General features: G+C 52.1%; 113 protein-coding genes, 1 tRNA gene and 1 other RNA gene (2 of these 115 running past the window's edge). 73 read left to right on the top strand and 42 right to left on the bottom strand.

The genetic code is table 11. From position 1 onward, the window contains the following. Both AC55FS_RS02915 and AC55FS_RS02910 read left to right on the top strand, forming a co-directional pair. Positions 1 to 786, top strand: partial view of a sulfite exporter TauE/SafE family protein gene (locus AC55FS_RS02915; protein WP_496934569.1) — the 3' portion only. 108 nt of this gene lie to the left of the window's left edge; the window shows 786 of its 894 coding nt (coding positions 109–894); its start codon lies beyond the left edge, outside the window; the stop codon is at positions 784 to 786. A gap of 183 nt (positions 787 to 969) precedes the next feature. Next, positions 970 to 1743: a hypothetical protein gene (locus AC55FS_RS02910; RefSeq protein WP_496934568.1), complete on the top strand. Its 774-nt coding sequence runs from the start codon at positions 970 to 972 to the stop codon at positions 1741 to 1743. A gap of 3 nt (positions 1744 to 1746) precedes the next feature. Here AC55FS_RS02910 and AC55FS_RS02905 read toward each other — a convergent pair whose 3' ends face one another. Continuing rightward, complete coding sequence (locus AC55FS_RS02905; RefSeq protein WP_496934567.1) at positions 1747 to 2223, bottom strand: methylated-DNA--[protein]-cysteine S-methyltransferase; 477 nt, start codon at positions 2221 to 2223, stop codon at positions 1747 to 1749. Beyond that, the gene (locus tag AC55FS_RS02900; protein WP_496934566.1) at positions 2224 to 3588 is read right to left on the bottom strand and encodes a DNA-3-methyladenine glycosylase 2 family protein; all 1365 of its coding nucleotides are present in this window, start codon (positions 3586 to 3588) and stop codon (positions 2224 to 2226) included. It lies immediately after the preceding gene. Between the two features lie 319 nt (positions 3589 to 3907). On the opposite strand from AC55FS_RS02900, the gene AC55FS_RS02895 reads away from it, so the two are divergent. The 5 genes from AC55FS_RS02895 to ggt all read left to right on the top strand — a co-directional run bounded on the left by AC55FS_RS02895 (position 3908) and on the right by ggt (position 8775). Next, on the top strand, positions 3908 to 5065 hold the full coding sequence (locus AC55FS_RS02895) for an RNA ligase RtcB family protein (protein ID WP_496934565.1): 1158 nt from the start codon (positions 3908 to 3910) through the stop codon (positions 5063 to 5065). Then, positions 5065 to 5697: a peptide chain release factor H gene (gene prfH / locus AC55FS_RS02890; protein WP_496934564.1), complete on the top strand. Its 633-nt coding sequence runs from the start codon at positions 5065 to 5067 to the stop codon at positions 5695 to 5697. The genes AC55FS_RS02895 and prfH overlap by 1 nt, the downstream gene beginning before the upstream one ends. A 123-nt stretch (positions 5698 to 5820) precedes the next feature. After that, positions 5821 to 6297, top strand: a complete 477-nt coding sequence (gene coaD / locus AC55FS_RS02885; protein ID WP_496934563.1) for a pantetheine-phosphate adenylyltransferase — start codon at positions 5821 to 5823, stop codon at positions 6295 to 6297. Between the two features lie 44 nt (positions 6298 to 6341). Then, positions 6342 to 6599, top strand: a complete 258-nt coding sequence (locus AC55FS_RS02880) for a YfhL family 4Fe-4S dicluster ferredoxin (RefSeq protein ID WP_496934562.1) — start codon at positions 6342 to 6344, stop codon at positions 6597 to 6599. 442 nt (positions 6600 to 7041) lie between these two features. Continuing rightward, a complete protein-coding gene (ggt, locus tag AC55FS_RS02875; RefSeq protein ID WP_496934561.1) occupies positions 7042 to 8775 on the top strand; it encodes a gamma-glutamyltransferase in 1734 nt (577 codons plus the stop codon). 73 nt (positions 8776 to 8848) lie between these two features. Here ggt and AC55FS_RS02870 read toward each other — a convergent pair whose 3' ends face one another. From AC55FS_RS02870 to radC, 5 genes are all read right to left on the bottom strand, one after another. Beyond that, positions 8849 to 9703 (bottom strand): outer membrane beta-barrel protein, encoded by an 855-nt coding sequence (locus AC55FS_RS02870; RefSeq protein WP_496934560.1) that lies wholly within the window; start codon positions 9701 to 9703, stop codon positions 8849 to 8851. Between the two features lie 89 nt (positions 9704 to 9792). Then, positions 9793 to 10611 (bottom strand): bifunctional DNA-formamidopyrimidine glycosylase/DNA-(apurinic or apyrimidinic site) lyase, encoded by an 819-nt coding sequence (gene mutM, locus AC55FS_RS02865; RefSeq protein ID WP_496934559.1) that lies wholly within the window; start codon positions 10609 to 10611, stop codon positions 9793 to 9795. A 72-nt stretch (positions 10612 to 10683) separates the two neighbouring features. Then, entirely contained in the window at positions 10684 to 10842 is a 159-nt protein-coding gene (rpmG, locus tag AC55FS_RS02860; RefSeq protein ID WP_036533854.1) for a 50S ribosomal protein L33, read from the bottom strand. Positions 10843 to 10853: 11 nt separating this feature from the next. Beyond that, a complete protein-coding gene (gene rpmB / locus AC55FS_RS02855) occupies positions 10854 to 11090 on the bottom strand; it encodes a 50S ribosomal protein L28 (RefSeq protein ID WP_496934558.1) in 237 nt (78 codons plus the stop codon). Positions 11091 to 11302: 212 nt separating this feature from the next. Continuing rightward, positions 11303 to 11980: a RadC family protein gene (radC, locus tag AC55FS_RS02850; protein WP_496934557.1), complete on the bottom strand. Its 678-nt coding sequence runs from the start codon at positions 11978 to 11980 to the stop codon at positions 11303 to 11305. 96 nt (positions 11981 to 12076) lie between these two features. On the opposite strand from radC, the gene coaBC reads away from it, so the two are divergent. From coaBC to slmA, 5 genes are all read left to right on the top strand, one after another. Next, on the top strand, positions 12077 to 13300 hold the full coding sequence (gene coaBC, locus AC55FS_RS02845) for a bifunctional phosphopantothenoylcysteine decarboxylase/phosphopantothenate--cysteine ligase CoaBC (protein ID WP_496934556.1): 1224 nt from the start codon (positions 12077 to 12079) through the stop codon (positions 13298 to 13300). Between the two features lie 65 nt (positions 13301 to 13365). Beyond that, entirely contained in the window at positions 13366 to 13767 is a 402-nt protein-coding gene (dut, locus tag AC55FS_RS02840; protein WP_496935934.1) for a dUTP diphosphatase, read from the top strand. A gap of 178 nt (positions 13768 to 13945) precedes the next feature. Beyond that, a complete protein-coding gene (locus AC55FS_RS02835; protein ID WP_496934555.1) occupies positions 13946 to 16555 on the top strand; it encodes a phosphomannomutase/phosphoglucomutase in 2610 nt (869 codons plus the stop codon). A 101-nt stretch (positions 16556 to 16656) separates the two neighbouring features. Further along, complete coding sequence (gene argB / locus AC55FS_RS02830) at positions 16657 to 17559, top strand: acetylglutamate kinase (RefSeq protein WP_496934554.1); 903 nt, start codon at positions 16657 to 16659, stop codon at positions 17557 to 17559. Positions 17560 to 17569: 10 nt separating this feature from the next. Continuing rightward, a complete protein-coding gene (gene slmA, locus AC55FS_RS02825) occupies positions 17570 to 18172 on the top strand; it encodes a nucleoid occlusion factor SlmA (RefSeq protein WP_496934553.1) in 603 nt (200 codons plus the stop codon). Here slmA and AC55FS_RS02820 read toward each other — a convergent pair. Together AC55FS_RS02820 and pyrE are read right to left on the bottom strand one after the other, a co-directional pair. After that, positions 18169 to 18837 carry a hypothetical protein gene (locus AC55FS_RS02820; protein ID WP_496934552.1) on the bottom strand — a complete coding sequence of 223 codons (669 nt, stop codon included), beginning with the start codon at positions 18835 to 18837 and terminating at the stop codon, positions 18169 to 18171. The two genes, slmA and AC55FS_RS02820, sit on opposite strands and share 4 nt — an antisense overlap. A gap of 7 nt (positions 18838 to 18844) precedes the next feature. Continuing rightward, positions 18845 to 19489, bottom strand: a complete 645-nt coding sequence (gene pyrE, locus AC55FS_RS02815) for an orotate phosphoribosyltransferase (protein ID WP_496934551.1) — start codon at positions 19487 to 19489, stop codon at positions 18845 to 18847. A gap of 237 nt (positions 19490 to 19726) precedes the next feature. On the opposite strand from pyrE, the gene AC55FS_RS02810 reads away from it, so the two are divergent. Next, on the top strand, positions 19727 to 20500 hold the full coding sequence (locus AC55FS_RS02810) for an exodeoxyribonuclease III (RefSeq protein WP_496934550.1): 774 nt from the start codon (positions 19727 to 19729) through the stop codon (positions 20498 to 20500). 22 nt (positions 20501 to 20522) lie between these two features. Here the strand turns inward: AC55FS_RS02810 and rph are convergent, their stop codons facing one another. Continuing rightward, entirely contained in the window at positions 20523 to 21239 is a 717-nt protein-coding gene (gene rph / locus AC55FS_RS02805; protein WP_496934549.1) for a ribonuclease PH, read from the bottom strand. 114 nt (positions 21240 to 21353) lie between these two features. Between rph and AC55FS_RS02800 the strand changes: the two genes are divergently transcribed. The 4 genes from AC55FS_RS02800 to AC55FS_RS02785 all read left to right on the top strand — a co-directional run bounded on the left by AC55FS_RS02800 (position 21354) and on the right by AC55FS_RS02785 (position 24961). Next, positions 21354 to 22229: a YicC/YloC family endoribonuclease gene (locus AC55FS_RS02800; protein ID WP_496934548.1), complete on the top strand. Its 876-nt coding sequence runs from the start codon at positions 21354 to 21356 to the stop codon at positions 22227 to 22229. Positions 22230 to 22467: 238 nt separating this feature from the next. Continuing rightward, positions 22468 to 23499: a YHYH protein gene (locus AC55FS_RS02795; protein WP_496934547.1), complete on the top strand. Its 1032-nt coding sequence runs from the start codon at positions 22468 to 22470 to the stop codon at positions 23497 to 23499. A 4-nt stretch (positions 23500 to 23503) separates the two neighbouring features. Beyond that, a complete protein-coding gene (locus tag AC55FS_RS02790) occupies positions 23504 to 24064 on the top strand; it encodes a hypothetical protein (RefSeq protein WP_496934546.1) in 561 nt (186 codons plus the stop codon). A gap of 237 nt (positions 24065 to 24301) precedes the next feature. Next, the gene (locus AC55FS_RS02785) at positions 24302 to 24961 is read left to right on the top strand and encodes a cytochrome b/b6 domain-containing protein (protein WP_496934545.1); all 660 of its coding nucleotides are present in this window, start codon (positions 24302 to 24304) and stop codon (positions 24959 to 24961) included. On the opposite strand, the gene AC55FS_RS02780 is transcribed toward AC55FS_RS02785, so the two are convergent. Next, positions 24951 to 25397 carry a c-type cytochrome gene (locus tag AC55FS_RS02780; RefSeq protein ID WP_496934544.1) on the bottom strand — a complete coding sequence of 149 codons (447 nt, stop codon included), beginning with the start codon at positions 25395 to 25397 and terminating at the stop codon, positions 24951 to 24953. The two genes, AC55FS_RS02785 and AC55FS_RS02780, sit on opposite strands and share 11 nt — an antisense overlap. A 130-nt stretch (positions 25398 to 25527) precedes the next feature. Further along, complete coding sequence (locus AC55FS_RS02775) at positions 25528 to 26112, bottom strand: hypothetical protein (RefSeq protein WP_496934543.1); 585 nt, start codon at positions 26110 to 26112, stop codon at positions 25528 to 25530. A gap of 75 nt (positions 26113 to 26187) precedes the next feature. Here AC55FS_RS02775 and gmk point away from each other — a divergent pair, with 75 nt between their 5' ends. The 11 genes from gmk to AC55FS_RS02720 all read left to right on the top strand — a co-directional run bounded on the left by gmk (position 26188) and on the right by AC55FS_RS02720 (position 36288). Beyond that, on the top strand, positions 26188 to 26802 hold the full coding sequence (gmk, locus tag AC55FS_RS02770) for a guanylate kinase (RefSeq protein WP_496934542.1): 615 nt from the start codon (positions 26188 to 26190) through the stop codon (positions 26800 to 26802). Between the two features lie 109 nt (positions 26803 to 26911). Continuing rightward, a complete protein-coding gene (gene rpoZ, locus AC55FS_RS02765) occupies positions 26912 to 27142 on the top strand; it encodes a DNA-directed RNA polymerase subunit omega (RefSeq protein WP_496934541.1) in 231 nt (76 codons plus the stop codon). A gap of 12 nt (positions 27143 to 27154) precedes the next feature. Next, entirely contained in the window at positions 27155 to 29269 is a 2115-nt protein-coding gene (gene spoT, locus AC55FS_RS02760; protein WP_496934540.1) for a bifunctional GTP diphosphokinase/guanosine-3',5'-bis pyrophosphate 3'-pyrophosphohydrolase, read from the top strand. A 32-nt stretch (positions 29270 to 29301) separates the two neighbouring features. Then, a complete protein-coding gene (locus AC55FS_RS02755; RefSeq protein WP_496934539.1) occupies positions 29302 to 29619 on the top strand; it encodes an NIPSNAP family protein in 318 nt (105 codons plus the stop codon). Positions 29620 to 29685: 66 nt separating this feature from the next. After that, the gene (locus AC55FS_RS02750; protein ID WP_496934538.1) at positions 29686 to 30474 is read left to right on the top strand and encodes a sulfite exporter TauE/SafE family protein; all 789 of its coding nucleotides are present in this window, start codon (positions 29686 to 29688) and stop codon (positions 30472 to 30474) included. Positions 30475 to 30553: 79 nt separating this feature from the next. Further along, entirely contained in the window at positions 30554 to 31354 is an 801-nt protein-coding gene (gene lgt, locus AC55FS_RS02745) for a prolipoprotein diacylglyceryl transferase (protein WP_496934537.1), read from the top strand. A 6-nt stretch (positions 31355 to 31360) separates the two neighbouring features. Next, on the top strand, positions 31361 to 32155 hold the full coding sequence (thyA, locus tag AC55FS_RS02740; RefSeq protein WP_496934536.1) for a thymidylate synthase: 795 nt from the start codon (positions 31361 to 31363) through the stop codon (positions 32153 to 32155). A gap of 87 nt (positions 32156 to 32242) precedes the next feature. After that, complete coding sequence (locus tag AC55FS_RS02735) at positions 32243 to 33952, top strand: putative bifunctional diguanylate cyclase/phosphodiesterase (RefSeq protein WP_496934535.1); 1710 nt, start codon at positions 32243 to 32245, stop codon at positions 33950 to 33952. 45 nt (positions 33953 to 33997) lie between these two features. Continuing rightward, positions 33998 to 34513 (top strand): dihydrofolate reductase, encoded by a 516-nt coding sequence (locus AC55FS_RS02730; RefSeq protein ID WP_496934534.1) that lies wholly within the window; start codon positions 33998 to 34000, stop codon positions 34511 to 34513. A 70-nt stretch (positions 34514 to 34583) separates the two neighbouring features. Then, complete coding sequence (locus tag AC55FS_RS02725) at positions 34584 to 35132, top strand: hypothetical protein (protein WP_496934533.1); 549 nt, start codon at positions 34584 to 34586, stop codon at positions 35130 to 35132. A gap of 85 nt (positions 35133 to 35217) precedes the next feature. Beyond that, positions 35218 to 36288 (top strand): patatin-like phospholipase family protein, encoded by a 1071-nt coding sequence (locus tag AC55FS_RS02720; protein WP_496934532.1) that lies wholly within the window; start codon positions 35218 to 35220, stop codon positions 36286 to 36288. A 2-nt stretch (positions 36289 to 36290) separates the two neighbouring features. On the opposite strand, the gene AC55FS_RS02715 is transcribed toward AC55FS_RS02720, so the two are convergent. From AC55FS_RS02715 to argA, 6 genes are all read right to left on the bottom strand, one after another. Continuing rightward, positions 36291 to 36929: a hypothetical protein gene (locus AC55FS_RS02715; protein ID WP_496934531.1), complete on the bottom strand. Its 639-nt coding sequence runs from the start codon at positions 36927 to 36929 to the stop codon at positions 36291 to 36293. Positions 36930 to 37004: 75 nt separating this feature from the next. Continuing rightward, positions 37005 to 38573, bottom strand: coding sequence for a TonB family protein (locus AC55FS_RS02710; RefSeq protein ID WP_496934530.1), 1569 nt, complete (start codon positions 38571 to 38573; stop codon positions 37005 to 37007). Between the two features lie 49 nt (positions 38574 to 38622). Then, the gene (locus AC55FS_RS02705; protein WP_496934529.1) at positions 38623 to 39057 is read right to left on the bottom strand and encodes a phosphate ABC transporter substrate-binding protein; all 435 of its coding nucleotides are present in this window, start codon (positions 39055 to 39057) and stop codon (positions 38623 to 38625) included. Positions 39058 to 39065: 8 nt separating this feature from the next. Further along, positions 39066 to 40280, bottom strand: a complete 1215-nt coding sequence (locus AC55FS_RS02700) for a porin (protein WP_496934528.1) — start codon at positions 40278 to 40280, stop codon at positions 39066 to 39068. Between the two features lie 171 nt (positions 40281 to 40451). Beyond that, entirely contained in the window at positions 40452 to 41330 is an 879-nt protein-coding gene (locus AC55FS_RS02695) for a bile acid:sodium symporter family protein (RefSeq protein ID WP_496934527.1), read from the bottom strand. Between the two features lie 88 nt (positions 41331 to 41418). Then, the gene (argA, locus tag AC55FS_RS02690; RefSeq protein WP_496934526.1) at positions 41419 to 42762 is read right to left on the bottom strand and encodes an amino-acid N-acetyltransferase; all 1344 of its coding nucleotides are present in this window, start codon (positions 42760 to 42762) and stop codon (positions 41419 to 41421) included. Between the two features lie 74 nt (positions 42763 to 42836). On the opposite strand from argA, the gene AC55FS_RS02685 reads away from it, so the two are divergent. The 3 genes from AC55FS_RS02685 (at position 42837) to AC55FS_RS02675 (ending at position 46598) form a co-directional block, all read left to right on the top strand. Further along, positions 42837 to 44231, top strand: a complete 1395-nt coding sequence (locus AC55FS_RS02685) for a CYTH domain-containing protein (protein ID WP_496934525.1) — start codon at positions 42837 to 42839, stop codon at positions 44229 to 44231. Positions 44232 to 44246: 15 nt separating this feature from the next. After that, the gene (gene tfpB / locus AC55FS_RS02680) at positions 44247 to 46010 is read left to right on the top strand and encodes a type IV pilus assembly ATPase TfpB (RefSeq protein WP_496934524.1); all 1764 of its coding nucleotides are present in this window, start codon (positions 44247 to 44249) and stop codon (positions 46008 to 46010) included. Between the two features lie 87 nt (positions 46011 to 46097). Further along, a complete protein-coding gene (locus AC55FS_RS02675; protein WP_496934523.1) occupies positions 46098 to 46598 on the top strand; it encodes a 3'-5' exonuclease in 501 nt (166 codons plus the stop codon). A 5-nt stretch (positions 46599 to 46603) separates the two neighbouring features. Here AC55FS_RS02675 and AC55FS_RS02670 read toward each other — a convergent pair whose 3' ends face one another. After that, positions 46604 to 47482, bottom strand: coding sequence for a hypothetical protein (locus AC55FS_RS02670; protein ID WP_496934522.1), 879 nt, complete (start codon positions 47480 to 47482; stop codon positions 46604 to 46606). A 91-nt stretch (positions 47483 to 47573) separates the two neighbouring features. Between AC55FS_RS02670 and AC55FS_RS02665 the strand changes: the two genes are divergently transcribed. Next, complete coding sequence (locus AC55FS_RS02665) at positions 47574 to 48482, top strand: response regulator (RefSeq protein ID WP_496934521.1); 909 nt, start codon at positions 47574 to 47576, stop codon at positions 48480 to 48482. A 55-nt stretch (positions 48483 to 48537) separates the two neighbouring features. Here AC55FS_RS02665 and lpxL read toward each other — a convergent pair whose 3' ends face one another. From lpxL to hldE, 3 genes are read right to left on the bottom strand one after another with little or no spacing between them, the layout of a single operon-like run. Beyond that, positions 48538 to 49476, bottom strand: a complete 939-nt coding sequence (lpxL, locus tag AC55FS_RS02660; RefSeq protein ID WP_496934520.1) for an LpxL/LpxP family Kdo(2)-lipid IV(A) lauroyl/palmitoleoyl acyltransferase — start codon at positions 49474 to 49476, stop codon at positions 48538 to 48540. Further along, complete coding sequence (gene rfaD / locus AC55FS_RS02655; RefSeq protein WP_496934519.1) at positions 49469 to 50425, bottom strand: ADP-glyceromanno-heptose 6-epimerase; 957 nt, start codon at positions 50423 to 50425, stop codon at positions 49469 to 49471. Before rfaD ends, lpxL begins: the two co-directional genes overlap by 8 nt. Continuing rightward, entirely contained in the window at positions 50422 to 51852 is a 1431-nt protein-coding gene (gene hldE / locus AC55FS_RS02650) for a bifunctional D-glycero-beta-D-manno-heptose-7-phosphate kinase/D-glycero-beta-D-manno-heptose 1-phosphate adenylyltransferase HldE (protein ID WP_496935933.1), read from the bottom strand. The genes rfaD and hldE overlap by 4 nt, the downstream gene beginning before the upstream one ends. Positions 51853 to 51964: 112 nt before the next feature. Here hldE and waaA point away from each other — a divergent pair, with 112 nt between their 5' ends. Further along, complete coding sequence (gene waaA, locus AC55FS_RS02645; RefSeq protein ID WP_496934518.1) at positions 51965 to 53233, top strand: lipid IV(A) 3-deoxy-D-manno-octulosonic acid transferase; 1269 nt, start codon at positions 51965 to 51967, stop codon at positions 53231 to 53233. Positions 53234 to 53249: 16 nt separating this feature from the next. Here waaA and AC55FS_RS02640 read toward each other — a convergent pair whose 3' ends face one another. Continuing rightward, entirely contained in the window at positions 53250 to 54584 is a 1335-nt protein-coding gene (locus tag AC55FS_RS02640) for a TolC family outer membrane protein (protein ID WP_496934517.1), read from the bottom strand. Between the two features lie 496 nt (positions 54585 to 55080). Between AC55FS_RS02640 and AC55FS_RS02635 the strand changes: the two genes are divergently transcribed. The 8 genes from AC55FS_RS02635 (at position 55081) to AC55FS_RS02600 (ending at position 63010) form a co-directional block, all read left to right on the top strand. Next, positions 55081 to 55524 carry a DUF1249 domain-containing protein gene (locus AC55FS_RS02635; RefSeq protein WP_496934516.1) on the top strand — a complete coding sequence of 148 codons (444 nt, stop codon included), beginning with the start codon at positions 55081 to 55083 and terminating at the stop codon, positions 55522 to 55524. A gap of 69 nt (positions 55525 to 55593) precedes the next feature. Then, the gene (cpdA, locus tag AC55FS_RS02630; protein ID WP_496934515.1) at positions 55594 to 56412 is read left to right on the top strand and encodes a 3',5'-cyclic-AMP phosphodiesterase; all 819 of its coding nucleotides are present in this window, start codon (positions 55594 to 55596) and stop codon (positions 56410 to 56412) included. Further along, a complete protein-coding gene (locus tag AC55FS_RS02625) occupies positions 56413 to 57003 on the top strand; it encodes a YqiA/YcfP family alpha/beta fold hydrolase (RefSeq protein ID WP_496934514.1) in 591 nt (196 codons plus the stop codon). A gap of 75 nt (positions 57004 to 57078) precedes the next feature. Next, positions 57079 to 58968, top strand: a complete 1890-nt coding sequence (gene parE / locus AC55FS_RS02620; protein WP_496934513.1) for a DNA topoisomerase IV subunit B — start codon at positions 57079 to 57081, stop codon at positions 58966 to 58968. 98 nt (positions 58969 to 59066) lie between these two features. Next, positions 59067 to 61844, top strand: coding sequence for an EAL domain-containing protein (locus AC55FS_RS02615; RefSeq protein ID WP_496934512.1), 2778 nt, complete (start codon positions 59067 to 59069; stop codon positions 61842 to 61844). A gap of 116 nt (positions 61845 to 61960) precedes the next feature. Beyond that, a complete protein-coding gene (locus AC55FS_RS02610) occupies positions 61961 to 62380 on the top strand; it encodes a hypothetical protein (protein WP_496934511.1) in 420 nt (139 codons plus the stop codon). A gap of 5 nt (positions 62381 to 62385) precedes the next feature. Next, a complete protein-coding gene (locus AC55FS_RS02605) occupies positions 62386 to 62685 on the top strand; it encodes a hypothetical protein (protein WP_496934510.1) in 300 nt (99 codons plus the stop codon). Between the two features lies 1 nt (position 62686). Next, positions 62687 to 63010, top strand: a complete 324-nt coding sequence (locus AC55FS_RS02600) for a hypothetical protein (protein ID WP_496934509.1) — start codon at positions 62687 to 62689, stop codon at positions 63008 to 63010. On the opposite strand, the gene AC55FS_RS02595 is transcribed toward AC55FS_RS02600, so the two are convergent. Next, positions 62991 to 63842: a pirin family protein gene (locus AC55FS_RS02595; protein WP_496934508.1), complete on the bottom strand. Its 852-nt coding sequence runs from the start codon at positions 63840 to 63842 to the stop codon at positions 62991 to 62993. The genes AC55FS_RS02600 and AC55FS_RS02595 overlap by 20 nt on opposite strands. 201 nt (positions 63843 to 64043) lie before the next feature. Between AC55FS_RS02595 and parC the strand changes: the two genes are divergently transcribed. From parC to mepK, 4 genes are all read left to right on the top strand, one after another. Continuing rightward, positions 64044 to 66305, top strand: a complete 2262-nt coding sequence (parC, locus tag AC55FS_RS02590; RefSeq protein WP_496934507.1) for a DNA topoisomerase IV subunit A — start codon at positions 64044 to 64046, stop codon at positions 66303 to 66305. Beyond that, positions 66305 to 67045: an NRDE family protein gene (locus AC55FS_RS02585; RefSeq protein WP_496934506.1), complete on the top strand. Its 741-nt coding sequence runs from the start codon at positions 66305 to 66307 to the stop codon at positions 67043 to 67045. The genes parC and AC55FS_RS02585 overlap by 1 nt, the downstream gene beginning before the upstream one ends. Before the next feature lie 162 nt (positions 67046 to 67207). Beyond that, positions 67208 to 69004, top strand: coding sequence for a L,D-transpeptidase family protein (locus AC55FS_RS02580; protein WP_496934505.1), 1797 nt, complete (start codon positions 67208 to 67210; stop codon positions 69002 to 69004). Between the two features lie 169 nt (positions 69005 to 69173). After that, a complete protein-coding gene (gene mepK, locus AC55FS_RS02575) occupies positions 69174 to 69719 on the top strand; it encodes a peptidoglycan L,D-endopeptidase MepK (protein WP_496934504.1) in 546 nt (181 codons plus the stop codon). 169 nt (positions 69720 to 69888) lie between these two features. Here mepK and ptsP read toward each other — a convergent pair whose 3' ends face one another. Beyond that, the gene (ptsP, locus tag AC55FS_RS02570; RefSeq protein ID WP_496934503.1) at positions 69889 to 72186 is read right to left on the bottom strand and encodes a phosphoenolpyruvate--protein phosphotransferase; all 2298 of its coding nucleotides are present in this window, start codon (positions 72184 to 72186) and stop codon (positions 69889 to 69891) included. Between the two features lie 30 nt (positions 72187 to 72216). After that, positions 72217 to 72711: an RNA pyrophosphohydrolase gene (gene rppH, locus AC55FS_RS02565; protein ID WP_496934502.1), complete on the bottom strand. Its 495-nt coding sequence runs from the start codon at positions 72709 to 72711 to the stop codon at positions 72217 to 72219. Positions 72712 to 72948: 237 nt separating this feature from the next. On the opposite strand from rppH, the gene AC55FS_RS02560 reads away from it, so the two are divergent. Then, positions 72949 to 73605 carry a histidinol-phosphatase gene (locus tag AC55FS_RS02560; protein ID WP_496934501.1) on the top strand — a complete coding sequence of 219 codons (657 nt, stop codon included), beginning with the start codon at positions 72949 to 72951 and terminating at the stop codon, positions 73603 to 73605. A gap of 5 nt (positions 73606 to 73610) precedes the next feature. Then, on the top strand, positions 73611 to 74795 hold the full coding sequence (locus AC55FS_RS02555; RefSeq protein WP_496934500.1) for an imelysin family protein: 1185 nt from the start codon (positions 73611 to 73613) through the stop codon (positions 74793 to 74795). Here AC55FS_RS02555 and AC55FS_RS02550 read toward each other — a convergent pair. Next, positions 74792 to 75988 (bottom strand): class I SAM-dependent rRNA methyltransferase, encoded by a 1197-nt coding sequence (locus tag AC55FS_RS02550; RefSeq protein WP_496934499.1) that lies wholly within the window; start codon positions 75986 to 75988, stop codon positions 74792 to 74794. The two genes, AC55FS_RS02555 and AC55FS_RS02550, sit on opposite strands and share 4 nt — an antisense overlap. A 119-nt stretch (positions 75989 to 76107) precedes the next feature. Between AC55FS_RS02550 and AC55FS_RS02545 the strand changes: the two genes are divergently transcribed. Continuing rightward, on the top strand, positions 76108 to 76983 hold the full coding sequence (locus AC55FS_RS02545; RefSeq protein WP_496934498.1) for an HDOD domain-containing protein: 876 nt from the start codon (positions 76108 to 76110) through the stop codon (positions 76981 to 76983). A gap of 19 nt (positions 76984 to 77002) precedes the next feature. Here AC55FS_RS02545 and AC55FS_RS02540 read toward each other — a convergent pair whose 3' ends face one another. From AC55FS_RS02540 to AC55FS_RS02525, 4 genes are read right to left on the bottom strand one after another with little or no spacing between them, the layout of a single operon-like run. Beyond that, entirely contained in the window at positions 77003 to 78190 is a 1188-nt protein-coding gene (locus tag AC55FS_RS02540; RefSeq protein ID WP_496934497.1) for a UbiH/UbiF/VisC/COQ6 family ubiquinone biosynthesis hydroxylase, read from the bottom strand. Next, positions 78190 to 79431 (bottom strand): 2-octaprenyl-6-methoxyphenyl hydroxylase, encoded by a 1242-nt coding sequence (ubiH, locus tag AC55FS_RS02535; protein ID WP_496934496.1) that lies wholly within the window; start codon positions 79429 to 79431, stop codon positions 78190 to 78192. The genes AC55FS_RS02540 and ubiH overlap by 1 nt, the downstream gene beginning before the upstream one ends. Before the next feature lie 2 nt (positions 79432 to 79433). Beyond that, positions 79434 to 80741: a Xaa-Pro aminopeptidase gene (pepP, locus tag AC55FS_RS02530; RefSeq protein ID WP_496934495.1), complete on the bottom strand. Its 1308-nt coding sequence runs from the start codon at positions 80739 to 80741 to the stop codon at positions 79434 to 79436. Between the two features lie 10 nt (positions 80742 to 80751). Further along, on the bottom strand, positions 80752 to 81300 hold the full coding sequence (locus tag AC55FS_RS02525) for a UPF0149 family protein (protein WP_496934494.1): 549 nt from the start codon (positions 81298 to 81300) through the stop codon (positions 80752 to 80754). 173 nt (positions 81301 to 81473) lie between these two features. Between AC55FS_RS02525 and AC55FS_RS02520 the strand changes: the two genes are divergently transcribed. The 4 genes from AC55FS_RS02520 (at position 81474) to AC55FS_RS02505 (ending at position 82892) form a co-directional block, all read left to right on the top strand. Further along, entirely contained in the window at positions 81474 to 81713 is a 240-nt protein-coding gene (locus AC55FS_RS02520) for a TIGR02449 family protein (RefSeq protein ID WP_496934493.1), read from the top strand. Beyond that, a complete protein-coding gene (locus AC55FS_RS02515; protein WP_496934492.1) occupies positions 81706 to 82026 on the top strand; it encodes a cell division protein ZapA in 321 nt (106 codons plus the stop codon). Before AC55FS_RS02520 ends, AC55FS_RS02515 begins: the two co-directional genes overlap by 8 nt. Positions 82027 to 82076: 50 nt before the next feature. Further along, a non-coding RNA gene (gene ssrS / locus AC55FS_RS02510) (6S RNA) lies at positions 82077 to 82256 on the top strand. 36 nt (positions 82257 to 82292) lie between these two features. Further along, on the top strand, positions 82293 to 82892 hold the full coding sequence (locus AC55FS_RS02505) for a 5-formyltetrahydrofolate cyclo-ligase (RefSeq protein WP_496934491.1): 600 nt from the start codon (positions 82293 to 82295) through the stop codon (positions 82890 to 82892). Here the strand turns inward: AC55FS_RS02505 and AC55FS_RS02500 are convergent. Continuing rightward, the gene (locus AC55FS_RS02500; protein WP_496934490.1) at positions 82872 to 82997 is read right to left on the bottom strand and encodes a hypothetical protein; all 126 of its coding nucleotides are present in this window, start codon (positions 82995 to 82997) and stop codon (positions 82872 to 82874) included. The genes AC55FS_RS02505 and AC55FS_RS02500 overlap by 21 nt on opposite strands. 100 nt (positions 82998 to 83097) lie before the next feature. Between AC55FS_RS02500 and AC55FS_RS02495 the strand changes: the two genes are divergently transcribed. After that, a complete protein-coding gene (locus AC55FS_RS02495; protein WP_496934489.1) occupies positions 83098 to 83565 on the top strand; it encodes an EVE domain-containing protein in 468 nt (155 codons plus the stop codon). A gap of 3 nt (positions 83566 to 83568) precedes the next feature. On the opposite strand, the gene AC55FS_RS02490 is transcribed toward AC55FS_RS02495, so the two are convergent. From AC55FS_RS02490 to glnA, 3 genes are all read right to left on the bottom strand, one after another. After that, on the bottom strand, positions 83569 to 84003 hold the full coding sequence (locus tag AC55FS_RS02490; protein WP_496934488.1) for an ester cyclase: 435 nt from the start codon (positions 84001 to 84003) through the stop codon (positions 83569 to 83571). A gap of 63 nt (positions 84004 to 84066) precedes the next feature. Beyond that, positions 84067 to 85038: an alpha/beta hydrolase gene (locus AC55FS_RS02485; protein ID WP_496934487.1), complete on the bottom strand. Its 972-nt coding sequence runs from the start codon at positions 85036 to 85038 to the stop codon at positions 84067 to 84069. A gap of 281 nt (positions 85039 to 85319) precedes the next feature. Then, positions 85320 to 86726 carry a glutamate--ammonia ligase gene (gene glnA / locus AC55FS_RS02480; RefSeq protein ID WP_496934486.1) on the bottom strand — a complete coding sequence of 469 codons (1407 nt, stop codon included), beginning with the start codon at positions 86724 to 86726 and terminating at the stop codon, positions 85320 to 85322. Positions 86727 to 87187: 461 nt separating this feature from the next. Here glnA and typA point away from each other — a divergent pair, with 461 nt between their 5' ends. Both typA and AC55FS_RS02470 read left to right on the top strand, forming a co-directional pair. Continuing rightward, a complete protein-coding gene (gene typA / locus AC55FS_RS02475; RefSeq protein ID WP_496934484.1) occupies positions 87188 to 88996 on the top strand; it encodes a translational GTPase TypA in 1809 nt (602 codons plus the stop codon). Positions 88997 to 89075: 79 nt separating this feature from the next. Continuing rightward, on the top strand, positions 89076 to 89825 hold the full coding sequence (locus tag AC55FS_RS02470; protein ID WP_496934483.1) for a substrate-binding periplasmic protein: 750 nt from the start codon (positions 89076 to 89078) through the stop codon (positions 89823 to 89825). Positions 89826 to 90088: 263 nt separating this feature from the next. Here AC55FS_RS02470 and AC55FS_RS02465 read toward each other — a convergent pair whose 3' ends face one another. After that, positions 90089 to 90385, bottom strand: coding sequence for a DUF6471 domain-containing protein (locus AC55FS_RS02465; protein ID WP_496934482.1), 297 nt, complete (start codon positions 90383 to 90385; stop codon positions 90089 to 90091). 133 nt (positions 90386 to 90518) lie between these two features. Here AC55FS_RS02465 and AC55FS_RS02460 point away from each other — a divergent pair, with 133 nt between their 5' ends. From AC55FS_RS02460 to AC55FS_RS02430, 7 genes are all read left to right on the top strand, one after another. Next, a complete protein-coding gene (locus tag AC55FS_RS02460; protein ID WP_496934481.1) occupies positions 90519 to 90917 on the top strand; it encodes a DUF2170 family protein in 399 nt (132 codons plus the stop codon). A gap of 2 nt (positions 90918 to 90919) precedes the next feature. Then, on the top strand, positions 90920 to 91615 hold the full coding sequence (locus tag AC55FS_RS02455) for a PspA/IM30 family protein (protein WP_496934480.1): 696 nt from the start codon (positions 90920 to 90922) through the stop codon (positions 91613 to 91615). 76 nt (positions 91616 to 91691) lie between these two features. Then, on the top strand, positions 91692 to 92744 hold the full coding sequence (locus AC55FS_RS02450; protein ID WP_496934479.1) for a potassium channel family protein: 1053 nt from the start codon (positions 91692 to 91694) through the stop codon (positions 92742 to 92744). Further along, entirely contained in the window at positions 92728 to 93369 is a 642-nt protein-coding gene (locus AC55FS_RS02445; protein WP_496934478.1) for a YjfK family protein, read from the top strand. Before AC55FS_RS02450 ends, AC55FS_RS02445 begins: the two co-directional genes overlap by 17 nt. 28 nt (positions 93370 to 93397) lie before the next feature. Then, complete coding sequence (locus AC55FS_RS02440; protein WP_496934477.1) at positions 93398 to 93799, top strand: DUF350 domain-containing protein; 402 nt, start codon at positions 93398 to 93400, stop codon at positions 93797 to 93799. A gap of 16 nt (positions 93800 to 93815) precedes the next feature. Beyond that, positions 93816 to 94448: a DUF1190 domain-containing protein gene (locus AC55FS_RS02435; protein ID WP_496934476.1), complete on the top strand. Its 633-nt coding sequence runs from the start codon at positions 93816 to 93818 to the stop codon at positions 94446 to 94448. Then, a complete protein-coding gene (locus AC55FS_RS02430; protein WP_496934475.1) occupies positions 94448 to 95629 on the top strand; it encodes a glutathionylspermidine synthase family protein in 1182 nt (393 codons plus the stop codon). Before AC55FS_RS02435 ends, AC55FS_RS02430 begins: the two co-directional genes overlap by 1 nt. Before the next feature lie 29 nt (positions 95630 to 95658). Here the strand turns inward: AC55FS_RS02430 and AC55FS_RS02425 are convergent, their stop codons facing one another. The 4 genes from AC55FS_RS02425 to AC55FS_RS02410 all read right to left on the bottom strand — a co-directional run bounded on the left by AC55FS_RS02425 (position 95659) and on the right by AC55FS_RS02410 (position 100194). After that, complete coding sequence (locus AC55FS_RS02425; RefSeq protein ID WP_496934474.1) at positions 95659 to 96921, bottom strand: malic enzyme-like NAD(P)-binding protein; 1263 nt, start codon at positions 96919 to 96921, stop codon at positions 95659 to 95661. Positions 96922 to 97060: 139 nt separating this feature from the next. After that, the gene (locus tag AC55FS_RS02420) at positions 97061 to 98401 is read right to left on the bottom strand and encodes a HAMP domain-containing sensor histidine kinase (RefSeq protein WP_496934473.1); all 1341 of its coding nucleotides are present in this window, start codon (positions 98399 to 98401) and stop codon (positions 97061 to 97063) included. 2 nt (positions 98402 to 98403) lie between these two features. Next, the gene (locus AC55FS_RS02415; protein ID WP_496934472.1) at positions 98404 to 99111 is read right to left on the bottom strand and encodes a response regulator; all 708 of its coding nucleotides are present in this window, start codon (positions 99109 to 99111) and stop codon (positions 98404 to 98406) included. Positions 99112 to 99174: 63 nt separating this feature from the next. After that, positions 99175 to 100194 carry an AI-2E family transporter gene (locus tag AC55FS_RS02410; RefSeq protein ID WP_496934471.1) on the bottom strand — a complete coding sequence of 340 codons (1020 nt, stop codon included), beginning with the start codon at positions 100192 to 100194 and terminating at the stop codon, positions 99175 to 99177. 217 nt (positions 100195 to 100411) lie between these two features. Between AC55FS_RS02410 and AC55FS_RS02405 the strand changes: the two genes are divergently transcribed. The 4 genes from AC55FS_RS02405 (at position 100412) to AC55FS_RS02390 (ending at position 104090) form a co-directional block, all read left to right on the top strand. Further along, positions 100412 to 100496 (top strand) — tRNA-Leu (locus AC55FS_RS02405). Positions 100497 to 100515: 19 nt separating this feature from the next. Then, a complete protein-coding gene (locus tag AC55FS_RS02400; protein WP_496934470.1) occupies positions 100516 to 100851 on the top strand; it encodes a CidA/LrgA family protein in 336 nt (111 codons plus the stop codon). Next, positions 100844 to 101539 (top strand): LrgB family protein, encoded by a 696-nt coding sequence (locus AC55FS_RS02395; RefSeq protein WP_496934469.1) that lies wholly within the window; start codon positions 100844 to 100846, stop codon positions 101537 to 101539. The genes AC55FS_RS02400 and AC55FS_RS02395 overlap by 8 nt, the downstream gene beginning before the upstream one ends. A 100-nt stretch (positions 101540 to 101639) precedes the next feature. Further along, positions 101640 to 104090, top strand: coding sequence for a PAS domain-containing hybrid sensor histidine kinase/response regulator (locus AC55FS_RS02390; protein WP_496934468.1), 2451 nt, complete (start codon positions 101640 to 101642; stop codon positions 104088 to 104090). Here the strand turns inward: AC55FS_RS02390 and nudE are convergent. Next, the gene (gene nudE, locus AC55FS_RS02385; protein ID WP_496934467.1) at positions 104087 to 104650 is read right to left on the bottom strand and encodes an ADP compounds hydrolase NudE; all 564 of its coding nucleotides are present in this window, start codon (positions 104648 to 104650) and stop codon (positions 104087 to 104089) included. The two genes, AC55FS_RS02390 and nudE, sit on opposite strands and share 4 nt — an antisense overlap. 45 nt (positions 104651 to 104695) lie before the next feature. Between nudE and yrfG the strand changes: the two genes are divergently transcribed. From yrfG to AC55FS_RS02365, 4 genes are all read left to right on the top strand, one after another. Further along, positions 104696 to 105355, top strand: coding sequence for a GMP/IMP nucleotidase (gene yrfG, locus AC55FS_RS02380; protein WP_496934466.1), 660 nt, complete (start codon positions 104696 to 104698; stop codon positions 105353 to 105355). Positions 105356 to 105399: 44 nt separating this feature from the next. Then, the gene (gene hslR / locus AC55FS_RS02375; protein WP_496934465.1) at positions 105400 to 105798 is read left to right on the top strand and encodes a ribosome-associated heat shock protein Hsp15; all 399 of its coding nucleotides are present in this window, start codon (positions 105400 to 105402) and stop codon (positions 105796 to 105798) included. A 60-nt stretch (positions 105799 to 105858) separates the two neighbouring features. Continuing rightward, positions 105859 to 106704 carry an Hsp33 family molecular chaperone HslO gene (gene hslO, locus AC55FS_RS02370; RefSeq protein WP_496934464.1) on the top strand — a complete coding sequence of 282 codons (846 nt, stop codon included), beginning with the start codon at positions 105859 to 105861 and terminating at the stop codon, positions 106702 to 106704. Positions 106705 to 106996: 292 nt separating this feature from the next. Beyond that, on the top strand, positions 106997 to 108535 hold the full coding sequence (locus tag AC55FS_RS02365; RefSeq protein WP_496934463.1) for a phosphoenolpyruvate carboxykinase: 1539 nt from the start codon (positions 106997 to 106999) through the stop codon (positions 108533 to 108535). Positions 108536 to 108595: 60 nt separating this feature from the next. On the opposite strand, the gene AC55FS_RS02360 is transcribed toward AC55FS_RS02365, so the two are convergent. Then, entirely contained in the window at positions 108596 to 109582 is a 987-nt protein-coding gene (locus tag AC55FS_RS02360) for an aldo/keto reductase (protein ID WP_496934462.1), read from the bottom strand. A gap of 54 nt (positions 109583 to 109636) precedes the next feature. Between AC55FS_RS02360 and AC55FS_RS02355 the strand changes: the two genes are divergently transcribed. The 3 genes from AC55FS_RS02355 to gshA all read left to right on the top strand — a co-directional run. After that, positions 109637 to 110548, top strand: a complete 912-nt coding sequence (locus tag AC55FS_RS02355; RefSeq protein WP_496934461.1) for a LysR family transcriptional regulator — start codon at positions 109637 to 109639, stop codon at positions 110546 to 110548. An 81-nt stretch (positions 110549 to 110629) separates the two neighbouring features. Further along, on the top strand, positions 110630 to 112960 hold the full coding sequence (locus AC55FS_RS02350; protein WP_496934460.1) for a Tex family protein: 2331 nt from the start codon (positions 110630 to 110632) through the stop codon (positions 112958 to 112960). Between the two features lie 117 nt (positions 112961 to 113077). Further along, positions 113078 to 113242, top strand: the beginning of a protein-coding gene (gene gshA / locus AC55FS_RS02345; RefSeq protein ID WP_496934459.1) for a glutamate--cysteine ligase. The gene runs 1398 nt beyond the window's last position; 165 of the gene's 1563 nt are visible here — the first part of the coding sequence; the start codon lies at positions 113078 to 113080; the stop codon falls past the right edge of the window.

The raw sequence follows: 113242 nt of genomic DNA, 5'->3' as shown, positions 1-113242 counted from the left end.
TTGGTGAAGAGCCATGGCCACTTCTTTTTTATTGGACTCACCGCGGCCATTATTGCCAATGCCACCGGCGCTGGTGGCGGTATTGTTTTTTTTCCGGCCTTTGTCACCTTGGGCCTATCCACCACAGAAGCATTGGCGACCAGTTTAGCGATTCAATGTTTTGGGATGACGGCTGGCAGCCTAGGCTGGCTACGCATTCGCAACAAAGAAACGCCTGCTTATCAGCCACAGTGGCGACCACTACTGACCATTTTGCTCATTTCAACGCCCGTTAATATTTTTGGACTCTGGCTTGCGCAATGGCTATTGCCGCAGCCAGGATTTTCTGTCCATATCTTCTTTTCGCTGTTTTCACTTATGGTAGGAACAGCCATATTACTGCGCAGTCAGGGCGATCAACTTCACGGACGTTGGCAGGTACTATCAAGGCTGGAAATGTTGCTAGTTGTTATCGCCAGTTTTATCGGCGGCATTATTACTTCCTGGCTTTCCATTGGTATTGGCGAGATATTAGCGGTTGTACTAATTTTCATGGGCTTTCGAACCAATATGGCGATTGCCGCTGCCGTTATCATATCCGCTATCACCGTCATCGCCGCTATCCCTTACCATGTACTGGTCACCGAGTCAGTGCAAACGGACGTTCTGATGTTTGCTGCACCTGGCGCCGTTATCGGTGGCACCATTGCTTCGCTGCTGGCAGTCAAGCTAGGTGCCGCGAGGCTAAAAACAGCCATGGCAGGCTGGATTATCGTCAGTGCCCTATTGTACTTGTTGGCCATCTAAGATGATGTTCTATGGCGGCGATAGCAGCTAACTTTATTTTTTGCTAGTCCTATCCGCGTAGAATTCAATTGATTTGTCAGTACTACGATTGAACTGTTGCTAACAGCTCTACACAATTCTAACGACATTGGGTGGCTTCGACTTCCCACAATAATAAGAATCGTTAGAAGTAATGGGTCCAACATGAAGGCTATCAAGAAAAAGACGTTACAGCGCTCATCCGCTAAGACTGATGAATATAATCAACTGGTCGATCAAATCATTGCTCTGGATGAAAAGATTTTCAACCACTCAGATATCCGTGGTGAACAGATCGACAAAGTATTTAAGGACAGTGCCGACGACGACAACATTGCCTGCTTAATCAGTCGCGATGGAACCGCTATTGCTTATTGTTTTGTTAAGATTATTTATATTACTTTCAAGGGAAAACCGATACGTGCCATCCAGGGGGCCGTCGGAATTTTGCCTGGACAGCATGGTGGTAATATCGTTTTCCCGACCTATTTGTCATTGTGCCTTAAGTACTTGTTTGACTTCCGTTACAGCACCTACGGCGTTGGATTCATCACCAGTCCAAACCTGTATGCGGCCTCTGCTAAGTTTGCTCAGAAACTATACCCTTCTCCTGACTATCAAGATCCACTGTGCGACGAAGCCATCATATTGAAAAAGGTGATCGATCACTGGAAAGTGGAAGCAGTCACAGAAACGGATTCTCCGTTTTTTATTACCGAGGATGTAGCAGCCGTTGATTCCTTCGACATTGAGCCACGCAACAAAGAAGAAGCTTTTTTCTTCCAGTACAACCCTGAATTTAAACAAGGTCATTATTTAGGGTTTTGTGTCAAATTTACCTTGCTGCGCATGTTGCAATGCTTTTCGTTCTTTGTTTATAAGCGCTTTAAAAAGCAACGACAGCAGCAGAGTGGGAAACAACAGCCAGCACAACAATAAGTCTCATGATGATGTTGCTTCCAGCTGCAGCAACCAACGTTTGCGCTCAACGCCACCGGCATAGCCGGTGAGCTTGCCAGAAGCCCCAATGACTCGATGGCATGGCACCAGAATAGAGATGGGGTTTTTGCCGTTGGCGGTGCCTACTGCGCGACTCGCACTAGGCATACCCAGTGACGCAGCAATATCCTGATAACTGCAATGTGTTCCGTATGGGATTTTTTGCAATGCCTTCCATACACGCTGCTGAAACTCTGTACCCACGGGATTTAAAGGCAGTTCGAATGTTTGCCGTTGGCCGACAAAATATTGTTGCAACTGTTCACGTGCTTGCTGTAACAGACCATGCTCAGGCTCCAAACTGCCTAAATCAGAAGGTTTGGTGGTGTGCTGTTCAAACCATACTCCGGTAATACCCCTGTCATCGGCCTGAACTACAACCTCTCCTAATGCTGATGGAAACGTACAATAATAATGCATTTAATGACTCCAAAGGTGCAAGGTGGCATAACTGCCCCAAGGTGATACGTCACCCAGGGCTAAAGAGCCAAGTTTTTCTAAGCGTTTTTTAACCACTAAGTCATCCGTTAAAAAACAGTCGGGCAACTGCCATCCGCGCAGTTTTATATAATTCACCGTCCAGGGGCCGACTCCTTTTAACGACAGTAACTGTTGCTCATCCAGATGCTCATGGCTTGCACAGTAATGAGCAAAGGCTTGCAGTGTCTGCTTGCGCGCCGCAGGTATTTTCAGGTTAGAAAGATCAACATTAACCGCCTGCTCCGGTGTTGGAAAAGCACCGCTATTATCACCACGAACGAGTTTTAGCCATTGATTTAATAGGGTGATGGCAGCAGTAACCGATATTTGCTGCCCTAAAATGGCGCGGATACCAGCCTCCCAAGGGCTCCATACACCCGGTATTCTAAGGCCTTTGTGCTTCACCATCTGGTGATTTATTCCTGTCAGATGCTGCTCTATCACATCCGTATTGGCATCTAGGTCAAACATTTTTCGGACCGATTGTAGCAGTCGATACAATAACGCTGGGTTGTTGAGTCGATAATGCATTACCAAACTCTGGCCAGCATTCATTTCGACTTTAAACCACACAGGCTCATTGTCGATTAACGCAAAGCGGCTATAGCTGTTGTCATCAATGTATTCAACGCCATCAGCTGCGCGCAGCCGATAAAACTGCAAACAGTGCGTCCAATTCAGCTGGCCACGAAAAGGCAGTCGTATCGACTGCTCGGCCAGTTTGTTGCTTAGTTCGCGGCGTACCGCCGTAGGTGGCATACGAAAATGATTTTGAAAAGCGTCATTAAAACGTCTCAGGCTATTAAACCCAGCAGCAAAGGCGATATCAGCCACCTTCATATCGCTGTCATGCAGCAACTGCTTAGCAAACAGTAATTGTTGATACAACTGATACTGTTTTGGCGATATCCCCAGATATTGGCTAAACAGCTGTCGTAGATAACGTTCAGAAATTCCCAGCCTGGCGGCCACATCGGTCATTGGTTGCGGCTGCGCTAGCGTTTGTTCAAGAATGGTTCTGGCACGAATAAAGGTCGTTTCGATTCCCTTCCAGGCCCATGATTGCGGTGCACTGTCGGGTCGGCAGCGCAAACAAGGTCGATAGCCCTGATCCATGGCCTGGGCACGACTGGCAAAATATTCAACATTATCTTCTTTGGGTAACCGAGCTGGACAAATCGGCCGGCAAAAAATACCCGTCGTTTTCACCGCCACAAAAAACTGGCCATCAAAGCGTGCATCGCGACTTAACCGTGCAGAACGACACTGCTCTAGTGAAAGTGAGGTATGTTGCAGCCCTGTCATAACATCTGCCCATCTAAGTAAGAGTCTCAGTGTACCCTGAATACCTCTTCAAACTGGCCACTTTCGGCACTGACAATCACGAACCCTGGCGACATTGTTTAAAGCCCATGTAAAGGCCTTGTGATGGAGAACGCGGCTGATTATGATGCGCGCTCTTTATCCATTCACACACTGCACAGGAGTATGACCCATGTTGTTTATTCGTTCTGATGCAGGCCTCGCCCTCAGCTAATTCATACGCAATAGCTGCTCTGGGCTCAGAATATCTGCGGCCTGCCAATTCAACTTTTTGTTATCCATTTAAAAGAGAATTGGAGCTATGGGCACGTCCATACAATTTCTTTCTGAACAGGTTTGCCTGCTGGCGTCTAAAAATAGCTGGATCGAAGGCCAAGCCATTCAACAATTACACAACACAGCGGGATTACCCGGCATGTTTCGGGTGGCAGGCATGCCGGATCTGCATCCAGGCAAGGGCTACCCCATCGGCGCAGCCTGCTTAAGCCAGGGCCTACTGTACCCCGCGTTGGTGGGCAGCGATATTGGCTGTGGCATGACATTGTGGCAAAGCGATGTCAAAGCCCGCAAAGCCAAACCCGACAGCTGGGCACAGGCGTTAACCAGGGTTGAAAGCCCGCTCGATGCCAGCTGGAAACAAGCTATTCATGATGAAAAGCAACAGCGCTACATCCAGCAGCAGGGGTTTGATTCCGCCCTCGGCACCATAGGTGGTGGCAACCATTTTGCCGAGTTTCAGCAAGTGGATGAGATCTTTGATTGCGCTCGCTTTGACGCCTGCGGCCTAGATAAACAGCGCTTACAACTGCTGGTGCATTCCGGTTCGCGCGGTTTAGGGCAACAAATCTTGCAACAGCATGTACAGCAGTTTGGCCACGCCGGCCTGAGCGATGGCAGCGCTGAACAACAGGCGTACCTGCAGCAACATGACGACGCCTTGCGCTGGGCAGAGCTTAATCGAGAGCTGATCGCACGGCGCTTTTTGCAGGCGATAAAAACCGAAGGCCGGCCGCTGCTCGATGTTAATCACAACCTGGTTAGCCAGGTTACTGACTCTCAGCCAGGCTGGCTGCACCGCAAAGGTGCGACGCCGTCGGATCAGGGCTTAGTCGTGATTCCAGGCTCTCGTGGCGATTATTCCTGGCTGGTTGAACCCATTGCAGACGCCAGCCATGCCAGCACCACGCTGTGGTCTTTGGCACACGGTGCAGGGCGGAAATGGAAGCGCTCCGATTGCAAAGGTCGTTTAAGCCATAAGTACAGCCAAGCCGATTTGCGTCGCACCCGCTTGGGCAGCCTGGTGATCTGTGAGGATAAAACCCTGCTGTACGAAGAAGCACCGCAAGCCTATAAAGACAGCCGGCAAGTTATCGACGATATGCAGCAAGCCGGACTGATTCGCTTGATTGCCAAGCTCAAGCCAGTGCTGACCTTTAAAACCCAAGGAGGGCGCTGCTGATGTGGTTATTACAGTTATCCGCTGGCCGCGGTCCGGAAGAATGTGAGCGCGCTGTCGGCTTAGCGTTAAAGCAACTGCAATATGAAGCCCAGCAACAGCAGCTTGGCTGCAAACTGTTGGAGCAGCAATCTGGCCGCCGCGCGGGCTGCTTTAAATCTGTGTTGCTGCAGTTAACGGGCGACAATGCCAGTGCTTTAAGCCAGCACTGGCAAGGACCTATGTTGTGGGTCTGTGCCAGCCCTTACCGGCCCAAACATAAACGTAAAAACTGGTTCTTTAGTGGCGAAAGCTTCGAGCTGAGTTCAACAGAAACCGAGCCAGGGCTCGTTGACGATGATATTGAATATCGTAGCTGTCGCGCTTCTGGCGCCGGTGGCCAGCATGTGAATACCACGGATTCGGCCGTTCAAGCCAGACATAAACTTACCGGTATACAGGTGCGGGTCGAGAGCGAACGCAGTCAGCACGCCAACAAAAAATTAGCGCGCTGCTTGCTGCTGCATAAACTAAAACAGCAGGCAAATGAAGAGCTACGCCAGCAGCAACAGCAACGCTGGCAGCAGCATCTGCAGCTGACACGTGGCAATGCCCAGCGCCGTTTTGTCGGCACAGACTTTATTGAGCAGGCTTGATTCATAGCAAGCCCAGCCGATTAGGTTTGGCAGGGTTTGTCCTTTTTGTTTACTATGCGCCCGGGACAGGCCAGAGCACTGGCCGTCCCACCGTGATGATAGCAACCAGCACAAGGGCTTATTATGAATACGGTCGTTTACCCAGGCACCTTTGATCCCATCACCAATGGACATACCGATCTGGTGGAACGTGCCGCGCGTCTGTTTGACCACATCATTATTGCGGTCGCAGCCAACCCTAAAAAACAGCCCATGCTGGACTTAGATACCCGGGTCGATTTGGCCCGCGACGTATTAAGCCACTTGCACAATGTTGAGGTCACCGGCTTTGATAACTTGCTGGCCGACTTCGTGCGTGAACGCAACGCCAATATCATTTTGCGCGGCCTGCGTGCGGTATCTGACTTTGAATACGAATTCCAGCTCGCCAACATGAACCGTGTGTTGGCGCCGAATGTTGAGAGCATGTTCCTGACTCCGGCAGAGAAGTACTCTTATATTTCATCCACGCTGGTGAGAGAGATCGCGTCTTTAAACGGCGACGTCAGCAACTTCGTTCACCCGAGCGTTGCCAAAGCCCTGCAAAAACGCGTCAGTTAACCTGTGTGCCCATCCGCTTGCGGATGATATGACGGAGGTATGTCATGGCGTTGATTATCACCGATGAATGCATCAACTGTGATGTGTGCGAACCCGAGTGCCCCAATGAAGCCATTTCTGCGGGCGAAGAAATCTACCAAATAGATCCAGCCAAATGCACGGAATGTGTTGGTCACTATGATGAGCCCCAGTGCCAGCTGGTGTGTCCGGTCGACTGCATTCCGCACGATGACAACAATCAGGAAACGCAAGAAGAGCTGGAAGCCAAATACGAGCGCCTGACCGGCAAAAAAATCGCCTAAATGACTTAGGCGCCAGGCCAGTCACGCTGCTGGCCTGAGTTTCACCTTCCCCCTCTCTGCCTAGTCCCCTGCTATTTGCGCCAAATCGACGCCCAATAACCGCCGGCAACATGACAGCCACGGCGCTCGCCCTGTATGCTCGCTGATTCCTAGCATTGTCTAGTGTCCTGAATCAGACATTCGCGTATTTTCAGAGCGAATGGAAAGCGCTGGTACACAGCGCTGTTCGCGGGAAGTATCGGCATCTTTTCAACAACAGCAACGCTGTAATTGAGCTTTCCATTCGCTCCCTTGGGGCTCGTCCTTCAAGCCCTCTTGCTTCGTTCTGTCTCTTGCCAATGGAACCACCATTGTCTGCGAGACACGCCTTGCCAGAAAACTTGAATGGCGCGCTGAAAGCATGCGAACTTCTGACCCAGAACACTCGCGGAGACTAATAATAATGAAACAAGCACGCAGCATTCTTACCTTATTCGTTAGCCTTTGGCTGCTAGCAGCCTGTAGCAGCACCCCAGAAGAAATTCGCACCACACCGGGCGCTACTCCCGGCTCAGTGGCTATTGCCAGCGCTCATCCCATGGCTACCCAGGCCGGGCTCGATGTGCTGGCCGCCGGTGGCAATGCCGTCGATGCCGCCATTGCTGTGGCCGCGTCACTGGGCGTTGTCGAACCCTACGCCGCTGGTATTGGCGGTGGTGGTTTTTGGCTGATTTATAACGCTGGTGAAGACAAATACCGCTTTATTGATGCCCGCGAGACAGCGCCTAAGGCGGCTCATCGGGATTATTACCTGAAAGACGGCAAGCCTGACCGCGACCGTTCCATCAATGGACCTTCAGCTGCCGGCATACCGGGACAACCCGCCGCTTTTGCTTATTTATCACAGCGCTACGGATTGTTGTCTCTGCCACAGGTGTTAGCGCCAGCCATTGAGCAAGCGCGCAGCGGCTTTGCCGTCGATCAACGTTACCAAAAGCTGGCCAACTTTCGCCTGCACTACATGCAACGCTACCCCACAACAGCTGCCATATTTCTGCACGACAACCAGATCCCCAAGGTAGGCCATCGAATTGTTCAAACAGAGCTGGCAGATACGCTGGAACGATTAGCGCAAAAAGGCAAAGCCGGTTTTTACCAGGGAGAACTGGCAACAACATTGGTCGATACTGTGCAAGCCAATGGCGGCGACTGGACACTGGAAGATCTGGCCAATTATCAAGTGGTAGAGCGTGAGCCCATCGTCTTTGAATACGGGGAGCACACCATTATCAGCGCGCCGCCACCGTCGTCCGGTGGCATCGCCCTGGCACAAATGCTGGCCATGCTAGACGCTTACCGACAGCAAACAGGCACTGACTGGCGTCAGCTCGGCAAAGTTGCACAGACCCACTTGCTCGCCGAAGTGATGCGCCGCGCTTATCGTGATCGTGCTGAGTTCTTGGGCGACCCGGATTTTTATCAAGTCCCTATCGACAAGCTGTTATCTGAGCAGCATGCAGCGAACTATGCCGCCAGCATTGATGCCAATAAAGCGTCCGTTAGCTTAGAAATGCAAGGCCCGGCCAATCTGTACGAAGGTCGCCACACCACCCATTTATCGGTACTGGATAAATACGGCAACCGCGTCTCGGCCACCCTTAGCATTAACTTGCCGTTTGGTTCTGCTTTTACCGTGGCTGGTGTGGTGCTCAACAACGAAATGGATGATTTTTCTCTAGCCCCTGGTGTACCCAACAGCTACGGCCTGGTCGGCGCTGAGGCCAATGCCATTGAAGGTGGCAAACGACCGTTATCGAGCATGACGCCCACCATGATCGAAAGCTGCGATCAGATCGCCATATTAGGCGCACCGGGTGGCAGCCGAATTATCACCCAGGTGCTGTTAGGTACCTTAGGGCACATTCAAGGACAGCCTGTGCACGATTGGGTCAGCCAGCCGCGTTTCCATCATCAGTACTTGCCTGACCGCATCCAAATGGAACCAACGACCTTTACCCGAGCAGAGCAAGCGGCACTGCGAAACTTAGGCCATGACGTGCGCTCAGTTGGTCGCCAGTACGGCAATATGCAGGCCATTGTTTGGGATGTTCACAACAGTAAAGTGAGTGCGGCATCGGATCCTAGAGGCGTAGGAGAAGCCAAGGTAGTGCCGCTACGACAACTTAACCGGCATTGATGATTTGGTTAGCTTTCCCAGGCACAAAAAAAGGTGGCTAAAAGCCACCTTTTTTTGTTTCGATAACAACTGCTTAGAACATCATCGATGCTGTAAAATCTATGCTATCAATGGATACTTCGTAGGCACTCTTTTCCAGTGTGTGACGCGTGTATTCTACCCCTGTACGTACACTATCACTTAGACGGAAATCCAACCCTAAGCCATAAAGGAGACCAATGCCGTTAGGGCTACCATCCTTTGGCCGGCCTGCCGCAATGTCAGCCGCGGTATGATCTACATCTTTCCAGCTTGCTTGCCATCGATGCATACCTAGTTTGCCGACGATATCAACACCATTAAATATTTCACGACCGAAACGGCTGGTAATTTGATACGACAGAATTTTATCTTCATAGCCCGCGTCATCAAACTCGGGCGCTCCCAAATGACGAACCCCCAGCAATACATCAAACCGACTGGTATCGCTTAAACGAAAGTTCGTACCGATAGCAACTCCACCACCGATTGCACCAGCGGTTTCATCATCCTCCAGACTATCGTCTGAAAACAGGCTGTAGCCGAGATTCACTTGGACGAAATGGCGAATGATTTTGCCATCCCCTTCTTCCATTCTCGATACTTCAGTGTTTATCTTTCGACATCCCAGACAACGCAAAAAGCCCTGCTGCAGAGGGGTTACTACGATCGCCTCAGCCACTTCATCTGCTGAGCCAGTCAGAAGAGTAAGAGGCAACGTTGCTCCGTACACCAGCGCTCCAGCCTGAGACAAAATAATGTACAAAGGACGAGCAATGGCAGCATCAGCCACGATGGCACCAGCGCTAGGAGTTTCTTCAATTTGATTCGCTGACACTGGAGTACTCAGTGCTGTCAGCGCCAATGCTGCTGCCAGTGTTGATTTCCGTAAGGCCGCTGTCACTTGCATTGCTAATCCTCTCAAGTAAGCAGAATAGCAGCGACTATAGCAGTCACCGCTCAGGTCGTCACGACGCATGCGCGCCAGTGTGAAGCACGTCAATGCTGGCAATGTCCACAGTACACTGTACTGCGTTGTCCCAGCCTAATTTCTTTTAACTGCAGGCTGCATTGCCGGCAAGGTTTACCGCCACGTCCGTATACATGCAGCTTTTGTGCAAAATAGCCGGGTTGACCATCACCGCCAACAAAGTCTTTAAGCGTGGTGCCACCTTGTTCAATTGCAGCCGCCAATACCTGCTTTATTTGTTCAGCAAGGCGCTCATAGCGTTGTCGACTGATTCGGCCAGCCGCTGTAGTTGGGCGAATTCCTGCTAAGAATAGCGCTTCATTAGCGTAAATGTTGCCCACACCCACCACGACCTTGCCATCCATCACAAAGGTCTTTACTGCTTGCTTCTTACCACGAGAGCGCTGGAACAAGTAATCACCATCAAACTCTTCACTCAGCGGCTCAGGACCTAAATGCGATAATAGCTCACTCTGGGCCCATGACTGACCTGCTTCTAACCATAGCAGGGCACCGAAACGGCGGGGGTCGTGGTAACGAAGTATTTTGCCGTTGCTGAGATGCCAATCGATATGATCGTGCAAACGAGCAGGCTCTTCAGGCTTCACCAGCCGCAAAGATCCTGACATACCCAAGTGCCAGACGGCTGTGCCGACCTCGGTTTGTACCAGTATGTATTTAGCGCGACGCTGCAAGCCCGTCACCGTTTGGCCAAGCAATCGCTGCACATCATCGGGAACGCGCCAGCGCAACTGCGGTTGCCGCACTACAACCTGTTCAATAGTGGCTCCCTGCAGCCAGGGTTCAATTCCCCGTTTGGTGGTTTCGACCTCGGGTAATTCAGGCATCCTGTCTCTCCTGCATAATCGTCGGACATAAAAAAACCCGGCAGAGCCGGGTTCTTTTCAAGCCAAAGAAACTTATTTGATTTTCGCTTCTTTGTACATCACGTGCTTGCGAACAACAGGATCAAATTTTTTGATCTCCATTTTCTCAGGCATAGTGCGCTTGTTTTTGTCTGTGGTGTAAAAGTGACCGGTACCGGCACTTGAAACCAGACGAATCTTATCGCGTGGCATAACGAGTCTCCTTAAACTTTCTCGCCGCGTGCGCGGATTTCAGCCAGAACAGCATCGATACCTTTCTTATCGATGATGCGCATACCCTTGGTAGTAACGCGCAGACGTACGAAACGCTTTTCGCTTTCTACCCAAAAACGATGGTATTGCAGGTTTGGCAGAAAACGGCGCTTGGTTTTGATGTTAGAGTGGGAAACGTTATTCCCTGTTACAGGGCCTTTACCTGTAACCTGACAAACCTTAGACATGGATCTTCGCCCCGATTTTATCTGTATCGAACAATGTGAAAAATTCGTTACCAACCGTGGGCTAAACCGTCGAAAACGACAGCGTCAGGTGCCCTGGCTGAAAAGAGTTGCGCTTTATACCAAAAGCAATCGATGCCCGCAAGGGAAAGGTTGTTTTTTGTACGAATGGCAGGACAGCTCCTGATAGGCTCGATTCAGTCATGGTACTGGCTCTAGGCTATCCAGCCGCGCTGACGAAAAGACACAGATTCACCATCTCCAATCACCAAATGGTCCAGCACCCGCACATCCACTAGGTTCAATGCTTGCTGCAAACGCTCAGTAATAGCGCGATCCGATGCGCTTGGCTCAGCGACACCCGACGGATGGTTATGGGCCAATATGACCGCCGCCGCCTGATGGTCCAAAACCAATCGCACGACTTCCCTTGGATAGACCGCAGCGCTATCGAGTGTGCCGCGAAACAACTCTACAAACTTGATCACTCGGTGCTGATTATCGAGCAGCAATAGTGCAAAAACTTCGTACTGCCTATCACGCAGACAGGATTGCAGGTAGCGCTCGGTCAGCTCCGGGCTTGTGAGTGCATCGCTACGCTGCAGCTGCTCGGCCCAGTGACGACGGCTGATCTCAAGGGTTGCCTGCAACTGCACGAACTTAGCAACGCCTAAGCCAGCGGAACGACAAAACCGTTTGCGATTGGCCGCCAACAAGGCGCGTAAACCACCGTACTCAAGCAGCAGCTCTCGAGCGAGTTCAACGGCACTTTTACCGGCAACCCCAGTGCGTAAGAATATCGCCAACAACTCTGCGTCAGACAACGTATGAGCTCCCTGTGCCAGCAGCTTTTCTCTCGGCCGTTCCGACTCAGGCCAATCACGAATCGCCATACACACTCCCTGTGTTAGCCAACACGAGCCCTACTGTGTTGCGGCCAGCGCCGCTGCGATATACTGCCGCTCCAATTTAGTCAGTGGTCGCAATCCATGCAACAATTGAGTAATAAGCGCATCGTACTCGGCATCAGTGGCGGTATCGCTGCCTATAAATCGGCGGAACTGGTGCGCATGCTCAAAAAAGCAGGCGCCGATGTCCGTGTCGTCATGACTGACGGTGCCAAAGAGTTCATCACACCGCTGACGTTACAGGCCTTGTCTGGTAACCCCGTCCATCACACCTTGCTGGATCCAGCCGCAGAAGCTGGCATGGGCCATATTGAACTGGCCAAGTGGGGCGATGTCATCGTTATTGCTCCCGCATCAGCTAACTTCATCGCGCGCTTGGCACAAGGCCAAGGTGACGATTTGCTGACCACCATCTGTTTGGCCAGCGAAGCACCGTTGACGCTGGCTCCAGCGATGAATCAGGCCATGTGGCTAAACCCGACGACCCAGCACAACCTTCAACATTTGCAGTCGGTTTATCAGCAACGTTTACGGTTGTTGGGGCCGGATAACGGCCAACAAGCCTGTGGCGACGTTGGTCCAGGACGCATGCTGGAACCGTCGGTTATTGCCGACTTATTGGCACAGCAATTCGAAACCGGCGCCTTAAGCGGCAAGCACGTGGTGATAACAGCCGGTCCAACCCGCGAAGCCATCGACCCAGTGCGCTATATCAGTAATCACAGCTCAGGCAAAATGGGCTTTGCACTCGCCGCCGCCGCCGCCGAAGCTGGCGCCCAGGTCACCTTGATTGCCGGCCCAGTGCACTTGGCCACACCGGACCGCTGCCGCCGCATCGATGTCACCAGCGCAGCAGATATGCTGGCTGCTGCCCAACAAGCCGCCGAACACTGCGATATTTTTGTCGCCGCAGCAGCGGTCGCTGATTACCGACCGGCCGATGTTGCCGAGCAGAAAATTAAAAAGTCTGGCGAGCAAATGACACTGACATTGAGCAAAAATCCCGACATTGTCGCCACTGTCGCAACGATTGCGCCACGCCCTTTTGTCGTTGGATTTGCCGCCGAGACGCAGCACCTGGGTGAACACGCTCAAGCAAAGCTGGAACGCAAAAAGCTCGATATGATTGTCGCTAACGACGTATCCCAACCAGGCATTGGTTTTAACAGTGACGATAACGCCGTCACTCTGTACTGGAATCACGGCGAGCAGTCTTTTGCCCAAACCAGTAAGCAGCGCCTAGCGCGCCAACTCATTCACACAATCGCTGAGCGATTAACAGCAACACAATCACAGGCAGACTGATGACTGATAACGCTTTTCCCCTGCAGGTTCGCATTCTTGACCCTCGTATCGGCGAAACCATCGCCATGCCAGAATACGCCACCACGGGCTCTGCGGGCCTTGACTTACGCGCTTGCCTCGACAGCGCTTTAACCCTGCAGCCAGGTGAAACCCAACTGATCCCGACCGGCCTCAGTATTTACATCGAAGACCCGGGCCTGGCAGCCATGATCCTGCCACGCTCTGGCTTGGGACATAAGCACGGCATCGTGCTGGGTAACCTGGTGGGGCTCATCGACTCCGATTATCAGGGTGAACTGATGGTGAGCTGCTGGAATCGTGGCGATACGGCCTTCACCATTGATATCGGCGAGCGTATGGCGCAGCTGGTTTTGGTACCTGTGGTACAGGCAAAGTTTGAAATTGTGCAGGAGTTCACAGCAACAGAGCGAGGTAGTGGGGGGTTTGGCCATTCCGGTCGTACCTGACAGCCGCTACACTGGTGCCCTGCAAACATCCTGCCGATACTGAGTCTCTCAGCCTGCAAATCCGCGACTACTCTAGTAGGGTTGGAGGGCCGAATCTGAATCTGTGATCGGCCGAATGTTTCCCGAACGTGTTAAGCCGCTCGCGGCTAACTCTGAATTGATCGGAAGGAACCCAGGCATGAGCGGCAACGCTAAGGCACCCTCGCGTACCCTACTTTTTTACACCCGCATCAGCTCCTGGCTGGCCATGTTAATACTCGTTATTGGCATGGCAGCTCAGGGCTTACAGATTAACCTGATAGCCCAAGCCGATGTGGATCAAGCCTATTCCAAAGCCGTAGCAGCACAGCTGGCACAATCATTGAAATCACGCCTGGAAGATACCCGGGTGCTGCAAATCACAGCCAGTAACCATCCGCTTACGATCCGAGCCCTGCGAACTGGAGATGAGAGCTGGCGAGCAACTCTGAAACAGTTTATGCCGGGTGCGCAACGCTTATTGTTGCTGCCCAAAAATAACGCCCAAGGATTGCAGGATGACTTGGGCTTTGCTGTGCAAGAACTGGTAACGCGCACCCTACGCGGCTCGACGATGCGGGTTGAAGCCGTTATGCGTAAAAACAAACTGCATTTCTATTGGGCATCTCCCATCAATGACGCCTCAGGTAACACCCGTGGCGTCATGCTGGCTCAATATGGCCCCGAATGGTTAGACAGGTTTAAAGCCGCTGCCAACACCACAGTCGGCCAAGTTATCGTAACGCAGATGTTGGACCCACAAAGCAGCCAGGGACTTGAACTGCTGCGCGCCGGTGACACCGACGGTACGGGTCATGTCGTGACGGAGACCATTAACGATTATTGGTACTTAACCTTTCTCCCAGCCAAGGACCGACCTCAATTAGCCTTGATGCCTCTCATTACACCTTGGATTGCAGTCATCATAGCTACTTTAGCTTTGCTGGCAGTCGTGCTTTATTTGCAGAAGAGAGAGCTCAAAAACAATCAGTTAGCTTTGCTAACACATGTCCGTCAAATGGTGCGTAAAGGGCAAGATCACCCTCCACAATACACCTTAGCGCTGTTCTTTGACTTGGCTCAGCACATGCGTCAATTGTGTTTTGGCAGCAATGCTAATGCAAACACAGTCAGCCCTACCAGTGCCGACAACGAGACTGCGCCAGAGCGCGAGCGCATGAATGTGTCTCTGGAACAGCCCAAGCGTACAGCAAAAGCCTCTAGTGAGGCTCCCAGCGGCAACTACGCAGGCCACCTACCTCAAGTCACCATTGAAGACGATGACGATCCTTTTGAATCGCCTTCTGCTCAGACCGGCATCAAGGAAGAGACAGCGGCCAAGCCCAAGCGCCGTCGCAAAGAGCCACCGGCACCTAAGACCAGACCACCAGCAATGCCGAAAAACATCTTCCGTGCCTACGATATTCGCGGCGTGGTTGGACAAGAGTTTAATGAAGAAATCGTGTATTGGATTGGCCGTTCATTAGCCGTTGATATGAAACAGCGCGGCTTTGACAAACTGTGCCTAGCCTGGGATGGGCGTTTAACCAGCCCTCCTTTGGCTGAGAGCTTTGAGCTTGGAGTGTTGGATGGCGGCTGCAACGTTGTCGTCTTGGGCGCCCAACCAACCGGGCTGCTGTATTATTCTACGTTTGAAACCGAAGCACGCTGTGGCGTGATGATTACCGGTAGCCATAACCCTGCACAGTACAATGGCCTTAAGATCGTTGTTGATCGTTTGCCATTAGCGCAACAGGAAATCCAGGGACTTTACCACCGCATCGTACGCAAAGACCTGCCTGTCGCCGAAACTCGTGGGGTGCGAGAATCACGGGACATCAACGATAGCTACTTGCAGCGCATCGAAGATGACATCAGTGTGAACCGCCAGATGAAGGTCGTCGTTGATGCTGGCAATGGCATTGCAGGACCACTGGCAGAGCAACTGATGCAGCGCCTGGGCGTGCAATGCGTATCACTGTTCTGTGATGTTGATGGGCGTTTCCCTAATCACCACCCAGATCCCACCGTGCCATCAAATCTCACCGCCATCCAACTGGCGGTACAGGATCACAAAGCCGATTTGGGCATCGCTTTAGATGGTGATGGCGATCGTATCGTGTTGGTCGACAACCAGGGCAAGATCATTTGGCCAGATCGCTTATTAATGTTATTGGCTCGGGATATTTTGCCACGCAACCCTGGCAAAGATGTGACCTTCGATGTGAAGTCTTCGCGCCATTTGCCAGGCATTATTATCGGCTCCGGTGGTCGTCCAGACATGTGGAAAACTGGCCATTCGTTGATGAAAAAGCGCATGGCTGATCGTAAAGCCATCGTCGGCGGTGAGTTTAGTGGCCACTTGTACATTCAGGAGCGTTGGTATGGCTTCGATGATGGCTTATATGCGGCCGCTCGATTGATCGAAATTCTGTCGCAACAGAACGTCCCTGTCGCTATGGTTTTTTCCCGCATACCAGAAGACCTCAGTACACCTGAGCTGACCATCAAAACCAAAGACGAAGATAAATTCGAACTGTTGCAAGATCTGCAAGAAGACGAAGAACTGACCCACGGCGCGCGCGTCCACACCGTTGATGGCTTACGATTGGAGTTTCCCGATGGCTGGGGGCTCATTCGCGCGTCAAATACCACACCGGCACTCACCCTCAGATTTGCCGGTAATGATCAACAAGCCATCGATCGTATCCAAAACCGAATCAAACAAGCTCTTAAACACTCAGCTCCGGATTTGCAGCTGCCATTTTAGACAGCTGCGCTTCAGGCTATAATCGCCGCCACTAAGTGGCTGGCGATGACTAGCCCTGAGCATGATGCTGCTTTGCGCAGCCGCCAATGAAGGAGTGACGCATGCCCCTGACGCGTAAGCGCGCGATGACCACCGCCATGGTTTTGAGCCAGGCTTTACCCTATCTGCAACGCTTTGTCGGTAAAACCATCGTGGTGAAATATGGCGGTAATGCCATGATCGACGACGATCTAAAGAACTCCTTTGCCCGCGATATGGTGATGCTCAAACTGGTCGGCATTAACCCGATCGTAGTGCACGGTGGCGGTCCACAAATCGGCGAGCTGCTGGCCAAACTCAATATTGAAAGCAAGTTTGTCAACGGCATGCGCGTTACCACCAGCGAAACCATGGACGTAGTCGAAATGGTATTGGGTGGCCTAGTGAACAAGGACATCGTCAACCTGATCAATCAAAATGGTGGTAAAGCCGTTGGCTTAACCGGTAAAGATGGCCAATTGCTGCATGCGCGCAAACTGCAGGTGAAACAAAACACACCAGACATGCAACAGCCCGAAATTATCGACATTGGTCATGTTGGCGAAGTCGCTCGCATTAATACTCAAGTACTGGATATGCTCACCAGCAGTGATTTTATCCCTGTCATTGCCCCCATAGGCGTCGATGAACAAGGGCATTCCTATAACATCAATGCTGATCTGGTTGCGGGCAAAGTTGCCGAAGTATTGCGGGCAGAAAAACTGATTTTGTTGACCAATATTGCTGGCTTGCTGGATAAGGAAGGCAATTTGTTGACCGGTTTATCCACCGACCAGGTTGATGACTTGATTGCCGATGGCACCATTTATGGTGGCATGTTGCCGAAAATTCGTTGTGCTTTGGACGCAGTACATGCTGGCGTTACCAGTTCACATATCATCGATGGCCGAGTTGCTCATTCCACCATGCTGGAGCTGTTCACCGACGAAGGTGTCGGCACCCTGATCAGCAACGACTTGCAGTGAGAACGACACAATGACCCAACGAGAAAAAATGTCCCGTCGTGATCAGATACTGCAAGCCCTGGTGCATATGCTGGAAACCAACCCTGGAGCCCGCATCACCACCGCCAGCCTGGCCAAAGCGGTGGGCGTATCGGAAGCAGCGCTGTATCGCCACTTCCCCAGCAAAGCCAAAATGTTCGAAGGTTTGATCGCTTTTATCGAAGAGACGGTGTTCTCTCGCATCAATCGCATCCTGCAGGATTTTGACGGCGCCGATGAGCGTTGTGAAAACACCTTAACCCTGATCCTGACATTTGCAGAAAAAAACCCGGGCATGTGCCGGCTATTGTCAGGAGATGCGCTAGCGGGTGAAACCGATCGTTTGCGCACCCGTATTCAGCAGTTTTTTGAACGCATTGAAATGCAATTGCGGCAAATATTGCGCGAAGCCGAAATGCGCGAAGGTCGAGTAGCCGTAGAGACCGTCAGTGCCGCAGCAAACTTGTTGACCGCGGTATTAGAAGGTCGCATTCGACAATATGTGCGTACTGAGTTTGAGGTCTTACCCACCACTTACTGGGATGAACAGTGGCGACTTTTGCAGCCTAATCTGTTGCGCCTGCGTCAGAGCTAAAGATCACCTAAAGCCTGGTCGACTCGATCATAGTCGACCTCGTCGTCCAGCGTACCTGGACGATAAACCTGCAGCACTCGCATACGCTCATATTGTGCCGCGTAATCGCGAGTGCTTTCCGCCATCTCCCGGCGACGAGTATCAATGGTCTGCTGAATTTCGCTAATACGGTTCTGTAGTTGCACGATTTCTAATCGCATATCTGCAGGCACTTCCTGCCCAACGCGCTCAACATTGGCGGCACGAGTCTGGGCTTCAGTGAGTTTCTCTTCAAAACCGTTAATGCGGCGACGCTGCAATTGCACATAAGCTTCCAGCTCGTCTACCCTGCGTTGACGGGCGCGCTCGACATCTTTCGGCTTGGAGTACAGACGCAACAGCTCCATATCCTTTGCACGCCGTTCAGAAATAGCCTGTAAACGTGCCTCTTTTCGAGCCTCGGCTTCTTCTCTGGCTTTAATTTCGGCAGGTGTCAGGGCACGATCAACACGTTGAATCACCATGCCCTGAGCATTGAGTATTTCATAACCGAGATGCTTGTACTCTGACGGCACATGGTCCTTGACCACGGTACGGCCATCAACCTGAAAGCGATACAGCTTTGAGGCTTCAACCGGCATGGCCACTAGCGACAGCAGTGCCAGCGAGCGAGCAAGCAATCTCATGATGAATCTACACTCCGTATTGTTCCCGATAGCGACGAATCGCTTCTTCATACTGTTGTAATTCTGGCTGTTGGGCAACGTATTCCAGTACCTGATTCAGGCCAACGATGCTAATCACCTGCATACCAAAATCGCGTTCGACTTCCTGAATCGCCGATAACTCTCCCTGTCCTTTTTCCTGACGATCCAAGGCAATCAAAGCGGCAGCAGCTTGTGCATGCGGCTCTGCTTCAATCATAGCCATGACCTCGCGAATCGCAGTCCCTGCGGTAATCACATCGTCAACGATCAGCACTCGACCAGTCAACTCAGCACCGACTAAGGTGCCACCCTCGCCATGAGCCTTGGCTTCTTTGCGATTGAAGACATAAGGAACGTCTTTGCCATACTGGTCATATAAGGCAACAGCAACGGTGGTTGCCAGAGGAATGCCTTTGTAAGCCGGGCCAAACAGTACATCGTATTCAATGCCCGCATCTTCCAATGCTGCTGCATAAAAACGACCCAATTTCGCCAGCGCCACGCCACTATTGAACAAACCTGCATTAAAGAAGTATGGGCTAACACGGCCAGATTTGAGGGTAAATTCTCCAAAGCGCAAAACGCCTTGTTGAATAGCGAATTCAATAAACTCTTGTTGATAACTTTGCATGAGGAAACCTTTGCTGCCAGGCGATAGTCGGACGCCGGGAACTCTGCAAGGAAAGCACACTGATGGCACTGCCGCGATGTCCATACTGGCCCGCTCAGACCAAACCGCCATCCACTCGACGGGGCGCAATGATATAGACTACTGACCAGAGAGGGCATCGACGGTTTCACAGATTTCCCGGATTTACCGATGCTCAGGATGCGGTATCATACACACTTCACCAACCGGGAACCATGTATGAGGATTGTCAGTTTACACGTCGATGGCCTGCAGCAAGCGGTCGATAAGGGGCTTTATACCTGGTTGCAGAGTGCCGATGCCGATGTCATTGCGCTGCAAAATCTAAAAGCCAAAGAGTATCAGCTGTCGGACGATGTACTTTACCCGGACGGTTACAATGCCTACTTCTTTGATGCCGAAGCTGAGAATTATTCAGGCGTCGCTATTTTGACGCGAGAAATGCCCAAAGCCATTATGACAGGGTTGGCGTTTTCTCAATGCGATTTGCAAGGGCGATATATTCAAGCCGACTTTGAGCACGTTAGCGTTGGTTCAGTATTGTTTCCTAACGTCGATGAGCACAATAGCCTGGAAGACAAACTGGCGTTTCAGCAAGCCTTTCTTGAGCATCTGCAAAAAACCCGTCGTAAGCGGCGAGAGTTTATTTTTTGCGGTAACTTTGAAGCCGCGCATAAAACTGTCGACCTTGCTAATTGGCAATCTGCACAGCAACAGCCCGGCTTTTTACCGCAGGAACGTGCCTGGTTTGATCAGATGTTAGGGCCTGTCGGCTTTGTTGATGCCTTTCGCGAAGCTAATTTTGGCGAAAACCAATTTACTTGGTGGCCGGATGCCGACAGTGCTCGCCGTAACCAGGCTGGCTGGCGAAAAGATTATCAGATCTGTACACCCAACCTGCGCCAATACGTGGTTGAAGCCAAAATTGATGTGAACTTGCAATTCGGCGAGCATGCCGCGGTGATGGTCGAATACGAGTTCGACGACGAATAAGCGCCCCGAAGGGCGCTGATTATCAGCTATCCAAGGCGGCTTGCTGAGCGGCTGCTAGTTCTACTATGGCTTTCTGCGCTAGCGCCAACATGGCGTTCAATTCTTCTACACTGAATGCTTCTTGCTCGGCAGTGCCTTGGATTTCTACAAAGCCGCCAGCGGCGGTCATGATGACGTTGAGGTCGGTATCGGCTTGGGAATCTTCTGCGTAGTCCAAATCGAGCACCGGGGTGCCTTGGTAAATCCCCACCGAAATCGCCGCGATTGGGCTTTTGATCGGGTTGGTTTTGATTTTGCCTGCAGCCAGCAAGCCATTGATGGCATCTGCTAACGCCACATAAGCTCCAGTAATCGCAGCGGTACGAGTACCACCATCGGCTTGAATCACATCGCAATCCAAAGTAATGGTGTTTTCACCGAGTTTTTCTAGGTCTAGTGCTGCACGTAGACTACGGCCAATCAAACGTGAAATTTCAACGGTGCGGCCTTGCTGCTTTCCTTTTGCAGCCTCGCGAATCATGCGCGAACCCGTTGAACGTGGCAGCATGCCATATTCCGCCGTCACCCAGCCACGCCCTTCGCCACGCATAAAAGGTGGCACCCGATTTTCAACACTGGCGGTACAAATCACCTTGGTATCACCAAACTCCACCAACACAGAACCTTCGGCATGTTTAGTGAAATTGCGAGTAATACGCACATCGCGCAGTTGATCGGGCTGTCGGCCACTGGGACGCATAACGGCTTCCTTCGATTAGCTAAATTGGCCGCCATTATAGGCCCTGCCAGCATTGCTTTCGACCGCCATGTTAAGGTCTTACAATAATGCCTTTTACCCATGGAGGACTCCCAGGTGAGCCAGCCTATCGTTTTCAGCATGACCGCTTTTGCACGCAGTAGTTCAGAACTTACTGACGGCCGTTTCACCTGGGAAATACGTAGCGTTAACAGTCGTTATTTGGAACCGCACTTCCGTCTACCCGATGCCTTTCGTGAGCTGGAGCCCAAGCTCAGAGAGCGGTTAAAGCAGCGCCTAAACCGCGGCAAAATTGAGTGCGCTTTGCGCTTTCAGCCACTGGCAGGTGAAGCCGGAATCCGCGTCAATGCGGCACTGGTTGAGCAACTCAACCAAGCGGCAGAGCAAATCCACGCCATCATTGGCCCAGGCAATGCCATGAACGTACTGGAACTGATGCAATGGCCAGGCGTGCTTGATCAGCACAATGCTGACAGTAAAGCCCTACAATCCTCTGCTCTAGCAGCCTTTGATGAAGCGTTAGAACAATTATTGGCCACCCGCGGCCGCGAAGGTGAGGCGCTGACTCAAATGATCGAGCAACGGCTAAGTAAAATGCAGCCCCTGGTAGAGCAGGTTCGCGAGCAAATGCCGCTGGCGTTACAGGCGCAAAAACAGCAACTGCAAACACGGCTAGGTGAATTACAGCATCAACTTATGCCAGAACGCCTAGAACAAGAAATGATATTATTGGCACAAAAAGCCGATGTAGCCGAAGAATTGGACCGCCTCGATACTCATATTGCCGAAGTGCGTCGTATTCTTACCAGCAATGAACCTATTGGTCGCCGCCTTGATTTTATGATGCAAGAGCTTAATCGCGAAGCCAATACCTTATCGTCGAAATCACTTACATCAGCCATCACCCAAGCGGCAGTAGATTTAAAAGTACTGATCGAGCAAATACGAGAACAAGTACAAAACATTGAATAAATGGCCGGGCGGTACGAACCATATATGGCCGGGAGCCATTTATCGCCAACACAGTTAGCCGGCAGGGTGAGTATCAAGGACGATACCAACCATAAACAGTCGGCAGCCACATCAACAACCTAGCTCACCATTAATTCTGATAAATAATTTACCGGCTCACCATTAAGCACCAAACAAATGTAATCCTATGTAAATACCTTTGGTTGTCATTATTGGTATTGCTACCACTGACACTTGCATGAACGATGTGGGTTCATATCAACGACGTGATAATCAGGGTAGAGCCATGCCATCAACGACACTTAAAAGCACTGTTATATCACTGTTATTATCGATATCTTTTCAAGTTCAGTGTAATTCAGAGTCCCATCCTGGTTTTCTCATTCTCAACCCAGACTATTACAATCAGGAGCACTTCTTAGAGGTGATTTCAACCGTTCCCTGTACCCTTGAAAATGACAGAGAATCACGCTGCTTTAAATTAAAAGTTAAAAGCAATGCTGTAGAAGATGGCCCCTACTGTCCAAGAAGTGTCACGGAAGTCGGCGGGATATACCCTTACGACGGAGTAACCAACCCCGGTTTAAGGGTGCTGGACTACAGTTTATTTCTAGATATGGAGAATGATGGTTACGACATCATCGACGACGATGGAAACATTAGAGTCGCAATATTTGACCGCAGCAAACCAGATGATCGCGACCCAGATCATGCCTACTGTATCGAAGTGCCACCCGACTTCGACCTTACGTTGACATATATAGTCCCGGCATTTCCAAAATTTGCCGAAAAACCAACGCCGATGGATACGGCTGCCAACACTGTTGGTTTATCTCTGATAGGAGTGCCGATTAATGGTCTTCCTCCTTCCGTTACTGATAGTTTCCCAGGCACAAGGCCAGGCAACTTACCGGCATTAGACCCTTGTGGTGGACACGTAAATGAAGGGTTTTATCACTCCCATATTTTCCCAGAGACCATTAATAAGAAGCTCCGAGATAATAATATAAATGAAGTTCAGTGTACCAACATTTACCAGATTCCGTCTACAGGATTAATAGGCTACGCCATGGACGGATTCCCCATCTATGCCAGCCTCGAATTACCGGAGCGCCAAGCCAAACACCTAGATCAATGTAATGGCCACTTTGGTCCGACTCGCCACTACCCATGGGGAGTTTATCATTACCACGCCATGCATGATGAAAACGTCAACATCCCTCGCTGCCTTCGCGGCGTTATGGCCAAGAACCAGTTAATAGTTGAGTAATACCATGACAGAGCATATTAAGTTCAAAATAAACCCCGTACTAATTTTAGTTTTCACTGCATTTATTTCGGCATTACTTCCAATCCGTGGCCAGGCTCATAGTGGACATATGTCCTTTTTCCGCTTAACCCAACAGGGAGATAACTGGGTGCTAACAGCATCCATTGCTCAGGCAACGCTTCACCATTATCAATCGCAGCACAATGGATCAACCAAAGACAACCTAGATAAAGAACAATGGAGCTCCCAGTTTAAAAATAAAATAGCCAAGTATTTACAGGACAATCTCGTCATCAACTTTGATGGCAAACAATCAAGCATGACTGTTAAAACGATTAAGCTGGGTGGACACGAAAGTACGGCTTCTTTCACACTTAGCCAAGTACCAAAAACCTTTGAGCATATCGATGTCCGGTTTACAGCGTTTTCTGAGGGTAAAAACCATCATAATATTTTATTCATAATAACCAACAGCGGAAAACATAAAATGATCCTTTCTGCCCGCAACGATTATACCGCTAGTTTGACGCTGCCTAAGCAACATATATCAGTAGCGCATGATTAGGTTTACCAACAGGGAGGCTAACGTGCTTCCCTATTCCTCCCAAGCATTCATGGTCAGCCATTAATCCTGACCACACCAACATGAGCATCGATTAGAGATGCCCCTTATTTTAGGTCTATTAAGCTCTGGCAAGATACTGGCACTATTAAAGCCAAATTGTTATGTTACTAGCGTTTAGCTGTAGACCATTTCCATCAACGCCACGCACTCCTTCGAACCCAACCAAGAGCACCTTGCATGAATAAACGGACTTCATCTCTCGTATGGGATGTGTTTATCCGCCTGTTTCACTGGCTACTTGTTTTCAGCATAGGCTTCGCCTGGTGGTCAGCTGAACAAGGAGGGGAATGGATGGAGTGGCATATGCGCAGTGGCTACACCGTGTTGGGGTTGATACTGTTTCGTTTTATATGGGGATTTAGCGGTCCAGCTTTCGCACGCTTTAGTCAGTTTATTCAGTTTCCAAAACAGGTTTTCAAGTACACCAAGGAATTGGTTCACAATAAATCTCGCACTTATCACGGCCATAATCCGCTAGGTGGCTGGATGGTGGTGTTATTATTGTTGCTGTGCTTGTTGCAGGCTGGCACAGGGCTATTTGCCAATGATGAAATCTTTACTGAAGGGCCACTGGTGCACTTGATCAACTATGACTTGAGCGTCGAGATAACCCGCTGGCATAAAACTCTGTTTGATGTGCTATTGGCCGCCATAGGCTTGCACCTTTTAGGCGTTATTGTTCATCAATGGGGGAAAAAAGAGCCCCTTATTCAGGCCATGGTGCATGGCCGCAAGCCTGGCAGCACCGACCATCAAACTCAGTCAACGCCTTGGTTCAAAGGATTATTGGTGGCAGCCATAGCCGCCACCTCGGTATGGGCCTTGATCAATCTTTGAATTGATCATGGCAGCCTTTGCAGCTACGAGCGACCTGAATAAAGGCCGGTTTAATAGTGGCCATGTCACCGCTTTCAGACGCTTTTTTTAGACCTTGTGCTGAGCTTTGAAAGGCTTCCATGGCCTTGGTGAAGGTGCTCCAGTCGGTGCCGATGGCAGGCAATGCTGACGTGTCTTCATCATTTTGATAACTACCGTCAACAAAGGCTTCCCAAGGCATATGGCTGAGCGCAGCTAAGTGGGTAGCACGCTGTTTAAATTCAGTCGCATCAAAATCTTTTTTGCCTTTGACCATATCGCCCATCGGGCCAAACTGCCACTTAACGGCGGTAAAGATGCTTTGACGGTATTCAATGGCATCTTCGATATCAGCATTGGCGACCAGGCTAGACCCCGCCACAGTCAACGCCAACAGAACTTTCATCGCGCTTTTCATACAATCCCTCTCGTTATGTTCAAGCTTATTCCGGACGACTAGTTTATCGATAGCGATGTCAATACAGCAACGTGCTTACCTTCTCTGACAAGGATTCAGATCACCAGTAGCTGTACGTAGAAAGTCTAAATTAGGGAGTCAAAATAGTTAGCTGCCTTGCGTAAATCAGTTCGCAAGCACCTTGTCCAACATCATCACGAGTTAAAGAACTGACCCAGCGCCAACCATCTGCAGCATCCACTCGCACCAAATAGCCTTCTATTTTCACCAGGTCACCTTGGGTGACGCTTTTTAATTGCCGAACGACATCATCATCGGCAGGGATGATATGCATATTGGCGCTTGAGCGTTCAATATCACGCTGCGGGGCGGGCAACTGCTCAGTGCGCCAACGATACCAACGACCACTTTGAGAAATTTCAATCCCCTTAAGGATTTGGCTATCCGACATGATGCTCCATCCCAAAGCCAAATCGGTCGGTGACAGGTCAGATTCCCTGCCTAGGTAATAGTCTTCTTTTGCCAGCACTCGCGCTGTGATATCAAAGCCCGCCAATGGTGTCAGGCGATAGTCACCATGCTGCAATGTGCCGACATTTCGCGCAGGGAATTGCAGAGGCGGTTGAGGGGCAATTTGTCCAGCAGGATGCTGGCGCTCTTTAGCGGGCCATCCCCACCATACCAGCAGAAAAAAAATGACCAGCATCACCTTCATCGACTTCTCCGTGAGCTTTGTCTTGGGCTTTTATATACTGAATAGCTTTTACACATTTGAACCTGAGAGGTTGTCATGATTGGTACGTTATATGTGTTCTCCGCACCATCCGGAGCCGGCAAAACCAGCCTAGTAAAAGCCCTGTTAGATAGCACTTCTCATATTGGCGTATCCGTGTCTCACACCACCCGCGCACCACGCCCCGGAGAAACCGATGGCCAGGACTATCACTTTGCAAGCAAAGAGGCCTTTGAGCAGCTTATTGGTGAAGGCGCTTTTCTCGAGCACGCCCAAGTGTTTGATAACTATTACGGCACATCTCAGCAATGGGTGGAAAGCGAACTAGCAGCAGGTCGTGACGTTATTCTCGAAATCGACTGGCAAGGTGCCCAGCAAGTACGCCGTTTAATGCCAGAAACCATCAGCGTTTTTATTGCTCCACCGTCGATTGAGGCACTACAGCAGCGCCTCAGCCAACGCGGACAGGATGACGCAGACACCATTGAGCGACGCATGAAAGACGCACGCAGCGAGATGAGCCACTACGGCGAATATGACTATCTCATCATAAACGACGACTTCGATAATGCACTACAGGAGCTGCGCGCCATCGTGATCGCCCGTCGACACCGGTTAGAAGCCCAAAGCCAGCGTCATGCCGATATACTGCAAGCATTGCTCAATGATTAAAGAAAGGCAGCATTAACACTGAACAATATGTAATCAAAAGGCTTCCTTTCAGACCGATTTCAGATAAACTATTAGGTCACTTCGAATTCGACTGAAAAACAGGATAACTATGGCCCGCGTTACTGTTGAAGACTGCCTGAACAACGTAGAAAACCGCTTTGAACTGATCATGCTGGCCACCAAGCGTGCGCGTCAGATCGCTGTTCAAGGCGCTGAACCTCTGGTTCCTGTTGAAAACGATAAGCCAACTGTGCTGGCACTGCGTGAGATTGCTGATGACCTGGTGACACCAGCCAGCATGGCCGCTCATGAAGAAGCTGAGCGCAATAACAGCCTGTAAGGCGATCTGTTTGTGCCCACCATTGATGCCCTGGCTGAGCGACTGACCCAGTATCTGACACCTGTTCAGATCAAACAGGTCAGTCGTGCGTATTATTACGCCGAGCAAGCTCACGAAGGGCAACGCCGCCGCAGTGGCGAACCTTATATTATTCACCCGTTGGCGGTTGCCAACATCCTGGCCAACATGCATCTCGACCATCAAAGTCTGATGGCAGCCATGTTGCATGATGTGATTGAAGACACTGGCATACCTAAAGCCGCCCTCGCCACTCAGTTTGGTGACGTGGTGACCGAGCTGGTAGACGGTGTATCCAAACTCACCCACATCCATTTTGAAAATAAAGAACAGCAACAGGCTGAAAATTTTCAAAAGATGGCCATGGCGATGGCCAAAGACATCCGGGTGATTCTAGTTAAGCTGGCCGACCGCTTACACAACTTGCGCACCCTGGGCTCATTGAAGCCAGAGAAGCGCCGTCGCATTGCCCGCGAAACCCTGGATATCTACGCCCCGATTGCCAATCGCCTGGGGCTTAATGACGTTCGGGTAGAAATGGAAGAGCTGTGCTTCGAAGCCATTTATCCGATGCGTTCCAATATGATTCGCAAGGCGGTCAAAGCCGCCCGCGGACACCGCAAAGAAATGGTCGATACCATTTCCACCGCCATCCGCAACCGGTTAAATGAAGTCGGAGTGCAAGCACGCATCGTTGGCCGCGAAAAGCATCTGTACAGTATCTACTGCAAGATGCGTGATCAGCGCAAACCGTTGGCCGATATTATGGATGTGTATGGCTTTCGTCTGATTACCGAATCTGCCGACGACTGTTATCGCCTGCTGGGCGCCATGCACTCCTTGTACAAGCCAATTCCTGGGCGTTTTAAAGACTATATTGCCATTCCCAAAGCCAATGGATATCAGTCACTGCATACCACCTTGATTGGCATAGCCGGTCTGCCGGTAGAGATTCAAATCCGTACCGAAGAAATGGACGCCATGGCCAATCATGGCATCGCCGCGCATTGGCTGTATAAATCTGATGTTGATCCGGCCAATGGCAGCCAGCGTGCCCGTCAGTGGGTGCAAAACCTGCTTGAACTGCAAAAAAGTGCCGGCAGCCCAATGGAATTTGTTGAGCACGTTAAAGTCGATCTATTCCCCGACGAAATTTACGTGTTCACCCCCAAAGGCAAAATTCTGGCACTGCCAGCAGGCTCCACCCCCATCGATTTTGCCTATGCCGTGCATACCGATGTCGGCAATCGCTGTATCGCCTGCCGCATCAATCGCCAGCTGGCGCCATTAAGTGCCAAGCTGCAAAACGGCCAAACGGTGCAAATCGTTACCGCACCTAACTCGCAGCCCAACCCGGCTTGGCTCAATTTTGTTGTTACTGGAAAAGCCCGCTCCAATATTCGCAGCTACCTGAAGAATCAGCGTCGAAGTGAATCCGTCTCTTTGGGTGAACGCTTGCTCAGCAAAGCCCTCAGCAGTTTGGGCAAATCGATGGATGACATTGATACCCATCATGTTGAGCAATTGCTGCAAGAAACCGGCATGAGCTGCCTTGATGATCTGCTGGAAGACATTGGTTCTGGCAACCGAATGGCACCTCTGATGGCACGACGGTTGCTGGTCGCCAACCGCGATTCCGATGTCGATCTAGGCGCATTTGAGCAATCACCGCTGGCGATTAAAGGCACCGAAGGGCTGGTGGTGAGCTTCGCCAAATGTTGTAGCCCAATTCCTGGCGACCCTATTGTTGGCCACGCCAGCTCGGGGCGCGGCTTGGTGATTCATACCGAACATTGCCGCAATGTTGAAGAATATCGTGATAACCCAGAGAAGTGCGTCATTCTGAGTTGGGATAAAGACATCACCACCGAGTTTTCCGTCAACCTCAAGGTGTATATGGAAAACCGCCGCGGTGCCGTGGTTGAGCTGGCCAGCGCTGTGAACCAGGCCGACGCCAGCCTGGATAGCTTCTCCGTACAGGAACGCGATGCACGATTGAGCGTCGCCCATATGACCATCAGCATTCAGGGCCGCAATCATCTAGCCCGCGCCATTCGTCGCCTGCGCCATGTTCATGGCGTGACCAAAATCGTTCGTACCCGCAACTAACTCGTCCCTTATTACAGTCATTGAGCCATGGCATGACCGACCTACTTGAATTGCGTGAGTATCAAATCAAACCCGGCAAGCTAACGGCCTTTTTGCACCTAATGAAGGGCACCATACTGCCGTACCAGCGTCAGCAAGGTATGAATGTCGTCTTCACTAGCCACTGGCAAGATGAGCAAGGCCAGGACTGGTTTATTTGGCAACGTCGTTACCGCGATGAAGCTCATCGACTGCAGCTATTTGAACAGGTTTACAACGATTGGTGGATTGAGCACATACGGCCGCAGGTGTTTGAGCTAATTGAAGCCGATGCCGTACGCGTGCGCTTGCTAACTCCGACCGCTAGCTGATCTGGTTTGGCGCAGCCGCCATCCGTGGGCATAATGTCGCCTCCTGAATTCCCGGCGCACGGATCTATGATGATTTTTTTGCTGTTTCTCGCGGTCGGCGCCCTAGCCGGGTTACTGGCTGGCCTGTTTGGTATTGGTGGCGGCATGGTAATAGTGCCAGTGCTGGTATTTACCTTTGAAGCGCAACAGCTCAGTGCCGATGTGCTCACTCATATGGCCGTCGCCACATCCCTGGCCACCATTGTATTCACCTCCATCAGTTCGGTGTTAGAACACCACAGAAACGGTGCCGTGCAATGGCCATTAGTGATGCAGCTGAGCGCTGGCATCATAGTTGGCACCGTGTTGGGTGTCGCCCTGATCACCAAGGTGCCAGGGCCGGTATTGCAAAACATCATCGGCATCTTTGCGCTGCTGCTATCCGCCAAGATGTTCTTCGATTTAAACCCCTCACGCGATGGCAAAGTACCTGGCCAACCCGCTTTGCTAGGGGCTGGTAGCATTATTGGTTTTGGATCTTCTTGGTTTGGTATCGGTGGCGGTACCTTCACCGTGCCCTACCTTAGCTGGATGCAACTACCGATGCGTCAGGCCGTTGCTACCTCGGCCGCTTGTGGCTTGCCCATTGCCTTAACAGGTGCACTGAGCAATATCTGGGCCGGCTGGAACAACCCATTACTGCCGAGCTGGAGCAGCGGTTTTTTGTACTGGCCCGCCATTATTGGCATCGTACTGACCAGCGTGCCCATGGCCAAGGTCGGTGCCAAGCTAGCGCACCGCCTCGACCAGCAAAAACTCAAAAAAGGCTTTGCTTTATTGCTGCTGGTCGTCGGGCTGCGCTTTTTGCTGAGTTGAACCCAAAGCTGGCTATGTACTCTCAATTGTCACCGTTGCCACTGACACTGGCACTTATCTCTCCAACAAGGACTAGAGCATGTTGAAATACCCTGACATCGACCCGGTTGCCATCGCAATCGGGCCGCTGCAAATCCACTGGTATGGCTTGATGTACCTGCTGGCTTTTGCAACGGCTTGGTGGCTGGCCAATTATCGGGCTCGTCAGCCAGGATCAAACTGGAATGCAGAACAAGTCAGCGACTTAATCTTCTACGGTGCCATGGGGGTCATTCTCGGCGGCCGCTTTGGCTACGTGATGTTTTATAACTTTTCCCAGTTCTTACAGGACCCCATCTGGCTGCTACGAGTATGGGAAGGTGGCATGTCATTTCATGGTGGGCTATTGGGCGTACTGATTGCCGTGGGCCTGTTCTCGCGCAAATATCAGAAGAACTTCTTTGATGTCGGCGACTATGTCGCACCCTTGGTGCCAGTGGGTCTGATGTTTGGTCGTATTGGTAACTTTATTGGTGGTGAGCTGTGGGGCCGTGCGGCCGATCCGGAGCTGGTACCATGGGCCATGGTATTCCCACGGGCCGATGAGTTAGCTCGCCACCCATCACAGTTGTACCAAGCCGGATTAGAAGGCTTGCTGCTGTTTATCGTACTGTGGTGGTACTCCAGCAAACCGCGCCCGCGAATGGCCGTGGGTGCCGCTTTTTTGATTGGCTACGGGATTTTCCGTACCATTGCCGAATTCTTCCGCGAGCCCGATGCGCACATCGGCTTTGATCTGTTTGGCTGGATGAGCCGAGGCCAGCTGTTAAGCCTGCCGATGATTGTCGCCGGCATTTTGCTGATGGTCTGGGCTTATCGCCGTCATCCCCAGAGTGTGTAAATAACCATGCAACAATATCTCGATATGATGCGCCATGTGCGCCAACAGGGTGTCTTCAAACAAGACCGCACCGGTACCGGCACTTACAGTTGCTTTGGCTATCAGATGCGCTTTGACTTGAGCCAGGGCTTCCCGCTGGTCACTACTAAGAAGCTACATTTGCGCTCCATTATTCACGAGTTGCTGTGGTTTTTAAGTGGCGACACCAATATCGCCTACCTAAAAGACAATGGCGTCTCTATCTGGGATGAATGGGCCGATGACAACGGCAACTTAGGGCCAGTCTATGGTTCCCAGTGGCGCAGCTGGCCAGCTGCCGATGGCCGCCAAATTGATCAGATCAGCCAGTTGGTCGAACAAATTCGTAATAATCCGGATTCACGTCGCTTGATCGTCAGTGCTTGGAATGTCGGCGAAATCGACAATATGGCCCTGCCGCCCTGCCACGCCTTTTTCCAGTTCTACGTCGCTGACGGCAAGCTGTCGTGTCAGTTGTATCAGCGCAGTGCCGATGTGTTTTTGGGCGTGCCCTTTAATATTGCTAGCTACGCCCTGCTGGTACATATGATGGCGCAGCAGTGTGAACTAGAGGTCGGTGACTTTGTTTGGACCGGCGGTGATGTGCATCTTTATGCTAACCATTTAGAGCAGGCCGATTTGCAACTGACGCGAGAGCCGCTGCCATTGCCGCAACTGGTTATTCAGCGCAAACCGGAATCCATCTTCGACTACCAGTTTGACGACTTTGTCATTGAAGGTTACCAAAGCCACCCGCATATTAAGGCTCCGGTGGCCATCTAACCTGCCAATCCTAGCGCCGACCGGCAACCGTCGGCGCCCTTAACCGCGGCTGACTATACTGAAGGCATCTCTGTCGCGGTTGCCACTATGACCATGCAAACCAGCCCGCTGTCATGTCAGCAGACCATGTTGTTCTGTTTGGCCTTAGACGACAGTGCCTACGACTTCTGGCAATCCTGCGCCCAAGGCGACACCCTGTTGTCGCGTTGTAATACCTTTTCCGACCTGAGCAGTGCCTGGCTTAGTCAGCAAAACGGCGCCCTGGCGCTGGCGGCCAATGGCTTTGATGAACGCCTACGCGATGTGCTCGAGCGCCTGCAACTGACGCTGCCAGAGGCGCCGGTGCTGGTACTTTTACAACAGCCATGTGGTGCCGACACTGCCGTTGAGCTAATCGATTTAGGCGTTCAGGAAGTGGTGGTAGCGCCAAATAGTGGCTGGCAACTGGACGATTCGCTGGCGTTAGCCAGTGCCCGCAAGCAATATGAATTGCAGCTGCAACGCAGCTCCCACTACGACTGTTTGACCGGATTGGCCAATCGCACTCTATTTCAAGATCGTCTTGATTACAGCCTGGCCCAGTGTCAACGCCGTCAACGTGGCCTGGTACTGCTGTTTATCGATCTTGATCGTTTTCGGGTGGTTAACGAAATCTTTGGTCATCAAGGCGGCGACGAAGTACTGAAGGTGGTTGCCCAACGTCTGCAGCAATGCGTACGTCGGGCCGACACCTTAGCCCGACTGGCGGGCAATAGTTTTGCCGTGTTATTAGACAACATTGCAGATACTCAGCTGGCACAGCAAGTGGCAGAGAAGCTGCGCAGTCGCATTAATCAAGCCATAGAGCTGGGTCAGGAAGAAGTGTTTGTCAGTGCCAGCATCGGCATGGAGCTGGCCACTCGGGTCGGATTTGACGCCGGCCAACTGGTCAGGCGCGCTGAGCTGGCTTTGCACCAAGCGAAGCAGCAAGGCCGTCAGCTTAGCCAGCTGTATGAAGAGCAGCCTTCGCCCATTACCAGTGTTCGAGCGGGCTTGGAAAGTTCACTGCATCACGCGTTAGAGCGCGATGAACTGTTTCTGGCCTACCAGCCGCAAATCAATATAGAGCAGCATAGCTTCGCTGGCGTCGAAGCCTTAATGCGCTGGCAGCACAACAGTTTGGGCAGCGTGCCTCCTGCGGTTTTTATTCCGGTGCTGGAAGATACAGGCTTGATCGAAGCCTTTGGTGAATGGGCGTTACTGAGCGCCTGTCGTCAGTATCAGCAGTGGCTAAGCCAAGGCATAGTGCCGGCAAGCAGCAAGGTATCTGTAAACCTGTCACCGCGTCAGTTTCGCCAGAACAACCTTGAGCAGATTGTTCGCAACACCTTGGCGGATAGCAAACTGCCGCCGCAAAACTTGATGTTGGAAATTACCGAAAGCATGTTGATGAGCAGTGTCGAGCAAAATGCTGAGCTGCTGTCGCGGCTTCGTGACTTAGGCATTGGCGTGGCCATCGACGATTTCGGCACCGGCTACTCATCCCTAGCCTATTTGAAAAACCTACCCATCGACGTATTAAAGATCGATCGCATGTTCGTCAAAGACATTGTCGATAACGCCGACGACGCGGCCATCGCCCACTCCATCATTAATCTGGCCCACAATCTAGGATTAAAAGTGATAGCAGAGGGTGTTGAAGATGTTGAAGTACTGGAAATCCTTCGCCTGCTGGGTTGCGATCAATATCAGGGCTTCCACTTTGCTCGCCCGGTGGCGGCTACAGATATTCCAAGCTTGGTAGCGCGCTGTCGCTAGCGCTATCATGGGCACCTGTTTTTATAGCCTGCCATTGGAGTCGCTGTGTCCCTTGCCTTGATCGTTGCCAAAGCCCGTAATCACACCATAGGTCGAGACAACAAATTACCTTGGTATCTGCCCAACGATCTGAAGTACTTTAAGCAAGCGACGCTCGGCAAGCCCATCATAATGGGACGCAAAACCTACGACAGCATTGGCAAACCACTGCCAGGTCGGACCAATATCATCATTACCCGTCAAAGCGATTATCAGCCCGCTAATCAAAACGACAGCGTGCGCGTTGTCGACAGCCTGGAGGCCGCACAGCAGCTGGCTGAGCAGATATTGATCGTCAATGGCCAAAGCGAGGCCATGATTATTGGCGGGGAAGAAATCTATCGCTTAGCGTTGCCCTTAGTCGATCGCATGTACATTACCGAGGTACATGCCGAGGTTGAAGGTGACGCCTTCTTTCCTGAGTTTGACCAGCAACAATGGCAGGCTGTCGCCCGCGAAGATTTCGCCGCCGAGGGCCCTAATCCTTATGACTACAGTTTTGTGGTCTATCAGAGGCGTTGAACTCTAGGCGTTGAACTCTATAGGCACGCCGTCCTCTAAGCAGGCTGATCGCACTCGATAAGGATGCTTGGTGCAACGCTTGCAATTGGCGCTGTGCTGCTCACTGGCGGCACACGCTATTATCTTCTTTTACTGGCCAGCGCTGGAGAAACCGAGCAACACAGCTCGGCCAACGCTGCAGTTAATCCTACAAGCTACGACGGCCGAAAGCGTTGCTACAGCCAGCCAAGCAATCGCTGAACCGAGTATTGAGCAAGCGCCCGAGCCTCAGCCAGCAAGTGTTCCCCAGCAGCAGCCTATTGTAAGCCACCAACCAGAGCCAATAACACCGCACGCGGAGACTCCTCTGAACCGCCAGCTGCCAAAAGACTTAGATTTCGAACAGCCCGCAGCGAGCAATATTTTTGACCCGCGATTGCGCCAAGCGCTGCAACAACAGAGACAAGAGCGAGCCATCACAAATAGATACACCGCTGATCATCAACCAAGCGTCCAGGCTCTGCCGGGCGATAACCTCTATTTTGTTCGCTCAGGCCAACATTGTTTTTTGCATCAGCCCGCAGACCCATTGGATGAAGACAGCTTTGATATCTGGTCACCGGTAGCATGCCGCGACTAGAAAAGTCATCTGCACTGGTTTAACAGCCTTTGATCAGGGATCATTGGCCATGCTCAGCTGCCACTAGGATCCTCTACGTTAGCTCATGACATCTGCTCTGAAAGTTTTTGCCGGTAGTGAAGCGCTGGCTCATATCCGCCAGCATGGCCTTAAAGCCAGTGATATTGCGATGGTACTGGCGGCATCGGGCGGTCCAAAGTGGTTAACACTGGCCGCTATGGATAGATATTGGCTGTCAGAATGGTTCCAACCACGTGAGCAACCCTTGCATCTGCTCGGTACATCAGCCGGAGCCTGGCGCTTGGCATGTTTTGCACAGGATGACCCGCTGGCTGCGCATGAGCGTTTTCTCGAAGCCTACATCAGTCAGAACTATTCTGCTAAGCCCAGTGCTCAGGAAGTCGCCGCTGGCTGTCGTATCATGTTGCAGACCTTGCTCGGCACAGACGGCTGCCGGCAAATTGTGCAGCACCCTTTTATGCGCTATCACACCTTAGCGACTCGCTGTCGCGGCCTGGCTCGATTCGATAGCAAACTACTTCAATCACTGGGTCTGTTGGCGCCCATGAGCGCCAACTTGGTGAACCGCAAAGCCATGCGCCCATGGCTGCAACGAACTCTGTTTCACCATCCACAGTCACCGCCTATTCAGCACTTTCCTCATTTGCCTGCTCTTCGAGTGACCCTGACGGAACAAAACCTGCCGCAAGCTTTACTGGCCACAGGAGCAATTCCGTTGACCATCGCCGGCGTCAGACAGATTATTGGCGCACCGCCGGGTACCTACCGAGACGGCGGCATAACGGATTACCAATTTGATCTGCCCATTCTGCCCAGCCAAGGCTTAGTGTTATATCCACACTATTTTGCCCGAGCACCTAAACCCGGATGGTTTGATAAAAAGCTGCCCTGGCGGCAAGCCTCAGCTCAGCATTATCGCCGTACGATTATGCTGACACCGTCATGGCAGTTTGCTGCCACCTTGCCAGGCGGGCGCATTCCCGATTTGCAGGATTTTTACGCTTATCCAGATTACGCCACACGCCGTCGACGTTGGCTAAAGGCGCTCAGCGAATGCCAGCGCCTAGCGGATGAGCTGGCTGATATCGATCAACGGCAGCGATGGGATCAGGTGGTCGAACCGCTGCCCTGGTAGGTTTATTCGCTGGAGGCTTGCTCGGCTGGCTGTTGCGCTGCCTGTTGCTGCTGTGCCTGGCGCTGCATCACCTGCTGTACAATGCTCTGGTACTGAGCCTGGGCCTGATTCAACTTGGCCAGCAGTTGCTCACTGGTGTCATCGACACTTTTCATGCCGTCTACCAGAGCCTTGCTCAGCGCCTCTCCGGCCTCTTTGACCTCATCCATTTGCATAACTTTCTGCTGAGCTTGCTGCAGTGCAGTTCGTTGCTCTGTGTATTCCTGCTGCAGTTTCTGGCGCTGTTCGTCAGTTAAGGTTTTGGCGTTTTCTTTCGCCTCTTTTGCCACACTTTCAAGCTTCTGACGCGCCTTTTCAGCATCCACTCCCAACGCAGCCATTTTGCTTTCTACCATGGCGGCAAAGTCGTCTTTCTGTTGCTGGAGTGCTGGTGTTTTTTCCAGCGCTTGCTGCTGAATATCCTGCAGGCGCTGACCCAACTGCTGAATTTGCTGCTGCAATTGCTGCAGTACCTGACCCGCTGTTAATTGTGGTTGAGCAGTCTCCACTTCAGCACCCTTTTCCGGCTCCTCGGCCTGCAATGGAGTGCTGATTAGAGCGGCGAGTAGAAGTGCAGACACAGACAGCGATCGGGCAAACATAAGATTAATCCTTTCATAAGTTAGCCCGACCGTAACAGATACCCGGGGGGCTCTGTCAAACCACCTCACCTGCTTTTACAAACGGAAATCGTGTTCGACCTGAATGACCAACTGGGATTGCTGACTGCCGCGAGGGAATGGCGCAAACGGAGCGCTTGCTTCAATGGCGGTTGCCACTGCCTGATTCAGTTCACGATGGGCAGATGATGTTGAAATAGTGCTTGATAGCAGCTGACCGTTGGCACCGACAGTGACTCGATAGGCCACTCGTCCGGTTTTTTTCAATATTTGTGCACCCTTTGGATAGCGTATGGCTTGCTGAATCTGACTTAGAACCTGCTGCTGATATTGCTCTAAAGAAACCGGTTGAGCGGCCATTTCAGCATTGGCATCCGTTTGAGATGGCATTCCCTCTGGTGGCACGGGTTTAGGATTGGCTAAAGGAGAGTCATCATTCAGCCGGAACTGGTAGCGTACCGGCAGCGACCAGGAATCCCCGTGTAATTGCTCAGGGATATCTACTTTGGCGGCAACGGCTTGCAGGGCACGCTGAACTTCGCTAATTAATAATTTGTGTGCGCCATTATCAACCGGCAGAACTTCGGCAATATCGCCACTGCGTCGCAACGTCACACTGATCTGTACCATGCCTTCTTGTTCAAACTGGCGTGCCCAAGCGGGATAAGTGACTTCACCATCAACCGCTTCTTGCAAGCGCCATTGCAACAGCGCAGCTAAATAACGCTGCTGTTGTTGTGGGTCCACCTGAACCGCTAGCTGGACCGCTGGCGCTTGAACGCCCTCACTGCTCAATGGCTGAGCCTGCTGCTGGGCCTGACGCGCGGCTTCAGCCTCGGCTTGCTGTTGTGCTATACGCTGCGCTTCTGCCTCGAGCTGGGCCTGACGGGCCGCTTCCTCACGTGCTTTGCGTTCAGCTTCCTCACGACGTTGCTGCTCGATGCGTTTTGCTTCTTCAGCCTGACGGCGCTTAGCTTCCTCCGCTTGCTGCTGAGCGAGTTTCTGCTGCAGTTCTTTTTCGACCCAGCCGCTGTATAGGTTAACTCGGGCGAGTGGCACAGTGTGATCCGCTAAGATTTGACGGTGCTGCTGACTACGCGCATCGGAGACCTTGCCTAACATACGATCACGGAATTCACGTGACGGCGGTAACGGACCAATCCAGGTGTTGACTAGAAAGTTAAACAGCTCGGTACCCCGGCTGCGCAAAGCCAACTGGCCGTTGAGGTAAATTCGGGTATCGCCTCCAGGCTGATAATCGATGGATAATTCATCGCCCTTGAGCAAATCTTCACGCAATAGCTGAGTGAGATCCATCAGTGCCTTGCCAACGTCTGGCGCCTGACTGATGTTTTCATTATTGATTGAGATATTGTTCTGCCACATCTGCTGCCAGCGACGCGGCGACCAGCGATTAGCCACCACCACCAAACGCATGCGCTTAGCATTGCCAGCGCTGCGAATATAGGCAGCATCATCGCTGGCCTGAGGCAAATACAAGCCGCCGACATAGACGTCCTGGCTTAGACGCTGATAGCTGGCACTGCCGTTCAACACCAACTGAGCCTGACTGCTAGAGATCAGAGCCCAGAATAAACCCGCAGCGTACAGCCATCGCATCATCATCTACCCCTTCTACATCACGGTTCCCCCCGTCGAAGCGGAGGGCTGAGCATCAGTCCTTAATGGTAAAGAGGACTGCCACACTGGCATCAACCGCGCTGGCCTTGATATAGCCAATGGCACTTTCGTCAGCCGCTACCGCCGCTTTCATGGCATCGGCATCGTCCATAGCGCGAGGTGGTTGTTGTTTGCCGGAGAAGATACGGCGAGACCAGTAAGCATGCAACTGTGACGGCGTTTTTTGCAACACTTGCTCAACAAACTGCTGCCTTGAGGCATCACCTTTTTCTAAATCGTACGGCGTGGCTTTAGTGCCATCAGGGAACTGACTGGCTTTGCCCAAGTAGATGCGCTGCACCAATTCCTGATCAACACCGGTGTAAGTGTTCTGATTCTTGACGTTGACGATGACGGCAACATCCGCCCATACAGAGCTGGATAAGGTCACGGCAGCCGCCACGGCGAGAGCTTGAATACGCTTCATCATAGGGCTCCTTAAAATACCAGTTGCACGGCCATGCGATAGAGGTTACCGCTGGTGCCAGGTTCGCCACGGTTTTCAATCTCATTGTGGTGAGTCGCTTCGAACTTGAGCGCCGTCGCTTCATCCAGATCGTAGCGCACGCCCAGAGTGTAACTTTCGTCTTCACCCTGCAGTTTCAACGCTTCCTGAATGTCACCCACCTCACCACTGTCTACTTGGTCCTGAGACTTAGAGTAGGTAGCGTGTACCGTGGTTGGACCAAAACGCTTAGCGACACTGGCCAACCAGGCAATGTTGTCGACATACAAACCGGATTCGAAGCGAATAATGGCGGTTTCTGCCATCGCACTCCAATCACCATTGTCCCAGTTCACCGCCAAGTTATAGTAGTTGGCGTCTTTTTCGTCGAAGTTGAATGCTTCCTGTGTGCTCTTACTAGAGCCAGCCGTCAAAGCAGCCGCTGCAGTTTGCGCAATATCAATTCGACGAGCACCAGAAGCAGTTAAAGCAGCAATGGCTTCTTCTGGAGGAGTGCCTTGCAAGATAGCACCTAAAGTTGCCAGGTCAGCCTCGCTGTCGATATTCATCTCAGTTTGCTGAGCACCCGCTCGGAAGCCAAAGTTCCCCTTATAGAGGTTCAAGGTAATACCGGCAAAGTTATTCAGCTCAGAGTCGTACTCAGCTCCAAACAAGGTAATTGGCTTATCACGACGACCATAGTTCAATTGCACTTGGCCATCGAAGGTATCAAAGCTGAAGCGCTTGACTAAGTCAGCACCGTCATAGTCCGCAAAAGGAATACCGTATACATCGCCGGTTGGGCGTACCCAGTTGTAGGCATAGCCCACATCGAGGAATTCAGAGTAATAAAAGAACGGGATACGCAAACGACCAAAACGGAAGTCGGTACTGTCGTTAATCGCGTGGCTGATAAAGGCTAAAGAGGTCTTCACAGCAAAGTCATCTTCACCCCGTGCGGTCATCTGCACAGTTGCACTGGTGGCATCGGTGATCTGCTTACTGACTTGCAAGCCCACCATAGTGTCACGCTCGAAAAAGCGCGTCTCTTCAGCTTCATAGGATTCAATGGTGATGTCTTCCTCATCGAGGTAATAAGCACCAATATTGACGAAGCCATACACATTCAGACTGTCGTCTGCTTGTGCAGTTGCGGCACTTGCGGCCAAAGCGGCGCAAGTTATTGCGGTGTGGATACGAGTTCGCATGCGAGTCCTCCTAAATCAGGAGGCGCGATTTTACCCAACACTGGACCTAACGGTGTGATTCTAAGGTCGCCAAATAGTTTTTTTTTGTTACGAACGTACGCGAAAACGCCACCACAAAAGACAAATCTACCGACTAGGTCGCATTTCGACCGTTACATTTATCCAATTAGGTCAGATGGACACTAACGATTTGTTAGCTGGGCGCCGGCGCAGCAACAGCGTTAATAAGGTTGCCGTTACAAACATAAGCAGGCTGTAGATGCTGGGCGCTATCGACATTTCAGCGCTTTGCAATAAGCCTGTGGTCACCAACAAGGCCAGGGTGCCATTTTGCAATCCAACTTCAAGACAGATGGTACGTGCTTGCGCTTCGCACTGTAGCCACCAGTTACCTAAGCCGTAGCCCAGTGCCATAGTGACCAAGTTGAGTAACAACGCTGCCGGACCTGCCTGCAAGGTGTAGTCCCACAACCTAGGACCGAGGTTGACGGCGATGCTGATCACCAATAGAGCCAGCACCAGCATCGAAAAAACACTAATGACCGACTCCAGTCGTTGCGCCACACTCGGCCATTTGGCCCGCACAGCCATGCCAAACAGTACCGGCACCACGGTAATCACCATCAGCTTGAGCCAAGTCGTAACCAGTGGAAGCTCGAATGCACGTGGGTCCTGGCTGTAAAAATCTATTGCCCAGGAACCAAGCACCGGGATAGTGAATGGAGTGATAAAACCCAGCACTGCGGTGAGCGACACCGACAAGCCCACATCGCCTCGAGCCAGATAGGTGTACAAATTCGACGTCACCCCCCCCGGGCAAAGGGCCAGAATAAACAAGCCAATAGCCACTTCGCCATTGAGTCCAAGAATGGCGATCAGCAACATGGCCACCAACGGCAGCAATAGCATCTGACAGGCAGCCCCCAGGAAAAAGCCCTTAGGCTCACTGGCGACACGTCGAAAATCATCGCCGGTGAGACTCATGCCGACACCGGTCATGATCATGATCAAAGCAATCGGCAAACCTATTTGCGTCAGAGTTTCAAACATAGCGGACTCTTATTGTTGTTTTTGCTGATGCCATGCACGCTACTGCATTCAGATGGCGACAACAACTGTATACAATTGACGCTATCCATCACAGCGCGTAAAAGAAGACTTTTGAGTTGCGCTGATAGTTATACAGCTGCTGGCGCGCGGCCGGTAACGCACTCACATCTCCTGGCACAAAGCCCTGCTCGATAAACCAGTGCGCGGTGCGGGTGGTTAATACAAACAGGCGCACAAAACCTCGTCTTCGGGCCTCATCGGCCACTTGCTGCAGTAATCGCTGACCTCGCTGACTGCCTCGGTAATCACTGTGCACAGCCACACAAGCCAGCTCAGCGTCCTGTTCCGAATAAGGGTGTAAGGCTGCACAGGCGGTAATCAAGCCATCACGTTCGATCACATAAAAGCGGTGCAGTTCGGTTTCCAGCAGTTCTCGCGAACGTTTCACCAAAGTGCCATTTTCTTCCAGCGGCTGCAGCAGATTCAAAATGCCAGTCACATCTTCGGTGCGCGCAGCTCTTAATTGGTCGTAGGGTTCACGGCTGATCATGGTGCCGCCGCCTTCGCGGGTGAATAGCTCCTGCAGCAAGGCACCATCAACGCTGTGACTGATCAGGTGTACCCGGGGCACTCCTTCCCTGACGGCATGAATCGCTGTGCGGCTCAGTTGCTGACGTGACGTTTCAAACTCTTCCAGGCGCTGCTCCAACTGCAAGCAGGTCAGCTCTCGCAATAGTTCACCGGTTGCAGTGGTCAAACCTTGCTCCGCTGACAACAAGATGAGTTTGTCCGCTTGTAAGCGAATAGCCGCATGCAGAGCTACATCTTCCGCCGTCAGGTTAAAAACATCGCCTGCCGGTGAATAACCGGTTGAGGACAGCAGCACGATATTGCGTTGATCAAGCAAGTCACGAATGGCCTGATGCTCAATACGCCGCACTTCTCCGGTGTGCATAAAATCAACACCATCAATAACGCCCATGGGCTTGGCTGCCACAAAGTTTCCGCTCACCACTCGAATACGAGCGCCATGCATAGGTGAATTGGCTAACCCCAGTGATAAACGTGATTCGATGTCGGCTTTAACGATACCAACAGCGGCCTTTACCGCTTCTAGTGCCTGGTCGTCGGTGACACGAATGCCGTTCTCAAAATGGCTGCTGATGTTCATGCGCTGTAAGATCTGATCGATCTGAGGGCGGGCGCCATGCACCAGCACCAATCGCACACCAAAACTATTTAACAGTGCCAGATCGTGAATCAAATGGGTAAAATGCGCGTCGGCTAGCGCATCGCCTTCCATCATAATGACGAAGGTTTTATCTCGATGCGCGTTGATATAGGGCGATGACTGGCGAAACCAGTGCACATAAGGTGGAATAGAGGCGTGTTCAGTCACAGGGCGGGCCGTTACCGTCAATTTGCCCCCCATTGTTTTCTGTCCTGCTATTTTGTGCAAATGCTTTTGTCATTCCATCCCCGACTGCAGAGGCTTACCATAACGGTATGACAACAGAAATCGAACTCAAACTGCGGCTTGAAGAAGGCCAGGTAGCAACTTTAATCAATTATCTGGACGAACATGCTCAACGTCAGCAAACCCAGCAACTGAGCAACCAGTACTTTGATAGCGCTAATAGTGATCTAGCCCAGGCATGTTGTGCTCTGCGTGTGCGCAAAACCAGCACAGGCAGCTTCGAGCAAACCCTGAAAACCTTGGGAACCGTGCAAGAGGGCATCCGTCACCGGCGTGAATGGAACTGGCCACTATCGTCAGATCAATTTGATCCAGCACTGTTACAGCAAGAGGATGTGGTTCCGCATTTACCCGAAGCGCTGGCTATCGATGACCTAGCGCGCGTGTTCCGCACCGACTTCGAGCGCCATGTTTGGCTGTATCAAATCGACAGTAGCCAAGTTGAAATCGTATTGGACTGTGGCAGCATTGATGCCGCTGACCAGCAGCAGCCTTTGTGTGAGTTGGAGCTAGAGCTCAAAGAGGGTGACAGCTCAGTATTGTGGCCTTTAGCGCAGCAGTTATCTGAACTCTGTCCGTTGTGGCTCAGTGACATTAGCAAAGCCGAACAAGGCTACCGTTTGGCACAACTGCACAAGAGCTGGCAGGCTGAATTATACCTCGAAGCCGACAGTTCAACAGCGCAAGCATTGCAATTGTGGTTGCAACAAGCAGCGATCGGCTTGCAGCGTTCTCTCGAATTGGCGCTGTGGCATGGTGATAGCCAATCAGGGTTGGAAGCCTGGCAACACTGGCAAGCGCTAAAGCAGTTATCAGTCACGTCTAGCAAGGTACTAAAGCGTAAAGACAGCAAAGCTCTACGTGAACTGTTGAATCCAATGGAACAGCCGTTAGCTAGACTGTCTGCTCTGGTAACCGCCGCGCGCTTTAGTGGCGCTGCCGACCTCTACAGCCTTTTCTGCCAGCAAGCAGAAGTCATTCGCTGTGATCGACAGTTTGCTCAGTCGTTGATCGCCATTGTAGTCGAAGTGCAAAGTCTGCCACTGGAAGATAATCAGGAAGGTGCATTACAACGAATTATGCGTACTTGGCGTGATGAAAGTGCTCCTATTCTACAGGCATCTGGGGACGTCAGCGCCGACCAATGGGCCGACCGACAAAACCAATACGCCCGTCTACGCCAGTTGTACCTCTGTCGTCATAGCCTAGAGTCACCGATACAGCCAGGAAGCGCCGCGGAGCAGCAACATCGTACTCGACTGCGACTGCTGTCTGATATGCTAGCAGGTACTACCTTGCTGCATATATGCCGACAGCCAGAAGCTTTATTGGGAGATCGTAGCAACGCCTTACGAGAGGAGTTCGCTCAGTATTTGCCGCTCGAGCTAAACTCACGCTTACTGCAGCTGCGTCCCCAACTCTGATAGAGCACCCTGACTATGCATGCCCAGGCCGATCGCTTCACCTCGTTATCAACTCTGATTGAGGGTTTGCGTCGCGACGGCCTATTGTCTGACGAAGACTATCACGCCGGATTGTCGATTCGTCGCAACGCTGATGAGGCTGAGCTTCACCCTCTGACCTTGATCGCTCGTCAGGGTTTTGCTGATCAACGCAGCAAAAAATTACTCACCGAAGATGTTCTCACTCAATGGCTGGCCGACCAACACAAGCTGGGCTACTACCACATTGATCCGCTAGAAGTAGACGTCACCGCCATTACTGAAATCATGTCGTATGCCTTTGCTGAGCGGCAGCGGATCTTACCCGTCAAAGTAAGCGCTGATGAGGTCATTGTTGCCTGTGCTGAACCTGAAGTATCGGGCTGGGTGAGCAATATTGAGCACGTCAGTCGCCGCCAGGTAACTCGAGTTTTATCACCACCTAGCGACATTGAACGGCACAGGGTTGAGTTTTATCAGCTGGCCAACTCTGTCAGCCGGGCGCGCCAAGCACACAAGGGTGCCAGCGGCGTGCAAAATCTCGAGTCCATGCTGGAACTGGGAAAAGCAAAGGCCCCCGATGCCAATGACGAACACATCGTTAATATTGTCGACTGGTTATTGCAGTATGCCTTTGAGCAGCGCGCCAGTGATATTCACCTGGAGCCACGGCGAGAGATTGGTCACGTGCGCTTTCGTATCGATGGCGTTTTGCATACCGTTTACGAACTGCCAGCGCAAGTCGGCATGGCAGTAGTAGCCAGGATTAAATCCCTTGGCCGTATGAACATCGCCGAAAAGCGCAAACCCCAGGATGGCCGCTTAAAAACTAAAACACCGGCTGGTAATGAAGTCGAGCTGCGGCTGTCTACCTTGCCCACCGCCTTTGGTGAAAAACTGGTGATGAGGGTCTTTGACCCACAAGTACTGGTACGCTCATTCTCTGAACTGGGCTTCAGCCGCGAAGACAATCGCCGCTGGCACACCATGACAGAAAACAACCACGGCATCGTCTTTGTTACCGGTCCAACCGGCTCTGGTAAAACCACCACTCTGTACTCAACACTCAAACAGCTTGCTACTCCCGAGGTCAATGTTTCTACCATCGAAGATCCTATTGAAATGGTGGAGCCGGCGTTTAATCAGATGCAGGTACAGAATAACATCGAGCTTGATTTCGCCAGCGGGGTGCGAGCCTTGATGCGACAAGACCCTGATATCATCATGGTGGGAGAGGTACGCGATTTGGAAACCGCTGAGATCGCCGTGCAAGCCGCTTTAACCGGTCACTTGGTCTTATCTACGCTGCACACCAATGACGCCCCCAGTGCTATTACACGCTTGTTAGAATTAGGATTACCCCCCTATTTGCTGCGCTCAAGCGTGCTGGGCATTATGGCACAACGTCTAGTGCGCACCCTCTGCCCTCACTGCAAACAGCCTGACACCGTCGACGACGACGCCTGGAAGCAGCTCACTACACCCTGGCTGGTGAAAAAGCCGGAACAAATATGTGCTCCTAAAGGCTGTCTCGAATGTCGTGATACCGGCTTTATGGGCCGCATGGGTATTTACGAGGTTATGCCATTGACGGAACAATTAATGACCCAGATTGATGACAACACCGATTTGATCAAGCTGCGCCAGGCGGCAATGAAGGAAGGCATGCACAGCCTGCGTTTAAGTGGCGCCCATAAAGTCGCCGCTGGCATGACCACCGTTGCCGAAGTGATGCGCGTGGCACCTTTGTCCAAGTTTTAGACTTATCTATAGTTTGATCTGCCTGGGAGCCCTAGAATAGCGCCCCCAGATGGGTCACACTGGCAAGAAACAACAAAGGCGACGTGCGTGTCTCAACAGCTTCCAGCGATCATTGATTTAGAGGCCTCCGGCTTTGGCCGTGGCAGCTACCCCATTGAGGTAGGCTTTGCTTTAGAAGATCGTGTCGTGCACAGTTACCTGATTCGCCCGGCTGCGAACTGGCAACACTGGAGTGACGAAGCCGAACAGATTCATGGTATTAGTCGCGAGCTGCTGCTCGCTGATGGCGTCAGCGTGCGGGAAGTAGCGCTACAAATGAACCAATTATTGGCCAACAAGACACTCTACTCGGATGCCTGGAGTTTTGATTCCAGTTGGGTTGGACGCCTGTTCGAAGAAGCAGAATTGGTACAAAGATTTCGAATTGAGACCATCAACAAATTGCTTACCCCAGAGCAAATGGAAATATGGCACGACACCAAACAGCAACTGTGGCAGCAACAAGCGTTTCATCGCCATAGAGCAGCCAATGACGTGCAGGTGCTGCAAGAAACCTTTTTGCAAGTAACAGGAATAACCACCGATTAGATGGGCTATTGTGGCTCCTGAGGCTCACCGTCTGGCTGCTGATCAGAATCCATATCCAACACGGCTTGCTCCAAAAACTGCACTTCGCGTTGCTTACGTTCCAACTGTTCCCTTAGCTCGTCAACGTCTTCTTGCTCTGCTAACTCAAGAAAATGTCGCTCGACAAACTCCTTCTCCGCCAACGTCCGCTTCAGTGATTCCTCAGCCTGGTTCAACTCATCGCGTATTTCCTTCACTTCCGATGCGCGGAAACTCAGTTTCAATTCTTCCGACAGACTACGGTTGAGCAGCTTTTCTTCCTGACACTGCTGTTTTAACGCGGTGACCTTTTCCTGCAATCTTTGCTTTTCTCTCTTCAGTCGGTCACTGGTGACTTTGAGGGTTTTCAGGGACTGTACCTCACGGCTCATGGCGCCGACTTTTTGTTTGAGATGACGTGCCGCTTCGCTCATGTTTTGTTGCGTAGTTTGATATTTTTCCAAGAGTCTTTGCGCCTTATCGTACGCCTTACTCAGTTCATCAAAGCGCCGCTGCAGCTCTTCTTTGTCGTGTTCTTCGTTTTCCAGGTATTGCTTAAAGGCCGACTTCTGCTGCTCCATCAAGGTACGCATCTGCTCCAGCTCCTCGGCGTCGACTTCTAAACTGCCCATCTCCGCCAGCTCAGTGCAGACCTCATCAAGCGCTGAGCCAACTTTCTGCTGCTGCTCCGTACTGTCGTCAATATGCTGCTGTTGCTGCTGTAATTGCTGCAGCAGATGATCATTGGCATGCAACAACTCCATGATCTGAGTCTGCTTTTGACGCCAAATCAACACTAGTGCTGCCAACGTTGCCAGCCAGAAGAATCCCAACTGACCAATCGCCAGCCAACCGTACAAGGTCATAACTCACCCACTGATAGGTACTGTTTACATACTGGCTCGACGATGGCAGACGTCAAGCTGTTCTATACTGGCGACAGCAACAGGAGGCCGCATGAAGTTTCTGATCGTAGACGACAGCCCAGCAATGCAAACCATTATCCGCCGTTCACTGGAAAAGGCCGGATATGCCGATATTGAGTTTAAACTGGCCAGCGACGGCAGTGAGGCATTAGATATCATCCGCACCTGGGAGCCAGAGCTGGTCATTACCGACTGGCATATGCCCAATATGAGCGGCCTGGACCTAATGCAGGAATGCAATCGCCAGATGTTGGGCATTCGCTTTGGCTTAGTGACCACCGAAACCAGTCCAGAGCGTATTCAAGAGGCCAGGTCCGCCGGGGCTTTGTTTGTGCTGCATAAGCCGTTTGAAATGGACGAGTTCCAAAAAGCCTTGTTGCCCATTATTCAAGGCGCCGTCGAAGGTGAAGAAATTCTATCGCGCGAGCAAACGGATCAAACCACCTACGATCTACATTTGCCTGCCGTCAGCGCTTTAACAACCGTTATCAATGGCGTTAGCCACAATCCAATTGTGCTGGAGCCAACGGATATGCGCAGCATTGACTATCGCCATTTGCCTTATGTTGTCAGTCTATTTTGCGATCACGACCAAGCCAATATTAAGGCCGTGTGCATCCTAGATTTACGCGCCGCCGCCATTTTAGGCTGCTCCTACGAAGGTGCTGCCCCGGATGTTTTGCAACACTGTTTGCGCGATCAAATGTTAGATCGCCACTTGCTCGATAATATTAAACGGCTAATGAAGTTGATCGGTGCCTTATTCTACGACCCAGGCAACAAACAGGATCTCGATTTGAAGGGCGTACACCTGATTCCTAAGCCGTTTGAGAGGCTGGAGAAGTTAGGCTCCGCCACCAACGACAAACGCATGGATCTGAGGGTCGGCTCAGTGGAGTACGGCGAAGGCCAGATGATTTTGATGGAAGTCGTCGATTAATCAGGGCCTGTTAACGCTCAGTCAAAAGGCCCCAAGCTGGCCCGAGGGCCAGTCACTAACGCCGATACAATAAGCCTTTCTTTTCTGACTTATCTGGACGGGTTTTAAAGCGTTTGTGCAGCCACAAATACTGGCTCGGGTGCTGCCGTAATTGCTGCTCCAGAAATGCATTGGCCATGCGTGCATCTGTGGCATCATCGCCACTGGGAATATCCAACGGCGGATGCACAGTAATGTCATAGCCAGAGTTGTCGTCATTGCGGAAATAGGTGATGGGCATCACCACGGCATTGCCGGCTTTCGCAATGCGTGAGGTCGCGGTAATGGTGGCGGCTGGCATACCAAAAAAGTCGACAAAGACGCTATTCTTACGGCCAAAATCCTGATCCTGGGCATACCACAACACTTCACCTTGCTTCAGCGTGCGGATAAAGCCACGAATATCCTTACGGGTGAAACAACGTTGATACAGCCGCGCACGGCCACGTTCCATCAAATAGTTCATTACCCCATTGTCTTGCGGCCGATAGCTAATATTCACCGGCTGCACATTCGACACCAAGGCGCCAGCCAGATCGAGCATGCTGTAGTGTGCACCCAACAGCATCACGCCTCGTCCTTGCTGCAACTGCTCGGCGATTTGTTCAAAACCATGAAAGCGGGTGCGTGACAGCAGGTAGTCTGGCTTTCTAAACCAAGCCATCATGGTTTCCATCAGGCCGATGCCGTTATCGATAAAAATCTGTTGCACCAGTGCCTGACGCTCAGCCTGAGTTTTTTCCGGAAAGCACAGCTGGATGTTCACTTCGGTGATGTGTCGTCGCTGCTTGCCAAAACGATGCAGCAGCAAACCGAGCTGACGACCAATCCACAGCTGAGCCTTGTACGGCAACCGCGTCATCAGGTTTAAACAGCCGACACCGAGCCAGGTAAGCCAATGCTTTGGATGCCACAACGACTTCGGCATCGCCTGAAAGAAACCTGCCTTAGCCATTGAGGCAATCCATATAAGCGCTGACACCTTGCTCTACCGTAGCGAAAGGCGCGTCATAACCAGCCTCGCGCAACGCAGTGATATCGGCCTCGGTAAAGCTCTGATAGGCACCTTTTAAATGCTCAGGGAAAGGAACGTATTCCTTACGACCACTCAAGCCGTTAGCCTGATGCCAAGCTAATACGGCATCGGCGACGTCGTTAAAGCTCTGACAGCGGCCCGTGCCTAGGTTAAAAATGCCACTCTTGTTAGCATGCTTCCAGAACCATAAATTCACCTTCACGACATCGGCGACATAAACAAAGTCGCGACGCTGCTCACCATCACCATAACCACCACTGCCACCAAACAGTTTGCACACGCCGTTATCTTGCAGTTGGTTGTTAAAGTGGAATGCGACCGACGCCATCGAACCTTTATGCTGTTCGCGAGGGCCATAAACGTTAAAGTAGCGAAAGCCTACCACTTGCGAGCTGAAGCCGCTTTGCAAACGGCGCACGTACTGGTCGAACTGCCATTTGGAGTAGCCATAAACGTTGAGTGGTTTTTCGTGTTCACGAACCTCTTGGAAAACCTCGCTGCCACCATATACAGATGCACTGGAGGCGTACAAAAACTGAATACCCTTGGCCAAACAGGCATGCAGCAATACTTTGGAGTACTGGTAGTTATTGGCCATCATAAACTTGCCATCCCACTCAGTGGTGGCAGAACAAGCGCCCTGATGGAAGATGGCTTCAACGTCATCGAGAATGCCGTCGTTGGCTTTTACTCGGGCAAGAAAATCGTCTTTATCGAGATAATCGGCAATGTCGCAGTCACTGATGTTATAGAACTGTTTGCCATCGCTGAGATCGTCCACCACGATGATGTCAGTACGACCTTCATCATTCAGCGCTTTAACTAGGTTGCTGCCAATAAAACCCGCACCGCCTGTTACGATAATCATGCTTCGCTCTCCTGAATTCGTTTGACGATGGCCGAGGTGGAGCAATTATCTTTAAAGCTCAACACGATCACCTCACCACCGTTATCCTGCACACATTGGCCGCCAGCGATGTCTTCAATGCGGTAGTCGCCGCCTTTGACCAATACGTCGGGCAACACTCGGCAAATCAGTCGCTCGGGAGTGTCTTCGCTAAACGGCACCACCCAATCGACACTCTCCAAGGCCGCCAACACCGCCATTCGATGTTCAAGCGGATTAATCGGCCGGCTATCACCTTTTAAGCGCTTAACCGAATCGTCAGAATTGACCGCCACCAGTAAGCGTGCGCCTAATGCCTTGGCTTCTTTCAAGTACTGCACATGACCTGGGTGAATGATGTCAAAGCAGCCGTTGGTCATCACCAGAGTTTCACCGCGGGCTCGCGCTTCGGCGACTTGCAGTAACAAGCTGTCTTCATCAAACAAACCAGCACCTTGATGATGCTCACTACGCAGCTCAGCACGCAGCTCTTCAGTGGTGACGGTCGCCGTGCCCAATTTGCCCACCACAATGCCGGCCGCAGTATTGGCCAATGCCACCGCGTCGGCTAAATCGACACCAGCGGCTAAAGCCGTAGCGACAACAGAAATTACGGTATCGCCGGCGCCAGTCACGTCAAACACCTCGCGTGCCCGAGTCGGCAGATGCAAAGGATCTCCCTTGGCAGTAATCAAGGTCATACCTTTTTCACTGCGCGTGACCAGCAAGGCCTGCAGGTCAAAATCTTGAATCAGGGTACGCCCCTTCGCCACTAAGGTAGCGTCATCTTTGGCTGGGCCAACCACGGCCTCAAATTCATTCAAATTTGGGGTAATCAGGGTGGCACCGCGATAACGCTCAAAATCGGTGCCTTTGGGGTCGACCAGCACCGGAACCTGTGCACGACGCGCCGCTTCGATCAGGCGTTGTGGATTCGACAATACACCCTTGCCATAGTCGGACAGAATCACGGCCCCTGACTGACTAAGCTTTTGATCAAACGTTTGATACAGGGTGCTCAAGTCGGTGGCATCAAACGCTTCTTCAAAGTCGAGACGAATCAGCTGCTGATGACGACTCATCACGCGCAACTTGGTGATAGTGGGCAGCAAAGGATGATGATGAAAGTGACAGCTGACCTGGCGTTGTGCCAACAGCTGGCTTAACACCTCACCGTTGTCGTCGTTGCCAATGATACCCAGCAGTTCGGCTTGGGCGCCTAGAGTGGCGATATTCAGCGCTACGTTACCGGCACCGCCAGCACGATTTTCGATATCGTCGATGCGCACCACGGGCACCGGAGCTTCTGGAGAAATCCGAGACGTCGGACCCTGCCAGTAACGGTCCAGCATGACATCGCCAAAAACCAGCACTCGGCCTTGGTGAAAGTCAGGAAGGGCAATATCCATGATTACAGTCACAGCCTAATTCGAAGCGCCGCAGTCTAGCATATTGGCCACCGTGATTGTGCTACTATGCGACCGCTTCATTGATCTTAAACTTGCTTGGTTCAAATAGTCCGTGGCCCGTTTTTTTTATACTCTGCTGTATACCTGTTTACTCCCTGTTTTGGTCGCTCGCCTGTGGTGGCGCGGCCGTCTGAATCCAGGTTACCGCCAACGCTGGCGTGAACGCTTTGGTTTTTTACCGCACAGACCGGCCGCCAATGGTTTGTGGGTGCACGCGGTATCGGTCGGTGAGACCCTGGCAGCAGCGCCATGGATTAAAGCGTTCCAGCAGCGTCACCCTAATGTGCCGGTGATTGTTACCACCACTACGCCGACCGGCTCAGAGCAGGTTAAGCGCCTGTTCGGTGATCGCGTTTATCATATGTTTTTGCCTTACGATGTGCCGTTTTTCTGGCAGCGTTTTTTGCGCACCTTAAACCCAGGGCTACTGGTCATTATGGAAACCGAGCTATGGCCCAATCTACTGCACGCCTGTGAGCAAAGAGCCTTACCGGTGATCCTCGCCAATGCGCGCTTGTCGGAGAAATCCAAGCAGGGTTATCAGCGATTAGAGGCCCTAACCGCTCCCATGCTGCAACAACTAACACGGGTTGCAGTGCAGAACAGCACCGATGGACAACGCTTTATTGAACTCGGGTTACCCGCTAACCGCATGGACGTAATCGGTAGCGTTAAGTTTGATATTCAGGTCGGCGATGAACATCTGCAGCGCGGCAGCGAGCTGCGCCAGCAATGGGGAGCAAAGCGCCCAGTACTGGCGCTAGCCTCTAGCCATCCAGATGAAGATGAGCAGTTATTGGACCTGTATCCACTGCTAGCGGCTCATTGCCCCGGGCTGTTATTGATGTTGATTCCGCGCCACCCCGAGCGCTTTGACGTCGTTGCCAATGCCGTCTACTCACGCAATCTGAAGTTGCAGCGCCGCAGCAAGGGTGAAGCCAATGAGCTTACTCAGGTATATGTGGCTGACAGCATGGGAGAGATGTTAATGCTCTTGGCGGCAGCGGATCTGGTGGTGATGGGCGGCAGCCTGATTGAACACGGTGGGCACAACCCAATTGAGCCAGCAGCACTGGGAAAAGCCACAGTGTGCGGGCCGCATTACGCCAACTTTGCCAGTATCGTCACCACGCTGGAACAGGCTGGAGCACTCACGGTACTGCCAACCTCGAAGCAATCATGGGGTGAGCAGCTAACCCACCTGCTGAATAATCCACAGCAACGAGCAGCTATGGGTAAGGCAGGAAAAGAAACTGTTGATCGCAACCGCGGCGCGGTTGCCCAATTGTTAACTATGGTCGAGCAGCAGCTGCATCTATGATGCAGCTGCCAGAGACTTAAGCGTTAACCTGTAACCACTGGTTCAGTTCAGCGATGTCACCTTCATTTAAGGTGCCAGCGAAGAACTTCAGGTTCAGCAAGTTAATGATGTAGTCATAACGAGCGTTGGCATAGTCACGCTTGGCGCTATACAAATTACGCTGCGCATCCAGTACTTCAACAATGTTGCGCGTACCCACCTCATAGCCAGTTTCCGTAGCTTCCAATGCACTTTCGGCAGAAGCGATGGCTTGCTTACGCGCCTTTACGTTGCGCACATCGGTTTGCACCTGGCGATATAGGCTACGAATATTCTGCTTAGCCTGACGGCGCTGACTTTCTAGCTGATAGTCAGCCGCAGCCAGCTGACTCGCTGCTTGCTTGCTTTGGCCATAAAGAGAGCCGCCTGCTACCAGCGGTACAGAGAGCTGAATACCGATAGATTTAGAGGTGTTTCCTTTGGGGGAATAATCCAACACCGGCATTTGATCAGCATCGCTGTAACTACCGATCAGTTTCACTGTTGGCAGATGGTTGGAACGGGTAGCATTACGCTGCAGACGCACGCTGTCTTGATTAGCCTTCGCTAGCAAGATACCAGCATATTTTTCCATGCCACTGGAAACCCAGTCACTGACATCGGCAGGGGCTGGCATCTGCATTTGCACATCATCGCGCAGCGGCGCAACATCCTGGAAACGAGTTCCAGTCAATACTTCCAGCGCTTCGTAGCTGATATCCAAAGCGGCTTCTTGGCCAATCAGATTAACCGCCGTCAAATCATAAGTCGCCTGGGCTTCCAATACCTCAGTCACGGCAATCAGACCGACTTCGAAGCGCTGTTTGGTTTGCTCTAACGAGCGGCCAACCGCTTTTTCTTCTGCCTGGGCAGTGGACAGATTTTCTTGAGCTCGCAATACATCAAAATAGGCTTTGGCAACACGTTGCAACAGCTGCTGTTCAGCCAGTTGCAGTTGATAGGCGGCCGCATCATCACCTGCCACAGCCGCTTGGTAGGTATACCAGCTATTCAAATCAAATAACGCTTGCGAAGCCTCAACCGATAAGCTGCCAGCTGTATAATCGCTATCAAAGTCCACGTAAGACCCTGCTGCTTCGCTGTATTGCTGACCATCAATGTCATGCTTGATTCTGCTGTAGCTCAACTGCGCCTGGGGCAGCAAACCACCACGAGCGATGGTGACGTTATAGCCGTTAGCTTCACGGGTGGCACGTGCAGCCGCCACTTCTGCGTCGTTGGCTACGGCACGTTGATAAATGGTACTCAGGTCGGTGGCGTTCGCCATTCCGGCCACCAACATGGCCGTCGACAGGGCAAGCAGTTTTTTCATACAGAGGGCCTTATTCGATTGGGGTTCAGTCCGTTGCGCTGGATCATAGCAGAAAAGAATTCGGGTAAAATGGCGCTATTGTGCCGCTGAGAGGAACACAGCGTCAGGTTTACAGCGTAAACATCGAGACTCAGCCTGTCTACGGCTAGTTGAACATTTATTGAGCACAGGCCGTTGGCAAAATATTTCTCCTCCACGGGCCACACACATCACTCAAAAAACCGATTTGAAGTTGCCATCCAGGCCAAAAGGCTAACGACTCAGTGATGACACGCATGGCCACTTTTCCATCACAAGTTCGCCCAACCAGTGATTCACACAGCGGCTTTGGCGGTTCAGCCTCAGCCCCGTGTCCTGAAGTTTATTGCCAGCCATGGCTCTATTTGCCAGCAATGTTGGCAGCTGATGAGAGAACAACTAGTGTCAGAACTGGCGGACCGATTGGCGATGGTTCTCTACTTTCGCTACTCTGCCGGCATTGTTTGGAGTTTTTTAGATGCGCAAACGCTACGTCCCGGATCTGCCACAACTGGCAGCACAGTGTGAAGCCAATTACTTACGGTTGATGCGTTTACTGGCCGGGGCATCGGCCGGAGATAGCCGTTGCTTCGTATTGGAGCCTAGCGACAGTCAGGTCATTATTCTGATAGAAGAAGAGCATCCCTATACCAGCATGCTTGATATACGCCAGGTCGGTGCCCCCGGACAATGGATCACTCCACCGCAAATGAAAGTGCGGCTATACCATGATGCCGGCATGGCAGAAGTGGTCCGCTACCAAAATCAGCATCGACTGCAGGGGCGCTATACTTATCCCAATGACCAGATGCTGATGCCAGATGAGAAATGGCAGCTTAATCGCTTTCTGGCAGAGTGGCTGGATCACTGTTGGCAGCACGGTTTGGCACAAAACCACGACCAATTTGTACCGGCACCTTGAGTTTGTGATCATGGTCTCACAGGGTTTTCAACACTGCAGGTTAAAGTTACAAACAATAATATTTTAGGGATGAGGTGCCGCTTGTATACGTTACAGCAGTCGGGCTCATTAAGATTGGTACAGATTACAGATACGCACCTCAATGGGCCTGAGGATGGGCACCTGTTGGGCATGAAAACCTTGCACAGCCTGCAATGTGTCCTTGATATGGTCAGTCAGGAACAACAGGACATCGATGCAATTTTAGTCACCGGAGACTTGTCTCAGGACGGCTCGGAACAATCGTACCAACATCTATGTAAATCTCTCGATCGATTTCCAGTGCCTTCATTCTGGCTAGCTGGCAATCATGATGAACGTACTGCCATGCAACGCGCGGATATTCCGGGCGATCATCTGAGTCGTGTGGTCCGTGCGTCACACTGGCAGGTGGTGTTAATCAATAGTCAGGTGCAAGGCAAGGTTTACGGTCGCATCAGCGATACCGAGCTCGAGTTTCTTGATCAAGCATTAAGCGAACGTCCGGATTTACACACCTTGGTGACCTTCCACCACCACCCCGTTGATATGGGCAGCCGCTGGATCGACAAAATCGGCATTCGCAATGCCGATCAGCTGCTTGACGTGATTGATCGCCATTCCAATGTCCGCTGTTTGCTGTGGGGCCATGTGCACCAGGAAAGTGATCAGATCCGTAACGGAGTGCGTCTACTATCGACCCCATCAACCTGCGTGCAATTCAAGCCAGGCTCAGAAGATTTTTCTGTCGATACGCTACCGCCCGGCTACCGCTGGTTAGAACTGCATGCCGATGGTCGGTTGGACACAGGTGTCAGTCGAGTTGAAGGCATTCATTTTGAAGTTGATTACTCCGTTAAGGGCTACTGAGTGACCTTACCTGCCTGTTTGTATTTGCACGGTTTTCTAAGCTCCCCCGATTCCCTCAAAGCTCAGCAAGTTGCCAGCTTTTACCAACAGCATGAATGCGCTGCGCGTCTTCGAATTCCTTTTTTGGCCTTCGAACCCGAAGTGGCTATCGCTCAAGCTGAGCAACAGCTTCAAGAGCTGATGCAAGCGTATGGCGAAGAACACATATTGGTGATCGGCAGCTCACTGGGCGGCTATTACGCCACCTGGCTGGCACAGCAATATTCAGTGCGCGCGGCATTAATCAACCCGGCGGTGCGGCCATTTGAATTGCTAACCGACTATCTCGGCCCCAATACGCACTTTCATACCGGCGAAGTACATGAACTAAGCAATGCCCATATGGATCAGCTCGAGCAGCTGTATTGCCCGCATTTAACCGCACCGCACAGGCTTTTGTTGTTGCTGCAAACTGGGGATGAAACGCTGGATTATCGTCAAGCTGCCAGGTATTACCAAGATTGCCCTGCTTGGCTTGAAGGCGGTGGTGATCACAGTTTCATCCACTTCGAACAGCGTTTACCTATGCTGATGCAGTTTTCCAGGCGCTAGCCCACCGCTATACTCGCAACCAACGCGAAATCTGCGCCTGTTGTTTCAGCAGGCTATCCAAGTTTTGAGGGTGCTATGTCACAGCAATATACCGCGCAATCCATTGAAGTACTGAGCGGCCTGGATCCGGTGCGCAAGCGGCCGGGCATGTACACAGACACCACACGCCCCAATCACCTGGCGCAAGAAGTCATCGATAACTCGGTGGATGAGGCCTTAGCTGGCCACGCCAGTAATATTGAGGTCACCCTACATGCCGACGGCTCCATGACAGTGCAAGATGATGGCCGCGGCATGCCAACAGATATTCATCCGGAACATGGCGTATCCGGGGTCGAGCTGATCCTTACTCGACTGCACGCTGGTGGCAAATTCTCCAACGATAATTACCGTTTTTCCGGCGGCTTGCACGGCGTTGGGGTGTCGGTGGTGAATGCATTATCGAAGATGCTGGAAGTCAAAATCTGGCGCGGTGGCGAAGTACAGCGCATCGGTTTTAAAGATGGCAACAAGGCTCTCGATCTTGAGGTCGTCGACAACTGCGGCAAACGCCGCACCGGCACTAGCGTGCGCTTTCTGCCCGACCCTAAGTATTTTGATTCAGCTAAGTTCTCCATTCCGAGGCTGAAGCACAATTTACGCGCCAAAGCCGTTTTATGCCCAGGGTTACGAATTAAATTTACCGCCCCTAATGCCGAGGACAGCGGTGAATGGTTTTATGAAGACGGCCTCACCGACTATCTGCGCATCAGTGCCAGCGGGGAAACGGTATTGCCAGCAGAGCCCTTCACCGGCTCCATGCTGGGCGATACCGAAGGCGTGGATTGGGCCGTTCATTGGCTGCCAGAAGGCGGTGAATTACTGCAGGAAAGCTACGTCAACCTGATTCCTACCGCCCAGGGCGGCACCCACGTTAACGGCTTTCGTTCAGGACTGTTAGATGCTTTGCGAGAGTTCTGTGAATTTCGCAATTTGCTTCCGCGTGGCATCAAACTGACGCCAGACGATATTTGGGAACGCTGTGCTTATGTACTGTCTGCCAAATTGGCTGACCCGCAGTTTGCTGGCCAAACCAAAGAGCGGCTGTCTTCGCGCGAAGCGTCGGCATTTATTTCGGGTGTGGTCAAAGACGCCTTTGCTTTGTGGCTCAACCAACATACTGCAGAAGCTGAGCTGATTGCTGACCTGGCCATTAACTCGGCCCAAAGCCGGTTACGCAAAGCCAAAAAAGTCGCACGTAAAAAGATCACCCAGGGGCCAGCATTGCCCGGTAAGTTGGCCGACTGTACTAGCCAGGACAGCAGTCATTCAGAACTGTTTTTGGTCGAAGGTGACTCGGCCGGTGGCAGCGCCAAACAGGCAAGAGATCGAGAGTTCCAGGCCATCATGCCGCTGCGCGGTAAGATTCTGAATACCTGGGAAGTCGAGTCGGGTGAAATTCTGGCCTCCCAGGAAGTACACGACATCGCCATCGCACTGGGGATCGATCCGGCGGGTCAAGAGTTGGATGGACTGCGTTATAACAAGATTTGCATCCTTGCCGATGCCGACTCCGATGGTTTACATATCGCAACCCTCTTGTGCGCACTATTTTTGCGCCATTTTCGCCCTCTGGTTCAGCGTGGTCATGTGTATGTGGCCATGCCTCCGCTGTATCGTATCGATGTCGGAAAAGACGTCTACTACGCGCTGGACGAAGCCGAGAAACAGGGCATACTGGAACGCATAAAGGCAGAAAAAAAACGTGGCAAAGTCAATGTGCAGCGCTTTAAAGGCTTGGGGGAAATGAACCCGATGCAGCTGCGCGAGACGACCATGGACCCAAATACCCGTCGACTGGTGCAACTGACACTGGATCCTGAAGACGGTACGGACGAGTTGATGGACATGCTGCTTGCGAAGAAGCGTGCCAGTGATCGTAAGGGCTGGCTTGAGCAGCGCGGTAACGAAGTGGAGATTGCCTGATTTAACAGCTTGGTTGGCAGCCAAATGACCTTGGTCACTTTCAGCATAGCTGCCAAACCCGGCACCCAGGGGCATCCCCACCCAACTAAGGTTTGGGGATGCACAAAGCCATTTGGCTGGCCTGCTGGCTAGCACTGTTTATCACATCAATACTGCATGCAGAACCCGCCCCAAAGCGGGTGCTGTTGCTGATGTCCTACGATCCGCTTTTTCCGACCAGCCACCTGATAATCGACAGTCTACGCGATACCCTCGAACGAGAATCTCCCCACCCTATCGAACTGCAGGTTGAATATCTCTACAGTAAGCACAACAACAATGCGGAATATCTGCAAAAAGCTTTGAGTTTGTTGCAGTTACGGCGACCACTGTCCAGTTATGACCTGATCATCAGTTCAGATGACAACGCGCTGAGACTGTTACATCGCTACGCCAGGCCTCAACTTCCCAATACCCCGATCGTTTTCTTGGGCGTCAACGATGGCGATCTGATTCGCAACGTACGTGGCAGTGGCGGTTATACCGGTCAATACGAAGGCATCCCGGCGGCCGAATTTATGGCCTGGTACCGCACACTTTTTTTTCAACAACCGCTCAGAGTGATTGTTGATGGCCGTCCCACCGGACAAGCTGATTTAAAGGCCCTTGAGGTGGCCAGCCGTAGTATTGGTCAGCCCATGGACATATTGTCGTTACAACAGCTGAGCTGGGCCGAACTGCAGCAGCAATTGCAGCGTACACATCAGCCGCTGTTATTGTTATCTGGTTACCGTGACCGTCAGGGGGTGGATAAATCCTTTCAGGAAGCCCTGCGCTTTATTCAGCAATCAACGCCAGCCCCCTTGCTACACGTTTATGCCCACGGTATTGGCCAAGGTATGGTTGCCGGCGTAGTCGTTGACCATCAGCAGCACGCCCAACTGGCCGCCAAACAAGCACTGCATGTGCTAGCGGGCAGCGCCATAAACGACATTGCAGTGAACTGGCAAACACCTAAGCGGACGCTGGCGGACGAGCCTCTGTTTTTCCAATATGGCCTCAACAGCCGTTTGATGCCAGCAGATACACAATGGCTTAACAGCGCACAGCCTCAATGGCAGCAGCTGAACCAGATAGTCCTATTGGTGGCGTTTTTGTTGCTATTGGTCATGCTGCCGCTGTTCTGGTTATGGCTACAGTGGCAGCGCAGTCGAATATATGGGCAACAGCAGCGACAGCAATATCAAGCCCTGCAACAAACTCTGGATAGCTTGCCCGATATCGTTTTTATCAAGGATTGTGACGGCCACTATCGTTATTGTAACGACGCTGCGGCACGTTTTGTTGGCAAGCCCGCCGAGCAAATTATCGGGCTGCACGACAGTGATGTGTTTTCCGCGGAACTTACCGAAGTACTAAAACAAATCGATCAAGACATTATTATCAACCGCCAAGCTCGCACCATGGAGGAATGGATTCAGGACGCTCAGCAGCGGCTGGCGCTACTGCAAACGACTAAAACTCCCTTGTTTGATGACCACCAGGAGGTGACGGGCGTTATCGGTGTGGCACGTGACATCACTGAGCTGCGCAAAACTCAGCAAAGCTTGGAACACATGGCCCATCACGACAGCCTCACCGGCCTGCCCAACCGTTCACTACTGTACCAGCGCCTCACCTATGCACTGCAAATGGCGCATCGCAATCAGCAACAAGCGGCGGTGATGTATATCGACCTGGATCGCTTTAAAGAAATCAACGATACCTTGGGCCACGCAATTGGCGATTTACTGCTTCGCGATGTCGCACAACGGTTACACACTAACGTCCGAGAATCGGATATTTGCTCTCGCCTGGGCGGCGACGAATTTGTTGTCGTTCTGACTCAAGTCGACAACCCGCAGCACGTTCCAGGCAAGTGCCAAAACTTACTGCATGCCTTGGCTCAGCCATACAGTTTGCAGGGGCATTTATTAACAGTGTTTGCCAGTGCTGGGGTCAGCTTATTTCCTCAACACGGCAGCCAGGTTGACGAGCTTTTGCGCCACGCGGATAAAGCTTTGAATCAAGCCAAGCTCGAAGGCCGTAATCGTTATTGTATGTACGACGCCAAGGAAAAAGACGATCAACCTCAGCGTGCTCATCTCGAGCAGGAATTGCGCCTAGCCATTGAACAAAAACAATTAACCCTTGCCTATCAAGCCCAATTCCATATCGATCAGTCGCAGCCGCAACGGGTTGAAGCGTTACTTCGTTGGCCCCACCAGCATCATGGCCCGATCGCTCCAAATGAATTTATTCCGCTCGCTGAAGCGACCGGATTGATGGCCGAACTCGGCATGTGGGCACTGGAGCAAGCGTGTCGAGATTTTCTAAGCTGGCGCCGTCGTGGTTTGTTAATGCAAAAACTGGCGGTAAATATCTCTGCCATTCAAATCGATGGCCAGTTTGCCAAACGTGTGCAAAACCTTCTGCAAAGCCTGCGTTTTGAACCCCAATGGCTGGAGCTGGAAGTCACCGAATCACTGATGATGAACACCACTAGCGAAGTCACGATTCAAATCAAGGCTCTTACCGACATGGGCGTAGATTTCGCGATTGACGATTTTGGCACCGGTTATTCCTCCCTCGGCAAGCTCAAGAACATGCCCGTTAGCGCCCTCAAAATTGACCAATCTTTCGTTGCTGGCCTCAGTGGTGACGGCCACGACTATGAACTGGTACAGGCCATTATTCTGTTAGCCAAGAGCTTGAATATCCAAGTCATCGCTGAAGGGGTCGAAACAGCCGAGCAAGCCGACATTCTGCAAAGTCTGGGCTGCGAATGGATACAAGGCTTTCATGTTGGCCTGCCCCTCGATCACGACGCATTTTTCCAGCATTACCATTCCTGGTGATTCAGCTGCAGTTCAGTCGAGCAGCGTAAGCTTGCGCACTGCTGCTGCCATGATGATCTGACCCTTTTTTTGTCAGTCAGCAGTCAGCCATTTTTTAGCCGACACAGATACCCCTTATGCGATGGATTTTACTGTTATTAGCCGCCAGCAGCGTTGGTTGCGCACGTCTCGACCAATGGCAGATGGGCAGCCTGGATCAAAGCCAGGGAGACCTGCAGCCTGTCAGTTTCAGCGTTAATGAGCTGGGCTTTGATATGGCTGGCAGTGCAGAGCTCGCACGCCAACTTAGCCACGGCAAAGCTGCCGACGACCTTCAGGCAGTACGCGACATTTTACTGCTGATGAATATGGGGCCACGCACAGGCAACCCAGTATTTGACGACAGCTACAGCGATCAAATCTTGATCCAACTAATAGAGCAGTGCCCTAGCGGCCAGCTCACCGGATTGCGCTCTGTACGCGAAGGACTGGCCTATGGGCCGGTATCTGGTGAAGTGGTACGTATCGACGGTTTTTGTATTTCAGCGCGGAGTTAATCACCATGAAAGTCTTGTTAGCAGCTAGCCTGCTGATTCTATTAAGCGGCTGTGTCAGCCTCAATTCTGTTTCTATGACCCAGGTACCGCAGCAACGTCAGCACGAGGTGTTTGCCAGCGCCGATCACTGGTCGCTACTCGGCATTGCGTTCAGCAACGACTTTGCCGATGAAGCCGTCAGTCAGCTGCAACAACAGTGTCAGGGCGGCAAGCTGGAAGGCGTGTACACCAAGTACCAAAACACCCTGTACCTGCTTGTCGTGCAGCGCCAAGTGATCGTCAGCGGCTACTGTAATCGGAGCTAATATGCGCAGCACTCTGGCCCCCATAGCAGCGCTAATACTGCTAACCGGCTGTACCCATTCAGTGCACCTGCACCATGTGAGTGATAGCGACCCCATTGCAGCATCACAGCAGGTCAAAACACTGACTGCCGACAGCGAACAGCAGGTGGTACTGGGCTTTGCCTTTGATACCGACTACGTCGACCAGGCAAGACAACAGCTGTTATCGCAATGCCCTGGCAAATTAGCTGCCGTCAGCACCCGCTACTCCACTAGTCACGGTTTTTTGCATTGGACCAATCGAATTCACCTAACCGGCCTCTGTGTTAGCCCGGCAGCGGAGTAAATTCGTCTTCGTCACCAGGGATGGTGGCAAAACGTCCTTGCTGCCAATCGCTCTCTGCCTGAGCGATTCGGTCTCTGTTATAGGCCACAAAGTTCCAGCGAATATGCGGCGTTTTTGCATAGCGCTCGCCGCCCAGCAGTACACAGCGCACCGGAGTCTGGGGCAATAGCACCTCATCTGCTGTTAGCACCACAAATTCACCGGCGCGACAGATGTCATCGCCAATTAAGATCTCACCTTGCTGTACATACAGGGCAACCTCATCGCCGTCAGGCAGTTCAATTTGCTCACCTGCGGCACTGACGATATCGACAAAAAACGTTTTCATGTAGGTACGCACCGGCGACGTCATACCGTAGGCTTCACCGACGACCAGACGCATAGAGGTATTGCCTTGATAACGATGGGGCAGCTCAGCTTTGCAGCAGTGTTGAAATGCGGGCTGAATCTCACTGTACTCTGGCGGCAAGGCCAGCCATAACTGCAAGCCATCAAGGCAATGCTCAACACTGCGCACCTCCAGCGTTTCACGTTCGGAATGCACTATGCCCCGCCCCGCCGTCATCCAATTCACTTCGCCAGGAAAAATCTCCTGCACATTGCCAAGACTGTCGCGGTGCAACATGCTGCCGGCAAACAAGTAGGTCAGAGTTGCCAGGCCAATGTGGGGGTGAGGCCTCACATTAACGCCCTGCCCTGGCTGAAATTGAGCAGGCCCCATGCGATCAATAAAGATAAAGGGGCCAACCATCTTCTGCTCTTTGTGCGGCAAACAGCGGGTTACGCTAAAGCCATCGAGATTTTTTTGTTCGCCTTGAAGACGCTTCATCATGCTGCTCCTGTGCTCGCGCTTATCTGATTGAGAGTCGCACTTGCTATCTTAGCCACACAAAATCAGATCAAAACGTCAAAGATCCTTAGCAAAGGTTCGATTTTTGCGAATCTTTTGCCGCTCCGTCATTCATTCGGTTGTTCCGCCCGCTGCGGTCAGTCACAATCTGTGTCTTTGTTACCACTAGTCAGCCACACGCTCATGACGGATCAAATCAGTTACACCGATGACGGCGTTGAACGCCAGTCCCTGCGTTGCTACACCGAGAACGCTTACCTGAACTACTCCATGTACGTCATTTTGGACCGTGCCTTGCCGCATATCGGCGACGGTATGAAACCGGTGCAACGACGTATTGTTTACGCCATGAGCGAACTCGGACTAAAGAACACCGCCAAATACAAAAAATCGGCCCGGACCGTCGGTGATGTGCTGGGTAAATACCACCCCCATGGTGACAGCGCCTGTTACGAAGCCATGGTACTGATGGCTCAGCCGTTTTCTTATCGTTACCCCATGATTGACGGTCAGGGTAACTGGGGCGCGCCGGACGATCCTAAGTCCTTTGCCGCCATGCGTTATACCGAAGCAAAGCTGTCGCCCTTTGCTGATGTTTTGCTGTCTGAGCTGGGTCAGGGAACCGTCGACTGGCAGCCAAACTTTGATGGCACCATGGATGAACCCACCACCTTGCCAGCGCGCCTGCCCAATGTGTTGTTGAACGGCACCACAGGCATTGCCGTCGGTATGGCGACGGACATTCCGCCGCACAACGTGCGTGAGGTGACCAGCGCCTGTATTCGCTTATTGGATGAGCCTACAGCGGATATCGATGCTCTATGTGAGCATATTCAAGCGCCCGACTTCCCAACCGAAGCAGAAATCGTTACCCCCAAAGAAGACATTCGCAAGCTCTATCGCAGCGGCCGTGGCTCGATCAAGATGCGCGCTGTCTATCTGGTAGAGGACGGTGAAATCATTATTACCGCCTTGCCGCATCAAGTATCAGGGGCTCGAATTTTGGAGCAAATTGCTCAGCAAATGCAGGCCAAGAAGCTGCCACTGGTCACCGACCTGCGCGATGAATCGGACCATGAAAACCCCACTCGTTTGGTGGTGGTGCCGAAGTCCAATCGTGTTGATTGCGAAGCGGTCATGGCGCACTTATTTGCTACCACCGACTTAGAGAAGAACTATCGCGTTAACATGAACGTGATTGGCCTGGATGGCCGGCCGCAGGTTAAAGACCTGCGCACCATGCTCAGCGAATGGTTAGAGTATCGGACTGCAACAGTACGTCGTCGTTTGCAGCATCGCCTCGACAAGGTGCTGGCCCGCCTGCATATCCTCGAAGGTATGCTGGTGGCGTTTTTAAACATCGACGAGGTGATTCATATCATCCGCACCGAGGATGAGCCTAAAGCGGTTTTGATTCAGCGCTTTGGCGTCACCGATATACAAGCCGAAGCGATTTTAGAGCTGAAACTGCGTCACCTCGCCAAGCTCGAAGAAATGAAAATTCGCGGCGAACAAGACGAGTTGGCGCAAGAGCGCGATAAACTGGAAAAAACCCTCGGCTCTGAGCGTCGCCTGAAAACCTTAATCAAAAAAGAGCTGACTGCCGACGCCGAAAAATACGGTGACGATCGCCGCTCTCCAGTGGTGGTGCGAGGCGAAGCCAAAGCTTTCAGCGAAACCGATCTGTTGTCATCCGATCCTATTACCGTGGTGATGTCACAAAAAGGCTGGATCCGTGCTGCCAAAGGCCATGATATCGATGCCCATAGCCTGAGCTACAAAGCGGGCGATGGCTACCTTGCCAGCGCCCGAGGGCGCAGCAATCAAAACGCCATGTTTATCGATTCCAGTGGCCGTGCCTATAGCCTGGCCGGACATACCTTGCCATCCGCTCGGGGCCAAGGTGAACCGCTAACGGGGCGCTTGAACCCACCGTCGGGCAGCGAGTTTTTATCCGTACTGATGGGCAATGATAACGATCACTATTTGCTCAGTACCGATGCCGGTTACGGCTTTATTGCCCATATCAGCGATATGTACAGCAAAAACAAAGCCGGAAAAGCACTGCTCACCGTGCCAGAAAATGCCCGCATTCTGGCGCCAGCAGCAGTGACAGACCCACAACAGCAATGGATCGCGGCGGTCACCAATGAAGGACGTTTGCTGGTCTTCCCTGCTGCCGATCTGCCGCTGATGGCGCGCGGCAAGGGCAATAAGATGATCAATATCAGCTCTGCCCGGGCAGCAGCGCGTGAGGAACTGATGATTGCCGCCGCCGCCTTTAGTGAGCATGACACCATCCAGCTGCAAGCCGGCAAGCGCCATATGAAGCTCAAATTTGCCGATCTTGAGCACTATCAAGGCGAACGTGGCCGTCGCGGCAACAAGTTGCCTCGCGGCTTCCAGAATGTTGACGCCATGCTGGTATTGGCGGCAGACAGCTAATGTGCCTGATCGTTTTTGATTGGCAGCCTGGTCAGCGCTTGCTACTGGCCGCCAATCGAGACGAATACTACGCCCGGCCCACGGCAGCGATGCATGTCTGGCCGCAACATCCCGACATCGTTGCCGGCCAGGATTTGCAGCAAGGAGGAACCTGGCTCGGAGTAACACGCCAAGGACGCATCGCCATGCTGACCAATGTCCGCCTAGCTGGCAAAACGCCCGCCGATGCCCTCTCTCGCGGCGCCTTGGTACGCGACTATCTGCTCAGTTCACTGACAGCTGCAGACTACTTGCGCAGCATTGAGCTAGACCGCTACGGTCCGTTTAATCTTATTTGTGGCTCGTTGCAGCAGCTTTATTACCTAACGAACGCCGGCCAGTCTGATCCTCAGCCTATACCGGCTGGTATTCACGCACTCAGCAATGCACAGCTGAACTCCCCCTGGCCTAAAGCTGAACTAGCCAAGCAACAGCTGGCCCACTTTAACGGCGAAGAACTACCTTTGGCTCTGCTCAGTCGCCGCCAGCCTTTTGTCGATGAACAGCTGCCCGATACCGGCGTGGATCCAACGCTAGAAAAACAGCTATCGGCGCAACACATACACATTCCAGCAGTTTATGGCACCCGCTGTGCCAGCGCCTTAGAACTGACCCCTCAGCAAATAAAGATTGCCGAGCAAAGCTTTGATTCAGAAGCTCGTCCCAGCTACCGCTGTGAATGGCAATGGATGATCCGCTAACCCCTTACAAATCAGTATTTTTTATTAGATTTGGCCAAGCCTCTGTTTTGGCTACACAAAGCAGCCAAGCCTCTACGATTGGTTGCAGTTGATTACAAATATCTGTCCACTGTTGCGCCAATCGCATCACATTTTTGCCGTTCAGAGTCCATACTTTACGGCATGGATACAAAGCCTTCCTCACAGCGCCAGGCGCGCACAGTCATTGGAGCGACCGGAGTCATCGCCTTGGTGTGTATGGCTCTATTATTCGCTGCGTTAGCGGCCAGTATTAATACCAAACCCTACATGCCACCGAATGTGGCTCAGCGTTACATGGAACATTGGCTGATCGAGTCGTCGCGCCATGTGGCCGGCGAAGTGAAGCTCAAACATGTCCGTGCTATTGAACCCTTTTATTTGCGCCGCGATTACCAACCGGTGTGGATGGATAGCTATGAAATCACCGAAGCGGGTAGAGAATTGCTGCAAGTGTTGCGTGAAACCGCCGCGGACGACTGGCGCAATTATGGCTACGAGCTGCCGGTGTTAGAGCGTGAGGCAAGTCGTTTATCCAATATCCCCAAACAAGCCACGGCGGTTGATGTGTTGTTAACAGATGCGTTTGTCACCTACGCCAAGCAGGTGCTCAACGCCGAGTTGCTACCCGACTTAAACGAAGGCGACCATCCTATTCGCCGAGTTGCTAGTAATAGGGGCGACTCATTGCGCGGATTAAATATCAGTGAAGAGCGCATCGTCGAGTTGTTACATGAGTCCATTGATCGCGGTGAGCTCGAACACCTGATAGAACAACTCACCCCCTCACACCCTGGTTATCTCAGCTTACGTAATGAACTAAACCGCTATCGCGATATTGCTAACTCTGGACTTTGGCACCCATTGCCCCAAGACATGCTGTTGCAGCCCGGGCAAGGGCATCGACAGATTCCGCAATTGCGTTGGATGCTAACGGCCTATGGTGATCTGAAAAAAGGTGCATTGGCGTGGTTCTTTAAAGAAAATAAATCGTTGACCCAAGTCCCCAGTGCCGACGAAAGCGTTGACCTGACACAAGCCAAGTTCATTTACGACGAGGCATTGCAGCAAGCCGTGCTGGCGTTTCAACGTCGCCACCAGCTGGCCGAAAACCCCGTTATTGATGCTCAAACACTGGCAACCTTAAACGTGCCTCCCTATCGTGTTGCCCAGCGTATCGCCCACAATATGAAACGCTGGCGTCATCTACCTGAACACTTGGGCCAACGTTATGTCATGGTCAATATGGCAGACTTTCGCTTACAACTGATCGATGGTGGCTCTACTGAGCTAGAGATGAAGGTCATCATTGGCAATAACCAGCGCCGCACGCCAGTCATGTCACAGAGCATCAGCATGCTAGAACTGGCTCCTACTTGGTCCGTTCCTAGGCGCATTGCTGTCACCAGCTTACTGCCCAAAATCAAACGCAACCCCGCCTATTTGCAGCAGAAGGGCTACCAGATCATTGCCCAGGTCGATGGTGTGGATAAATTTATCTCGCCTGATGAGGTTAATTGGTCTCGTCTTAGTGCCAATTATTTTCCCTATCGCCTGATTCAAAAAGCCGGTGATGACAATGCACTCGGCACTATCAAGTTTCTTTTCCCCAATGACCGCGATATCTATCTGCACGACACCTCACAACCGCAACTGTTTAATTTAGACAACCGTGCTTTAAGTTCGGGCTGCGTACGGGTAGAAAAACCGCGTCTGTTGGCAGAAAAACTGTTGCGTGGTCAGCAAGGCTGGAACCGTCATGCCATCGACAGTGCCATTGAGCAAACTCGCACCACTCGCATCCGGCTACAGGAAGAAGTTCCTGTTTATCTGATGTATTGGACGACATGGGTCGATGACAAGGGCGCGCTACAAATACGCAACGATGTTTACAAACGAGACTTGATTGCCGGGCAAGCACCCAGCAATCCAGAAGCTTAAACGGCTACTTCGTTACCTGATTGTTTCCTAACTGTTGTTGAATGTAACAAACCCTCTGTCTTAACTGACCAAGCTGGCAATCACACAGCCTATTGTGTGCCAGTTCCCATTTTGTAGGCTTCCTTTTGGCATACTCGCGCGACCTTCATCGCCTGAGTTTGTTTGCACCATGATCAGCCGTCGTCGCCTGTTAGCTAAGACCGCTAGCCTGTCTGCCACAGCCCTGACTGCAACAGGATTTTCTCTCACCGCACACTCAGCTCAGGCCGAACGCCGCTTACGTTTGTACAATATTCATACCGGTGAATACGTTACATCGACCTTTTGGGCAGATGGCCACTATATCGACGATGAACTACAAGCGTTAGATCTGCTGGTGCGCGATCACCGCGCAAATCAGGCCATTGCCATGCAACGGGAGTTGTATCAGCGCTTGTTTGATTTGCAGCAGCTGTTCCCTGTTGATGAGCCTATGTACATCATTTCCGGCTATCGCGCTCCACGCACCAACCGTGCTTTACAGCAGAAGTCCTCAGCGGTCGCCGAAGGCAGTCTGCATATGCAAGGTAAGGCCATGGATATCCGTATTCCGGGAGTCTCTCACCGCCACTTACACAAAGCCGCTTTAGCCATGCAAGCCGGCGGTGTCGGCTACTACCCAAGCGATGGTTTTGTACATCTAGATACCGGTCGGGTAAGACGCTGGATAGCCTAGGGCCTGTTAACGCTATTTAGTTCTTTGCTGCTGGACGTCAGTTTCTTCTCGAGTGAGGCATGATGCATGTGGCTTAACGGGTTAAACATCACTCTTCGCGCTTTAATTGAAGGGGTTTCTCGCATAACAGCGTGATCGAAATAGTGTTAACAGATCCTAATAAGCCGCTCTAAGCATCGTTGTTACTGGTCAGGCCAGGCCCAATCAAACGTGAGAAACCGGCTTTTTCTAGCGACAGCTGAATCGTTGAAACAATAATCGGCGCACTGTCGATTTGCATCACTTCGTCCAGTAGCTGCTGTGCCCAGCTCAGCTTGATGCCACGTAATACCGATTTCACCTTAGGCAAGTTTGTAGCGTTCATCGACAACATGTCGTAGCCCATCGCCATCAGTAGCACAGCCCCCAATGGACTTCCCGCCATTTCGCCACACACACTCACGGGCGTTTCACTTTCACGGGCATCACTGGCAATTTTACACAGGGCCGTTAACACTGCTGGATGAAACGCCTGATAGAGCTCGGCGACACGAGGATTGTTACGATCCACCGCCAGCAGATACTGAGTCAGGTCATTGCTGCCAACTGACAGAAAGTCCACCCGTGCCGCCAGTTCGCGAATCTGGTACACCGCTGCTGGAACCTCGATCATAACGCCGACATCCGGCATCACGATGTCGTAGTCTTCCTCTAACAGCTCAGCATGAGCTCGATAAATGAGGTGCAGCGCTTCGTCCACCTCGTTCACACTACTGATCATGGGTAGCATGATGCGCAGATTATCCAGACCTTCACTGGCTTTCAGCATGGCGCGGATTTGCACCAGAAAAATCTCTGGGTGATCAAGGGTCACGCGTATGCCACGCCAACCGAGGAAAGGGTTAGCCTCTTCGATGGGGAAATAGGTCAGCGCCTTATCGCCGCCAATATCCAGTGTTCGCATAGTGACCGGATTTGGAGCAAAGGTTTGCAGCTGCTGGCGATAAATTTTTTGCTGTTCGGCTTCTGATGGAAAGCGATCCTTCATCATAAAGGGCACTTCAGTGCGGTACAGGCCCACTCCTTCAGCGCCACGCTCTAAACTGCGCACGGCATCGGTTAACAGGCCGGTGTTGACCCACAAAGGAATACGATGGCCATCAATGGTTTCCGCCGGTTCGTCTTTCAGCTCCAGCAGGTCCTGCTGCAGCGCCTGCTCTTCTTCATAAATCGCCTGGTATTGTTCTAGCAGCTCGTCATTCGGGTTGGAGAACAACCGGCCACGATAACCATCAACTATGAGCTGACGACCTTCTAGCTTGGCATAGGGTAAGTCGACCACCCCCATGACGGTCGGAATACCCATTGCCCGAGCCAGAATGGCCACATGGGAGTTAGATGAACCTTGTACCGACACCAAACCACGTAGCTTTTCGGCCGGCACTTCCGCCAACATCGACGGCGTCAGCTCTTCACTCACCAGCACCGTATCGTCAGGCAAATCGTCGACATTGAGCTGGGTGCTATTACCCTCTAAGTGAGCCAAAATGCGAGTGCCAAGATCACGAATATCGGTGGCACGCTCTCTAAGGTAGACGTCCTCCATCACCTGAAAATGGCCGACGTATTCCATCACCACTTGCCGCAACGCCCCGGCAGCCCAGTTGTTGCTGTCGACAATACGCTGGCGCACCTCCGCCCCAAGGGCATTGTCATCGAGCATATTAAGGTACACATCGAACAGCGCCATTTCTTCCGGCCGCAGCTCACCACTGAGTTGCTGCCCTAAGTGGCGGATTTCGTCACGAGCATCGTTGAGGGCGCGCTCAAAACGCAGTACTTCAGCATCCACCGACTCTGGTTGTTTATCCACCACGCTGCTGAGATCGGCTTTGGGAGTCACAACATGGCCGATACCTAGCCCGACGCCTGGAGCGCCTGGGGCACCCGTGAAACGCGCACTACGGCGACGCTCACCGGCATAGTTATGCAATTCAACGATATCTCCAGTGGCTTCGGCATGGGCAATGACGCCTGCCAACTGCGCCGACATAGTGACCAGAAATGCTTCTTCGCCCTGATCAAACTGCCGGCTTTCACGCTGCTGCACCACCAACACGCCCATCATGCGTTTGTGGTGAATAATGGGCACGCCTAAAAAGGAGTTAAAGGGTGATTCGCCGATATCGGAAACATAATGAAAACGAGGGTGAGCCGGAGCATTGTCGATATTGAGCGGCTCTTCGCGCTGCCCAACCAATGCCACCAGCCCCTGGGAAGTAGACAGTCGTACCCGGCCAACGGCTTTTTTATTGAGCCCCTCCGTTGCCATCAGTACGTACAGTTTTTTCTCTGGATCGTAGAGGTATACGGAACACACTTCTGTCTGCATCGCCGCCCGGATACGCGCCACCACCACATCCAACGCCTGATTGAGGTTGGCGGCGGCACTGACTTCCTGAACGATGCGTCGCAGAATATCCAGCATATTCCCTACCTTGAAAATTACTTGTTAGTGTCAGCACTGTTGCCGACGTTGTAGCCTCGCAATTCTTGGTGCCAGCTCTGTCAAAGCACTGCGATATACATCGCGCTTAAATGACACAACCTGCCCCAAAGGATACCAATAACTCACCCATTCCCAGCCATCAAACTCAGGTTTCGACGTGGTACAGACATTGACTTGGTCATCTCCACTGACCAGCCTGAGCAAATACCATTTTTGTTTTTGTCCAACGCACACAGGCTTGCTGTCCTGGCGAATCATGCGACGTGGCAAGCGATAACGCAGCCAGCCGCGGGTACAACCTAGAATTTTGACATCCTTAGGCTGTAATCCGACTTCCTCCGCCAATTCACGGTACAGTGCCTTTTCTGGCGACTCCCCTTGTTTTATACCACCTTGCGGGAACTGCCAGGCATCCTGTCCTACCCGGCGAGCCCAAAGTACTTGTCCGGCATCGTTACAGATGATGATGCCAACATTCGGGCGATACCCCTGATCGTCTATCACGCTGAATTCCAATCATTAGTCTTGGCTTCAACCTTGCCGATTTAGCGGCAAAGGTCAAGCATCAAGATGCATCTGTTGGCTTACCAGCACGTTAGAACCATCCTTTTTATCATTCATCGCTATTTAAAGCTGAAAATTATAAGGAAACGGGCTCGCCATTTTCTTAGAATGCTCTCAGCGGCTAACACCTCGACTCACAGTCGTCGGCATAACAGCGTAATACAGGAGAGCTCTGACGTGGCACTGGCAATCTTTGATCTCGACCATACCTTGCTAAGCGGTGACAGTGACCATGCTTGGGGACAATATCTAGTCGATCGACAGCTGGTTGATGCCGAGCAACACCAACGGCGCAACGACGAGTTTTACCAGCAGTATCAAAATGGCGATCTGGATATCCACCAATATCTGCAGTTTGCCCTAGCGCCGCTGACACAATATCCAAAGCAACAGATGGAAGAAGAACGGCAGCGATTTCTGCAACAGTGCATCGAACCCATGATCAGCCCAAAAAGCCTGCAGTTAATCAACCACCATAAGCAGGCAGGCCATCAGTTGTTAATCATCACCGCAACCAATGGTTTTGTGACTTATCCGATAGCCAAGCGTTTGGGAATCGAGCATATTATCGCGCCGCACCCTGAGCAGCAGGACGGCCAGTACACCGGGCGCATAGTCGGCATACCCAGCTTTCAGCACGGCAAGGTCACACGTTTGCATCAGTGGCTGGAGCAACAGCAATGTGATTTGCAGGGCAGCTACTTTTACAGCGATTCCCATAATGATTTGCCGTTGCTGCGTGAAGTCGAACATCCAGTCGCTGTCGACCCCGATGACAGATTGCGTCAGGAAGCACAGCAACAAGGCTGGGATATTATCAGTCTGAGGGATTAATACTCATGAAACTGTGGTGGAGTTGGCCGCTACTGCTACTGCTGACGGGCTGTGACCGCGGAGCAGAAACACCGGACCAGACCCAAAGCCTCAATGTACCGCCAGCACAGCAGCAGAGTACTCTCTCTGTCAGCTCTGCCTTTCGTGCTGACCTGGGTTTAAGCGCCTATACCCACTGGTCACAGGCTAGCCAGCTCGCACAGGTGTTAGATACCCGTATTGCCGCGTTATTGCATGAGCCGGACGAGCACTCGTTAACACAAACCCGACTCGCCTGGCGTCAGGCCTACGATGCATATTTGCAGGCGCTATTGTTTTCCTATTTGCCCATTACCGACCCCAGTGAGTGGCGCCGCCAAGGGCTAGACCAAATGACCCTACTGGAGCGCTTAGATAGCTGGCCGATCGAACCCGGCTATATCGACTATTTGCCAGGTTATCCCTTTAGCGGCATCGTCAACGACCTGGCTCTCGACCTAAACAGCCAGACCTTACTTGATCAGCACGGCTTTTCCGACCCCACGTCTGCCAGCATTGGCTACCATCCGATCGAGTTTATGCTGTGGGGTAACGACGGCACACGCACCGCCCGCGATTTTCATCCACGTGAGAATACCGCGGCTGTACTACTGCCGGCGCAAGATCAATTGCAAACCAGTGACGATGATATAAGCGTACAGAACCATCACCGACGGCGAGAATACCTACAGCTAGTCAGCGAGCAGCTGCAAAAAGATCTACAACGCATTCAACGGCGTTGGCAACCCAGTGAAGGCTACTATGCGGAATCACTGCAACGTGCTAACCCTGAACAGGCTTTGCAGGCACTCTTGATCGCTATGCAGCGCCTGACGTCCCAGCAATTGCTGCAACGTCGTTTGGAACAGCACAGCAGTGAGTTTTCCATGACCAGTCTGGACGACCTGCAAGCGCTGTCAGACGGTGTATTTGCCTTGCTGACAGCAACCGATACGTCTGGCTCCGGCTTGACCACCGTGTTGCAGGCGTCGCAGCTAAGCCAGTGGCAACAGCTGCAGCAGGATATCGAGCTTACTTTGCAGCAATGGCGCAGCGGCCAACTGCTAACGGACAACGCCCGCCAGCAGTTGCGAGAAGATTACATCACCTTGCTGTCGTATTTGCAGACACTAGCCGATCAGTATCAGCTGCAGCTACCAATGCCCCATTAACGGGTGGGCAACACACGCGCAAACACAGCCTTCAGATAACGAGTTTCGGGCACGGCTGGCAACACAGGATGGTCTGCGCCCTGACCACCGACATGCTGAATCAATACTTCGCGATCCAGTTCCCGCCCGACTACGCGCAAGATATCGGGCAAGCGATCATCAGCCAGATTCATGGAACAAGAGCCTGAGACCAGCAAGCCATCGCGCTCTAACAAACGCATGGCCAGCTGATTTAAGCGTCGATAAGCCTGCTCTCCGGCTTTAATGTCTTTGCGTCTTGGAATCAGAGCTGGCGGATCGACCACCACGATATCAAAGCGCTGGCCATCGTCTTTTAGTTGCTTCAGCGCGGCAAAGGCATCGCCTTGCCAGCAATGCAGCTTGTTCTCTACACCGTTAAGTGCGGCATTTTGCTCAACCCAGTCCAATGCTTGGGTCGACGCATCAACACAATGCACTTCACTGGCGCCATGACGCGCCGCCTGTACGCCCCAGCCTCCGATGTAACTGAACACATCCAGCACGCGCTTGCCAGCCACCAAGCGGTTTAGACGATCGCGGTTATCGCGATGATCATAAAACCAGCCGGTTTTTTGGCCATCGATTACCGGTGCCATAAAGCGGGTATCGTTTTCCACCAAAGGAGCGCATTGATCTTGCAAGCTGCCTTTAACGATCTCTACGTATTCACTGAGCCCAACGCTGGCGCGCAGCTTGCCATCATTCTTCAGCACAATGGTGGCAGGCTTTGCCACTTGATCAACCGCAGCGACGATATCGTCACGCACGGCCTCCATGCCTTCGCTAGAAATCTGAATCACCACCACGTCGCCAAAACGATCGATCACCACTCCAGGCAAGGCATCACTGTCGCCATAAACCCAGCGGTAACACTGATGGGGGTACCACAGTTCACGGCTGCTCAGTGCAATTTTCAGGCGATGCACCAACCAGGAACGGTCCAGTTGCTGCTGCGCGTTACGACTGAAGATGCGCGCACAGATTAATTGTTGCGGACTCACCAAGGCTCGGCCTAGGGTTTGACCAGAGGCGCTTTCAACCACCACCTGCTGACCAGGTTGCAGCGTCTTCAGCGGTGTTTGAGCGATATCCACTTCATTGCTGTAAACCCAGCAATGGCCGCCTTTAATGCGTCGATCCGACTTGGGTTTAAGGCGCAGCACGGCCGTCATAGATACTCCAGTGAGTTACAAAAAAAAGACCGACATTATACGCGCCAGCTGCCAACGCTCACCACAGTTTGCAGCGCCAGTTGCTACACTCAGCTTGTCTATTTCCTACGGGCCTGGCCATGGCACACGAACTCACCACCGAGCAGATAGAGTCTGTTTTGCAGGGAATTCGCATCCCGCCACAGCCGCAGATTTTGGTGGATTTACAGCTAGAACAGGTGATGCCAGACCCTGATCTTGGTCGCATTGCTGGCCTGATTCGCCAGGACCCAGGGCTGGCTGGCACCGTGCTGAAAGTGGTTAATTCGCCGTTCTACGGCTTACGTAATCGCATTACCTCGGTTGAGCAGGCGGTCAATCTGATCGGCATGAACAGCGTGGTGAATATCGTTAATGGTTTGTCCATTAAAAGCCAGATGAGCGACGAGACCATCGTTGCTATGAATCGCTTTTGGGATACCGCCACCGATATCGCCAATGTATCGACCACCATAGCCAAGCAAGTTGGCTACCCCAACCCAGATCTGGTGTATCTGTTGGGGTTGTTTCACAACTGTGGCATTCCGTTATTAATGGAGCGTTTCGAAAACTACACCAAGGTCATGGAAGAGTCCTACAGCCACCCGGAACTCAGGGTGGTTGATGTGGAAAACCAGCAGCTCAATACCAACCACGCGGTGATTGGCTATTACACCGCCAAATCTTGGTGTTTACCCAAGGTATTGTGTGATGTGATTGCCGAGCATCACAATGCCACCCGCTACTTTAGCGCCAGCGACTATCGCGATACCGAGCAAAAAACTCTGTTAGCCATCCTTAAACTAGCTGAGCATATTTGTGGCAACTATCGTGTGCTGGGCAAGCAAACCACCGACCCAGAGTGGCAAGCCATAGGCAATGAAGTGCTGGCCTATCTGGGCTTAGGGGAATACGACATGGAGCAAATGGAAGCCAACTTTGCCGAAATGGGTGCCAGCTTCCAGAACTACTTCTAGGCGCTGCTCAAAGCAGCGATTACAACCCCATGGCCTGCTGCATCAAGTGTTGCTTAACGGGCAAACAGCCATCAAACCAGCGCATTCCCTGATTGCGAAGCAGTCGCAGCCAATGATTATCTGCCGCAAATAAACGCTTGAATCCTTCCATCGCTGCCATAGTCGCTAAATTGTCGGCCTGGCGACGGCGCTCATAGCGTTGCAGCACATCCAATCGGCCTGCGGCCAGACCTTTACTCAGTGCCCGAGTAACCTCTTCACTCAACGCCGCTGCATCCTTAAACCCCAGGTTCACGCCCTGGCCGGCCAGAGGATGAATGGTATGAGCCGCATCACCAGCCAAAGCGATGCCGTGGCTAACATAGTGTTTGGCGTGGCGCTGACGCAGCGGAATCGCTACCCGTTCGGATACCTCACGCACACCACCTAACTTATGTTCAAAGGCCTCGGCAAGGGCACTGGCAAAATCATCATCGCTGAGGGTCATCAACCACTCGGCTTGTTGCGGTACAGTCGACCAGACAATGGAGGCCAGATGCGGATCTTGCGCCAAAGGCAACAGTGCCAACGGACCTTGCGGTCGAAAACGTTGCCACGCCGTTTGTTGCAATGATTGCTCCATACGCACCGTGGCGACGATGGCATGATGCTGATAATCCCATTCGCGAGTCGCTAATCCGGCCCATTGCCTCACCCGCGACAATGCTCCATCGGCACCAACCACTAAACTGGCTTGCAAACGGCTGCCATCCTGCAGTACCACAGGCGTCAGGTCATTAACTGGATTATCGATATGGGCAACAGCCTGGGAGAAAACCGTCACTGGCAGAGATTGCACCAGCTGCAACAAGGCCGCCACGGTTTGGCGATTTTCTACGATGTGGCCCAAATCAAAGCGGTGCAAATCATGACAGTCAAAGGTGACCGCCGCTGTGCCTTCTGCATCCCAGACATGCATGCGCTGATACTCTTGCTTGCGTTCGATATGCTGCCAGGCACCCAGGTTCTGCAACCAGGATTGCGACTGCGCCGACAATGCACTGACACGCAAGTCAAAGTCGGCCACTTGTGCTCCTGCTGGTAAATCCGTTTTCTGCGCCAAAGCGGGATCACACACGGCAATGCGGGCGGAACTGTGCTGCGCGAGATAAGCGGCTATGGAAAGACCCACCATGCCAGCACCGACAATAACCACATCATATTGCATTAACTGTCTCCTGCCGTTACGCCAACTCTGGTCGCTGTATGGCCGATACCCATGGCGTGTCGGGTAAATAAACGTCGCGCCACCGGCATCGCCGACAATGCCATTAAGCCGCCATCTCTTAGCGCAGCTAGCCACGGCTGCTCACTGCCAAACAAACTCGGCAGTACATCGCTGGCTGTTACCGTCAGGCGCTGATCCCGTTGTTGCTGCTTTACATAGGCCAGCAATAACGACAACTCACCTGGATTTTGCTGTTGCACACATGCCTGATTCAGATGTTGAGCCAACATTGCGGTATCTCGCAATGCCAGGTTAAAACCCTGGCCAGCGACCGGGTGCAAGCTGTGAGCGGCATTGCCCAACAACACCACAGAGCGGCGCACTTGTTCGCTGGCCGTCACTAATGCCAATGGGTAACTCTGACGCTCTCCAACACGCACCATGCGGCCCAAACGCCAGCCGATTTGCTGCTGCAGTTGCTGCAAAAATGTGTCGTCATCGAGACCTAGAATGGTTTCCAACTGATCGTTGGCAACGGTCCAGACAATGGCAAACTGACGCTCCGCCAGCGGTAAAAAGGCAATCGGACCGGCACCACGAAAACGCTCATAAGCCCATTGCTGATGCGGCCGGTCACATTCCACCTGGGTTACCACAGCGGAACTGCCATAGCACTTACGCTTCTGGGTTATACCCAGCTGCTGCGCTAGCGAAGAGCGTCCACCATCGGCTAACACCAACAGACGCGCCTGCAGCTGCTCACCGCTATCGAGGGATAAACACACGCCTTCGGCATTCATCTGCAGCTGCTCAACCCGGCTGGGAGCCTTGATATCGACGCCGGATAACTGAGGCAAGGTTTGCAGCAAGCCCTGCCCCAATACGGCATTTTCAATCACATAACCTAAGGCTGGAACCTGCTGCTCGTCAGCATGCAGATGCGTCTGTGCAAAACGACCTTTATCCGAAACCTGAATATGTTCAATGGCACAAGCACGACCAGCGATGGGTTGCCAAAGGTCTAATTGCTGCAGTATCTGCTGACTGCCGTAAGACAACGCCGTGGCGCGGCCATCAAAACTTGGTGGCCGCTGACTGATATCCCCGCCCCATTGCAATGGCTGGCTATCGAGCAAGGTGACACGGGTACCCGCTTGCAATGCCGGACGCAACAGGTGCACCAAACTAGCACCCGTCATACCGGCGCCCAGAATGGCAATATCAGTCAAGTGCTCGTTCATGTTTAGCCCTGAATCAGTCTTTCGATGTCGTCCGCTTCTTTAACCACCGCTGCCGTCAAATTGCGGTGACCACTGGCAGTGACAGCAATGTCATCTTCGATACGAATTCCAATTCCGCGCCACTGCGGATCAACACTGTCATCGTCTGGCGCAATATAAAGACCCGGTTCTATGGTTAGCACCATGCCTGGCTCTAGTACTCGCCACTCACCATCAATACGGTAATCCCCCACATCATGCACATCCATACCGATCCAGTGGCCAGTTTTGTGCATAAAGAAGCGACTGTAACTTTGCTGTTCCAGCACCTCGTCCAGCTCGCCTTGCAACAGGCCCAAATCCAACAGCCCTTGGGCCAGCACCTGAACCGCTGCTTGGTGGGGCTGGTCCCAGTGGTTGCCGGGCTTTACTTGCTCGATCGCCGCATACTGTGCCGCTAATACCAGCTCATACAAGGTACGTTGTGGCTTGGTGAAACGACCGTTAGCCGGAAAGGTCCGAGTCACATCAGCGGCGTAATACTCCAGTTCACAACCGGCATCAATCAACACCAGGTCACCATCGGCGATATCGGCATTGTTGGCGGTGTAATGCAGTACACAGGCGTTATCACCTGCGCCAACAATCGATGGGTAGGCCCAGCTGGCACCGGCATCCATAAAGGTATGCATCAATTCAGCTTCCAGCTGGTATTCCTTTAACCCTGGGCGCACACGTTGCATCGCTCTAGTGTGAGCACGCGCAGTGATCTCACCGGCCTGTGCCATCATGTCGATTTCTGCGCTGGATTTAATCAGACGCAATTCATGCAGCAAATGATCCAGCGCACTGAATTCGTGCGGAGCACCGCTACCACGCGTTAGGTGCTTAATGCGCTTGACCCACTGCATCAGCTGCTGATCAAACTCCGGGCTGACGCCTAAACAAGCGTAAATGCGGTCTTTGCCTTCCAGTAATCCAGGCAGAATGTCATCGATATCGGCTATCGGAAAAGCATCATCACAGCCCAGCTGCTGGGGTGCGGCATCCGGACCAACCCGGCGTCCTTCCCAGATTTCCCGAGCGGGATCCTTTTCTTCGCAAAACAGTATGTATTCACCATGCTCTCGGCCTGGCACCAACACCACCACGGCATTGGCTTCATTAAAGCCACTGAGATAATAAAAATCGCTGTCCTGGCGATACGGGTGTTCAACATCACTGTTACGCACTGTCATGGGTGCGGCTGGCACGATGGCAATGCTGTTATCACTCATGTGCTCCATCAAACGCTGACGGCGCTGTTGGAATTCTTGGCGAGGCAATGGCATAAGAGCTCCGTTAGTGCAGCGGTTTACCGCTGTGGGAAGGCTGTTGGTTGAGGCTATAAAAAACGGTCAGCGCCGCCATACGAGCATGCTCAGTGATTTGTTGCAGTAAGAACTCATTTTCTGGATCGGCAGGATCTTCCAGCGTGGCACCGGTGAAGGCATCAAGGTCACGCAGAACTTCAGCAACATCATCCGGCAAGCGCCCTTGCACATTACCCGACGCACCAAAGCCATCGAGGAAACCTTTGCTCCACTGCACTAAACAATCGAGCTGCTCATCGACGTCGGCTTCGTCTTCATCCGGCAGTAACGGCTGAAACTGCATATTATCCTGCGCCAGACTCTGCAACACCTGTGGGTACAGCTGCCCAATTGCCTGACTCAAACCTTGGTCAGAGGTTTCTTCTAGTTCCAGATAATCCAGTGCTTCGCGCATCCAGTCTTCTGGCTTTAACCGTGCACCGGCAGCCAGATAACCAGTGAGCCAGCCATGCAAGGCTGACGGTGTCTGAAAGCATCGGGCATTCAGCCAAATGTCGGCAAGGTCAGAAAACACCATAATATCGTGTCGCTTTGTGAGGGATACTGGCGCATTCTAACACTGCCAACGGTCGACCGCTGCCCTGCAAAGGGGGTGGGTAATTGACCACCTACCGGAACGGCTAATATAGTAACCACGCCCATGCCTTTGGCATGGATCTTAGATTTTCACCAGCAAGGTAGAGTGAATTCATGGACAGCGACGCTCATCCGCACGCGGACAGCGCACTGCAGCTGCAATATTTGCAGCGCAAGGTAGCCAAATTGCTAGCCGCCCACAGCCAGCTGCGGGAGCAGAACAAAGCCATGCGCCTGTCCGAAGTTCAATGGCAGGCAGAGCGCGCTAAGCTACTGCAGCAGAATGAAATGGCGCGACAAAAGGTCAATGATATGATCCAGCGCTTGCAGACTTTGGAGCGCAACAGTGGCTAATTCGTCCAAAACCCTGGCATTGACCATTCTCGATCGGGAATACCGGATTAACTGCCCGCAAGGCGCAGAAGAGCGGTTGCATGAATCGGCACGCCTGCTGGACCAGCGTATGCAGGAGATCAAGCAAGCGGGCTCCGCCACCGGTAAAGTATTGGGTCCAGATCGCATTGCCGTTATTGCCGCGCTCAATATGGCCAACGAACTGATCGAGCTGCGCCAGCACGATCATCACACCCAGCGCGCCATGCAGCAAATGAGCGAAGACATCGATCAACTACTCGAGCAGGAAATCGAACAGCAACTCGACCTGTAAATTTGCCCTACGGGCTCGGCTTCCGGTGCTGTTCTTTGCTATCATGGCGTCGCTCCCTGGGGTGTTAGCCAGTCAATAAAGACCTCGAGCCGATGCGTATTACCCAGGAGGGGAAGTTGGTTGTTGTGTGCATGTCCGCACGACGGAAAGCCTTATTCAGCCAATACCCCGCCACCTTGAACTTCAGGGTTCAAGGGCTTTATTTTTGACAGCGGCACAGTGGGGAGCCCTTTCTTTGCCTGCCTACATGAAGGCATCACCGCAGCATGGATAAAATTCAGCTTCGACGCTTAATTCGTCAGCACCGACGCCAGTTATCACCGGCACAGCGCCGTCATGCCGCCAATGGCCTAGCACGCAATGTAAGCAGTGCTGCAGAACTAATCGCCCGCAAACGCATTGCTCTGTATTGGCAAAACGACGGTGAAATTGATCCTGCCTTGGCGATAGAGCAGCTGCTGCAACGCGGCAAACAGGTGTATTTACCGGTGCTGCATCCGTTCAAGCAAGGCCACTTGCTGTTTGTACGCTACCAGCCAGGTATGCGTATGCGTAAAAATCGTTATGGCATTGCCGAACCCGACTGGCGCTATGCCAGTGCCTTACCAGCCGCATTTTTGAGCGCAGTACTGGTGCCGCTGGTGGCTTTCGATTTGCGTGGTGCCCGCTTAGGCATGGGGGGCGGCTACTATGATCGCAGCCTGGCATTCTGCCGACACAGCCAGCAACGTCCGCTACTGGTAGGTTGCGCTTATGAGTTTCAAAAGCTGCAGCAGCTGCCGATGGAATCCTGGGATATTCCCATGCAGATGATTCTCACCGAGCAGCGCTGTTATCGCTTTCGCTCAGCGAATACTGGCCTCTGATACCACCAAACTCGGTGGCTGGCGCTGATCAGCGCTGACGCTGGTCACGCCCGCTCCGATGGCGACCACAATAGCCAGGACAATCAATACATCTGGTTTTTTCATTGTTGCCGTATTTCCCCAATACAAAATTCAGCCATTCTGCGTGGCTGTTAGAACAAGGCGATGTTAGCCTTTACAAGAACTATACCTATTGGTCTATGTCATGCGCTACTGGTTATTTAAATCTGAACCGGATGAATTCAGTTTTCAGGATCTGCAGCAATCTAAACAGCGCCGCACTGTATGGGATGGGGTACGCAACCATCAAGCCCGCAACCTGATGCGGGACCAGATGAATGTGGACGATCTCGCATTTTTTTACCATTCCAGCTGTAAAGAACCGGCGGTGGTCGGCATTTGTCGTATATCTGCCACTCAAGTCAGCGACCCCAGTGCCTTCGACCCAGATTCGCCCTATTTTGATGCAAAGTCCGACCGCCAGCAGCCACGCTGGATCACGGTTGAGGTAGAGGCTCAGCAAGCAGTGAGACCTGTCTATTTAAAACAAATGCGAGCTGATAAAGCGTTGCAGGATATGGTGCTACTGCGAAACCCGAGGTTATCGGTACAGCCGGTAGAAGAAGCCGAGTGGCAGCATATATTGCAGCTGGCCGGTTACACCACCGAGTGAGCGTTACAAGTTACTGACTTGTTTTATTTTGGCTGCCTGATGCAGCAAATCGGCTGTATCGAGAAGCGAATGCGCTGATTGCAATACCCCCCGGCGCACATGCCAGAAGGTCACGGCATTCAAGGCGACGATACGGTCGGTTGGTTCAAAGCCCATAAAACGTCGCCGCAAACAGCCAGTGAAAGTTGATTGGCTCACCACCTGATTACCCTCGGCAATCAGGTCGTCGATTGAGATAGAAAAATCATCCATAACATCACGAATGGATTCAATCATCTCGCCCATGGCCTTCAGACCCATGGGAGCTTCAATCATGCTGGCCTGGTAAGTGAACTGAGCAGAGACCAGCGAACTGGCCAAGTTATGGCGGCCCTGATTCCAGCTCAGTTCAATAAACTGCCGTACCAGGCGCTTGTTACGATCTAGCCGTTCGTCCATAACTAGGCTCCTGTAACATGGTTCAGGTAGCTTTAATGATACGACATTCGATGTCTGCCAGATCTAATTTGCAGTGTGATTATCCTGTCCGGATTGCAGCCACAGCGACATCTGCTGATACATTTTTTGCTGGTTAAACTCTGACTCGTTTACTAAGTGATGCTGACCGCCGGGTAACATCAGCAGTTGCTGGCGAGGAAACTTCAGCTTTAACAGCGGCAAGTTATGTCGCCAATCAACAGTACGATCACAATCGCCTTGCACAATATGTACCGCCACATCGGTTGCCGGCTGTGATTCAATCATAGGAATCCAGCGCTTTAACGCCCCGACCCAACGCACGCTGAGGAATTTGGGCTGCAAAGGATCGAGCTCAGCGATAAAGCGTAAAAACTCAGAATCAGCAGAATTAGGTTTAAATTCCCGCTTCAACTGTTTGATAAAGCGATGCAATAACGTATGCAGCCAACGCCCTGTACGCCAACCAGTTGGGCGTACCAGGGGCGCCAATAAATACACTTGCTGAAATGGGCTGTCGACCTGGCGAATACCACGAGTTAATAAATAGTGCAGAATAATGGCGCCACCAGTACTTTGCCCAAACACGTAAATAGGCTGTTGTAATTGCTGTACCAAGGTCAGCATTTCACTGAAGACGTCATCGTACTGGCGAAAGTCATCAATGGTGGCCATTTCACCACTCGACAGGCCATGGCCAGGTAAGTCAAAGCACACCACGTCTAATTGTTGCTGCAAGCAAAACTCGATCAAGGAGCGATACAAACCGACATGATCGTAATAACCGTGCACCAATAAGGCGACACCTTTGGGTTTCGCCACCGTCCAATGCTGCACCACAATATCAAAGCCACCTAGCTCAGCCACACCAGCGCTGTGCTGCAAGGCCTGCTCAAATTCCAACCGATAATGCTGGCAGTAAGCTTGCCACTGCTCCGTTTTCGCTGCTGATAAGGCCTGCCAGTCCAGTGCAGGGGTAGCTGCCAGCAGTTCGGTTTTATCCCATTGCAACGCCATGCTCCTTCGCCGCTAAAGCTTGTATCAAGATAGTCATCAGCCAGATATGGGCCAGCCGTTATCGATCATACTGTCGATTCTGACTAAATGACTGCCCAGCATCTGTAATGGCCGCCAGTGTATCGCTGAAAGGTACGCAGAGCAGCTGCTGTCGCATTTAAATCACGTCAGAAGAATGATCTGCACTATATAGATAGATGGGGAATCTTGAGCACGAGGCTGTGGTGGTAAAGCGCGGAAATAAAAAAGGCCGCTTACGCGGCCTTTTTAACGAGCAGATATTATACCGAGTAGTACATATCAAACTCAGCTGGGTGCGTTGTGTGCTCAACTCGATACACGTCTTCCATCTTCAGATCGATGTAAGCATTGATCATGTCTTCTGAGAACACACCGCCTTCGGTCAGGAAGGACATATCCTCACGCAGAGCATCCAATGCTTCACGCAGGCTGCCAGCCACCTGAGGGATCGCCGCTGCTTCTTCTGCCGGCAGGTCGTACAGGTCTTTATCAGCCGCATCGCCAGGATGGATTTTGTTTTTAACGCCATCAATACCCGCCATCAACATGGCTGCAAAAGCCAGGTAGGGGTTGGCAGTGGGGTCAGGGAAACGTGCTTCAATACGCTTGCCTTTAGGTGACGCCACGTAAGGAATACGAATGGATGCACTGCGGTTACGGGCCGAGTAAGCCAGCATCACAGGGGCTTCAAAGCCTGGAATCAGACGCTTATAAGAGTTGGTCGACGGGTTGGTGAACGCGTTCAACGCTTTGGCGTGCTTGATGATACCGCCAATGTAGTACAGCGCCGTTTCGCTCAGGCCAGCATAGCTATCACCAGCAAATTGGTTTTCGCCATCTTTCCAGAACGACTGGTGCACGTGCATGCCAGAGCCGTTATCACCCACTACAGGCTTAGGCATAAAGGTCGCCGTTTTGCCGTATGCTGCAGCGACGTTGTGAACAACGTACTTCAGCATTTGCACTTCGTCGGCCTTCTTCACCAGGGTGTTGAACTTCACACCGATTTCATTCTGGTTCGCCGTTGCCACTTCGTGGTGATGTACTTCAACGTCTAGGCCAATGGCTTCCATCAGGTTACACATAGCCGCACGAATGTCGTGTGAGCTGTCGACTGGAGGAACTGGAAAGTAACCGCCTTTAACACGTGGACGGTGACCCAGGTTGCCGCCTTCCATCACAGTTTCTGTGTTCCACGCACCTTCATCTGAGTTGATTTTGTAGAAAGCACCGGCCATGTTTTGGCCCCAGCGCACATCATCAAAGATAAAGAATTCTGGCTCAGGGCCAAAGAAAGCCGTGTCACCCAAACCAGTTGACTTCAGGTACTCTTCTGCGCGCTTAGCCACAGAACGAGGGTCACGCTCATAGCCTTGCATGGTAGAAGGCTCAATAATGTCGCAGCGCAGTACCAGAGTTGGATCTTCTGTGAACGGATCCATAAATGGGGTGCTGTCGTCAGGCAGCAGGATCATGTCAGATTCATTAATGCCCTTCCAGCCAGCAATAGAAGAGCCATCAAACATCTGGCCAGTCTCGAAGAAATCTTCATTCACCTCACGTGCAGGGATAGTCACGTGCTGTTCCTTACCTTTGGAATCGGTGAAGCGCAGATCGACCCACTTCACATCATTTTCTTTGATCAGATTCAGAGTGTTCTCTGACATGTTTCTTCTCCAGATGCTGGTTCAAAAGTGAACAAGGGACGCATCCCCGTTGATATTGCAAGTCGTTGGAGCAAGTTGTATGCCATACTACTGAGTCAGCCAAGCCGCACAAAATCGGGGCCGTCTGATTCCAAGGGCATCAAAGATGCACCACAAACCGACATTTCAAACATTCAATGCACCACAACCGTGCATAAATGACTTTGATGTCGATCGCTCCCTGCGAGAATGCACAGTATAGGTTCACACCTAGCCGGCGGGAACCGCTTTTAAGTGCGTATCTAGGCACCATCATCAGCCCCTTGAGCTAGCTCAATAAGCGCCTCTAGCGGCGCGAAATCGACAAACAGTCACAATACTCGGGTTAAATAGCCTGCCGTGTAAAAGCCATGCCGCATTTTCCAAGGCTTCATGTATAATCGCGCCTCATTTTTGTTCAAACTTTAATCAAGGCTCATGTTGTGATCGACAATCTCAGAAACATCGCCATCATCGCGCACGTTGACCATGGTAAAACCACACTGGTCGACAAGCTGCTGGAGCAGTCCGGTACGCTGGAACGTAACCAGGGTGGCGAGCGGGTCATGGATTCCAATGACCAGGAAAAAGAACGCGGCATTACCATCTTGGCGAAAAACACCGCCATTAAATGGAATGACTACCGCATCAACATCGTCGACACCCCTGGGCACGCCGACTTTGGTGGTGAAGTTGAACGTGTTATGTCGATGGTCGACTCTGTGTGTTTGTTGGTGGATGCCGTTGATGGCCCCATGCCACAAACCCGTTTCGTGACCCAAAAGGCATTCGAACGCGGCCTGCGCCCCATCGTTGTAATCAACAAAATCGACCGTCCAGGCGCCCGCCCTGATTGGGTCATGGACGAAATCTTTGATCTGTTTGACCGCCTTGGCGCGACCGAAGAACAGCTCGACTTCCCAGTGATCTACGCCTCTGCCCTGAACGGTATTGCTGGTGACGACCCTGACAACATGGCCGATGACATGACGCCACTGTTCCAAATGGTGGTCGACCATGTGCAAGCGCCTAAGGTTGAGCTGGATGGCCCGTTCCAAATGCAGGTATCAGCACTCGACTACGACAGTTTTGTTGGCGTTATCGGTGTTGGCCGTATTACCCGCGGCAAACTGAAGCCAGGTACCGACGTACAGCTGATCGACATCGAAGGCAAGGTACGTAAAGGCCGTATTCAGCAGGTTAAAGGCTTCCATGGCCTTAACCGCGTCGATGTAGAAGAGGCAGCAGCCGGTGATATCGTCTGTATCTCAGGTATCGATGGTCTGAACATCTCCGATACCCTGTGTGCCGTCGGTAATGTTGAAGCACTGCCGCCGCTAAGCGTTGATGAGCCAACAGTGAGCATGACCTTCCAGGTGAATGACTCTCCGTTTGCAGGTAAAGAAGGCAAGTACGTTACTTCGCGCAATATTAAAGACCGTTTGGATCAAGAACTGATCCATAACGTTGCCCTGCGTGTTGAGCCAGGTGATAGCCCAGAGAAGTTCAAAGTATCTGGCCGTGGCGAGCTGCACTTGTCGGTTCTGATCGAAACCATGCGTCGCGAAGGTTTCGAAATGGCGATTGGTAAGCCAGAAGTGGTGCAAAAAGAAATCGACGGCGAACTGCAAGAACCCTACGAGCAGGTCGTAATCGATATCGAAGAGCAGCACCAAGGCTCCATTATGGAGGAGATGGGCAACCGTCGTGCGGAAATGACCAACATGGTGCCAGACGGCAAAGGCCGTGTGCGTCTGGAGTTCATCGCTCCGGCACGTGGTTTGATTGGCTTCCGCGGTTTGTTCCTGACGCTGACCTCAGGTTCTGGCATCTTGACCAACGTCTTTGACCACTACGGTCCGATCCAAACCTCGTTGGGTGCCACCCGTCACAACGGTGTGTTGGTGTCTATGGTGGCCGGTAAAGCGCTGGCTTACGCGCTGTTCACCCTGCAGGATCGCGGACGTTTGTTTATTGGCCCGCAGACCGAAGTCTACGAAGGTATGATTGTGGGTCTGCACAGCCGTGATAATGACCTGGTGGTTAACCCAACCAAGGCCAAGCAGCTCACCAACGTGCGTGCATCCGGTACCGATGAAGCACTGACCCTGACCCCATTCGTGCGTCATACGCTGGAACAAGCACTGGATTTCATCGAAGACGATGAGCTAGTAGAAGTCACACCGACCAGCATTCGCCTGCGCAAGAAGTTCCTCAAGGAACATGAGCGTAAGCGCGCCAAAAAAGGTTGATGCAAACGCATCTGCTAATCTAAGAGCCGGGCTTGTCCCGGCTTTTTTGTGCCTTCATGTTTGGATACAGGATGCTCCTATGCTGTTTCGCGCCCTGCTGCTAGCACTACTGTCGACCTCCGTCATGGCCGAAACCATCCGCTTTGCAGCAGGCAATTCCATGCCACCCTACGCCATCCCCAACTCCAGCAAAGGCATTGCACTGGAACGGGTCAAAGCGGCGCTAACAAGCCAGCAGTTAGAACTTGAGCTGGTATTCGGCAGTAATATTGAAAATCTACGTGCTTTCCATAGTCGCGGGGTCGATGCCATCCTGATCGCCACCCAGGCCAGTCAAAATGTCTTTATCAGTCGGCTGCCAGTGATGACTTTGCAAAATGTCGCCATTAGCCTGAACGCTTTACCGATTAATGCTGTTGAGGACCTGCAACATTATCGTCTCGGCGCCTTTAGCCCCGCTAGCCAGCTACTACCTGCCCCTTATGCCAGCACCGTCCAGCTAAGCCCGGCGTATCACGAATACCCTAAGCAAATGGAGCAAGTGCGATCGCTGTTACTGGGCCAAAACCAGGTACTGGTGATGGAGCGCAGTATCTTTCGCTATTTTTTTAGCCAACTGCGCCAGCAAGATCCGTCCAATCCCAAGTACCGTAAACAACCGCACTACTACGCTATTTTCCCTGCCAGCCAGTACTATGCCGGCTTTCATAACCAACAACTGCGCGATCAATTTGATAACGGACTGCAAAGCGTTGTCGACAGTGGTGAATACCAGCAGATCCGTGCTCGCTACGAGCGACTGATGAATGAATATTTGCTGCGAGAATGAGCTATTCAGCTGCTTGATAGCTGGGGCATTTGACTCTTTGCTGCTGTAAGTCAGCTTTGTCTTGAGTAAGGCATGAGGAGCATGGTTTAACGGGTTAAATAAGCAACGAATAACGCGACTCAGGGAAAAACGGACTCCTGCCCCTTGGGTTATGGCTGAAAACCACTCAATCCGTGTTGCTCATCCTTCATTTCACTCGTTAAACATCCATTTTCGCGCCTTGATTGAGGGGGTTTTCATCTCATAACCACGTGATCAAAATCCTAGGGCATCTCTTGCTGATTCTGATTTCGCTGTAGCTTCTGAATTTGTATAAGAGCATCGTCACTGACACCCAAAATATCGATGATGACTAGAAACAGATCGGCAGCAAATGCCCCCTTACTGACCTTGCTGCGCAAGTTGTCACTGGTCAAAACGATACCTCGCAGCTCAAGCTCAGCCGCCAAATCCTCATAGCGAGTATTGTTCAGTATCATCGCCGAGCGAATAAAGCGGCTAATGGCTGTCCGATACAACGCAAGATTGCGTTTGTTATGTGCACTTTGCTCAGGCCTCATCGCCCCTCCCCTCGCTACAGTCACGGTGTGAACTGACTGATTGTGACACCAATATATAAAACAATGATTGACAATGAAACAAATAAGTTTAAATTGTGACTTATTAGTCACGAACGATACCAAGGAAGCTTATATGGCTTGGCAGCTAAACGACGTCAAAACCCTGGTGGAAGGTCACGATAGCTGGTCTATCGAGCTGGAACAGGACTGCCTCAGCATCAGCAATGACGAAGGTCTGGATGCCTTCCTGTATGCCGGTGGACAACAAATCATTGTTGAATCGCTGCTGTTCCCTCTCAGCAGCGTGCGCGACGAAGGCGCATTAAACCAGCTGATATTAAGAACTCATCAGCTGCAGCCACTGACCACCATCGGCATCAAGGTGGTAGACGGCGCCGAATATTATGTCGCTTTTGGTTCCCTTTCGACCCAGAGCAAAGACAGCGTATTACTGGAAGAAATTGAAACCCTATTTATAAACGTCGGCGAATTCCTTGAATTGTATGCCGATCATTTGACTAGCGAGGTGTGACCATGAGTTTGTCAAAAATTTGGACCGCCATTAAAGGCGGCTTTAACGAAACCACGGATGCCATCGCCGATTCGCAGTCACTGCGCATCTTGGATCAGGAAATTCGAGAAGCCAAACAAGAGCTTCAAGCTGGCGATCAAAGCCTGACCAAAATTATGGCTAAGCGTAAGCTGGCTGAAAACAAGGCACAGGCTTTGAATGCGGATATTGAAAAGTATTCGAATCATGCCGTCGCGGCGATGGAACAAAGCAACGAAGCACTGGCATTAGAGTGTGCCGAAAAAGTTAGCGAACTGGAATCAATGCTGGCTCAAGAGCAAGAGATTCTGAACAGCTTTAAGCAATCAGAAGACACTCTTAAAGCCAATATGGCGAAGGCTAAAGCCAATGTCCGCCGTATGGAACAGCAGATTGATCAAATTAAAGCGACGGAGTCTGTACAAAAAGCTCAAGTGGCGGTATCCAGCCGTCATATGGGAGCTAATAACAAAGTAAAAACCGCGCTAGACAGCCTCGAGCGCATTAAGAACAAACAAACTCAGCGTGCTGCGGAGTTGGAAGCAGCCGAGGAAATGGCCAATGCAGAAAATGGCGACGATCTGGATGCCAAGCTGCGTTCTGCCGGTGTGATCTCGGGCGCTGGCGCTTCTGGTAAAGATAAGCTGGCACAACTGATGGCATCTCGCGGCAATAAATAATATCATCGCCCGCCTTTCCACCCGGTGACCTGTTCATCGGGTGGGTCTCTGAATTCAGTGGTCTCAGGGATGACACATGCCTCTCTACTTCAAGCTGCGACAACTGGCAGCGCAAATTTTTTACCGCATGAGCGGTTGGACAATAATCACAGCCGTAGTTCTCTATCTAGTCACTAGCTGGCTGGGGTTATATGTTAGCCATGAGGACGTATTACTCGCACCAGACGTCTTTTTCTATTGGATTTTGGTAACAGCTTCCACCGTCGGCTACGGCGACTTTTCACCACTCAACAGCAGTGGTCGATTATTTACCGCATTATGGATTATCCCTCTCGGTTTAAGCTTATTTGCTGTTGCTGTCACCCGCTTTGGCATGCTGGTTCATCAACAAATATTTAAAGGTCGTAAAGGACTACTTATGTTACAGCACCACGCGCACACCGTAATTATTGGCTGGAATGGTGCCCGCACACTGCGTCTACTGGAGTTATTATTAGCACGGCAAAATAACCAGCGTGAACCCATCGTGCTCTGCACTTGCGCAGATATAGAAAATCCCATGCCAGGCAAAATCGACTTTGTACGAGTGTCTTCATTTACCAACCGCGAAGACATGCAGCGCTCGGCCATTGATAGTGCCCATCGAATTATCATCGATACTGACCTCGATGACGTTACCCTGACTACCGCCTTATTTTGCGCTGATATTAACCCTGAGGCCCATAAAACGGCTTATTTCCATCAGGAATCGTTGGCCGATTTATTAAAGGTTCATTGCCCCAGAGTCGAAGTCGTGCCGTCAGTTGCGGTCGAGATGCTAGCCCGCTCAACTCTTGATCCAGGTTCGAGCCAAGTTCATAAACAGCTATTAGACGGTACCGATGGAATGACTCAATACTGTATTGAGTACCGTGGCGAAGCAACCACATTTTCACCATTATTCAATCATTTCAAGCAGCAACTTCAGGCAACATTGATTGGCGTTGCAGGGAAAAATCAGCCCACTATTAGTCTGAATCCTGACTTAAATACTCACATTCAGCCAGGCGATCGCCTGTATTACATTGCAGCACATCGCATTGCCACGGACAGCACAACATCTGGAGAGTTTAATGTTCAGCTGGTTTAAAAAAGACGATCACAAAGAACCTATTCCGGAAATACTCGGTTTACGTCCAGGCTACAGCTTTGAAGTCGATGCATTACTGATCAAGCTACTGGCCGATGAGCTTACGATCACCAGCATTAATCCGACCCAATTTATTCATTCAGTAGGGCTGGTCGAACTGGACGATACCTTTTTATATCGCTTTTACACCGACGATGATGCGTGGTTGCAGGTGGTGACACAAGGCGGCAAAGAGGAACAGCATATCGTTGATGTGAAGCTGTTTCATTATTACGACACCCTTGATGTCAGCAATCAAAACCACTGGAACACATTGCTGGCTGAAGAAATGGGCAACCCTAGCTACGCGTTAAATGAGCACATGTTTCAACGCGTATGGAGCAGTGCTGGCGACTACCATAATCCCGTTGCGATGACGGAAGTCACCTGGGACAAAAATGGTGATCGCAGTCAAACTGATGTATTCACTATGTTGTACGAACGTCTGCTCAATGACCAAAGCACGACAGAATCTCTGTTCTTGTCAGCAGAAGAACAACAGCAGAGTAATGGTCATTTTTCTCGCTGCTTGGTCATCAGCACCGGCATTACCTTAACCCCCAGCCAACTCACGGTTCATGGCTAAGATCTAAATTATTTAAAGGAATCACACTATGCTGCTGTCAGCCATTGGCAATTTTGCCTTGTATTTTGCAATCGCGACTTCCTTGTTGATCATATTTAAAGTGATCTACGCCGCCATCACGCCACACAATGAATGGAAGCTCATTAAAGAAGAAACCAATACCGCCGCAGCCATTGCTTTTGGCGGCGCTATTGTTGGTTTTGCTATTGCCCTTTCTGGTGCCATTAGCAATTCGGTTGACCTGATTGACTTTGTTATCTGGGCAGCCATCTCATTATTGGCCCAATTACTGGCCTTTGCCGTTGTGCGTTTTTTGTTTATGCCCAAAATCGTTGCCCGCATACAAAATAACGAGATCAGCGCAGCTGTGGTGTTAATGTCGGTATCCATTGCTGTCGGCCTGATCAACGCCGCTTCCATGAGCTACTAAGTGGGAGAGATCCATTATGGCCAATAAGAGAACTCGCAATATCCAACTTGAACGCATGCGTAAGAATCCGTCTATTCGACGCATAGCGCCAGTGGCAGCGGTGGTCGGCGTCAGCCTTAGCATGACAGCCTGCTCGTCAAAAGAGCCGGTTATCATGGTCAGTTCGATCGACGATTGTAAAAGCAAAACCAATTTGTCCGAAGCCCAGTGTGAATTTGCCTATCAGCAAGCGCTGCGAGAAGCACAACGTACTGCACCGAAGTTTCAGGCAGAACGCGACTGTGAAGACAACTTTGGTTTTCATAACTGTGTGCAAGCAGATCAGGGCTATTTTATGCCCGTCATGGCCGGATTCTTGGTGGCAGAAATTATCGATGAAATTGGTGACGCCTATAGCTCACGCTATTACAGCCCGGTATACCGCAATAAATATCGTGAACCCGTATTAGCCGATGGCAGTGGACTGAGCTACGGCAGTGGCGGTTACAGTTCATATAGCGTATCTAAAAAGGCTAATGCGCCTAAACCCACCGTCAGTAAAGTTCATCCCAAAGGCACTAAAACCATCAGCCGTGGTGGCTTTGGTTCAACCGCATCGGCCAAATCAAGCTGGGGCGGTGGTTCTTCTTCACGTAGTTGGGGCGGCTGATGTTTCGCCGCACTATTGCCGAGCGTCCGAACTGGCGCCAGCGAGCTCATGAGTTTGGATTTCACTTTCATACCATGCACGGTGAGCCGTACTGGGATGAAAGTGCCTACTACCAATTTTCGCTACGGCAAATAGAAAACGACCTCGAAGCACCGAGCGAAGAAATCCATGCCATGTGCCTGGATATTGTTGAGCAAGTGGTGCACGACGAGCAACTGCTCAAACGCTTTGCTATCCCTGAGCACCAGTGGGAAGTGGTTCGCGCTAGCTGGTTGCAACGGGAACCTAGCCTCTATTCTCGCCTCGATTTTGCCTACGACGGCCAGTCACCTGCCAAGTTGTATGAAAATAATGCCGATACCCCCACCAGTTTATATGAAACCGGTTTTTGGCAATGGCTATGGCTGGAAGATCAAGCTGATGCTGGTTTATTACCCCGTCAAGCGGATCAGTTTAATAGTCTGCAAGACAAACTGATCAACCGCTTTCAGCAATTGTTGGCACGCCAACTAAGTGAAGACGCCTCACCCATTTTGCATGTCAGTTGCTGCAAAGACACCGAAGAAGATCGCGGTACAGTGCAATACTTGCAAGACTGCGCCGCCGCCGCGGGAGTAGAAACCCGCTTCGTTTATATCGAGGATATTGGTCGTGACGCGGCTGGTCATCTGACCGACCTAGATGATCATATCATCGAGTGGTGGTTTAAATTATATCCATGGGAATTTATGGCGCAGGAAGATTATGCTGAGCTGATTCCGACTGCCGGTGTACGCTTTGTTGAACCAGCATGGAAATCTGTGCTGTCCAATAAAGCGCTACTGCCCATGTTGTGGCGACGGTTCCCTAATCACCCCAACTTGTTGCCCGCCTTTTTTGAAGACGAGGTACAACAGCTAGCAGGCAATATGCCGCTGGTCAAAAAGCCAATTTATTCCCGTGAAGGCGCCAATATCAGCTTCCTTAATGGCACAACAAAGCCACTCAGCTCTGATGGACCCTACGGTGAAGAAGGTTTTATTTACCAGCAAGCGCATATGTTGCCGCGTTTTGGTAATCAGCACACCTTGATTGGCAGCTGGTTGATTAATGACCAAGCAGCGGGCATATCTATTCGTGAAGACGCCAGTGCCATCACCCAGGATTTGAGTCGGTTTTTACCGCATATTATTTTGGGATAAAAAAAACCGCCCGAAGGCGGTTTTTTTTATTAGATATCAGATATTGACTGCAGCGGGTAATTGGCTGGCATCGGCAATTTTGCCACGCCAGTATCTATTGCCGCTTTAGCAACCGCATAAGATACCTTACCCAACAGACGCGAATCCGTCGCTTTAGGAATGATGTAATCACGACCAAAGGACAGAGCATCCAAACCATAGGCAGTCAGTACTTCTTGTGTCACTGGTTCTTTCGCCAGGTCGGCCAGAGCCTTAGCCGCAGCCAGCTTCATTTCTTCGTTGATGCGAGCCGCACGTACATCTAGTGCACCACGGAAGATAAATGGGAAGCCCAACACGTTATTAACCTGGTTCGGGAAATCCGAACGGCCAGTGGCCATAATGGCATCTGGGCGCACCTCACGGACCAGATCCGGCATGATTTCAGGCACAGGGTTGGCACATGCAAACACAATGGCATTGTCTGCCATAGTAGCGATTTGCTCACCCGTCACCATGTTAGGGCCAGATAAACCAAGGAAGATATCGGCACCAGCCAGTGCGTCATCAACGCTGCGCTTATCGGTATCAACCGCAAATGCTTGCTTGTACTGGTTCAGGTCATCACGGCCAGAATGAATCACACCTTTACGATCACACATAAAGATGTTTTGTGGATTCATGCCCGCCAGAATCAGCAGTTTGGAGCAAGAAATGGCCGCAGCACCGGCGCCTAAAACCGCCATTTTGGCGTCTTCAATTTTCTTGCCCTGAATTTCTAATGCGTTCAGAACGCCAGCCACAGTCACAATGGCGGTGCCATGTTGATCGTCGTGGAAGACTGGAATATCACACTGCTCGATCAGCGTGCGCTCAATTTCAAAACACTCAGGGGCTTTGATGTCTTCCAGGTTAATGCCGCCATAGGTGTTGGCGATACGGCGTACGGTATCGATAAAAGCCTGAGGGCTTTCAGCTTCGACTTCCACATCGATGGAGTCAACGCCAGCAAAGCGCTTAAACAGCAGGCTTTTACCTTCCATTACCGGCTTAGATGCCAGTGGTCCGAGATTGCCCAAACCTAAAATGGCTGAACCATCGGTAATCACGGCAACCAGGTTGCCTTTAGCGGTGTACTTATATGCGTTCTCTGGATCTTCAGCGATGGCCTTTACGGGCTCTGCCACACCTGGGCTATACGCCAGGGACAGGTCACGAGAGGTTTCTGCTGGGGTGCTCAGCTCGATGCTAATTTTTCCCGGCTTGGGGTTAGCGTGGTATTCAAGGGCCGCTTGCTTCAAATCTTCTGACATAGTACTCGTCCAGTCTTGTCGCGTTGTAATAAAGCCGGCTGTGCAACTTTAGTCCAATACACAGAGGCGTAAGGGGGGTTACTTGATAACAAAAAGATACTGTCTTTTCCACTAAAACCGGGTGATCTCTATGCTTTGATCAGTGTTTTATCTTACGCGGTAACCGTATTGTGATCTGAAGCCCGGGTGATCGGTTCTCAGCCCGAATCATTCCGTCGTGTAGTTCAACAATCCGTTTGACCAGCGCCAAGCCTATGCCGTAACCCCCGCTGGCATGGTCGCGTGCACTGTCAACTTGGGTGAAAGGGTCAAAAATACGCTGCAGTTCGTGTTCAGGAACACCTGGGCCCTGATCAGCCACGACGAGATCGACCCACTCTCCATCGCCCTGAAGCGTGACTTCAAGTTCACTGCCCTCAGGAGCAAAGCGAATGGCATTGCGCAGAATGTTGTCAAACGCGCGCTCGATCAACACCCAGTCCCATTCGCTGCTTAAGAGTACCGCATTTTTCTGGCGTTGTAGGCGTAATTGTTTGTCTTCAATTTCAATAGCGGCATCACTCAGCCAATCATCAAGGCGACCTTCGACATCGTCCTCCTCCAACAATAAGGCTCGACTGTCTTGCTGCTGTAAGCGCGCCAGATCGAGAATCTGCCCAACCAACCCATCGACCTGTGCCACCGCCCGCTCGATACGATCATGCTCAGTTGCCAGTAGCTGCTGCTGATCTTTTTTACGGGCAATGCCGAGGGCAATTTGCAAGCGGGTCAGAGGCGAGCGCAGCTCATGGGAGACATCGCGCAGCAGTTGCTGATGGCTCTGCAATAAACGCTGCAACGAGTCGGCCATGTCGATAACTTCGCCCGACAGCGCGCCAATTTCATCCTGACGCAGTTCATCAGCCCGCAAGTCGGATACATCAAAGTTGCCCTGCCCGAGCTGGCGTGCAGTGCGTTGCAAACGCTGAATAGGCCGAGTCAGACTCCAAACCAGGGCAAAACATAACAAGGTCACGACAGCCACCACGGCCACCGGCACCAACCAGCGGTGCTCGTCTTCGAGAAAGCTGCCCCACTGCTGTCGGGTGATGGCGATATAGAGGTAGTCACCACGTGCAACCGGGCCAATCATCAGCCAGCCATCGTTTTGCCCCCACAGAATTCGGCCCGACTCATCGGCGGCATCGACAAATTCTTCAACATCGTGCGGAAGCTGACGCACACGATCACTGGCCACCGCCACCAGGTTCCAGCCTGGATGCAGCTTACGCAACAGTTTTCTGTCTTCAGCGATAATAGGGGGTTTGCGCTCTAACAGGCGTATCAGATGCATCTGCTCGCGCGGCGTGGCCTGGCGAAAATAATCGTCGCCAATCCAGTCGCTGGTGACAACCGCCGCCAGCATGGCCAGAAAGATGACTGACCAGAACCAGAAAAAAACCTTAAAGAACAGCGAGCGGTACCAGCGGGTAGCGCGCACGGCTATACCTGAATCAGCATATAACCGCGACTACGCACGGTTTTAATCCAGTCGGTATCGTCTTCACGTTTGCCGAGCTTTTTACGCAAGTTACTGACATGCATATCGATCGAACGGTCGTAAGCCATCAAGGGCCGGCCCAGAGCAGCCAACGACAAAGTATCTTTATCAACCAGTTCGCCAGTGTTTTCCATCAGACACTGCAACACACCAAACTCAGCCCCCGTCAGCGATATCCGCTCACCCGCCAATGTCACTTCACGGGTGGAAGGGTCCAGCAACAGCTCACCCACTTGGTAAGGGTTATGCTGTTGGCTGTCTTCTGCACTGAAATCAATGCGACGAAACAGCGCCTTGATGCGCGCCACCAACTCATGATGATGGTATGGCTTGGCGATATAATCATCGGCACCATGCTCCAAACCTAACACACGATCGACACTTTCACCGCGAGCTGTCAGCATGATGACAGGCAATGACGACTGCACACGCAGTGCTTTTAGCACTTCAAAGCCGTTCATTTTCGGTAACATGACGTCCAATAATACCAGGTCATATTCGCCCGACAGTGCCGCCTGCAAACCGGCTTCACCGTCATGACGAGCACTCAGCTCAAAGCCTTCCATAGCAAGATACTCTTGCAACAGCTCGCCCAGTTCAAAGTCGTCATCAATCAGCAAAATTCGATTCATTGTGTGTTTTTTAGCCATACATGTGACTTCGCAGTTTAAAGTTCCCCAAGCCAGTGCCCAGTGTTTTTACCCTTCCTTACCTCAATGATCGAGCAAGGTTGCCAACCAACGGGTCTGTGGGCGCGTTTCGAGAGCAATCTTGACCACCATGGTCAATGGAATCGATAACAACATGCCCACGGGCCCTAACACCCAGCCCCAGAACACCAAGGATAAAAACACCACCAGTGTCGACAAGCCCAGCGTACGACCCATCAATCGTGGCTCAACCACGTTTCCAAACAAGGTGTTGGCCGCAACAAAGATGGCAGCAGTGACCAGCGCCGAGCCAAAGCCGAGCTGAATCAGGGCAATCAGCACCGCCGGTACGGCCGCGATAATGGAGCCAATGTTAGGGATATAGTTCAACAGGAAAGCGACCAGCCCCCACAGCGGGGCATAGTCGACTCCCAGTAACGACAGCGCTATGCCAATGCTTAACCCGGTACCAAAACTCACCAGGGTTTTAATCGCCAAATACTGTTGCACCGATTGGCTAAACCGGGCGAAATGTTCAAACGCTAGGGTCTGCTCACCAAATGCGCGTTTGACTTTATCGGGGAAGCCGGATGCTTCCAGCAAGATAAACACCACGGTAAAGAGGATCAAAAAGGTGTTGGTGAGCACGCCGCCGAGGCCATTAAACACCGACGCCACGGTTTTCATCACCACGCCAGGATTGACGTACTCTTTCACCAGATCATTGGCGACCTCGATACCTAGGCTGCGCAAACCCGCGATACCTTGCTGCAATAGCGCATTGAGCTTTTGCTCATACACCGGCATGTCTTGATAAAACGCATTCACTGTGCCGCCGATAAAGGTCGCTAGTCCCATCCCTACAATCACAAACAACCCCACCAACAACAGCACGGCCAGTACACTCGGAACCCGGCGGCGCGTTAACCAAGCCATCAAGGGGGCACTCATGACGGCAATAAACACCGCCAGCAGGAAGGGCACCAGCATTGACGCCGCGCTTTTAATGCCAGCAATCACCACCACCGCAGCGGCAGCTGAGAGTATCAGGTGATTGGCAAAACGCGATTCATCCGAAGACATCTAGGCTTCTCCATGCAATACAAAAAAGCTAACCATACACCAGCACCACACAAGTGAAACCTGGCAAATCACTGCTGCGAGATCTACCTCGCCATTGCGCTCGCTGTTTTTGCGACATCACAGCCTTACATTTGCAGTCGCTGCAAAACCGAGGCAGATTAATAACAGTAACTACTTGAACCTAGCAGCGACTGGCAGTAGTATGCGCGACCTACCTGCGGAAGTGGTGGAATTGGTAGACACGCTGGATTTAGGTTCCAGTGCTTCACGGCGTGAGAGTTCGAGTCTCTCCTTCCGCACCATCCTTTGCCGGAGTAGATCATGCTTGGATTGCTGATTCTGCTGGCTTGCTTAATCGCTGGACATGGATTGCATTCAGCATCCCCCTTGCCTATTCCAGCCGCTATTTTCGGCATGTTAATTCTTTTCGTTGTGCTTCTTCTGCTTGGCAAAGTGCCATTGCCCTTGCAACACACGGTCACACAACTGTCTCCACTGCTGCCACTGTTTTTGATTCCCGTCAGCGCTGGCATCGTTACCCAGGCCCAAGTCATCAGCGAACACGGTTTGCAGCTCGCGATCATTTTATTTATCAGCCTGATTCCCGGCATTCTGGTATGCGGCTGGCTAATGAAAAAAGGCAATGGCCATGACTGAACTGCTGCAGCTGCCACTGTTCTGGACCACGGCCACCGTAGCAGTCTTTCTCATTGGTCAGTACATCTACCGATTGAGCGGCCATAGCCCGCTACTGCCACCAATATTATCGGCCGTGACACTGTTAGTGACCTTGCTACTGCTCACCGACACGTCTTACGCGGTGTATATGCAAGGCGGTGAATTGCTACATATTATGCTGGGCCCTGTGATCGTCATGCTGGCAGTGCCGTTTTATCAGTACGTGCACACCATGCGACGCCAGTGGCCACGTATTTTGCTGGCCATCAGCGCTGGCAGTGCCACCACGATCGGCGTAGCCGTGCTGCTAGCGGATTGGTGGATTGGCATCGACTCGATTAGCCGCACCATTGCCACCAAATCAATTACCACGCCCGTGGCCGTGGCCATCAGTGAGCAAAGCGGCGGCCTGGCGGCCCTGGCTTCAGCCTTCGTGATTGTGACGGGCATCTTTGGTGCGTTAATGGCGCCGGCCATACTGCGTTGGATAAAGCGCGATGACGCCGCCACCATGGGGCTCACCTTAGGCGTCTGCGCCCATGCCATTGGCACCAGTCGGGCGATGGAGTTAGGGCAACAACAAGCAGCTTATGCTGCCCTGGCCATGACACTGACCGCTACCTTACACGCGATATTTCTACCGCTACTGCTGCCATGGCTGATTTAATCAAACAGCACTAAGGTAATAGCACGCCCGCTACAAAGGACTCGTCAGCGCCAATGCCTGCCTTCACCACTATGCCGAACCGTCAGCTCCAGAGGCTGCCATGAACAACCGGCTCACTCAGTTATGGCTACTGGCACTGATCAGCGCGACCGGCATCGCTTTGCTGATTGTCGCCCTGATGCTTAATCAGCAAATCAATCAGGAATACCAGAGCATGCAATTATGGTCGGCTGAGCTGGGCAATTACGCCAAACGCCAGCAATCACCACCCGCCACCTTGATGCAAGCACTGACCAATCAGGGCTATTTAGTACAGCTGGTAGAAAGGCAAACCAATGCCGAGCGCATTGTCGCTAGCAACAGTCGCGAACTCACTTTAGAGGCGGCTCGGCAAGTACTAAAAAACGGCCAAAGCAAACAACACTATCACTGGCTGCAGGGACAGCTGTATTTACTTCAGCAAACCCCGATTCCGCCCAACGCTGCCGTGGTTGTCTACCGACCCATGGCCGATTTATACACAGGCCTGATCACCATGGGGATTTCGGTGCTGGCCTCCTGTATCGGCCTGCTGTTACTGCTGTTTGCCATTTTCCGTCGTCTGGTATTGCCATTAACACTGCGCCTGCAGCAGAACCGCTTACAGCACAGCATGGGCTGGGAGCATATGTCGGGCATTGCCCTGCAGCTCAGCGAAAGTCGTTATATCCTCGACTCAAATCCGCGTTTTCGTAGTTATTTTTCGCCGTCAGAAGGGCAACTATTCGACCCTTTTCTCACCGCCGACTGCCGTCAACGGGTAATCCACTGCCTGGAACAGGCCATCGACAGCCAGCAACCGGTCAACTTTGAATGCCAGTTGCAAGACGAGCAACATCAAACCAGCGACTGGTCACTGCAAGCCCGTACCGTTATTCATAATGGCCGCCGTTATTTACTGGTGAATGGCGATGACATCAGCAAACGCTCGCGCACTGAGCGTCAATTATTAATGGAGCAGCAGCGCCTCAATACCTATTTCGACGCTATGCAGACCCTGCTGGTGGTGTGTGACAGCCAAGCCGGTGTGCTCAGAATTAATGATCAGATGCGTCATCTGCTGCAGCTTCCAGACGAGCAAGTATTAGGGCGCACCATATTTTCACTGCTGCCACGCAGTCATGCTGAACGCATGCGGCGTCAATGGCAGCAACTGGTGATGGGCGAGCCCAATAACGATGACCTTGAATACCCCTTAATTGCCGCCAGCGGTAAAACCTACTTGATTAGCTGGCGCATTACTCGGGTGGAGGGCGATGACCGAGAGCGGGACGATTTTTTACTGGCCGGGGTTGATATCACCGCCAGCCGCGCTCAACAGCAGGCACTGGCCGATGCCAATGAAAAAATCCGTGAAGCCCTGGCCAAAGCAGAAGCAGCCAATCGCAGTAAAACCATCTTTCTGGCCAATATGAGCCATGAAATACGCACGCCGATGAATGGTGTATTGGGGGCAGCCGAACTATTGCAGGAATCACCCCTTAACGAAGAACAAAGCAGTTATGTGGACATTATCAGCAAATCATCCCACGCCCTGATTGCCATCATTAATGACATTCTAGATCTGTCCAAAATCGAATCTGGCAACCTCGACATCGAATACACAGATTTTGATTTACACGCCATGATACAAGATCTGTATCAATTGTTTGCTGATAGTAGCCGGCGGAAAAATCTGTCACTCACCAGCGTTTATCAAGCCGAATTGCCCACCTGCTGGCGCGGTGACAGCCAACGTATACGCCAGGTGCTGACCAACCTGATCAGTAACGCCATCAAGTTTACCGATAGCGGACAAATCCATATCGCCGTATCGGCACAGGAGCTGTCTGAACAGCGCTACCAAGTGGATATCGCAGTGACCGACACTGGCATCGGTATTGCCGCCGACAAGTTAGAGCATATTTTTTCGGCCTTTCGTCAGGCCGACAGCAGCACCAGCCGGCGTTATGGCGGAACCGGCTTAGGACTTACCATCAGCCGTCGTCTGGCGATGGCCATGCAGGGCGATATTGTGGTCGACTCCACACCGGGCGAAGGCAGCCGCTTTTGCTTGAGCCTGCCGCTTACCGTCGGCGATGCTCGCCAGCTACCCGACACCACCACAGTGAGCCCTGCTCGACCACGGCGCTTTCAAGGTCAGGTATTGCTAGCGGAAGACAACCCGGTGAATCAAAAAATCACCCTCAAGATTTTGCAAAAACTGGGCTTTAGCGCTGAGGTGGCAGAAAATGGCGATGTCGCCATTACCATGGTGCGACAACAGCAGTACGACCTGGTGTTAATGGATATCAATATGCCGTTGGTGGATGGCATTGAAGCCACAGAGCGGATTCGGGATCTGGGCATGCCTGGCAGCCAGGTGCCCATTTTGGCGCTGACCGCCAATGCCATGATGGAAGACCAAGAGCGCTGTCTGGCGGCCGGCATGAACGGTTTTGTTGCTAAGCCCATTCAACTAGAGCGGCTGGCCGATGCCATCGCCAAGGCCGCTCCGAGCTTGGTGGCCTAAAGCGGGTCACCCGGGTAGTGGCCAGCCAGATGTTGCTGCACTAGGGCAAGTGCTGCCAATACCCGTCCTTCGTTGCAATCGCTGCGAGCAAATAATTGCGGTAATTCGCTCATGCGCCATTCCACCAGCTCCAGCGGCTCGGGTTCATCGCCTTCGAGTTTGGATTCATACAAATCGCGCACTAACACCAAATCGATGCCACCGCTCATGTAGCTGGGCGACAGACTGACCTTTTTCAAGTGGATAAACTCGCGCGCGCCATAACCAATTTCTTCCTGCAACTCACGCAGGCAGGCATCACGCATGCTTTCACCTAAGTCGATGGCCCCTTTGGGCAACGTTAGGGTGTAATCTTCAACGCCACCACCGTATTCACGAATCATGGCAAAACGGTCGTCATCAAACATGGCTACCATCATCACCGCTCCAGACCCGCCCGGCACCAAGCGCTCATAGGTGCGTTCAACGCCATTGCTAAAACGTATATCCATGGATTCGATACGAAATAAGCGTGTTTCAGCCAGTCGGTGACGCGCGAGAATCTGAGGTTTTTTATCCATACCAGGCCCGTTTACAATGGTGAAAATGCGTTTGAGTATAACCCCATGACGGCCCTAGATTGGCAACAAATCGATACCGTGCTTCTGGATATGGACGGCACCTTGCTCGATTTGCATTTCGATAACTACTTTTGGCTGCAGCACCTGCCCAAAGCTTACGCTGCTCATCACAATCTCAGCCATGAACAGGCTATGGCCGAGTTGAATAAAAGCTTTACCAGTCTGCGTGGCACCCTCAATTGGTATTGTCTGGATTATTGGTCCGAGCTAACCAGCCTCGACATCATGGCCATGAAGCGCGACCTGCAGCATAAGATTGGCTTTCGCCCACACGTGCAGGATTTTTTGCAGCAACTGCAGCACCAGGGCAAACGCCGGGTCATTGTCACTAACGCCCACCGCGATGGCCTGGATCTAAAAATGCAGCAAACTGGCCTCGATCAATTGGTGGATCGCATTATCAGTTCCCACGACTATCGTGAACCGAAAGAAAGCCAGGCGTTCTGGCAGCATCTGCAGCGCGAAGAGCCCTTTGACCGTGAGCGTACGCTGCTCATCGACGATAGCCAGGCCGTGTTAGAATCCGCCGCTCGCTGGGGTATTCGTTACCTGCTCACCATTTACCATCCAGATAGCCAGCAGGCACCCAATCGCGATAGTCCCTTTCCTGGCATTGACCACTTCAATGAGTTGGATCTGGACTGATTCGCCCCCACTATGCATGTCAGAGTCACAGTAATTGAGTAACTATGAGCGATAATTCCGACAAGGTGCGGCTGGACAAGTGGTTGTGGGCGGCACGCTTTTTCAAAACCCGCGCCCTAGCCAAAGCGGCCATCGAAGGTGGCAAGGTGCACTACGACGGCCAGCGCAGCAAGGTCAGCAAAATTGTTGAGCTTGGCGCCACTCTGACCATTCGCCAGGGCTTTGATGAAAAAGAAATCGTGGTACAGGCTATTTCCGACCAACGTCGCGGCGCACCACAGGCACAATTGCTGTACACGGAAACACCCGCCAGCATTAAACGGCGTATGGACGCCGGTGAAAATCGCAAAATCATGCGCGCTGCCAACCTAGTACCCGACCACAAGCCGAACAAAAAAGAGCGTCGCGATATGCAGCGCTTTGAGCGCAATCAAGACTACTAAGCCAACCATTGCGCTACCGCTGGAGATATCCAGCCTCGACTTAACACCAGGAACACAAACATGAACACTGCCGACCAACTTCAACGCTTCAGCTTCGATGGCACCAATATCCGTGGTGAAATCACCCACTTGAACGACAGCTATCGCGAAGTCCTCAAGCGCCATCAATACCCAGACGTCATCGCCCGCGCCGTGGGGGAGCTGATGGCTGCCACCGCATTAATGAGCGCCACCTTGAAGTTTGCTGGTCGATTAACGCTACAGGTTCGGTTAACTGGCAACGTATCACTACTGCAGGCCGAAACCAGCGAGCAAGGTGAGTTACGTGCCATCGCCCGCTACGACGATCAACTCAGCAATGACGAGTTAGATTTCGCCGACGGCCAACTGGTGATCACAGTCGAACCCGAGCAAGGTCAACGCTATCAGGGCATTACCGCCATATCGTCCGGCAATATTGCCCAGGCCCTGACCGATTACTTTGAGCAATCGGAGCAATTAGGCAGCCGTTTCTGGCTCAGTTGTGATGGCGACAGCGCCGCGGGTTTTATGCTGCAAAAAATGCCTGCCAGCGTCGATGAAGATCCAGATGCCTGGGATCGCCTGACCCACCTGGCTAGCACCATCAAAGACGACGAGCTGTTGCAGCTCGACTTTGAACAGCTGTTGCATCGTCTTTATCACGAAGAGTCGGTGCGCTTGTATCCAGTCACAGCACTGAAATTTTTATGCACCTGCAGCCAGGAACGTATCGCCAACGCGCTGCATCAATTGGGCTACGACGAGCTGCACAGCATTGTCAGTGAACAAGGCAGCATTGCCATTAACTGCGAGTTTTGCCAGCAGCTATATCGCTTTGAAAGCCACGACGTTGAACAGTTGTTCCCTGAACGTCAGCAGCACTAGGCCTATTTCGATCGCGCTGTTTTATCCCTCAACCAAGGCGCAAAGAGATAAATAGTGTTAACAGCCCCTAACACAGCTTGGCAGATCTCTTTTGAACGGCCGCCACAAGCGGCCGATATGGACAAACCGCTGGCCTAACAAGACAGAACTTGCCCAACACTTATCCTTGTTGGCATTTTCTGGCATAATCGCGCGCCTCGAACGCCCGTGCACCCTCTGGGCGGTAGGTAACACAGACTGATGCGGCGGCTCTCCCCCGCACGACGACAGCGAGGACCCATCGGGCACCGATATGACCACTGTTTACACTGATTTATCTTCCCCTCAACTGATTGAACAGGCGCTGCAACGTGGCGAAGGCAAGCTGCAAAGCACCGGCGCTCTGGTTGTCACCACTGGCCAGCGCACTGGTCGCTCGCCGATGGACCGTTTCATCGTTGAAGAGCCCAGCAGCAAAGACGCCATCGACTGGGGCAATATCAATCGTCCATTCGACGCCGACAAGTTCGACGCGCTGTGGGAGCGAGTGGAAGAGTTTCTGTCACAACAAGACAGTTTCGTATCGCATGTGCACGTAGGATCGGATCCGCAGCACTACTTGCCGGTTAAAATGACCACCCAGACTGCCTGGCAGAACCTGTTTGGTCGTAACCTGTTTATCCGCCCAGACAGCTACAACACCGCCGACAAAGAAGAATGGCAAATTCTTAACGTTGCTGGCTTTGAGTGTGTGCCAGAGCGTGACGGCACCAACTCAGATGGCTGTGTGATCATTAACTTTGCTCAACGCAAAGTACTGCTGGCAGGTATGCGTTACGCCGGTGAAATGAAAAAAGCCATGTTCTCGGTACAGAACTTCCTGCTGCCAGAAAAAGACGTATTGCCAATGCACTGCTCGGCCAACGTCGGTGAAGAAGGCGATACCTGCCTGTTCTTCGGCTTGTCTGGTACCGGCAAAACCACCCTGTCTGCTGACCCTGAGCGCTATTTGATTGGTGATGACGAGCACGGCTGGGGCAAGGGCACCGTCTTTAATATCGAAGGTGGCTGCTACGCCAAGACCATCGATCTGTCGAAGAAAAACGAGCCCATCATTTGGGACGCCATCAAGTTTGGCGCCATTGTTGAAAACGTGGTGATCAACGAAGAAACTCGTATCGCCGACTACGCCGACACCAGCCTGACCGAAAACGGTCGCTGTGCTTACCCGCTGGAGCACGTTGAAAAACGTGTCGCAGAAAACAAAGGTGGCGAGCCGAAAGCGGTGATCTTCCTGACCTGTGATATGACTGGTGTTCTGCCACCTGTGTCTATCCTCAGCAAAGAGCAGGCGGCTTACCACTTCCTGTCTGGCTACACCGCGCTGGTTGGCTCAACAGAAATGGGTGGCTCTAAAGGTCTGAAGTCGACCTTCTCTACCTGCTTTGGTGCGCCATTCTTCCCACGCCCTGCCGGCGAATACGCAGAGCTGCTGATGAAGCGCGTTACCGAGTTTGACTCCCAGGTATATCTGGTGAACACCGGCTGGACCGGCGGTGCTAATGGCGCTGGCGGTGAGCGTTTCTCGATCCCTACGACCCGTGCCGTGATCAGTGCCATTCAGAGCGGTGCTCTGCGTGATGCCGACACCGAAACCCTGCCGGTATTTGGCCTCAATGTGCCCAAAGCGATTGACGGTGTTGAAAGCCAGCTGCTGAACCCAATTGCGGCCTGGGGCGACGAAGCGGCCTGGACGGAAGCAGCCAAAAACCTGGCGGCTCAGTTCGTTGAAAACTTTAAAAAGTACGACGTATCAGAAGCCATTCTGGCCGCCGCACCGCAGCTGGACTAACTGCCCAGCTGAAACAAAAAAAGGCCGTCACTGACGGCCTTTTTTTATGCGCTAAGAAAATCAGGCATTCACGCCTTTCATGCCCTCCGACGTGTAACGCTCGCCTTGCACCGTAAATCCATCTGATAGAGCCGTGAGCCGCTGACACTCGGCGGTCGTCAATTGTATCTCTGCAGCCGCCACATTCTGCTGCAGATAACTTAACCGCCTAGTGCCGGGAATCGGTGCAATGTCATCACCTTGTGCCAACAACCAGGCCAAACACAACTGCGCCGCCGTGCACTGCTTTTCCGCCGCCATGGCCGCAATACCCTGGGTCAGTTGCAAATTATGCTGGCGCACCTCAGCCTGAAAGCGCGGCAAAGAGCCACGAAAATCATCGTCGGCAAAGTCGGTCGCGGTATTCATAGTACCGGTCAAAAAACCACGTCCTAGTGGCGCATAAGGCACCAAACCAATGCCCAGCTCACGACAGGTCGGCAAGATGTCTTGCTCAATATCGCGACACCAGAGCGAATACTCCGTTTGCAGCGCCGTCACCGGGTGCACGGCGTGGGCTCGGCGTAAGGTGTCGGAGCTGACTTCACACAAACCGATATGGGCAATTTTGCCTTGCTTGACCAGCTCGGCCAGGGTTTCCATGGTGTCTTCGATGGGGTGTAACGGGTTCACCCGGTGCACGTAATACAGGTCGATGCACTCCACTCCCAAGCGCTGTAACGAAGCTTCGCAAGCTTGGCGAATGTAGTCTGGGCGATTATCCAACTGACGCTGATACTCTCCAGGGCGGCGCACAATGCCAAACTTAGTGGCAATGCGCAGCGCTCGCTGATTGCCCTTTAAAAACTGGCCGATTAAAGCCTCATTATGGTGCGGACCGTAGGCATCGGCGGTATCAAACCAGTTCACACCCAGCTCCAACGCCGCCTGCATCAAGGCCAATGACTGCTGATCATCGCTGGCGCCATAAAATTCGCTCATGCCCATACAGCCCAAGCCCAGTGCCGATACCTGTAAACCCTGTTGGCCTATGTGTCGCTGCTGCATAACGTTCCCCCTGCTGCCTTGTGGAAAAGGGTGCTAGCGTGGCACTCTCACGAAATGAAAAATACAGACAAAACTGACAACCTATTTTCCACTATCGGAAAAAGCTGGCATTGGGATGATATTCCGGCCTTTCTCGCCATTGCCCACCTCGGCACATTGACCGCTGCTGCAGCCAGATTGCATATCGGCGTGGCCACTCTGTCGCGGCGTCTAGAGCGGTTAGAAAGTGCCCTCGGTTTGGCGCTATTTATTCGCCAGCAATCCGGCTATCGCTTAACCGAAGACGGTGACGCCTTGCTGGAGCAAGCCGAAGCCATGGCCCGCGCGGCGGCGGCGTTCAGCCTGGAAGCACAACAGCAAACCCAACTTGAAGGCCATGTACGATTGGCGACGGCGGAGAATCTGGCCAGCCATCTGATTATTCCGGCGTTGCCCGATTTTCAGCGCCAATACCCAAGCCTGACCGTAGAAATCGTGACCGACATCAACACCGTCAATCTGCATCGTCGTGACGCCGATTTAGCTCTGCGCATGGTGCGACCAGAGCGCGGCCACGTCACCTTGCGACGGCTCGGTACCTTGGGTTATGGCCTCTATGGCAACAGCGACAACGCCAATCGCCAGCAAATCATTGGCTGGAACGAGCATTATGATCATCTGCCCGCCGCTCAATTTATGAAGCAATGGCTGAGCCAGCAAAGTGATGCTCAGTTCAGTTTACTGACCAGCTCCGTCGCCACTCAGGTAGCAGCCGCCAAAGCCGGTTTAGGCGTTGCCGTATTACCGCACTTTTTAGCCCAAGCCGCCGGCCTGCATTGTTTGCAAACGCAGCTGGGCATCGATCAGACGATTTACCTCAGCATTCAAGCCGACCTGGCGCATTCGCCGCGCATTCGCGTGGTGGCTGACTTTATCAGTGAGCTGGTATTAGCCCAGCAGTCGCAGTTAGCCGGTAGCAGGGTATGAATTGCGACCGGCGTCTTTCCCCGCTTTTCCTGCCTTGGTTATACTCCGGCGCTGTTTTTTTGATTGTTTGAGTATTTGTTTATGAGTCACGCCACCATCGGCCAGCGCATTGCTGACGAACTCGGTATTCGCACCCAGCAAGTTGACGCTGCCGTCGCCTTATTAGACGAAGGCGCTACCGTGCCTTTTATTTCTCGTTACCGTAAAGAAGTCACCGGCTCGCTGGATGACAGCCAGCTGCGCCAACTGGATGAGCGACTACGCTACTTGCGTGAAATGGAAGACCGGCGTGAAACCATACTGAAAAGCATCGATGAGCAAGGCAAGTTAACCGACGAGCTCAAACGCGAGCTGCTCACCGCCGATACCAAAACCCGCTTGGAAGACTTGTACCTACCGTACAAACCCAAACGCCGCACTAAAGGTCAAATCGCCATTGAAGCAGGCCTTGAGCCTTTGGCCGAAAAGCTGCTGGCCGATCCGACGTTAGACCCAGAGCAAGAGGCTGAAGCCTTTTTTAATACTGAGCACAACATCGGTGATAGCAAAGCCGCCCTCGATGGTGCCCGTTATATTTTGATGGAGCGCTTCGCTGAAGACGCAGATCTTTTGGCTAAGCTGCGCCGCTTTATGCATCAACAAGCGCAAGTATCGGTACGCGTGGTGGCTGGCCAAGAGCAAGCCGGAGCCAAATTCTCCGATTATTTTGAGCACGACGAAGCGCTAAAAAATGTGCCCTCCCACCGTGCCCTGGCGATGCTACGTGGACGCAATGAAGGCATTCTCAGCATTAGCCTGGTCACCGGTGATCCGGAAGACAAAACCAGTGCCAGCCCTTGTGAGGCCATGATTGCCGATCACGTCGGCATTGAGCAGCAAGGTCGCGCTGCGGACCGCTGGTTGGCCGAGGTGGTGAAATGGACCTGGCGCATCAAGCTGCTGAACCACCTAGAAACCGAGCTGGTTGGCCAGCTGCGTGAGCAAGCCGAAGAAGAGGCCATTCGGGTATTTGGCGACAACCTGAAAGATTTGCTGCTAGCCGCACCAGCCGGTAACAAGGTCACCATGGGCCTGGACCCGGGTTTACGTACCGGCGTCAAAGTCGCCGTTATTAATGCCACCGGTAAAGTGGTCGACCACGCCACCATTTACTGCACGCCGCCACAGAATAAGTTTGCCGAGTCCGCCGCGGTATTAAAGGCCATGATAGCCAAACACGGCGTCGAGCTGATCGCCATCGGTAACGGCACAGGCTCACGTGAAACCGACAAGTTTGTTGGCGATATGATCAAAGCCCAGCCCGAGTTAAAAGCTGTGCAAAAGGTGATGGTGAACGAAGCGGGCGCCTCTGTGTATTCCGCCTCAGAACTAGCCGCGCGTGAATTTCCGGATCTCGACGTGACCATTCGTGGCGCCGTCTCCATTGCCCGCCGTTTACAAGATCCACTGGCCGAGTTGGTGAAAATCGAACCGAAATCCATCGGTGTCGGCCAGTACCAACACGACGTTAACCAATCACGTTTAGCTCGCTCCCTCGATGCCGTGGTTGAAGACTGTGTGAACTCGGTCGGTGTCGACCTTAACACCGCCTCGGCCCCGCTGCTGACTCGGGTGTCTGGCTTAAACGCTACTTTGGCCAACAATATCGTTGCTTACCGCGACGAAAACGGCGCCTTCCCCAGCCGTAAAGAGCTGAAAAAAGTCGCTCGTTTAGGCCCTAAGGCTTTTGAGCAAGCGGCGGGCTTTTTGCGCATTATGAACGGCGACAATCCGCTCGACGCGTCAGCAGTGCACCCTGAGTCTTACCCTGTAGTGGAAAAAATCGCCCATCAGTTCAGCAAAGACGTGACCAGCTTGATTGGCGATAGCAGCCTGTTGAAGTCGGTGAATGCGGCGGACTTCAGTGACGACAGCGTCGGTGAAATCACCGTTAAAGACATTATCAGCGAGCTGGAAAAACCCGGCCGTGACCCGCGTCCTGAGTTTAAGTTTGCCGAGTTCAAAGACGGCGTTGAAGACATCAAAGACCTTAAGCCCAATATGGTGCTGGAAGGCGTGATCACCAACGTCGCCGCTTTTGGTGCATTTGTTGATATCGGCGTGCACCAGGATGGCTTGGTGCATATTTCAGCGCTGTCGGACACCTTCGTCAAAGATCCACGCGATGTGGTGAAAGCCGGCGATATCGTTAAGGTCAAAGTGATGGAAGTGGATGTGCCACGTAAACGCATTGGTCTATCGATGCGCATGAGCGACGACGCCCTGGAAAAAGCTAATGAACGCTCGCTAGGTGAGCAAAACAAGGATCGTCGCGGCCGTTCACAGCCGAAACAGCGCAGTGCAGCCCCGGCGGGTGGCGCCATGACCGGTGCCATGGCAGCCGCCTTTGCCAACGCCAAACAGCGTAAATAAGCACTGGTGCTAACACGGCAATGGGCTGTTCCACTGAGATGGCCCATTTGCCGGTTTACCTGCGCCTAGCGCAATCCTCTATAATCTCCCGATTCCGACTCCCACACCGAGGCGACCTTGATCACATATCACCAAAGGCTGGCTATGCTCAGCCATCCAGAGCATCAACCCCTGCTGACTCAGCTGAGACGCGGTGTTGAGAAAGAAGGCTTGCGCTGTGACAGCCAAGGTGTGATCAGTCAGCAGCCGCATCCACGTGGCTTGGGTTCTGCACTGACCCAC

Source organism: Bacterioplanes sp. CLAM21, from assembly GCF_059641015.1.
This window is presented reverse-complemented; position numbering and strand designations above follow the sequence as displayed.

What these genes read in the sequence shown, in the direction of transcription:
- AC55FS_RS02910 (WP_496934568.1), top strand. Translation starts at nt 970, where the DNA reads ATGAAGGCTATCAAGAAAAAGACGTTACAGCGCTCATCCGCTAAGACT.
- AC55FS_RS02905 (WP_496934567.1), bottom strand. Translation starts at nt 2,223, where the DNA reads ATGCATTATTATTGTACGTTTCCATCAGCATTAGGAGAGGTTGTAGTT.
- AC55FS_RS02900 (WP_496934566.1), bottom strand. Translation starts at nt 3,588, where the DNA reads ATGACAGGGCTGCAACATACCTCACTTTCACTAGAGCAGTGTCGTTCT.
- AC55FS_RS02895 (WP_496934565.1), top strand. Translation starts at nt 3,908, where the DNA reads ATGGGCACGTCCATACAATTTCTTTCTGAACAGGTTTGCCTGCTGGCG.
- prfH (WP_496934564.1), top strand. Translation starts at nt 5,065, where the DNA reads ATGTGGTTATTACAGTTATCCGCTGGCCGCGGTCCGGAAGAATGTGAG.
- coaD (WP_496934563.1), top strand. Translation starts at nt 5,821, where the DNA reads ATGAATACGGTCGTTTACCCAGGCACCTTTGATCCCATCACCAATGGA.
- AC55FS_RS02880 (WP_496934562.1), top strand. Translation starts at nt 6,342, where the DNA reads ATGGCGTTGATTATCACCGATGAATGCATCAACTGTGATGTGTGCGAA.
- ggt (WP_496934561.1), top strand. Translation starts at nt 7,042, where the DNA reads ATGAAACAAGCACGCAGCATTCTTACCTTATTCGTTAGCCTTTGGCTG.
- AC55FS_RS02870 (WP_496934560.1), bottom strand. Translation starts at nt 9,703, where the DNA reads ATGCAAGTGACAGCGGCCTTACGGAAATCAACACTGGCAGCAGCATTG.
- mutM (WP_496934559.1), bottom strand. Translation starts at nt 10,611, where the DNA reads ATGCCTGAATTACCCGAGGTCGAAACCACCAAACGGGGAATTGAACCC.
- rpmG (WP_036533854.1), bottom strand. Translation starts at nt 10,842, where the DNA reads ATGCCACGCGATAAGATTCGTCTGGTTTCAAGTGCCGGTACCGGTCAC.
- rpmB (WP_496934558.1), bottom strand. Translation starts at nt 11,090, where the DNA reads ATGTCTAAGGTTTGTCAGGTTACAGGTAAAGGCCCTGTAACAGGGAAT.
- radC (WP_496934557.1), bottom strand. Translation starts at nt 11,980, where the DNA reads ATGGCGATTCGTGATTGGCCTGAGTCGGAACGGCCGAGAGAAAAGCTG.
- coaBC (WP_496934556.1), top strand. Translation starts at nt 12,077, where the DNA reads ATGCAACAATTGAGTAATAAGCGCATCGTACTCGGCATCAGTGGCGGT.
- dut (WP_496935934.1), top strand. Translation starts at nt 13,366, where the DNA reads ATGCCAGAATACGCCACCACGGGCTCTGCGGGCCTTGACTTACGCGCT.
- AC55FS_RS02835 (WP_496934555.1), top strand. Translation starts at nt 13,946, where the DNA reads ATGAGCGGCAACGCTAAGGCACCCTCGCGTACCCTACTTTTTTACACC.
- argB (WP_496934554.1), top strand. Translation starts at nt 16,657, where the DNA reads ATGCCCCTGACGCGTAAGCGCGCGATGACCACCGCCATGGTTTTGAGC.
- slmA (WP_496934553.1), top strand. Translation starts at nt 17,570, where the DNA reads ATGACCCAACGAGAAAAAATGTCCCGTCGTGATCAGATACTGCAAGCC.
- AC55FS_RS02820 (WP_496934552.1), bottom strand. Translation starts at nt 18,837, where the DNA reads ATGAGATTGCTTGCTCGCTCGCTGGCACTGCTGTCGCTAGTGGCCATG.
- pyrE (WP_496934551.1), bottom strand. Translation starts at nt 19,489, where the DNA reads ATGCAAAGTTATCAACAAGAGTTTATTGAATTCGCTATTCAACAAGGC.
- AC55FS_RS02810 (WP_496934550.1), top strand. Translation starts at nt 19,727, where the DNA reads ATGAGGATTGTCAGTTTACACGTCGATGGCCTGCAGCAAGCGGTCGAT.
- rph (WP_496934549.1), bottom strand. Translation starts at nt 21,239, where the DNA reads ATGCGTCCCAGTGGCCGACAGCCCGATCAACTGCGCGATGTGCGTATT.
- AC55FS_RS02795 (WP_496934547.1), top strand. Translation starts at nt 22,468, where the DNA reads ATGAACGATGTGGGTTCATATCAACGACGTGATAATCAGGGTAGAGCC.
- AC55FS_RS02790 (WP_496934546.1), top strand. Translation starts at nt 23,504, where the DNA reads ATGACAGAGCATATTAAGTTCAAAATAAACCCCGTACTAATTTTAGTT.
- AC55FS_RS02785 (WP_496934545.1), top strand. Translation starts at nt 24,302, where the DNA reads ATGAATAAACGGACTTCATCTCTCGTATGGGATGTGTTTATCCGCCTG.
- AC55FS_RS02780 (WP_496934544.1), bottom strand. Translation starts at nt 25,397, where the DNA reads ATGAAAAGCGCGATGAAAGTTCTGTTGGCGTTGACTGTGGCGGGGTCT.
- AC55FS_RS02775 (WP_496934543.1), bottom strand. Translation starts at nt 26,112, where the DNA reads ATGAAGGTGATGCTGGTCATTTTTTTTCTGCTGGTATGGTGGGGATGG.
- gmk (WP_496934542.1), top strand. Translation starts at nt 26,188, where the DNA reads ATGATTGGTACGTTATATGTGTTCTCCGCACCATCCGGAGCCGGCAAA.
- rpoZ (WP_496934541.1), top strand. Translation starts at nt 26,912, where the DNA reads ATGGCCCGCGTTACTGTTGAAGACTGCCTGAACAACGTAGAAAACCGC.
- AC55FS_RS02755 (WP_496934539.1), top strand. Translation starts at nt 29,302, where the DNA reads ATGACCGACCTACTTGAATTGCGTGAGTATCAAATCAAACCCGGCAAG.
- AC55FS_RS02750 (WP_496934538.1), top strand. Translation starts at nt 29,686, where the DNA reads ATGATGATTTTTTTGCTGTTTCTCGCGGTCGGCGCCCTAGCCGGGTTA.
- lgt (WP_496934537.1), top strand. Translation starts at nt 30,554, where the DNA reads ATGTTGAAATACCCTGACATCGACCCGGTTGCCATCGCAATCGGGCCG.
- thyA (WP_496934536.1), top strand. Translation starts at nt 31,361, where the DNA reads ATGCAACAATATCTCGATATGATGCGCCATGTGCGCCAACAGGGTGTC.
- AC55FS_RS02735 (WP_496934535.1), top strand. Translation starts at nt 32,243, where the DNA reads ATGACCATGCAAACCAGCCCGCTGTCATGTCAGCAGACCATGTTGTTC.
- AC55FS_RS02720 (WP_496934532.1), top strand. Translation starts at nt 35,218, where the DNA reads ATGACATCTGCTCTGAAAGTTTTTGCCGGTAGTGAAGCGCTGGCTCAT.
- AC55FS_RS02715 (WP_496934531.1), bottom strand. Translation starts at nt 36,929, where the DNA reads ATGTTTGCCCGATCGCTGTCTGTGTCTGCACTTCTACTCGCCGCTCTA.
- AC55FS_RS02710 (WP_496934530.1), bottom strand. Translation starts at nt 38,573, where the DNA reads ATGATGATGCGATGGCTGTACGCTGCGGGTTTATTCTGGGCTCTGATC.
- AC55FS_RS02705 (WP_496934529.1), bottom strand. Translation starts at nt 39,057, where the DNA reads ATGATGAAGCGTATTCAAGCTCTCGCCGTGGCGGCTGCCGTGACCTTA.
- AC55FS_RS02700 (WP_496934528.1), bottom strand. Translation starts at nt 40,280, where the DNA reads ATGCGAACTCGTATCCACACCGCAATAACTTGCGCCGCTTTGGCCGCA.
- AC55FS_RS02695 (WP_496934527.1), bottom strand. Translation starts at nt 41,330, where the DNA reads ATGTTTGAAACTCTGACGCAAATAGGTTTGCCGATTGCTTTGATCATG.
- argA (WP_496934526.1), bottom strand. Translation starts at nt 42,762, where the DNA reads ATGGGGGGCAAATTGACGGTAACGGCCCGCCCTGTGACTGAACACGCC.
- AC55FS_RS02685 (WP_496934525.1), top strand. Translation starts at nt 42,837, where the DNA reads ATGACAACAGAAATCGAACTCAAACTGCGGCTTGAAGAAGGCCAGGTA.
- tfpB (WP_496934524.1), top strand. Translation starts at nt 44,247, where the DNA reads ATGCATGCCCAGGCCGATCGCTTCACCTCGTTATCAACTCTGATTGAG.
- AC55FS_RS02670 (WP_496934522.1), bottom strand. Translation starts at nt 47,482, where the DNA reads ATGACCTTGTACGGTTGGCTGGCGATTGGTCAGTTGGGATTCTTCTGG.
- AC55FS_RS02665 (WP_496934521.1), top strand. Translation starts at nt 47,574, where the DNA reads ATGAAGTTTCTGATCGTAGACGACAGCCCAGCAATGCAAACCATTATC.
- lpxL (WP_496934520.1), bottom strand. Translation starts at nt 49,476, where the DNA reads ATGGCTAAGGCAGGTTTCTTTCAGGCGATGCCGAAGTCGTTGTGGCAT.
- rfaD (WP_496934519.1), bottom strand. Translation starts at nt 50,425, where the DNA reads ATGATTATCGTAACAGGCGGTGCGGGTTTTATTGGCAGCAACCTAGTT.
- hldE (WP_496935933.1), bottom strand. Translation starts at nt 51,852, where the DNA reads ATGGATATTGCCCTTCCTGACTTTCACCAAGGCCGAGTGCTGGTTTTT.
- AC55FS_RS02640 (WP_496934517.1), bottom strand. Translation starts at nt 54,584, where the DNA reads ATGAAAAAACTGCTTGCCCTGTCGACGGCCATGTTGGTGGCCGGAATG.
- AC55FS_RS02635 (WP_496934516.1), top strand. Translation starts at nt 55,081, where the DNA reads ATGCGCAAACGCTACGTCCCGGATCTGCCACAACTGGCAGCACAGTGT.
- cpdA (WP_496934515.1), top strand. Translation starts at nt 55,594, where the DNA reads ATGAGGTGCCGCTTGTATACGTTACAGCAGTCGGGCTCATTAAGATTG.
- parE (WP_496934513.1), top strand. Translation starts at nt 57,079, where the DNA reads ATGTCACAGCAATATACCGCGCAATCCATTGAAGTACTGAGCGGCCTG.
- AC55FS_RS02615 (WP_496934512.1), top strand. Translation starts at nt 59,067, where the DNA reads ATGCACAAAGCCATTTGGCTGGCCTGCTGGCTAGCACTGTTTATCACA.
- AC55FS_RS02610 (WP_496934511.1), top strand. Translation starts at nt 61,961, where the DNA reads ATGCGATGGATTTTACTGTTATTAGCCGCCAGCAGCGTTGGTTGCGCA.
- AC55FS_RS02605 (WP_496934510.1), top strand. Translation starts at nt 62,386, where the DNA reads ATGAAAGTCTTGTTAGCAGCTAGCCTGCTGATTCTATTAAGCGGCTGT.
- AC55FS_RS02600 (WP_496934509.1), top strand. Translation starts at nt 62,687, where the DNA reads ATGCGCAGCACTCTGGCCCCCATAGCAGCGCTAATACTGCTAACCGGC.
- AC55FS_RS02595 (WP_496934508.1), bottom strand. Translation starts at nt 63,842, where the DNA reads ATGATGAAGCGTCTTCAAGGCGAACAAAAAAATCTCGATGGCTTTAGC.
- parC (WP_496934507.1), top strand. Translation starts at nt 64,044, where the DNA reads ATGACGGATCAAATCAGTTACACCGATGACGGCGTTGAACGCCAGTCC.
- AC55FS_RS02585 (WP_496934506.1), top strand. Translation starts at nt 66,305, where the DNA reads ATGTGCCTGATCGTTTTTGATTGGCAGCCTGGTCAGCGCTTGCTACTG.
- AC55FS_RS02580 (WP_496934505.1), top strand. Translation starts at nt 67,208, where the DNA reads ATGGATACAAAGCCTTCCTCACAGCGCCAGGCGCGCACAGTCATTGGA.
- mepK (WP_496934504.1), top strand. Translation starts at nt 69,174, where the DNA reads ATGATCAGCCGTCGTCGCCTGTTAGCTAAGACCGCTAGCCTGTCTGCC.
- ptsP (WP_496934503.1), bottom strand. Translation starts at nt 72,186, where the DNA reads ATGCTGGATATTCTGCGACGCATCGTTCAGGAAGTCAGTGCCGCCGCC.
- AC55FS_RS02555 (WP_496934500.1), top strand. Translation starts at nt 73,611, where the DNA reads ATGAAACTGTGGTGGAGTTGGCCGCTACTGCTACTGCTGACGGGCTGT.
- AC55FS_RS02550 (WP_496934499.1), bottom strand. Translation starts at nt 75,988, where the DNA reads ATGACGGCCGTGCTGCGCCTTAAACCCAAGTCGGATCGACGCATTAAA.
- AC55FS_RS02545 (WP_496934498.1), top strand. Translation starts at nt 76,108, where the DNA reads ATGGCACACGAACTCACCACCGAGCAGATAGAGTCTGTTTTGCAGGGA.
- AC55FS_RS02540 (WP_496934497.1), bottom strand. Translation starts at nt 78,190, where the DNA reads ATGCAATATGATGTGGTTATTGTCGGTGCTGGCATGGTGGGTCTTTCC.
- ubiH (WP_496934496.1), bottom strand. Translation starts at nt 79,431, where the DNA reads ATGAACGAGCACTTGACTGATATTGCCATTCTGGGCGCCGGTATGACG.
- pepP (WP_496934495.1), bottom strand. Translation starts at nt 80,741, where the DNA reads ATGCCATTGCCTCGCCAAGAATTCCAACAGCGCCGTCAGCGTTTGATG.
- AC55FS_RS02525 (WP_496934494.1), bottom strand. Translation starts at nt 81,300, where the DNA reads ATGGTGTTTTCTGACCTTGCCGACATTTGGCTGAATGCCCGATGCTTT.
- AC55FS_RS02520 (WP_496934493.1), top strand. Translation starts at nt 81,474, where the DNA reads ATGGACAGCGACGCTCATCCGCACGCGGACAGCGCACTGCAGCTGCAA.
- AC55FS_RS02505 (WP_496934491.1), top strand. Translation starts at nt 82,293, where the DNA reads ATGGATAAAATTCAGCTTCGACGCTTAATTCGTCAGCACCGACGCCAG.
- AC55FS_RS02500 (WP_496934490.1), bottom strand. Translation starts at nt 82,997, where the DNA reads ATGAAAAAACCAGATGTATTGATTGTCCTGGCTATTGTGGTCGCCATC.
- AC55FS_RS02495 (WP_496934489.1), top strand. Translation starts at nt 83,098, where the DNA reads ATGCGCTACTGGTTATTTAAATCTGAACCGGATGAATTCAGTTTTCAG.
- AC55FS_RS02490 (WP_496934488.1), bottom strand. Translation starts at nt 84,003, where the DNA reads ATGGACGAACGGCTAGATCGTAACAAGCGCCTGGTACGGCAGTTTATT.
- AC55FS_RS02485 (WP_496934487.1), bottom strand. Translation starts at nt 85,038, where the DNA reads ATGGCGTTGCAATGGGATAAAACCGAACTGCTGGCAGCTACCCCTGCA.
- glnA (WP_496934486.1), bottom strand. Translation starts at nt 86,726, where the DNA reads ATGTCAGAGAACACTCTGAATCTGATCAAAGAAAATGATGTGAAGTGG.
- AC55FS_RS02470 (WP_496934483.1), top strand. Translation starts at nt 89,076, where the DNA reads ATGCTGTTTCGCGCCCTGCTGCTAGCACTACTGTCGACCTCCGTCATG.
- AC55FS_RS02465 (WP_496934482.1), bottom strand. Translation starts at nt 90,385, where the DNA reads ATGAGGCCTGAGCAAAGTGCACATAACAAACGCAATCTTGCGTTGTAT.
- AC55FS_RS02460 (WP_496934481.1), top strand. Translation starts at nt 90,519, where the DNA reads ATGGCTTGGCAGCTAAACGACGTCAAAACCCTGGTGGAAGGTCACGAT.
- AC55FS_RS02455 (WP_496934480.1), top strand. Translation starts at nt 90,920, where the DNA reads ATGAGTTTGTCAAAAATTTGGACCGCCATTAAAGGCGGCTTTAACGAA.
- AC55FS_RS02450 (WP_496934479.1), top strand. Translation starts at nt 91,692, where the DNA reads ATGCCTCTCTACTTCAAGCTGCGACAACTGGCAGCGCAAATTTTTTAC.
- AC55FS_RS02445 (WP_496934478.1), top strand. Translation starts at nt 92,728, where the DNA reads ATGTTCAGCTGGTTTAAAAAAGACGATCACAAAGAACCTATTCCGGAA.
- AC55FS_RS02440 (WP_496934477.1), top strand. Translation starts at nt 93,398, where the DNA reads ATGCTGCTGTCAGCCATTGGCAATTTTGCCTTGTATTTTGCAATCGCG.
- AC55FS_RS02435 (WP_496934476.1), top strand. Translation starts at nt 93,816, where the DNA reads ATGGCCAATAAGAGAACTCGCAATATCCAACTTGAACGCATGCGTAAG.
- AC55FS_RS02430 (WP_496934475.1), top strand. Translation starts at nt 94,448, where the DNA reads ATGTTTCGCCGCACTATTGCCGAGCGTCCGAACTGGCGCCAGCGAGCT.
- AC55FS_RS02425 (WP_496934474.1), bottom strand. Translation starts at nt 96,921, where the DNA reads ATGTCAGAAGATTTGAAGCAAGCGGCCCTTGAATACCACGCTAACCCC.
- AC55FS_RS02415 (WP_496934472.1), bottom strand. Translation starts at nt 99,111, where the DNA reads ATGGCTAAAAAACACACAATGAATCGAATTTTGCTGATTGATGACGAC.
- AC55FS_RS02410 (WP_496934471.1), bottom strand. Translation starts at nt 100,194, where the DNA reads ATGTCTTCGGATGAATCGCGTTTTGCCAATCACCTGATACTCTCAGCT.
- AC55FS_RS02400 (WP_496934470.1), top strand. Translation starts at nt 100,516, where the DNA reads ATGCTTGGATTGCTGATTCTGCTGGCTTGCTTAATCGCTGGACATGGA.
- AC55FS_RS02395 (WP_496934469.1), top strand. Translation starts at nt 100,844, where the DNA reads ATGACTGAACTGCTGCAGCTGCCACTGTTCTGGACCACGGCCACCGTA.
- AC55FS_RS02390 (WP_496934468.1), top strand. Translation starts at nt 101,640, where the DNA reads ATGAACAACCGGCTCACTCAGTTATGGCTACTGGCACTGATCAGCGCG.
- nudE (WP_496934467.1), bottom strand. Translation starts at nt 104,650, where the DNA reads ATGGATAAAAAACCTCAGATTCTCGCGCGTCACCGACTGGCTGAAACA.
- yrfG (WP_496934466.1), top strand. Translation starts at nt 104,696, where the DNA reads ATGACGGCCCTAGATTGGCAACAAATCGATACCGTGCTTCTGGATATG.
- hslR (WP_496934465.1), top strand. Translation starts at nt 105,400, where the DNA reads ATGAGCGATAATTCCGACAAGGTGCGGCTGGACAAGTGGTTGTGGGCG.
- hslO (WP_496934464.1), top strand. Translation starts at nt 105,859, where the DNA reads ATGAACACTGCCGACCAACTTCAACGCTTCAGCTTCGATGGCACCAAT.
- AC55FS_RS02365 (WP_496934463.1), top strand. Translation starts at nt 106,997, where the DNA reads ATGACCACTGTTTACACTGATTTATCTTCCCCTCAACTGATTGAACAG.
- AC55FS_RS02360 (WP_496934462.1), bottom strand. Translation starts at nt 109,582, where the DNA reads ATGCAGCAGCGACACATAGGCCAACAGGGTTTACAGGTATCGGCACTG.
- AC55FS_RS02355 (WP_496934461.1), top strand. Translation starts at nt 109,637, where the DNA reads ATGAAAAATACAGACAAAACTGACAACCTATTTTCCACTATCGGAAAA.
- AC55FS_RS02350 (WP_496934460.1), top strand. Translation starts at nt 110,630, where the DNA reads ATGAGTCACGCCACCATCGGCCAGCGCATTGCTGACGAACTCGGTATT.